Raw genomic sequence first — 115343 nt, forward strand, 5'->3', positions numbered from 1 at the left:
AAGTTACTGTACTTCCATCGGCAACAGTACCTGTAGTCAGATTAACATTTGACCCTTCACAAGTAGTTTTTGGAGTAGATGAAATATCAGGAACATCTGTAACGGCCAATGTAAATGAATTAAATCCGATACAATTAGCGTTGGTATTACTTACTCCACGAATGTAAATAGTATAACTACCTGCAGCCAATGATGATCCATAACTAGAAGGATTTCCTATTGCATTAACACCATTTGTGGCATCTGCCTGAGTTATATGGTAAGTTACTGTACTTCCATCCGCAACTGTTCCTGTGGTCAAATCTACATTCGAACCTTCACAAGTAGTTTTTGGAGTAGATGAAATATCAGGAACATCTGTAACGGTCAATGTAAATGAATTAAATCCGATACAATTAGCGTTGGCATTACTTACTCCACGAATGTAAATAGTATAACTACCCACAGCCAATAATGATCCATAACTAGAAGGATTTCCTATTGCATTAACACCATTTGTGGCATCTGCNCACAAGTAGCTTTATTTGGTGATGAAATATCCGAAACATCAGTAATGGTCAATGTAAATGAATTAAATCCAATACAATTTGCATTTGCATTACTTACTCCTCGAATATAAATAGTATAACTACCCACAGCCAATAATAATCCATAACTAGAAGGATTTCCTATTGCATTAACACCATTTGTGGCATCTGCCTGAGTTGTATGGTAAGTTACTGTACTTCCATCGGCAACAGTACCTGTAGTCAGATTAACATTTGACCCTTCACAAGTAGTTTTTGGAGTAGATGAAATATCAGGAACATCTGTAACGGTCAATGTAAATGAATTAAATCCGATACAATTAGCGTTGGCATTACTTACTCCACGAATGTAAATAGTATAACTACCCGCAGCCAATAATGACCCATAACTAGAAGGATTTCCTATTGCATTAACACCATTTGTGGCATCTGCCTGAGTTGTATGGTAACTTACTGTACTTCCATCAGCAACAGTACCTGTAGTCAGATTAACATTTGACCCTTCACAAGTAGTTTTTGGAGTAGATGAAATATCAGGAACATCTGTAACGGTCAATGCAAATGAATTAAATCCGATACAATTAGCGTTGGCATTACTTACTCCACGAATGTAAATAGTATAACTACCCGCAGCCAATGATGATCCATAACTAGAAGGATTTCCTATTGCATTAACACCATTTGTGGCATCTGCTTGAGTTGTATGATAAGTTACTGTACTTCCATCGGCAACAGTACCTGTAGTCAGATTAACATTTGACCCTTCACAAGTAGTTTTTGGAGTAGATGAAATATCAGGAACATCTGTAACGGTCAATGTAAATAAATTAAATCCGATACAATTAGCGTTGGTATTACTTACTCCACGAATGTAAATAGTATAACTACCCGCAGCCAATGATGATCCATAACTAGAAGGATTTCCTACTGCATTAACACCATTTGTGGCATCTGCCTGAGTTGTATAGTAAGTTACTGTACTTCCATCCGCAACTGTTCCTGTGGTCAAATCTACATTCGAACCTTCACAAGTAGTTTTTGGAGTAGATGAAATATCAGGAACGTCAGTTACATTAACCGTAAACGAATTGTATCCATAGCAACCCGGATTACCCAATTTTTCACTACGAACATAAATAGTGGTTTCGCCTAATAATGCATTGAACATTGTTGGATCATTTATTTTATCACCAACTTCGTAATCATCATCTGTAAAATACTCAATTGTACCGCCACCTTCACTAACAGAAGTTCCTGTAGTGAGATTAACCGGATTATCGGATTCGCAAATAGTTTTAGGAGCGACTGTTATTACTGGCGGAGCACCTGTAAATCCAAATAGATAAGGACCTGCAAAGTCTTTCAGCTCACTACCGAAAGCCCCTTCATTAGGCCCCCCTCCACTACTACGGGTTTTAACCAATAAACTACCCAATAAATTAGAACAAAGATCCTGAGAACCTCTGGCATCTAATCCGAATGCCGTCAAATTAATACCAATTTCAACAAACTGATAACGTGTGTACATATCAACTGCTGTCGGAGTAGTTCCTTCCCATGTTTCCCATGGTGGTCCTAGTGTACGGGAATTTTCATAGGTAGCAAAATCATCATTAACTCTACCCCACATGTCTATCTCATTAACTTTAGGATTAATAGCAGCATAACCGTAATCTCCGGAACCTGTTCCTTTTTCGAAAGCTACATTTTTATCCACATTAAAAGGTCTGGGGTCTTTGGTATTATCATAGGCATCAAAAGTAGCCTGGCTCATCCATACCCTAATTCTAATAGAAGGAACATTTCCCCCATTAATATAGTCTATCGAAATAATGATGGTTCCGGGAATAGCAATAGAGCCATCAGGATTAAAAGTCCAGGCAGTACGTCCACCATCAGAACCTGTATTCACTATAGCATTTCCAACAAGTTCAGCTCCGGTTCTGAAAAATTCAAAATCGAGATGTTTATTACCATTAGTAACCACCAAAGAAGCTCCGGCATAAGCCCATAAAGTTGTAAAAGGTCTTGGATCAAGTCCATTAACATCTGAAAATGGAATTCTGATTCCTTCTCCTCTAATGTGCGCATACACGTCAATAATATCATCTTTTTGAGGAACACTTCCGGCGGTTCCTATTGACCAGGTATTTGGATTATCTGAATTCTTATCTCCACTACCTGCAAAATAAGATGTTTCAGCATTCCCCCCTTTTACATAAGTATCCCTTCCATAAACAGCATCCAGCCAAAGATATCTTCCTGCCCATGTTGCCGGATTACCTGGATCATAACCTGCAAGAGGAACTACAGGATAAGGAAATGGATCAGAAGGTGCAAATATTGATTGTCTAAGTTCAAAAGGAGTATTAGTCATTGGATTCGGTATAGGATCTGAAGCTGGATTTAAGCCCAACTGGTCGATTACCCCTTTACCGCTTCCGCTCCACAGAGCAGAGTTTAGAAACCAATCGTCAGTTCCTTCAGCAGGAACCGGAAAAGCTACCGGTGGCACCTCAACATTAAGAAATTGTAATCGGTTAGCATAAACATCTCCATCAATACCAAAATTGGCTTTAACGGTAGATGACCCAACATCCTGCCCGTAAGAATTAGGCGTAAAACCTAGTACTAAGAACAACAAGGATACATAAAGAAAGAATTTCTTTTTGAATGTATTTATCCGATAAAAACCAGAAGAAGCTATTTTTAAAGAATGACAACAGACCTGCCATTCATTCAGCTTCGTTGAAATCGTATTATTTTCCATGACATAAAGTATTTTTATTTCATAAATTACATTAGGTAGGAAACTAAAATTTGGGGAAAACGTATCGAAAAAAAGAATTGCAAAAACACCTGCACGGCAAGACACCATGAAGTAAATCATCAAACAAAGGATAAATAAACACCCCCTAAATAACCAACAACTATTAAAAAATAGCCTAAATGATTAAAAAGATAAAAAGGTTAAAAGCAACTGTTTTCAGAATATGGGGTAGAAAACTTGTAAAAAAAACCTTCATAAAAATATGAAGCCCAATCATCAATCTAAGGAATAAATCTCCTCTAATTAACCAACAACTATTAAAGAAATAGCCTATAATGATTAAAAAGAAAAAAGGTTAAAAGCAACTGTTTTCAGAATGTGGGGGTAGAAAACTTGTAATAAACACCTTCGTAAAAAAACACGAAGCCATCAATCAATTAACAGGATAACTAAAAGAATGAAAAACTCAATCTTTTAATATTAACCAACAATGCCAATAAAAAATTATTCTAAAAATTAACGCAACCTGTAGGTTAAAAATAAGTTTGGGACAACTTAAAAAAAGTAGTTTTTTTTCGAAATAAAACTAAAGAAATAACAAAATAAAATGTCTAAAATTCTGTTTAGTCTTTCAAAGTTAATTTTTAATAAAAGACCTAAATGTTAAAGAAATCTTAAAATAGACTATCCACCTTTTTTAATCGACAAAAAACAAAAAAACAAATAGAAAAGCATTAACAACCAAATACTTGTAGCTAAAAAACTATTAAAAAACACAGCTAAACAACTGTGAATGAAACACAAAAAAGCCAAAATAAAATGAATCTATTTTGGCTTTTTTTATAATTAAAAAACTATAATTTTATTTCAAACTCAACAGACTTTGTTCCAGAGTTTCAATCTTAGCTAAGGCATCGGCTTCTTTTTGACGTTCATTAGCAATTACTTTTTCAGGAGCACCAGCCACAAATTTCTCATTCGATAATTTAGCCTGTACTGATTTCAAAAATCCTTTGATATATACTAACTCTGCATTCAATTTTTCAATCTCTTCCTCGATATTGATATTTCCGGTAATCGGGATAAAATATTCATTTGATTTTACACGGAAAGACAAAGCTGAATCTACTTTTTCAGAAACATATTCTAAATCACTAACATTTCCTAATTTTGTAATCACAGCATCAAAATAAGTCGCCACTTTATCATTATTCATCACCTTCAATTCGATAACATCTTTAAACGGAATGTTTTTGTCTTTTCGAATAGTTCTGATTCCTGAAATCACTTCGGCAGCAAAATCAAAATCCTGAATTAATTTTGAATCAAATGCTTTTATTTCCGGCCAGATCGAAACAATCAATGCCTCTTCCGGAGTTCTTTCGGCGATATGCTGCCAAATTTCCTCAGTCAAAAATGGCATGAATGGATGTAATAATTTCAAATTATTCTCCAACATTTCGATAGCTTTATCAAAAGTAACTTTGTCAATCGGTTTTTGGTAAGCTGGTTTAATCATTTCTAAGAACCACGAACAGAAATCATCCCAAACTAATTTGTAGATTCCCATCAAAGCATCTGAAATTCTGTATTTCTCGAAATTATCTTCAATTTCTACAAGTGTTTGCTGCAATTTCGCCTCATACCATTCAATAGCCACTTTTGAAGATTCCGGCTGTGGAATCGTTTCTGAAACTTCCCAACCTTTAATCAATTTAAAGGCGTTCCAAATTTTATTCGAAAATCCTTTCCCCTGATTACACAACTCTTCGTCAAACATGATATCGTTTCCTGCAGAAGCACTCAACAACAATCCTACACGCACACCATCAGCCCCGAATTTATCAATCAAATCCAAAGGATCTGGTGAATTCCCTAAAGATTTAGACATCTTACGACGTTGTTTATCACGAACCAATCCTGTTAAATATACATTCGTAAATGGTTTTTCGCCTGCGTATTCATAACCCGCAATAATCATTCTCGCTACCCAGAAAAACAAAATATCCGGACCTGTTACTAAATCATTCGTTGGATAATAATATTTAAAATCTTCACTTTCCGGATCCATTATTCCGCCAAAAACTGACATTGGCCATAACCAAGATGAAAACCAGGTATCTAAAGCGTCAACATCTTGTTTCAAGTCGGAAGCCTGAAGTTGGGAATTCGAAGTTTTTTCTTTAGCTAAAGCCAAAGCATCTTCGATATTTTCAGCAACCACAAAATCTTCTTTTCCGTCTCCGTAATAATAAGCAGGAATTTGTTGTCCCCACCACAATTGACGGGAGATATTCCAATCACGGATATTATTCAACCAATGCGCATAAGTATTATTGAAACGGGAAGGATGTAATTTAATATCACCATCTTCTAAAACCGCTTTGATGGCCGGTTTTACCAACTCTTCCATTTTCAGGAACCATTGGTCTGATAATCTTGGTTCGATTACTGCCTTAGTTCTCTCAGAAGTTCCAACTTTATTCAAATGGATTTCGGTCTTCGCCAAAGCTCCTGTTTCTTCTAATTCTTTTGCAATTTCGGCACGAACCACAAAACGGTCCTTTCCTTGATAATGTAATCCGAAACTGTTTAGCGTAGCATCTTCATTAAAAATATCAACAATTTCAAGATTGTGCTTTTCGCCCAAAGTTTTATCGTTCATATCGTGTGCAGGAGTTACTTTTAAACATCCGGTTCCAAATTCTACATCTACATATTCGTCTTCGATAATTGGAATCACACGTCCACAAATAGGAACAATCGCTTTCTTCCCTTTTAAATGAGTGAAACGCTCATCATTTGGATTAATACAAATTGCCGTATCTCCAAAAATAGTTTCCGGACGTGTTGTAGCAACTGTCAAAAAGTCTTCGCTGCCTTCGATTTTATATTTTAAGAAAAATAATTTTCCGTTTTGTTCTTCATAAATAACTTCTTCGTCAGAAAGCGTTGTTTTCGCTTCCGGATCCCAGTTTACCATTCGGTAGCCACGATAAATCAACCCTTTATTATACAAATCAACAAAAGATTTAATTACTGAAGCCGACATATCAGGATCCATAGTGAATTTAGTACGCTCCCAATCACAAGAAGCTCCCAGTTTTTTAAGCTGCTCAAGGATTGTTCCACCGTATTTATCAGTCCATTCCCAGGCATGTTTTAAAAACTCCTCACGGGTCAAATCGTTTTTATTGATTCCTTCGGCTTTCAATTTAGCAACAACCTTAGCTTCGGTAGCAATCGAAGCGTGATCCGTTCCTGGTACCCAGCAGGCATTAAATCCTTTCAAACGCGCTCTACGAATTAAAACATCCTGAATAGTATTATTCAACATGTGTCCCATGTGTAACACTCCGGTAACATTTGGCGGTGGAATTACAATGGTATAAGGGGTTCTATGGTCTGGTTCTGAATGAAAGTAGTTGTTTTCCATCCAGTAATCATACCATTTTTGTTCTATCGTTTTAGCGTCAAATTGTGCAGGAATAGCCATAAAAAGTAAGCTTTAAAAACCAAAATAGCCTTTTGGTCTAATTTTTGTAATTTATAAATCGGGAACAAAAGTAAATAATAATGTACACTATAAAAAGGGAAATAAAAATTTGTGCACTAATTAAAACAAAGTATATTTACTTTATTAATACCAACAACCATGAAAAAATTAGCCACATTCGTAGTTGTCTTATTATTTAGCAGTATTGGATTTGCTCAAAAGGGAGCTAAAATAGAATTCAAAGCTAAAAATAACACTATCGATTACGGAACAATTAACAAACAAAATGACAATGGAATTCGTTCATTTGAATACACTAATACAGGCGATGCTCCATTGATGATCTACTCGGTTCAATCCACCACCAGCTGTACTGTTTTATCCAAACAAAACGAAACTGTTTTACCCGGAAAATCAAGTAAAATTGAAATTAAATACAATATGGTTCCCGGACCAATCAGAAAAACAATTACGGTAGAATCCAACGCTATTAATTATGACAATGGAAGGATTCCTTTAAAAATTAAAGGTGAAGTTACTTCCTTATAATTTATTACAAAAACCCGTTGGGTAGAATTAATTTTCGTCAGTTTGAAGGGATTTTGGTTAGAAAATCATATAGAGAACAAGATATTTTATTGTTAGAAACGGTTCTCGATATTTTTTACTTCATTTCATTACGTAAAAAAAAAAAAAATCGAACTGACTATTAATAGTTTCCCCCAGCAGGTCGTAAATAACAAAAATGCTTTTTAGACTAATCTCTAAGAAGCATTTTTTATTATAAAATATTCACTAATTGGAATTTAAAACTCATCAAATTTTCTTCTCTCATAACCCTCAATTCAATCCAAATTTCATCTTCCGACCATAAAAGTGAATTGACTTCCTGCAACGAATAATTATAGACTTCTTTTCCATCCACTGACACCAAAACATCACCTGTTAACAAACCACTTTTGGCAGCATTTGAATTTTCTCTGATATAACCAATTTCATAAACAGGCTTCAATTCCATTTTATACTTAAGATTACTAGTGTTTTTTTCTACGTTTCCCCGATCGATTACAATTGAATTATCCTCAACCACAATCAAACGTCTCACCCATTGCACGCCTGACTGCCACAATTCAATTCCGCTTTTATTGTAATAAAATGAAGATTTATAGGATTTATTTTTCTTCAAAAACAACAGCTGGCGGTCGTAATCAAAAACAACCGAAAACCGTCTTAATATTTCTCCACCTAAAGAACCAAGTCTGTCATTAGTCAAACTAATATTTTTTATCGAAATCGAATCAGGAAAAGCCACAATAGGCAAATCAAATTTAAAATCGGCAATCGAAAACTGAGTTATACGACCTCTTTTTCCCTCGACAACTCCTCCTAAACCATGTCCTAAATAATCATCAAAATGTTTTTGAGGAACTTTAATCTTATCAGACACCTTATCAAAGAGCCATATCGCATCGCTATTCCCGGAATCAATAAGCAGTTTTACTAAAACAGCCACAGAATCCATCTTCACTAAAGCATTTACATAAGGTTTTCTTCTTTCAATGAGCAATGGAATTTTAGCATATTCTTTTTCCATTTTTTTCTGAAACTTAGAATCAGCCTTGTAAAACACCACCTCATGATTACGATAATCAATAGCAACCAAATGATTTTTAAAAGCAGAATGCCCAATAATCCCATTTACCGTAACCCCCACAAAACTGGACAAATCAAAAGACAAATCGGTAATTAAATACAACAAATGATCTCTGGATACCATTTCTCCTATAGTCAAAACATTGCCCGAAGATTTAACTCCATCAACTCCGTCATTTTCACCTAAACCTTTGATTTTTATCCTTTCAACATGTTGCAAATGAATCTTTTCAGGATCTTCAAAACCAAATAAAATCGTTTCTTCAACTCCTGAATCCAATAAAAATAACAGAGATTCTCCGTTAACTTTAATTGGAATAAAAACCAGATTATTAATCACCTGAGCCTTAACCCTGATTCTTTCCGTTTTGTTACCGACAAATTCAAAGCCCTCCTGTGGAAGAACAGGAATTACAAAACCAAATAAGAAAAAAAAGAGCACTATTTTTTTCATGAATCGCAGTTTTCATAAAGTTACTAAAAATCCTGCTTTTAAATTCATATATTTTCAAATTGTAAAGCGATAGATAGGCTAGTTCAAAAAAAAAATCGCAAATTTGCAGCAAATTTTTATTAAGATGCCTGAGATTTCCATAAGAGGCCGAAGAATGCCTGAATCGCCAATTCGAAAATTGGCTCCTTACGCTGACATAGCTAACAAAAAAGGCTTGAAAGTGTACCATTTAAACATAGGTCAACCCGATATAAAAAGCCCGGAAATAGCCATCCAGGCCATTAAGAATATTAACATGGACATCATCGAATATGGTCCATCGGCTGGTTATGAAAGTTATCGAAAAAAATTAGCTCAATTTTACACCAATCAAAATGTAAGAGTTGATTATACCGATATTATGATTACTACCGGAGGTTCTGAAGCTTTATTGTTTGCACTGGGAAGCATCATGGATCCGGGAGATGAAGTCATTATTCCGGAACCTTTCTATGCTAATTATCATGCATTCTCTGAAGAATCAAGTGCTACAGTAATCCCTGTAAATTCCGATTTTGAAAGTGGTTTTACCCTTCCTTCAATTGAAGCTTTCGAAAAACTAATTACACCAAAAACTAAGGCAATATTAATTTGTAATCCAAGTAACCCAACTGGAAACTTGTATTCTGAATCAGAAATTCAACAACTTGGCGAATTAGTTAAAAAACACGATTTGTTTTTAATTGCTGACGAAGTGTATCGTGAATTTATATACGATGAAAAAGACCGTCATTATTCGGTAATGAATTTGATTGGTCTAGAGCAAAATGTAATCATGATTGATTCAGTTTCTAAGCGTTACAGCATGTGTGGAGCTAGAATTGGCTGTATGGTGACTAAAAACAAAGAAGTAATTGCAGCTGCAATGAAATTTGCACAAGCTCGTTTATGCCCTCCTACAATTGAACAAATTGCCTGTGAAGCAGCTATTGACACGCCTCAAAGTTATTTTGACGAAGTAATCACAGAATACAAAGAAAGAAGAGATACTCTAATCGCTGAATTGCATAAAATTGAAGGCGTAAAAGTTACACCTCCTAAAGCAGCTTTCTACTGTATTGCTGAACTTCCGGTAGACAATACCGAAACTTTTGCACAATGGTTATTGGAAAGTTACAACTTAAACAAAGAAACCGTTATGGTGGCTCCCGCTGCAGGATTTTATTCTACTCCGGGAATGGGATTAAAACAAGTGCGTATTGCTTATGTCCTTAACAAAGAAGACTTAATAAAAGCGGTTCATATTTTAAAAGACGCCATTACAACTTATAACTCAAAATAAGGAATCTCCTCTTATTTTAAAACCAACAATAAAGACAATAACTAATCCGGTTATTGTCTTTATTTTTTTAAAACACCTCATCAAAAAAGATAATTAACTCCCCATAAGAGCTGATTTTTTATCAAAAGCTATAGAAATTCTTTAATTTATATTAATTATCTTTACAGCCTTAAAAATATACACCCACTATAACAGTAGTATTTAATGATACAAAACGAAGAACTGCACGACGAAATCGGAGACAATCACATTAGTTCAAGTGCAAAAAATCCAATGCGAGAAGATGCTTTTGCAATTTCGGATGATGAAAAAATTAATAAAATAAAAAAAGACGTCGAAAACATTCTTCAAACTCTTGGAATGGACTTAACCGACGACAGTTTAAAAGGTACACCTAACCGTGTAGCTAAAATGTTTGTAAAGGAAATTTTTGGAGGACTGAATCCAAACAAAAAACCAAAAGCTTCCACCTTTGACAACAACTACAAATACGGAGAGATGTTAGTCGAAAAAAACATTATTGTTTATTCTACCTGCGAACATCATTTACTACCAATTATAGGAAGAGCTCACGTAGCTTACATTTCAAACGGAAGAGTAATTGGTTTATCAAAAATGAACCGAATTGTAGAGTACTATGCTAAAAGACCTCAGGTACAAGAGCGTCTTACTATGCAAATTGTTCAGGAATTACAAAAAGCTTTAGGAACCGAAGATGTGGCCTGCGTGATTGATGCCAAACATCTTTGTGTGAATTCAAGAGGAATTAGCGATATCGAAAGTAGCACCGTTACATCTGAATTTGGCGGAAAATTCAAAGAAGCACAATGCAAAAGAGAATTTTTAGACTATATCAAATTAGAAACCAGATTCTAAAACGTCTTATTCTCTGAATCAAAACCCCTGAATTATATCTTCGATAAAAAATAAAACATGTTAATTTACAATACTCAAACACTAAAAATATACAATTCACTCTCTGGAGAAAAAGAAACTTTTGTACCTATAAACGAAGGTAGTATTGGAATGTATGTTTGCGGACCAACAGTTTACAGTAATGTACATCTTGGAAACCTTAGAACTTTCATGTCTTTTGACGTGATTTTTAGATATTTCATTCATTTAGGCTACAAAGTAAGATATGTTAGAAACATCACCGATGTAGGTCACATTGTAGATGATGTTGATGAAGGAGAAGATAAAATTGCAAAAAAAGCACGTCTGGAGCAGTTAGAACCAATGGAAGTGGTACAGCGTTATACTGTAGATTTTCATGAAATTCTAAAAGCATTCAACTTTTTACCTCCCAGTATCGAGCCTACAGCAACAGGTCATATTATTGAACAAATTGAAATTATCAAAAAAATAATTGATTCCGGAATTGGTTATGCAGCCAACGGATCGGTTTATTTTGATGTGGTGAAGTTCAACCAAACAAACAATTACGGAAAATTAAGCGGGCGCAACATTGAAGATATGCTTGCTAACACCCGAGATCTTGACGGACAATCTGACAAGAGAAACCCTCAGGATTTTGCTTTATGGAAAAGAGCCGAACCACAACACATCATGCGTTGGCCATCTCCATGGAGCGATGGTTTTCCTGGCTGGCATTTAGAATGTACTGCCATGAGCACCAAATACCTTGGCAATCATTTTGATATTCATGGAGGCGGAATGGATTTAAAATTCCCGCACCACGAATGCGAAATTGCTCAAAACGAAGCCTGCACAGGACAAACTCCGGTGAATTACTGGATGCACGCCAACATGCTTACCTTAAACGGTAAAAAAATGGCAAAATCCACAGGAAACAACATTCTACCCAGAGAAATCTTAACAGGTGAAAACAGCATTTTAAGCAAAGCTTTCCCGGCTTCAGTAGCACGTTTCTTCATGCTACAGGCACATTACAGAAGCATTCTTGATTTTTCTGACGAAGCCATCGTTGCTGCCGAAAAAGGATACAAGAGATTAATGGAAGCTATTGATTCGCTAAAGCAAATCAAAGTTAGTCCAAACAGTACTTTGGATATTGCCGGCTGGAAACAACTGTGCTATGATGCCATGAACGACGATTTCAACACTCCTATTCTAATTGCTCATTTATTTGAAGGCGTTCGCTATATCAATTTACTAAAAGACAACAAAGAAAGCCTTAATACAGCCGATTTAGAATTACTAGCTTCAACAATGAATGCTTTCGTTTTTGATGTTTTAGGCCTTGAAAATCAAAAAGCAGCCGATAGCAGCAACGACAAATTAGAAGGTACCATCAATATGTTAATTGGCATGCGCAACAAAGCACGTGCCGATAAAGATTTTGCCATGTCTGATCACATCAGAGATCAATTGCTTGCATTAGGAATCCAACTAAAAGACAGCAAAGAAGGAACAAGTTTCAGCATTTAGTCTTGAGATTTTATTGAAAATATTTTTTTTATGAATCTCAAAACTATTCGATAAAACCATAAAAAATGTTTTCAAAAATCATCATATTCCCATTCGTATTATTGGTACGCTTCTACCAGTTGGTTATCTCTCCGCTCATGCCGGCGGCTTGCAGATTTACACCAACCTGTTCAGCCTATATGATTGAAGCCCTGAAAACTCACGGACTATTTTACGGTGGTTTTTTAGGTATCAAAAGAATTCTTAGCTGCCACCCTTGGGGAAAAAGCGGTTACGATCCGGTACCCGAAAAAAAATGCAATCACAAACATTAACCTTTAATTAGTACTGGTTTTACTTTAAATATTTAATTTTACAATTATAAAACAAAATACATGATACACACTTTAAATATCGTATGGAATCCAGCTGAAGGTATCGATTTAGGTTTCTTCGTAATCCGATTTTACAGCCTAATGTTTGTAGTTGCTTTTGGATTAGGCTGGTACATCATGAAAAACATTTTCGAACGTGAAAACGAATCTATAGACAAGCTTGACTCTTTATTTGTATGGACTGTTCTTGCCACATTAATTGGTGCCAGACTAGGACATGTGTTTTTTTACGACTGGGAATATTTTAGAAATCATTTACTCGAAATATTTTTACCATTTAGATTTTCTCCAAAATTTGAATTCACCGGATTTCAGGGATTAGCCAGTCATGGTGCTGCAATTTCAATAATTATTGCCATGTACTACTACAGTAAAAAAATCTTAAAACGTCCTATACTTTGGATTTTAGACCGTGTGGTTATTGCCGTTGCAAGTGGCGCTATTTTTGTTCGATTGGGTAATTTTTTCAATTCGGAAATTGTTGGAAAAGAAACTAATTCTCCTTTTGGAATAAAATTTATTCAGGATTATTACAGTAAAGCCGATGCGGTTAATGCAACACAAATAGCAAATCCAAAAGAAGCTTTTAACGCTATAGCAACCAACCCAAAATTTGCCAATTTACTAGCTCAGGTTCCCGTTAAACATCCAACACAGCTGTACGAAGCTTTTTGTTATGTTTTTGTATTTGCCATATTATTCTTTTTATACTGGAAAACCGAATCCAGAAAAAAATCAGGATTCTTATTTGGTCTTTTCCTTGTGCTATTATTTTCAGTTCGAATGGTAGTAGAATCAGTAAAAGAAAGTCAGGGAGGATTTGAGAATGCTTTAGGATTACTTTCTACAGGGCAATGGCTGAGCATCCCATTCATCCTAATTGGTTTTTATTTTATATTTACCGCCGAGAAGCCTATTAAAATATAGCCCTCTTTAAAATACATAAAAAATGCCATCTAGTTTAGACGGCATTTTTTTATGTTAAATTCCAAATTTTAAAATTCCAAATTCCAATGATCCAGTATCTATATATTCCTGACTCCACTAAATTGTTTTCTAATTCTTGGAATTTGGAATTTATAAAATTGGAATTTGTTTTCATAAAAAAAACCACCTAATATCTTAGATGGTTTTACTTAAGAGCCGATAGAGGGACTCGAACCCACGACCTGCTGATTACAAATCAGCTGCTCTAGCCAGCTGAGCTACATCGGCCTGTAATAATGTCAAATTCAATAAAAAACCACCTAATTCCTTAAGTGGTTTTACTAAGAGCCGATAGAGGGACTCGAACCCACGACCTGCTGATTACAAATCAGCTGCTCTAGCCAGCTGAGCTACATCGGCGTCATTATTACGAGTGCAAATATACAGCTGAATTTCGTTTTTCCAAAGGAAATCTGCACTTTTTTTCGCTTTTTACAGACTACAATTCGTTGATTTTAGCAATCAATTGATTTGCAACTTGTTCCAATTCCACATTGATTTGTTTGAAGTGTGCTTTTTTATTTTCAACATTTTTAGCATTCACTTTTGTAATCAAACTATCAAAAGCAGCAATAGCTTCGTCAATTAAATTATTAGTTTCTTCAGTAGGTTTTCCTGAAGTTGAAAGTTCAAATAAGTAAACTGCTTCAATAATATCTCCTAAAACGTAGTTGATGTCTTTCTTTAAATTCTTAACGTTTGCCATTTTTATTTAATTTTAATTTGCGCTTGCAAAAGTACACATAAACTTTTTATTAGCCACTATGAAATGTAAATTTCTAAAATAGAAGCTTTTCCACTCAAAACAAACTCTTTGATTTCTGCCGGAATCAAAACCGTATCTCCTTTTTTATAACTGTATTTCACATCATTGTAATCCAATTCAAAACTTCCTTCTACACACATATAAACCGTAAAACTTTCTGCTGATTTTTCTACAGAAATCACTCCATCCAAAGGAACAAAATTGGTTGTAAAATAAGGACAATCTACAACCCCGTTAGATTGATTTACTTCTTTATCGTATTCTTTATAAGTATCAACCTTATCATAATTAATTGCATCCAATGCCTGATCAATATGCAATTCTCTTCCATTACCCTGAGCATCTACTCTGTCAAAATCATAAATACGATACGTGATATCAGATGTTTGCTGGATTTCAGCAACCACCAAACCCGCTCCAATTGCATGAACTGTTCCTGTTTCCAGAAAAAAGACATCTCCCGATTTTACTTTCACATCATCGAGAATAGAAAGCAGACTTTTATTCTTCAGATTCTCAACATATTCATTTGCATTTGACTTTTCTTTAAAACCTACAATAATACGGGCATCGTCATCAGCCTGCATGATGTACCACATTTCTGTTTTTCCAAAGGAATTATGACGCTCTTTTGCTAAAGCATCATTCGGATGCACCTGAATTGACAAATCTTCCCGCGCATCTAAATATTTAAAAAGCAACGGAAATTGCTTCCCGAATTTTTGATAAACTGCCGTTCCTAATATTTCATTTGGAGCCTCATCAATCACTTCCAACAATGATTTTCCTTTTAATATACCATTGGCAACAATACTTACATCGCCTTCTACGGTTGACAATTCCCAGCTTTCACCGGTTGTAGTTGATTCGATTGCTTTATTAAGTACGGTTTTTAATTTTTCGCCACCCCAGATTCGCTCTTTTAAAATAGGCTCAAATTGTAATGGATATAGATTTTGTATCATTTTATTTTTTTAATTTTTTATTTGCAAACAAAAATAACCATAGTACATCAGTTTCAACAAGTACTATTTAGTCATTTCTATAGATTATTCCGTCAGTTTTTCAATCATTTTCTTAACATGTTTCATTCCCAGCATACTATCAAACACCATCTGTATCATTCCGTATTTATCCACCAGATAAGTAACCCTTCCCGGCAACAAACCTAAAAAAGCAGACGGAACTCCAAAAAGTTTCCGAATAGCCTTATCCGGGTCGGATAACAACAAAAAAGGCAAATTGTATTTTTGGATAAATTGCTGATGCGAATTAACATCATCGGAAGAAATTCCAATAACCTCAACACCTAAATTGACAAATTCGGCATAATTATCCCGAAAGCCACAAGCCTGAGCTGTACATTGAGGGGTATCATCTTTTGGATAAAAATAAATAATAACGGCTTTTTTGCCAATTATTGAGTTACTTTCAAAAACAGCTCCGGTAGCATCTTGGGCTGTAAATTTCGGAACAATATCTCCTGCTTTCAACGCCATTATTCGCCTTTATAAGTTACAAAATTACGAGGCGTTTCATAAAGCGTCACTTCTAAATCAAACTCAGATGCAATATGCTTTCTGATTTTATTCCAAATTACCACTGCAATATTCTCGGCTGTTGGATTTAGATTTTCGAATTCAGCCACATCTAAATTCAAATTTTTATGATCAAAATCGTCTTCCACCTCTTTTTTTATAATATCAGCCAAAATTTTAGCATCCATTACAAAACCCGTTTCGGGATCAATAGCACCGGTAACACTAACGATTAATTCATAATTATGCCCATGAAAATTAGGATTATTGCACTTGCCAAAAACGGCATCATTTTGTTCAAAAGTCCAATCTTTGCGATACAATCGATGAGCTGCATTAAAATGTGCTTTTCTGCTTATTGTTACTCTCATGATGCAATTACTTTTAAAGTTTATGCGCTTCTAAATAATGATAAAATTCGTCAAAAATAATCCTGAACCACACTGTATAAGCTTCCGGATTAATCAAAATATCCTCTTTTACCGCATCAATTCCCATCCATTTCCATGATTCCACTTCATCCGGATTGATTATGGGGCTTTCGTTATAATATCCAATCATTACATGATCCAGTTCGTGCTCAGTCAAACCATTATCAAAAGGTGCTTTGTATATAAAATGAAACAACTCTTTCAAATCTGTCTGAAATCCCATTTCCTCCATCAGTCTTCTGTTTCCTGCCTGAATATTTGACTCACCTTCACGCTGGTGACTACAACAAGTATTAGTCCACAACATTGGGGAATGGTATTTATGATGTGCGCGTTGTTGCAACATCAATTCATTTTTATTGTTTAATACAAAAACCGAAAAAGCACGGTGTAATACCGCTTTTTCATGAGCTTCTAATTTTGGCATTAGCCCTATTTGCTCATCATTTTCATTAACCAGTATTACGTTTTCTTCTGTCATATTTTTTTATAGCCTGACAAAAATACAAAAAAGATAAGGAAAGATGCCCGCTTTAACGTTCTGTTTCGAATTATATACCCAAAACTCCAATTTGAATAAAAACTCAAAAAAACATGAACTCAATTCAACAGAGGACTGATTGGTCATAAAAAACCAATCAGGTTATTTTTCCGTAAATAAAAACATCAAACAATTTATAAATAGCTGTTAAAATGCAAATTAAGTAAAATTAAAACCTTATTTGAATCCTATCTTTGTAGAAGATTACTTTAGTAAAGAAAGCTATCAACGTCTAAAAAATAATCTAAAATGAAAACAAATCCTTTTATTAACTTGCTCTTTTTATTGCCTTTATTCATTTTTACGGCTTGCGGACAAACCAAACCCTCTCCGGAATATCAAAAACACACAACAACAAATACTATTAACAAACCCGAAAATCCCTATTATTCCAATACAGATACCACAAAACTAAAACTAAGTGATGCCGAGTGGAAAAAGGTACTCCCGGAAGATGTTTATCTGGTAATGCGACATGCTGAAACCGAAACCGCTTTTACCGGAAAATATTGGAACACCGATGAAAAAGGAACTTATTATTGTGCTGCCTGCGGCAATCTGTTATTCCGATCAACTGCTAAATTTTCAAGTAGCTGCGGATGGCCAAGCTTTTTTGAACAGGAAAACAAAAAAAGCATTGTATTTAAAAATGACTTCTCCTATAACATGGAACGCATTGAAGCACTTTGCGGCAGATGTGACGGACATTTAGGCCATCTATTTGATGATGGTCCTGCCCCAACAGGTAAAAGATATTGCATGAATTCTATTGCGCTCGATTTTGTCCCTGACAACAAATAACCTTATCAATCCAAACAATATGAAAAAGTCATTTCTAATAATACTGCTGCTTTCATTAAGCATGATGGGACAAAACAATCCTCAAAAAAGCAATTCCAATCTGGAAACCATAACACTTGGCGGTGGTTGTTATTGGTGTATTGAAGCTATTTTCGAAAATCTTGTTGGTGTAAAAAAAGTAGTTTCGGGATTTTCAGGAGGGAAAACAGTAAATCCCAGTTACGAAGAAGTTTGTAGCGGAAAAACAGGACATGCCGAAGTAGTCCAAATTACGTTTGACAATACTATTACAAGCGTAGAAGAAATTTTAAAAGTCTTCTTTACCGTTCACGATCCAACAACCCTAAATCGTCAGGGTGCTGATGTAGGTACGCAATACCGTTCAGTAATTTTTTACAGAAATGAAACCCAAAGAAAAACAGCTCAGGAAATCATTAATGATTTAAACAAAGCCAAAGCCTACAATAATCCTGTTGTGACCATTGTAGCAGCTTTCAAAAATTTCTATGAAGCAGAAGACTATCATCAGGATTACTATGAATACAACCAAAACAAACCCTACTGTCGATTGGTAATCCAACCCAAACTGGAGAAATTTGAAAAAGTATTCAAAAACAGGTTAAAAAAGAAATAATACCGATTGTGTGCTATATAATTTGATAAAAAGCCTTAAATAAAAAAATCGATACTTCAACCTCAAATTGGCGATTTTTAGTTTTATTTTTTAAATGTGTAAAGAAAACCAAATCGCTATTACCTAATAAACAATCCATTAGAAAAAGACAACAAAATTTCACAGACTATACCTTCTTCTGCCATTAGTTTTTTTCCAAAATAAGAGTATATTTGCGCCCACAAAGCAGTTCACTGCTATCCTTATTAAAAACTACGGGCGTAGTTCAAGGGTAGAATAGCGGTCTCCAAAACCGTTGATGGGGGTTCGAATCCCTCCGCCCGTGCAAAAAAACAAAGCCGCAAGAATCTCATCTTGCGGCTTTGTTTTTTTATTTCTTAAAAACTTTTTTCAAAAAAGCATCGATATACCCAATTGTAGGTTCAAACCAGGGATTGTACAAACAAAAAGAATGGGGTGAATTTTCAAATTCATGTACTTCCGAATAAATATTGTTTGCGTCCAAAATCTTTCTAAAATCATCACGTCCGGCGTGCATTCGGGCTACCGAACTGTTGATAAAAATAAACGGCGGAGTCTTAGCACTAACATAACTCAACGGTGAAGCGGCTTCCCAAAGTTTCGGATTGTCTTTTTTTGAATAGCCAAACCAATAAGTTGCTGCCGAAATCTTTTTGCTGTCATCGCCTTCACCTCCTTCGGGATGCACAAAAGATAAGGTTCCGTCAATATCGAGTACCGCATTAACCTGAGATTGCGAATCGGAATTGGTTACTACACCTTCAAACAGCGGCATATTCGCTGTTGTTCCCATAAAAGCTGCTAATTCGCCGCCTGCAGAAAATCCCAGGGTCACAATTTGGTCAGGATTCACATTGTATTTTGCTGCATTTTTTCGAACCCAACGTATTGATGCTTTCACATCATAAACCGCTGCCGGAAAAAGCGCCTCGGTTGACAAACGGTACTCGGGTGTAAAACACACATAGCCCAAAGAAGCCAGTTTTTGTGCCATCGGATGATGTTGTTGTCTGTTTCCCGAACGCCAGCCACCACCGTGGATAATGATAATCGCCGTTTGTTTTCGCTGCACATTTTTATCAAAAAAAACGTCCAGTTTCATCTTGCGTTTGCCATAACTACAATACTCAACATCGTTCTTTTGCTTTACATTTTCAAAGTGCATTTCTGGAACCATTGTAGCCTTAGGAAAGTATTTTAGCGTTTTTTTAAAATCAGCTTTGGTGTTGTAGGATGTATCCCTAACATTGGTCAATCCTTTTAAATATTGTGCATTCAGATTTTGGAAAGAAAAAATTCCTAAAAACACTAAACTTATACTTTTAATACAACACTTTATTTTTCCCATTTTGTCTTTTTATTTATTAATCAAAGGGATGAAATTAAAAAAACTATTCCTAAAAACGCCACTACTTTTACAATAATTGCCTTTTTAGGAATAGTTCAAACTTTATTTAGAAATAATTATTTTAACTCAAATGCACCTAAATCGGGAGCTGTACCAAGATAAGGAATCCCTTCGATTACAATCCCTTTATCTATTAGGTCAGACGTAGTTTTTAGTTTCATAAAAGTCACATCCGGCAGACTCCCATCAGCTTTTCGAGCCTGAATCAACTGGCTGATATCTGTACTTTCAAAATCGGCAGCATCAGTAACCAAACCGTTTAACCAACCATTATTAGTAACATCAAGGACATCAGCTTTTACACTTCCGTAAGCTCCGATGGCGCATGAATTTTTCAAAGTTAATTTTGCTAACGGATTGGTCGAACTAAAATTGTAATTATTTCCATTACTATAAGCAGCACAATTGTAAATTTCAACATTGCCACGGTTACTGTTGTGATCAAAACCATCGGTTACATTTCCTGCAGCAATACAGTTTTTATAAATTCCGTTATGTTTTAATAATTTATCATCACTACCTCCAGTCTTGAAACCGTTTCCATCACCTGCTCCTTTAGTATCATTTTTAAGATAGCCGTTTTTAACAGCCCAGCAATTGGTATAAGTTGTCGTAACATTATCCGTTCCTCTTAAATAGCCATCCCAGCCGTCATCAAGATTTTGCCAGGCTCTGCAACCAATAAATTTATTTCCTGTACCAACATTTAATTTACAGGCAAATCCATCGGCATTTTCCAAAGTAGAATCGGCATTAAAATAAGAATCACAATTTAGGATTATATTATTTGAAGCCCCGCTGTCAATTTGCAAACCCGAATCAGAACATTCTGAAAACGAACAAAATTCTATCGTATTATTACTTCCTTTGACCTGCATTCCATTATCTCCCGCTTTATAGATATCAATCGCTTTGATATGAATATAATTTCCGGCAACAACAATTCCCTGATTAGATGAATTTTCAGACATGGACGAAAAATCAAGTTTGGCTCTGGCACCATCCATTTGACCTAAAATAGTGATTTCATTACCCGAAGTTCCCGAAGTGCTTAAGGTAATTTTAGCATTCATAACATAAGTTCCTCCAGTAAGAAAAACGGTTTCTCCGGCCTTAACTTTAGACAAAGCAGTTAGTAATTCTGTAGCATTGGAAACGGTATAAGTATATGTTGGCGAAGTAGTAAAAGACGAAATTATTATCGTTTTTGTGGCTTTAATTATATTTTTATCCGATGCTGTTGCGGTTATCGTTACAGTTCCGTTTTTAAGAGCCGTTACCAAACCTGTAGAAGAAACCGTGGCAATACTAGAATCAGATGAAGTCCATGAGAGAATTTTATTAGTTGCATCAGAGGGCAAAACTGTAGCCGAAAGCTGCGTTGCAGTTCCTGTAGTAATATCTGAACCTGAAACACTAATTGAAGTAACATACACTATATCTGTGTTACTATCAGAAGCTTTCACATCATCTTTGGAACAAGAAAGAAGTGAAAACAAAAAGATTATATTGAAAATATATTTCATTTTTATTAAATTTTAAATGCATCAAAATTGTTAGCATTATTAAAACACAAAGTATAATTGAATTAAAAAAATTATAACATTGGAATCCAATCTTTAAAGATTGTATTAAGCGAATATTGATTTGTAACTTGTTCCAATGTTAATGTGTGTGACCAACTTACACGAGAAATTGTGTTTGCTCCCGGGCCAGTCGATAAATATTCTGCATAAAAAGTGGTAGCTTCTGCCTCTGGCTTACTCCAATTATGCCAACCTTCAGGTTTTATGTGTGCAGCCATTTCGCATTTAATAAATACTGTTTTGGCATAATTCCTCCAAGGACGTCCTAAATAATAACTGCTATTTCCTGAATTTGTAGTCAATCTACAATTCAGAAACACAAGTCCATACAGATTTTTTTCATCTGTGCTTGCAGCTGTAATATAAACACCTCCCTGCTTAGCAAAAATTTCACACTGATCAAAAACAGCCGTTGAAGCTCCAAAAATAAAATCGGTTGTCCCTTCGATATAACAATTTTTATAGTACTGCCTGCTTGTTATACTACGCGGGTATAGTGTATCCTGAAAGCCTAGAAACTTACAATTATCAAAAATTATTTTATCTCCATCTATCCTAACAGCTACCGCCTGACCAACCGGTCCGGACGAATTTTCGAAAGTAATATTTTGAGCTTTAAAATTATCTCCTGTCACAATAAAGCTGGCGGAACCGGATGTTCCAATATCCATCCCTTCACCATTTTTTTTAGAAGCATAATCATCATAAGTAAGAATTACATTCTCTTTACTTTCACCTATCAAACTAATGTTGTTTTTATTTAAAGGCACTTCTAATTTTTCTTTATAAGTCCCGTTTTTGACAAAAATTTTAGTTTCTGTTTTTTTCAAAAAAGTAACTGAATTAAGTGCTTCCTGAACAGTAGTAAAATCTCCAGTACCTTTAGAATCTACAACAATATCATAGCTTACAACTTCTTCCTTTGGAGTTTCCTCAATTTGAGTTTCTTTTGGTTCATCGTTTGAAGAACAGCTTAGAAATAAAACAGAAGCTATTAAAAAATTTAAAATCATTATTTTATTTTTATTTATCATTAGTACTCTTTTTAATTACAACCCATGCTTTACTTTCCAGTTACTATATTCTGACCCAATTAAGGAATTAGGCCAATTTCCATACCATGAATAATTTACTCTTCTTTCGTTCTCAATTTCAGCTAAAGTTGCTTTTGGAATTCCGTCACGACCGCAAAACATTGGTAAATTGTTCGTTAAATCATAAAATCTCGCCCATAGAATGTTCCCCGGAGAAGAAACTACAATAACGTCTTGACCTGTTGGTTGAGAAGCATCAGTTATTTTTTGTGTAGCAATGCCGGTAAGTTTGGCTCCATTAAACCAATCGACAGCATCTTTTACAGCCTGTTTCACTGCAGCTGAGGGTTGTTCTACCAACATCAAAACACGAACTATACCTACTGATTCTGAACCACTAAAAGATGGTAATTCATAAGATCTGGCCAGAGCAGGTTGTAAAGTCACCTCGTCATGTTGTGCACACCAAACTGTTTTCTTGCCTTTATAAGTAATCTGTGTTTGTAATATAATATCAATTCCTTTATTAAATGCTGTTGTTGCTTTGTCTTTATAAACAGGATTTATCAATTCTAAATTATTTTTCCCTTTTATAATATCCCACATCAAATTCATCACATTCGCAATAGCATTATCATTATAGGTTATCTGATGCCTGTAACCACTTTTATCAGGATAGTATTGAGGCCAGCCACCATTAGCATATTGTGCTAAAAACAGCCAATCAATCGCTTTTTCTGCAGCAGCCAAATAATTAGGATTATTAGTTGTTTTATAGTCAGCAAGTAACCATCTCAATTCAGTTACTACATGACCATTATCAATCGTTGTATCTGTATTGTTTTTTGAAGCCAAAGCAGCCGCTTTTTGTTGATCAGTTTGTGCCAGATTGTAATCATTTAAATCCGGAACAGCTTTCCCCCATCCACCATTATTTCTTTGCCATAACAATATACTTTCGGCTCTTACAGTTGTAGCGTAAACTGTAGTAACTCCGGAAATAGCAACTTGAATTTGGGCGCTTTTCCCGCTTCCATCATTACTGTTAGCCGTTACAGTAACTGTACCATTAAGCCTTGGGGTTAGCAAACCATCGGCACTAATCGTAGCAATCGCCTGACTTGAAATTGTCCAATTCAAAGTTTTGTTAGACGCATTGGCTGGCAGGATTTGAGTTGTTAATTGCAATGGTTGACCATTCGTTATATTTGCTCCAGTGATAGCTATACTTTGTATAAATACTGTAGGACCTGTAATTCCTGAAACGGTATAAGTCTTGTCTCCTTTAGTCCCGGAACCGTCTTTAGCTGTGGCCGTTACTTTTACCGTTCCGTTTTTTAGTCCTGTTAAAAGTCCCGTTTCGGTAATTACAGCTATTGTAGGGTCGGAAATACTCCACGTTATTTCCTTATTAGTCGCATCGCCAGGAAGAACAGTCACTGTTAGTTGTTTAGGCGTACTTGTTAATGTGTTATCTCCATTAATTACTATTGTTTTCACTTCTGTTTGCCCTAAATCATCTTTGGAACAAGAAATAAACAAAGCCACACAAATTAAAATTATTATTTTTTTCATTTTCTTATTTTGAATTTGGAATATACATAAAGAGGCATGCAAAAATGAATTAAGCATGCCTCAATAAAAAAACTAAAAACTAATTATTATTGTATTTGAATCTTAGTCAGTTTTTTTTTTTACTCTGTTAGTTAGATAAAGAGTAATAAAAACAATTACAATTTCAATCTCCACCTAGGATCACCGGCAGTAATTCTACCAACAAAAGATTTATCTTTAAAATTGAAATTATTAGTTTGCGGATCAACCCATAAATCATTTTGACCTTTAGAATATGTTTTAGGAGTTAAATTTGGAATTTCGTTACTCCAAGTTATATCAGATGTAGTATAACAGTTTCCTACATCAAAACTAGTGCTTGCTAAACCACCATTAATTCCTGTACTTGTCCAAGTGGTAGCTGCTCCTGTTTCGTCCCAAGCATGACCAAAAATAGAATTTTTAATAGAAATACCATTGGTTACATTATTATTACCAGTACCTCCATTGTAACGAAAATAAGTAGTAACATTAGCAAAAGTACATCCTTCAATTTGAATAGATTCTGAATTATTCCTAGATGCTATTAACAATGGGATTTTATTAAATGTACTGTTTGTTAATTTTATATTTTTAACGTTTGCAGTAGCAGGCGTTCCTGGATTTGTATCACAAGTTAAAAGTCCATAATTAGCACTAGTAGCACCAATACTATCTACTACCGAATTTTTAATTTCATAAGTATTGATACTAGTATTTGTACCTCTTAACCTAACTATACCTCTAACAGTTCCTATTTTACAATTATCGAATGTTAATTCATTTATGATTGTATTATTCTGGTTAGGATTAAAAACGTAATTTGCTGCATAATTTTTACCCCTGATTTCCAAATCTATAAAACGAATATGGTTAATATTGGTATTTGGCGCAATAAACATATTACCATCTTTATATAATTTTGCTTTTTTCTCTCCAAAACCATAAGCCGCCCTGATAGTAACTGATTTATTGAAGGCATAAGAAGGCATGTCATAAGTCATCCCTCTTTTTACTAATATAGTTGCACCCTCTGGAGCAATTGCCAGAGCATTATCTATAGCAGAAGGACTTGTATCAGCTCTAATATCTATTACTCCCGGACCATTTGGATCAATATCTGCTACTCGAGTAGTATAATCTACCCACCCTCTTAATGTAGTTCCACTGTAAATAGCTATTTGATATTTAGTATCAGGTAACAATCCATATACAAAAGATTCACCTGCTAATTGTTCATTAGCTGTTACTACGGTTTCAGGGAATAAAGGTGTTTTCAGTTTTAAATCATCACCAGCAAAAACTTTCATACTAGTTACCGCATCGCCTGCCACTGTCCAGGTAACTCTAGCCGCAATATCTGTAACATCATAAGTAGCAGGAATATTTAAGATTGTTGGAAAACGTTCTGTTTGTACATTTCCTAAATCAGATATTTTACTATCATATTGAGGATCATCAGCATGAGCTGTAGCTCTAATTTGATACAAAGTATTCCAAAACAAACCTTCTCCTATAAGTTCTTCGTTAATCTTAACATAATTTGTATCTGTTTTTATCGTATAATCTATGGTTTTAAAAGTATCTCTACTAACTTCTAGAGTGTAGCCTATTGCTGCTTTTAATTTCCCCATATTTACAATTATCACATTCCCCTCTGCAGTTAAATTTTCTGAAAGAACAGGACGAAACAATCGGGTTTTTTCAAATACCTGTTCGTCTGCCTGACAGGCGTTAAACAGTATAACACTTAAACATAAAAACAATACTGTTTTTATGTTCAAAATATTTTTTATATTTTTCATCTCTATTATTTTATAACTTGTTATTGAAAATTGTAACCATCATTTTTGAGTGTACCCTGACTATTTTGAATAGCAGTTGTCGGAATTGGAAATATATACCTCGCAACACCAGGCTTTGGACCTGTTAAGTAATAATTAGCATAGTCTTTAGTAATCCACTCTTGATATGTTGTAGTATTACTGTGCAATTGCAGTAAAAACGACTGTCTTTTCCAGGTATCATCCGGGGCAGCAGTAACTTTAGAATCAGGATTAAAAACAATAAAGTTACCTTTATCATCTAATTTCCAATAAATATAATCAGGACCAGTGCCAACGCCATTAAAAGCATCATCCGCTAATTGTTTCAACCCATCTACTGTTTCTTTTACTTTATCGGAATAAATACCCCAACGAATCAACTCATATTTTCGGATCATTTCGCCACCAAATTCCCATCCACGTTCGTCAACTATAGCATCAAAAAATGCAGCTTTGGATGTGGATACCTGAGCAACATATCCATCAACTTTTGTTATCCAATCCGTTGAATCAAATGCTCTTTGACGTACTCTTTTAAGTGCATTTTGAGCATCAACTGTAGGACCATTTAGTTCATTTTCAGCTTCAGCATACATCAGTAAAACATCGGCATAACGCATCATAGGCCAGTTAATACCTGTACCTTTGGCTGAAAGCTTTCCTGGAGGAGTATCTAAAAAATGTCTACTCCATTTTCCTTGAGCAATATTATTCACATTCGAAATAAATTCAGGAACAAAATCAGTATTAATTTTATACAAAGCACAAGTAACATCTCTACGTTTGTCTTTACTGTCAAAAGACAAATAGTAAGTAACTGGAATCCCCATATAATTATTTCCGGAACCATAATCGTGTTTAGCAGTAGCTCCTCCATCAACTGTAATTCCAATATTCCACGCTACATCTCCACTCCCCTTAGCGAAAGGAACCTCCCATAAAATTTCTTGATTTAAAGGAGTCAAGAACTTACACTGATTCATGAAAATTTGTCTAAAATCTGTTGGTAAAGGTCTATCCTTTAGAGTTATTAATTTACCCGCATATTCTTTAGCAATTTGATAATAATCAAGATAATCACTGTCTCTTGCCATTGTTAATTGAGGTGTTAAATAATACCCTCCTCTTTGTAGTGATAATCTCGCAATCATTCCTAAGGCATATTCACGATTAATTTGTTCAATCCCAAAAGGTAATTGATCAGCCCACTGCATTTTTTCTTCAATATCAATAATGTTTTGTATCTCTTGGCTTAAGATTTCATTTCTGGGAGATTTCGGCACAAAAAAGTTTTGTCCGGCTACAGGTGCCTGAGTTATGTAAGGAACATCACCAAAATAATAGGCTAGCATACTGTACCAATATGCTCTAATAACATAACATTCACCTAATAACTGATTAAAAGTAGTTTTAACACTCGCATCCGTTGATTCTAAATTTCCACTGGCTTTTATCCCCTCTATTGCTATATTGGCATCTCTAATGGCTCTGTATGCATAAGTCCACACTATATTCAAATCACCATTACTATCTAAAGCATCCAGATTCCATATCTGATATCTGTCTGCTGTAGTTTGCCAACCTGACTGTCTCTCTATATCTGTATTTCCGCACATATTATTAGACAATCTTGATCTAAAAGCATCTTGCTGAAAATAAGAATACACTGCATTTACCCCCTTTCTGGCATCATCAACATTAGAATAAATGTATTTATTATCAAACGTAGAGATTGAATCTGGATTTAAAAAGTCTTTATCACAAGAGGTTAAAAGCAAAATTGCTAGAATAACCATTATATAATTTGTTTTCATATCTAAAAAAATTTAGTTTTCATTTTAAAATGTTGCGTTTAATCCAAAGGTGTACGAACGGCTTTTTGGAAAAGAAGAATAATCAACACCAGGTGTTAATGGATCTCTCGTTTGTGAATTCACATCTGGATCATATCCTGAATACTTGGTCCATATATGCAAATTTCTACCTGTTGCATAAATTCTAAATTGAGATAAACCTACTTTAGATATTATTTTTTTGGGCAAACTATAGCCTAATGTTACATTATTTAGTCTAAGGAAAGAACCATCTTCAATAGCAAAATCACTAATAAGTGCCTGAGCCACTCCAAAACTACTATGTGACCACATTGTTTTTCCTTCATTCATTTCTGCTAATTGCCCTAAATCTGTAACTATACCTCCGGGAGTACCTGTATATTGACCATCAACATCAACATAAGTAAATCGCTTATCAGAACTCATCGATGTCAATAAATTACCATAAGTAATTCTTCTAAATTGGTTGTATTGGATTTTCCCTGTATTATACACTTCGTTACCTACTTGATAATCAAAAAATGTAGATAAATCAAATCCTTTGTAGCTTACATTAAAACCAAAACCTCCCTGAAAATCTGGCGTTGCATTTCCTAAAACTTTTCTATCGTCATCATTAATAACTCCATCATTATTTAAATCCTTTATTTTCAAGAAACCTGGTCTGATATTAGCATTACCTACCAGTGCTCCGCTGTTTGGAACGCCATCTTTTAAAACATATCTGGCAGTTGTTGAATTATAGCTATCGAAATCGTCAACAGAATAAAAACCATCTGTAACAAACCCATAAAAATCTCCTACTTTACCACCCAATTGTAAATAAAAATCATTAACATTCTTTAAATCAGTACTTGCCCAGTTAGATCTAGCAAACAAATCTGAAGTTCCATCTAATTTATCAATCCTAAACTCATTTCTACCAATATTAGCGTTCACTGAAAGATTAAAATCCTTTGAATCTACAACCACACTAGACAAAGCAAGTTCAAAACCTCTATTTGAAGTACTTCCTACATTATTGAATTGCTTATCAAATCCAGTATTATTTGGTATTGCAGATTGATAAAGTAAATCTCTCGTTTCATTATTGTAATAATCAAAACTTCCACTTAACTTATTTCTAAAAAAAGCGAAATCCAAACCAATATTATTTGTAGCTGTACTCTCCCATTTTATATTAGGATTATATAAAACACTACTTGAAGGTGTATAATAAAGATTATCAACATTTCCAAAACCTGGTCCTCTTAATGTTGTTCCGTTAAAAAGGAATTGTGATGCCTCAGTAGATACTCCATCATTTCCTGTTTGACCATAACTTACTCTTAATTTCAAATCATCAATAAAATCTGCTTTATCCAAAAAACTTTCTTTGTTTATTTTCCAAGCAAATGCTAAAGCAGGAAAAATCCCTAAATTATTTTTCCCTCTAAACTTACTAGATTGATCAGCTCTGGCTGTAAGCGTCCAAATATATCTTTCCTTTAATTGGAAATCAAATCGACCAAAATAGGACTTTCTATTAAAAGGAGTATTCTCACCTCCATCAATTCTATCTACTCTTCCAAATTGCATATTTGCAAATAATTCCTGAGGAGTAATCGTTACCCTGTAATCTTCACCCCTTAAAAAATTAAACTTCCCTTTTAGCGATGATATATCTTGACCAATCAAAACATCTAATTTTATACCATCCCATTTCTTTCTATAGTTAATAGTATTAACTAAACGATAAGAATTACTTTCAGTAATTGTTCTCTCTCCTAATGGTAAATTTCCTCCATTATTATAAGATTCACCAGTTAATGGACCGTAAAATCTTAATTGTTCAGAATAATCTCTGGATGTTGTAAGAGTTGATTTAACATCTAAATCTTTAAAAACGGACCATGTTAATCCTGCCGAAAATACATATTGGTTATTCGTTCTTTTTCTCCAATCCTGTTTTACTAACTCGGTAGGAGATATCAATGTTTGAATAAATTGCTGATAGTCATCATCAGAGCTAACCTGAGTTGGATCAAATTCTAGTTCATCTGCAATACCATTGACTGGTCTTGTTTGAACAGCATCCTTAATGTTTAACTGTGCATTTGTTGAAGTTCCTGCCCCATCAATAACTGTATTGGTAATTCTTGCTGTAAAATCTGCTTTAAGATTTTTAAAAATCTCTTGATTCAATTTGAAGTTAATGGCTGTTCTGTCATAAGCTGAGCCAGTCAACAATCCTTCCTCATTATTGTTGGTCAAACTTAAATTTATTTTTGTCATCTCATTTCCTCCTCCAATACTTAAGTTATGCGATTGAGAAAGTCTTGATCCTCCAAACAATTCATCTTGCCAATCAGTTGGCTTCTTTTGTTTATACAATTCTAAGTCATCATATTTTCCAAAAAACTTTTCAAAATTTTGCAATTGGGTAGTCCCTAATAAAGCAGCATATTCATAATTAGCCAGAGCAAATTCATACGGGCTTAAAACATCATACTTCCTGTCTTTCGGTAATTGATTAAATTGAAAAAAATTGTTATATGACACTGTAACTCTTCCTGCCACAGGATTTTTAGTTGTAACAACAATTACACCATTAGAACCTTGTGACCCATAAATTGCGGTAGCTGCAGCATCTTTTAAAACATCTATACTTGCAATATCATTTACCGGAATATTATCAATACTTCCTACTATAAGTCCGTCCACAATAAATAATGGATCATTATTTTGTGAAATAGAAGTTCCTCCTCTCACACGAATTCTGATACTTGCTCCTGGCTCACCATCAGCTGAAGTTACATTCACCCCTGGCAATCTTCCTTTTAATGCCTCAGCAGCACTCGATACCGGAATTTTAGACAGTTCTTTACTGGTTATAGTCGCTGTGGCACCAGTCATATCGGCTTTTTTTACCTTTCCAAATCCATAGTTAACAACAACCTCATTTAGTTCATTAACATCGATTTTCATTGTTACATTGATAACAGACCTATTTTTAATCTCAACCACTTGATCTTTATAACCAACATAAGAAAACACCAAAAATCCATTTGGATCAACTGCATTAAATTTAAATTTACCATCCATATCTGTACTTGTTGATATAGATTTACCTTTAACAGCTACACTCAAACCAGGCATGGGCATATTGTTCTCATCCATTACTACTCCTGAAACCTGAATAGTTCCCTGATCATCTACTGCTTTTACTACAGTAGTTGCCAGAGAAACTGTTGGTTCTTTTTTCTTCACCAACAATATCTGTCGATCATTTATGGTATAAGAAATATCAGTTCCTTTAAAAACTTTGTCCAGTATTTCAACTATTTTCTTTTTCTCAACATTAACCGAAACCTTTCTGTCCAAATCAATCAAACTGCTTTCAAATAAAAACCGATATTCTGAAACAGACTCAATTTTATTAAACAACTGCTCAACAGTAGTATTGTTTACATTTAATGTCAACTTTGTATTTTGCGAATAGGTACTGGCCTGGATTCTCACCAAAGACAATATCAATAATAGCGTGGTTAGTTTCATCTTTAGACTAATTTTAGGCAAATACGGACTAAGCCATTTCCCTTTAATTATTTTTTTCATAATTTTGGATGGGTTTTAAATGATTTTAATTTCGATACGTCGTTTGAAACACATTACTAAATCGGGAAATACTGGTACTATTTTCCGATTTTTTTTCATGAGTTTCTTCTTTCCTTTAAAAAATTACACTCTTATTTCATTAATTAGCTTTTTAGTTTGTTAGTAAATTAGTTAGTTTATCGTTATGGTTTTACCTTCTTTTTTAAAAGTAAAATCTTGAATTTTGCTCATTGTTGCTAATACTGTTTCTATACTTTCTATATTTTTATTGAAACTGGCATTGAATTTTTTGTCTAAAAGTTCTTTTTTGTTGTTTTCAATTGTAACATTATAAGTACGTTCTAATCTTATAATAATGTCTCTAAATGACGCTTTTCTAAAAACAAGTTCTCCAGTCATCCATTCTGTATAGATTCGGGTATCCACTTTTTCAACTGCTATACCGCTTTTTTGAGTATTCCAGGTTCCTTTTTCTCCGGGAACAAGCATTTCTTTAATATTTGGCTCAGAAGCACTGGACAAACTAACCGACCCTTCGATTAAAACCGTATTAATATCAGTCTCTTCCTTGTATGAACTCACATTGAATTTTGTCCCTAAAACCTTTACATCAATTCCTCTTGTTTTCACGATGAAAGGATGTTTTTTATCCTTAGTAACATCAAAAAAAGCTTCACCTTCCAGTACAACTTCTCTATTGTGTCCTTTTATAAACTGAACCGGGTATTTTAATGAAGAACCGGCATTCATATTCACCACCGTACCGTCTGACAAAGTAATCACAAAGGTTTTTCCATAAGGAATTTTGATTTGGTTGTAAACCAATTTATCCATTGAACGATTTGAACTGTAACTAATTTGATTTTCTTTTTGAGAAGCTACAACTTCCCCATTTTTCTTTATTATCTGCTGATCGCCATTAGGGCTTAAAATCTGAATGTCGCCGTTTTCTAACACTAATTGGATGGCATCATCAGGAATTACAATTTGATTGGGTTTATCTGTTTTATTTTGAAAAACATAAACCAAACCCAATAAACAGACAAAAACTGCCGCATATTGAAAAACAGCTCTCCAATTAATTACAACGGACTTTTTTCTGAATTCCATTTTTTCTTTTAATTCTTCCCAGGATTTTTGAGCATCCAAAGATTCTACATAACGCAATGCTTCTTCCAGCATGCCATTAGCCTGAAGTTCTTTTATTAATTCTTGCTCTTCCTGAGGCAACAAAGCGATTTTAGAATCATCAACACTTCCATTACTTACTATTTCCCTAAGGACATTTATCAAATTCGGGTTGGAATCCATTGTATTTATCTTGTATGTTAAAGTTATGTTATGAAAAAAGTTTTTTAGGGTGACAGCTTTAATAAAAAATTTTATTTATTTTTACATATAACAAAAAAAAACTAAGTTTTTATTCTATATTTGACACAATGTAATCCATTACAAAACAAATAATCTCTATTTATAAATGTCATTTCACAAAGATTTAAAAATATTTGAAGACTTGTACAAAGAGCATTTCGCCTATCTTTCTTTAGTTTCTTTTAACATAACTAAGGATAAAGACATGGCGAAAGATGTGGTACAGGACTTTTTTATTTATCTATGGGAAAAAGAAGAAGCAGTCAATTTCACTATTTCATTTAAAGCTTATGCCGCAAGAGCGGTGAAAAATTTGAGTCTACAATATTTAGAAAAACACAAAACAGTTAGTTTAGAAGACAACAAAAAAAATATCCTTCCTAAAATGGAAGAACAAGTTATTTTTGAAAAAGCAGAAGAAAACAAAAAATCTAAAATTTTCACTTTGGTGGATAAAATCCCGCAGGCCAGAAGAGAAATTTTCATATCGCATATTGTAGAAGGACACAGCTATGCAGAAATTGCAGAAATGTACAACATATCAGTCAATACGGTAAAAACACAAATGAAAAGAGCTTATGCTTTTTTAAGAGAGTTTGAAAACAGCAGTACCTTATCTGCAATACTGTATTTCCTTTTCAAAAATTAATTCATTTTACTTTTTTATAAAATCAGAGCGAAGTTAAGGATTACTAATTCCTCAACTTCGCTCTGATTGCTTTTTGAAATAAGCCGCAAACTATTTATGATACAAAATTATTTTACGGCACTTGGCACACCTATTTTGTCGCCAATTATAATTTCGTTTACGCTTATATTTTGAGTATTCGTTAAAGTCATTCCGTTTTTGGCCGATTTTACAGTAATTCTATCCAAAACTACATTCTCCACTTTCTTTTCCGGAAAACCTTCAATAACAATAGCAGTATTCGAAGCCGCTTCACAACTAACATTAGAAATCAAAATATCTGATATTTTAGAAGGATACAATCCGCCTCCTTCTCCATGATAATTTGCGGTCATATAAATACAATCTTCCACTTTTCCGAAGGTGATATTAGAAAAATGCAAGTCTTTAACATAACCTCCTCTATCGGAATTAGTTTTGATATAAATCCCCCTTTTCAAATAACCTCTGGCTTTACAATTATCTACATATACATTACGAACTCCGGCCGACATTTCGCTACCAATTACCACAGCATGCAAACCTTTGAATTCGCAATTTCTAATAACAATATTTTCCGAAGGACTATTCGAATTATCTCGTCCTTCATTATCACGCCCTGCCTTGATAGCCACATTATCGTCGCCATTATCAAACTGGATTTTCTCAATTAAAATATCACTCGAATACTCGGGATCAATTCCGTCGTTATTATTATTCTGCGCATCGTATTTTAATCCGCGAAGGGTAATACTTCTGGATTTTAACAAATGCACACACCAAAACGGAGAATCTTCTATTTTTACATCTTCGATTAGAATATTTTTAGAATTGACAAATTGAATCAGCTGCGGTCTTAAATAATGTCCTTCACCAAAAACACGCTCTTTTACAGGAACATTTTTATGATTCATCTCCCTGCTTAGCATTTTGTCCTTTTCTTCCAGCGGCTTCCATTTTATCCAGGTATTTTTAGCTTCGCCGTCAATAATTCCGCTTCCTGTAATAGCAACATTCTCTACGTTATTTCCATAAATCAACGGACTATAATTGTACAACATAGTTCCCTCCCAACTGGTTAATACCAATGGATAATCTTTCGGATTGGAGCCAAAACGAATCTTTGCTCCTGCTTCGAGATGTAATTTTACATTGCTCACAAAATGTATCGGTCCGTTAATAGTATAAACACCTTTAGGAACAATAATCGTTCCGCCCTGTTTTTTTAAACAGGCTTTCATTGCCTTATCAAAAGCCGGTTTACAATTCGTCACCGAATCTCCTTTAGCACCAAATTTAGTAATCAAAAATTTAGCGGCAGGAATTGTTGGCAACTGAATACTATTGACAATTTTTTCTATTTCAACAGCGGTTTTTTTAGGAGCTGTTTGTGCCAAAAGCATATTGAAAGATGCCAAAATCGCGACGAAATAAAAAGTAAAGTTTTTCATGCTATTCAGTTTACTTAAGGTGTTTTTTCAAATCCAAATCGGTCTTTTTTAATTCGGCTACAACTAATTTAGCGATTTCAGTAGCACCTAACAAGGATAAGTGCGTATCATCATGCTTTTCGGTTTTATAAAAATCACTTTCTCCTGCATTAAAGTGCAAATGGAGCTTTTTAGAACCTTCAACTCCATAGGATTCCTCCAGTAACTCTGTTAAATATTGCAAATCAATAAACGGAACTTTATAATCCGTAGCCACTAATCTGGTTTCCAATGGATACAAACCGTGCGTATCTACTAAAGTTCCTTGTTCATTAAAATTTCTTCTTACAATAGAAGAAAATAAAACCGGAGTTGCCCCTTTAGCACGCGCTTCGGTCACAAATCGGATTAAATTTTGGCGATAAGCCGTGCGCGGATTAGTATAAACACTAGGTTTATTCTCTTTTTGGTCATTATGCCCAAATTGGATAAAAACATAATCACCTTTTTTCAAAGTTTTTAAAATTGAATCCCAACGCTTTTCATTAATAAAACTGCGGGTGCTGCGCCCATTTTGTGCTCTGTTATCAACCACAACAGAATTATCAAAAAATTGCTGTAAAACCTGAGCCCATCCGTGTTCAGGGTTTTGTGTCGGATTGGATTTATTAGCCATTGTAGAATCACCAATGGTGTAAACCGTTGTTTTTTGCGCAAAACAACTTGTCGCTAGAAGCAAAAAAAGGAATAATTTAATTCTCATAATCATTTAAAATTTGAATACCAATTACTATTTAATTTCGATTTTGAATCGCCCAGAATTTTTTCTAATGTATAATCTTTCGCCTGAGCTTTTGTTAATTGATGTGACCAGGCAGCTCTTTCTTTCGGTTGAAATCCCGGTCCAGAACAATTGTATTCAGCATAAAAAGAAGCTTTTTCGGCATCAGCTTTAGACCAGTTATTCCAACCTTCTTTTCGAATGTGTTTCCCCATTTCGCAATTAAAAAAAACTGTTTTTGCATGAATACGCCAAGGACGTCCCAGATAAACTTCTGTAGCTTTTTCATCGGCAGTCAATTTGCAATTCATAAAAACAAAACCATACTTAGAGCCTTCAGGCGTAGAAGCTGCCGTTAGATAAGCATTACTTTTAGCATGAATATCGCAATTTTCAAATACTGCTGTGGCGCTACCAAAAATAAAATCCACCGTCCCTTCGATAAAACAATCCTTAAAATATTGCTTAAATCCTTCTCCAGAAGTATATAATGTATCCTGATTTCCTAAAATAACGCAATTTGAAACCACTACTCTATCAGCCACTACAGACAAAGCAATTGCCTGCCCAACAGCACCGGCTGTATTTTGAATGGTGAAATTTGCTGCCTTAAAATCATTTCCTTCAACTAAAACTGTTGGTGTCAAAAAAGTACTATTGCGACCTAAATTGATTTTTCCAAAATAATCATCAAAAGTAATTATCGTTTTTTCTTTGCTTTCGCCAATTAAAGAAATCTTTGTGTTCCATTCCGGAATTCTCACTTTTTCATGATAAATACCATTCTTAATTGTAATCAAAACTCTTTTGTATGGAAATGAAGGCGAATTGTATATCGCTTCCTGAATACTGGTATAATCTCCACTACCATCAAGAGCTACAACAATGTTGTATTCGTCCTGAGGCTTTTTTACTGTTTTCTTTTCCGATAATTTCAGTTCAGTTGAAAGTTTTTTTTTCCACTTCTCGTAGCCTTTCAACACTTCTTTAGGTTCATTGGTGTACCAGGAATAACCATTTCTTCTTTCAGCACCAATTTCAGCTAAATCATATTTCTTAATTCCGTCACGATCACAAAAGAAAGGTCTGTTATCATCTAATTCCATAAAACGAGCCCAAAGTGGAAGTGCAGTAGCATCAGGAATCATTTTCTTATCAACTATTTTTCCGTCTTTTATAATGCGTTCTTCTCTCAATCCTGTAATTTTAACCTTTTCAAACCAGGCAACCGCAGCCTCAACCGCAGCAATTACTTCTTTTGATGGATTATCAATCGACATTAATAACAAAACAATCTTAGCCGATTCTTTTCCACTTAATGATGGTAATTCATAAGCACGTGCTTTAGCAGGCAACAAAGTAGTTTCGTCATGCTGCGCACACCATGCAGTCAAAATACCGTTTTGTTTGTACTGACTTTTAACAATACAATCAATTCCTTTATCAAAAGCTATTTTACATTTTTCAACTATTTCATCCGATGGTTTTATCGAATAAAAATCCGTTTTATCTTTAATCTCTTTCAGAATCTCAAGAATTCGAACCATCGAATCATCATTATAGGTAATATGGGTGTAATAGCCTTTTTTCAAAGGATAAAATTGCGGCCAGCCACCATTGTCATATTGCGCTTGTAACAAATAATCCAACCCGGCTAGAAAGGCTTTTTTATAACTCTCATCCGGTTGTTGTTTATAAATTTTAGAAAGAAAAAGCATTTCCTGAGAAGTAGCACTGTTATCGGTTGTACAACCTTCAGTTGAGCTTTTAAGAGCCAATAATTCTTTCTTTTGCGCATCCGAAAGCGGTTTTTGCATTTGGATATTTTTTGGCCACCCGCCAATATTGCGTTGGTACAACAATACATTTTCGGCAACTGCTTTTGCTTCTTTTGAGGCAAACCAATTCTCGTCTTTCATTTCAGTAATACTTTTCCATGATTTATCAAGCAGCTGAGCCTGAGAATTCATTGCAAATACACTGCATAAAAAAAGCGTAAGTATAATTTTAAATCTATTCATCATAATCTATTTTGTAAATCTAAACCAATCAATTGCTACACTTCCGGCATCGTTTATTTTGCCTTCTCTAAGCGCTGTTAAACCAATTTTAGCTCCAATCCATTTTCCTTCACGGGATTTAAAATCCTCACCTAAAGGCTGAAAAATTTTACCATCTGTACTGTAAAAGAAACTGCAAATTCCACCCGCTTTTACCTTAGTTTGTAAATAAAAAGTGTTTTTAGTTAACTTAACCGCTGCTGATTCTTTCTCCATCCCTTTTTTATCAGCATTTTTACAAGTTACCTGAGAAATAAACAATTCGCCATTTTGCTGTTTTACTTTTAGCATACTATAATCCAATCCCATAATCACTAAAGCAATACTTTCTCCGTCAAAGCGGGCATTGAAAGTCATTTTAGTAGTAGCCGTAAATTCGTTAGCCGGGAATTTTTGTGCTAAAATATTAGGAACATCAAATAAGTTAACTGCTTTTTCAGGCATTGGACGACAAAATAAATTATAGAATCCCATTGATGTTGGCATTCCCCAATACACCTGATAATTAGCATGCCATTGCCATTGCAGACCTAATTTGGTCGAATCAAATTCATCCGAATCTGGCGGAGTCATTATTGGATAGGTTTTTCCAATATTTGGTTTTTTATAGGTCAAAACAGGTTCGCCTTTTCCGTCTTTGTCTTTATCAATTCCTATCACCGGCCAATCGTTAATCCATTTCATAGGCTGCAAATGCACAATTCTACCATAAGCACCTTTGTCCTGAAAATGAAAAAACCAATCTTCACCTGATGGCGTATCCACCCAAGCTCCTTGATGAGGGCCATTAATAGGTGTATTGCCCTGATCGATTACTTTTCGTTTTTCATAAGGTCCAAAAACATTTTTGGAACGCATAACAGTTTGCCATCCGGTAGGAACTCCGCCTGCAGGCGCAAAAATATAGTAGTAACCATTGCGTTTGTAAAACTTTGGTCCTTCAACAGTTGCTTCGTCAAAATGACCGTCAAGAACCATAACCGCATCATCATTAGCAATTGTTCCTTCCGAATTCATAGAACAAACAGCTAATAAACTTTTTGCTCCGGCACGACTTCCTGCAAAAGCAAATCCTAAATAAGCTTTTCCATCATCATCCCATAAAGGTGCAGGATCAATCAGTCCTACTCCCGATTTTACTAATATTGGTTCAGACCAGAGTCCTTTAGGATCTTTAGTTTTAATCATATAAATTCCGTAATCAGGATCTGGGTAATAAATATAAAACTCCTCATTGTGGTAACGAATACAAGGCGCCCAAACTCCGTTTCCGTGTTGTGGCTTGTCAAAAACATCAAAAGGGGGTTGTTTTGGGAGTGCATAATTCACTAATTCCCAATTCACCAAATCCTTAGAATGCAAAATAGGCAATCCCGGAATACAGTTAAAAGAAGAAGCCGTCATATAATAATCCTCCCCCACACGAATCGCATCCGGATCAGAATAATCGGCATGTAAAATGGGATTTTTATAAGTTCCGTCGCCATTATCGGCCACCCAAACTTTAGAGATTTCATTTGTTTTTTGAGCAACAATTAGTTGGCTCGACAGCATAACTAATCCTACTGCAACTGCATTATTTAGAAACTTCATAGAAGAAAATTAAACGTTAAGTAATCTCAATTTTAAACCATATAAGTCACATAAGTTTTAATCAGAAGCTTATTTGACTTATAACTTAAGTGTTTAAAATCAAGCTCATATAAGTAAGCAAAAAACATTAAAAAAAACCATTAAGAAATTAAGAGACATCAAGTCTATATTTTCTTAATTTCTTAATGGTAAAATTTTATTTTTTATAATTTGAAATTATCGGTTTAATTCGATTGCAGCTAAAATAAATGGTCCTGTAGCTTTAGGATCATTATCTTTCTTTTTCTCATTAACATAATATTCATAAGAACCATCTCTGTATGGATTCCCTCCTAAACCTGCTACCTGACAACATTGAGTTAACGTAATTCCACCATCGGCATCAACTCTGATTAATTTAGTAGTTAATCCATCAAAAGCGAAATTAGCCACTTTTTTAAATTTAGCCGGTAAATAACCTTTGTTTACTCCTTTTGCTAAAGCATAAGCAAACATAGACGAACCTGAAGCTTCCAGATAATTTCCTTCTCTACCCGCCATATCCGTTACCTGATACCACAATCCTGTTTTTTTATCCTGTACTTTTTCTAAAGCAACAGCCAATTCGTTCAAATAACCTACTAATTCTTTTTGTTTTGGATGCTCTTTTGGGAAATTATCCAAAACATCAACTAATGCCATTGCATACCAACCTAAAGCACGAGACCAGAAATTAGGTGATTTTCCAGTTACTTTATCTGCCCAAGGCATTTTTCTGCTTTCGTCCCAAGCGTGGTATAACAATCCTGTTTTAGGATCTTTGTCGTTTTTCTCCAGTAATTCAAACTGTTTAGCAACATCATCTAATTTTTTTCCATTTTCAAACTTCGTAGTATATTGAGCGTAGAATGGTTGTCCCATGTACAACCCGTCTAACCACATTTGATTAGGATAAATTTGTTTGTGCCAAAATCCTCCACTTGCCGTTCTTGGTTGATTATCCAATTGTTTTCTGATGGTTTGCATAGCAACTAAATACTTATTCTCTTTTGTTCTGTCGTAAATATCAAACAAAATATTAGCCGCTACCACCATATCAATATTGTACTTATCCATTTCATAAGTAGCAATTTTACCATTTTCGTCAATTAAAGCATCTGCGTATCCTTTTACATACTCATAATACTTTTCATCTTTGGTTTTTTTGTACAATTCCTCAATAGAACTGGCAACTAAACCATGAACATAATCCCATTTTGCAGTGGTTCTGTCATCGATTTGAAAAGCTTTTGGATGACGCATCATTAGCGTCAAAGCCATTTTTTCTGACCATTTTAGTTTTGAAGATGTCAAATCCTTTGCTGCCGAAGTTGCATTTGACTGCGATTTACAACTTGTAAATCCTAATGCACCTATTAAAATAAACGTAAATAAAAATTGTTTTGCTCTCATTAATTTCATCTTGTTATGTTTAATTTATTGTTTTATTATTTATCTAATTCGATTGCTGCCAATAAAAAAGCACCCAATCCGTGTGAATTGTCCACTTTAATTTTTTCACTCATATAATATTCAAATGAACCGTCTCTGTATGGATTCCCGCCTAAACCTGCACTTGCACATACTTGTGTGATATGTATTTCGCCATTGCTGTCCACTTTTATCAGTTTTGATGTCAAACCATTAAAACCTTTATTCGCCACTTTATTCATTGATGAAGGCAAATAGCCTTTTTTCACTCCTTTGGCGATAGCGTAAACTAACATTGATGAGCCCGAAGCTTCTAAATAATTCCCTGCTCTCTTTGGTAAATTGGGCACTTGATACCATAATCCCGAAGCATCCTGATATTTACTAACGCCATCGGCTAATTCATTCAAATAAGAAACTAATTGCTTTTGTTTTGGGTGGTCTTTTGGAAAATAATCCAACACATCTACCAAAGCCATTCCATACCAACCCAAAGCTCTTAACCAAATATGTGGAGCTGTCCCCGTTTCTTTATTTGCCCAGGGCATTTTTTTACTTTCATCCCAGGCATGAAAAAACAATCCTGTTGTTTTATCGTAAGCATGATGGCGAAGCAACTCAAATTGATGCACCACATCATCTAATTTTTCACCCTTTTCAAACTCAACAGTATATCTTGCATAAAATGGCTGTCCCATATACAAACCGTCTAACCACATTTGATTAGGATAAATTGCTTTATGCCAAAATCCGCCGGAGACTGTTCTGGGATAATCAACAAACTGGTTTCGCAATGTTTGCAAAGCCTTTAAATACTTCTGATTTTGTGTTTTATTATAAAGTCCAAAAAGAATTTTTCCGGCATTTATAAAATCAATATTATGATCCTTCGGATTAAAATTTGCAAAAGATCCTGTACTGTCAATTAATGTATCGGCATAGTCTCTTATGTAAGTAAAATATTTCGGGTCTTTTGTTTTAGCATACAACTTTTCGTAAGCAGTTAAAATCATACCAATCTTATAATCCCATTTCGGTTTTTCATGATTATCAATCTGCCAGGCTTTAGGATGACGTTTCATAATTGACAATGCCATTCTTTCTGACCATTTTAGCTTATCAGAAATTAATTGCTCTTGTTTATTTACAGCAGCTGCTTTTGTTTTCTCAATTGGTTTACAACATAAAAACAAAATGCAAATGGTAAATATCCCAAAACCCGAATACACAAACAAAGAAAGTTTTTTCATCATACTATATTTTATTGTGAACATTCAATTCTTCTAAACCATCTGTGGTCAACAGCCAATCCTCATTTCATAATTATTGGGGACTTTCTACTTTTTGACCGTTGATAAACGTATTTACAAATTGGATATTTTTTACATTTTCGATTGAATAAGCCTCTCCAACTTTATCGATAGTTACATTTTTCAACAACACGTTTTCAATAGGCAGTTCTTTATAACCCTGAGCTAAGACTCCGTATTTTCCGCCATTCTTAACTTTTACATTTTCCAGAATTACATTTTTGACCTGAGGAATATAATTACCTGTTTGATTTCCGTACACATTATAAAACATATTGATTCTCAAAACAGCTTCTTTTACCTGACCTACTTTGATATTTCTGACAAAAACATTTTCTACAATTCCTCCTCTTCTGGAATTGGATTTGATACGAATGGCTCTGTCTAAATTAGGACTATCCATAGCGCAATTTTCAACAAAAACATTTTTAATTCCGCCCGTCATTTCACTTCCCATCACCACTCCGCCATGACCATCAAGCATTTTACAATTTTGAACAATAATGTTTTCGCTTTTCATCGCTACGCGTCTTCCATCACCATCTTTACCCGCTTTTATAGCTATACAATCATCACCGGTATTAAATGTACAATTTTTAATGATTACATTTTTAGAATATTCCGGATCACAACCGTCATTATTTGGCCCATGACTTTCCACAGTTACACCGTCAACCGTTACATTAGTGGATTTCATTGGATGAATTACCCAAAATGGCGCATTGATAATTTTTACGTCTTTAACTAAAGCATCGGTACATTCAAAAAACTCAATAAAATTGGGTCTTAAATAAGAGCCCTCTCCATAAATTCTTTGTTCTACCGGAACATTTTGCTCTCCGGATTCTACTAAACGAACCCGGTTTTGAGGATCATTTTGATTACCCCTCCCTTCAATCCATCCATATTGTTTTGCTCCGCACCAGTACCACCAATTGTCATTATCAGCCTGACCATTCAAAACACCTTTTCCGGTAACAGCTACCTTCTTTTTATTATAAGCATAAATTAAGGGGGAATGATTCATACATTCTGTTCCTTCAAAAGTAGTTTTCACCAAAGGATAATCAGAAGATTTTGTACTAAACAAAATTTCAGCTCCGTCTTCCAAATGAAGATTTACATTATTATCCAAATGAATGGGTCCGGTTAAAAATTTACCCGCTGGAACAACTACCTTACCTCCTCCATTTTTAGTACAGGCTGCAATTGCTTTTTTGAAAGCTTCCGAATTATTAATTACTCCTCCACTTTTTGCGCCATAATCTACAATACTATATGTTTTATTTGCAAAAACAGGAGCAACTACTGCTTTCTCAATTTGTTGTTTTACTTTCCAAGGATTTGCTAAAATTGCATTCGCTCCTTTTTGGGCTGAACAATTAGTCAAAAAAGTCAAAACCATAGAGCAGCAAATAAGGGGACTATAAAATCTATTCATCATGGATTAAAAAATTAAAGAAGTTTAAATTGAGATTCAAAAATCATTTCGACTAAAAAAGAACCGATTTCATGTAATCGATTACACAAATCTATAGTTATTTTTTTATTTAAACTATAAAAATCATCAAAAAAAACAGATTTATACAAAAAAAAGAAGAATTATTTTAGTTTATAAAAAAATAAGCTTTTAATTCGCAAAATACTATAAAACCGTATTTTAGATAAAAAACAAAGGCAAAAACCTTAATTTGATTTTAAAATGGTATCAATATCGACACCAAACCAATAATTATATAAAAAAATATAGTATTTTTACCGAGATAGACGAATTATAATGAGTGGAAAAACAACAATTTATGACATTGCCAAAGCGCTAAATATTACTGCTGCAACCGTTTCGAGAGCCTTGAATAATAACCCAAAAATTAGTCAAAGTACCCGAAAATTAGTCCTTGAAACGGCTAATAAAATGAATTACAAGCAAAACAAATTAGCATTAGCATTAAGAAGTGGAAAAAGTAACAATGTAGGCGTTATTGTACCGCGTATTAATACTAATTTTTTCGCATCGGTAATCCGAGGTATCGAAGAAGGCTTACATCCAGAAGGCTATCAGGTTATTATTTGCCAAACTCATGAAGACGAAAGTCGGGAAATTGAAAATGTCAACACCTTATTAAACGCTCAGGTTGATGGTATTTTTATGTCTATATCTAATCTTCCAAAAGAAGACAATCATTACATAGAACGTGTTATTCAGAAAAACATTCCTTTAATCTTTTTTGACCGAAAAAAAGAAATGAAGAATGTGAGTTCGGTAACTATTGACGATTATCTGGCCTCTTACCAAACTACCCAACACCTTATAGAACAAGGTTGCAAAAAGATAGCTTATTTCTCTGGAGACCGTTCGTTAGAAATCTACGAAGACCGCTACAGAGGTTACGAAAAAGCCTTACTTGATAATAATATCCCAATTAACCCGGATTATATTATTTCTATAAAAAGTAATGTTACCGAAGGAAGAGATGCTGTAGAAAAATTATTAGCCTTGGAAAATCCGCCAAATGCTATTTTTTCTACCAGTGATTTTGCTGCCTTAGGAGCCATTCAAAGATTAAAAGAACACGGCATCAAAATCCCGGAAGATTTTTGTGTTTTTGGTTTTGGAAACGAACCTTTTACCAAATTCATGGAATTGTCCATCTCTACCGTTGACCAATCCCCTTTAGAAATGGGAAAAATGGCTGCTCAGGTATTTTTGGAAAAAATCAACAACAGCGACAACAAAAAATCAGAAAACAAAGTGGTTTTAATGCCTAAATTGTTGATTAGACAATCTTCAACCAGAATTGCATAAAAAATAAAATTTTACCACAGATTTGCAGATTTAATTTTATAATCTGTGAATCTGCGGTATTTTTTTTAAGTCTAAAATGAAATAAACTCCCATTTGAAACCAATAAAAAAAGGGAGGCGTTTTAAAAAAACAACCTCCCTTTTTAACTAAAAACAAAATCTAAAAACAATCTTTATAGCGATACTCCACGTTTCCAAGGAATAAAGTCATTTTGGTTTAAAATCGCAGCCTTGGTTTTTACTTCACCACTAGCTACTTTAATAATAAACTCTAACATTTCATCAGCTGTTTCTTCAATCGATTTGTCACCTGTGATAATTTCACCAGTGTTGAAATCGATAATATCAGACATTTTTTGAGCTAATTGCGTGTTAGATGATACTTTTACAACCGGAGCAATTGGATTTCCTGTTGGAGTTCCCAAACCTGTTGTAAACAATACCATATTAGCACCTGAACCTACCATTGCAGTTGTACACTCAACGTCATTTCCTGGAGTACATAACAAAGTAAAACCTGGTTCGTTGATATACTCGCCGTAATCGTAAACACCTACGATTGGTGAAGTACCACCTTTTTTAGAAGCACCTGCTGATTTCATTGCATCAGTAATCAAACCGTCTTTGATGTTACCCGGAGAAGGATTCATATCAAATCCTGATCCTGCATCAACAACCGTTTTCTCATACCATTTCATCAAATCTAAGAAACGTTGTCCGTCTTTATCATCTATACAACGGTTTACTAATTCCTGCTCAACTCCACATAATTCAGGGAACTCAGAAAGAATTGTAGTTCCTCCTAATGCAACTAATTTATCAGACAATACTCCTAATGTTGGGTTTGCCGAAATTCCAGAGAATCCATCAGAACCACCACACTCTAAACCAATTCTTAATTTAGATAATGGCGCTGGTTTTCTTGTAATTTTATTAGCTTCTTTGATAGCAGCAAAAGAATCTTTCACTACAGTACTCAACATTTCTTCAATAGTTCCGATAGATTGCTGGTCATATATCAAAACAGGCTTGTCACTGTTTGGATTAATCGCTTTCATAGCATCCTGGAAAATAGAAATTTGAAGGTTTTGACAACCTAAACTCAAAACAGTAGCACCAGCCACGTTTGGATTGTTTACATATCCTGCCAAAAGTTGAGCTAAAGAGTGAGAATCCTGACGAATTCCACCACAACCACCCTGATGCTGGATGAATTTTACTTCAATATTTTCAAACAAATCAACTTCTGTTGATTTCGCAACTACATCATTAGCTCCTGTTTCAGAATTAACCAAAGAACGAAGTAATAATTGGTAATCGTTTTCTTTTGGTTTTTTCAATTCTTTTTCGAAAATTCCTTTTAAGATTTCGATGTTTCTGTTTTCACAGAATACCAATGGGAAAAACAACCAAACATTTTCTGTCCCCACCTGACCATCAGCTCTGTGGTATCCCATGAAAGTTTTATCCTTCCATTTATCAACATTAGGAACTTCCCAACCAATAGTATCCGTTTTACCGGTTACTTTGGCACTTTCGTGTTTTACATTGGTAGTAGCAATAACATCACCTTTAGCAATTTTTTGACTTGCTTTACCAACGATTACACCATACATGTAGATTTTGTCACCAACTTCAAAATCTTTCATCGCAATCTTATGCTTCATTTTAGTATCCGATAATACTAAAATGTCTTCTCCTTCAAATGCGATTTTTTCTCCAGCAGTCAGATTCACTAACGCTACAGCCACATTATCCGAAGGGTCTACTTTTATTAATTTCTTTTGCATCTTACTAACTTGATTTTTTTTATTTCTTAGTTTTTTTGAGAAAAATTGATATACCCCTGCTCGATACCATTGGCTTCAATTTCATTTAATGCAAGCACTAAGGCTTGTGAAAGTCCGTCTACTTTATTTAAATCTTCATCCCAGAAATCTGTATTAGCTAAAACTGTAGAAACTACTGATTCTAAACTTCCTAATTCCCAAGCTTTTTTGAATGCTTCCACTAACTCAGGAGTATCTTTTACCGGCAAAGCTTCATTATTCCAAATTCCTTTGTAGAATTGAATTAAACAAGCTAATGAAAAAGTCAAACTAACAGGAAGTGTTTTTGTATTATTATAATAACCCAATAAACTTGGTAAAACTCTTACTTTGAATTTTGAGATTGAATTTAAAGCAATATCAGCTAATGCATGCTTAATAAATGGATTTTTGAAACGATCCATCACTTCTTCAGCATAAGCAGTGATTTCATTTTTATCCATAGGAAGCGTTTCGCTAATTTCACTGATTACGTTATCTACGAAAGGCCCTGTAAAACCTCCATTAACTGTTTCCATAACTAATTTGTTACCATATAAAAGAGAAACAGGAACCATCGCTGTATGCGCACCATTCAAAATACGAACTTTGATCATCTTGAAAGGACGAATATCATCAACAATCTTCACATTCAAATCTGTTTTGTGGAATGGTAATTTTGCTTTCAAATCCTCACCTCCTTCAATAGCCCAAAGGAAAAATGGTTCAGCAGCAACAATTAAGTTGTCTTGGTAATCCAATTTACTATTGTATTCTTCAATTTCAGCTCTTGGGTATCCAGGAACAATTCTGTCCACCAAAGTACTGTGATACGTACAATCTTCTGAAACCCATTTTTTAAATGCAGCGTCTAAATTCCATAAATCGCAATATTGCAAGATACATTTTTTCAAGGCTTCTGAATTATAATCAATCAATTCGCAAGGAATGATAGTCACTGCTTTAGAAGCATCTCCATTAAAATGTTTGAATCTTTCGTGTAATAAAAGAGTTAATTTAGCAGGAAATGAAGCTGGTGGCTGCATATCAGGAGTATCAGTTCCAACGAATTCAATTCCGGCCTCAGTAGTGTTTGAAACAATAAACTGAAGTTCTTCTTCTTTAGCTAATGCTAAATAATCTGCAAAATCAGTATAAGGATTGATTCCTTTTACAACATTAGTAATTAACTGAATGTCCTGAATTTTTTCTCCTTTTTTGATTCCATTCATAAACAAGGTATAAAGACCATCCTGCTCATTTATCATGTTTACCATACCACCTGCTAATGGCTGAACCATAGCAATACCAGCATTGAAATCAACTTCATTGTTTAATCTTTGAAAAGCATAATCAACAAAAGCTCTTAAGAAGTTACCTTCACCAAACTGAACTACTTTTATTGGGTTTAACTTTTCTAACCCTCTGTTTTTTCTATTTAATTTTTCCATTACTTCTGACATAATTGCTTCTATTATTTTTTTATTTTTTACGTAAATCAGCAATAATTGCTATAGTTTCTTTTACTTTTTGAGCTAATCCGGCATAATCTTTACTTTGTAAAACGGAAGCCGAAATTAACTGAGAACCAATTCCAACACAGTAAGCTCCTGCATCAAACCATGATTTCAAATTATCTCTCTCGGTAGAAACTCCTCCTGTAGGCATGATGTTTGTCCAAGGACAAGGTCCTTTAACCCCTTTTATAAATTGTGGCCCGTAGATTTCTCCAGGGAACAATTTAACAATCTCACATCCTAATTCTTCAGCTCTGGCAATTTCGCTCAAAGTACCACAACCAGGAGACCACAACACTTTTCTACGGTTACAAGCTATAGCAATATCTTCTCTAAATACAGGAGTAACAATAAAGTTAGCACCTAATTGCATATACAATGAAGCAGCAGCGGCATCAGTTACCGAACCAACTCCCATGATCATTCCAGGTAATTCTTTGATAGCATATTTTGTCAATTCAGCAAAAACTTCGTGAGCGAAATCTCCTCTGGCAGTAAACTCCATCAAACGGGCACCACCATCGTAACAAGCTTTCAACACATTCTTACTTAATTCCAGATCATTACTAAAAAACAAAGGAATCATCCCTGTTTCTTTCATTGCAGTTGCAACTTCTATACGTGTAAATTGAGCCATTTTATCTTTTTTTATCTTGAAACTTTACCTGTGAAATCTCCATCAAGTAATTTTTCAATTTCATTTTTAGTAATTAAATTATAATCTCCATAGATGGTGTGTTTTAAACAACAAGCAGCAACCGCAAAGTTCAAAGCTCTTTGTTTATCCAATGGTTCTTCGTTTAAACCATAGATTAAACCTCCCATAAAAGCATCACCACTACCTACTCTGTCCACAACCGGAGTAACCTCCTGAACAGCAGCTTTAAACACTTCTTTTCCATCATAAAGGATTCCTCCAATACGTTGGTGAGAAGCACTTACAGAATAACGTAAAGTAGTTGACATGTATTTTAATTCAGGACAAAGTTTGAACACTTCATTATACAAAGCAGGCAATGTATGAACTTCCTGGTAATCAGGATCAACCTTATCTAAACCTAACATAAAGTTAGCAGTATCTATGTCACCTAAGATAATATTACTGTACTTTAACATTTCCGGCATCACATCCTTTGGTTGTTTCCCATAATTCCAAAGTTTTGAACGGTAATTCAAATCGGTAGAAATAGTCAAACCTAATTCGTGAGCTACTTTAATAGCCTCAAAACAAGCTTCGGCTGCTGTTTCAGAAAGAGCCGGAGTAATTCCGCTCCAGTGAAACCAGGTTGCATCCTTTAAAATTTCTTTCCAGTCAAATTCTCCTTTTTTCAAAGTGGACATTGAACTGTTAGCTCTATCGTAAATTACATTACTTGCACGTGTACTGGTTCCTGTTTCAAGGAAATAAATCCCTAAACGATCCCCACCTTTCATTACATTTTGACAATCTACATCCAGTTTGCGCATTTCGTGAATAGCACAATTCCCTAATTCATTATTAGGTACTTTAGTAACAAATTCTGCCTTCATCCCGTAATTTACAAGCGAAACAGCAACATTAAATTCTCCTCCACCATAGGTCGCTTTATACGATTCGGCCTGAGCAAATCTCAAGTGTCTGTCAGTAGATAAACGCAGTAGAATTTCTCCAAAAGTGACTACTTTTTTCATATGTAGTTAATATTTTTTTTCAAAGAAGATGTAATCGCCATTCTCCATTTATATTCTTAATAATTGAATCATGGCGATATCAAATGAAAATTTTTTATAAATTATACTTTAATTATTTAACCGGAAATTTGAAATATTCCTTAGCATTACCATAGCTAATATCAGAAACCATTTTTCCAATCCATTCCATTTCAGAAGCAGGTAATTCACCTCTTTTGATTTCGTCTCCTAAAAGGTTACAAAGAATACGACGGAAATATTCGTGTCTTGGGAAAGACAAGAAACTTCTTGAATCAGTCAACATTCCCACAAAACAGCTAATCAAACTCATATTAGAAAGAGCGTTTAATTGTTTTGTCATTCCATCTTTTTGATCTAAGAACCACCATCCTGAACCAAATTGCACTTTTCCTCTAACACTTCCGTCATTAAAGTTACCAATCATGGTAGCCATAACTTCGTTGTCAGCAGGATTCAGGTTGTAAATAATAGTTTTAGTCAATTTATCTTTACTATCCAATGCATTTAAGAATGCTGATAATTTTTGAGCTTGTGGATAATCTCCAATAGAATCCCATCCTGTATCAGGTCCTAAAATACGGTGCATACGCGCATTATTATTTCTCAAAGCTCCTAAGTGAAATTGTTGAACCCATCCAAATTCATGGTAAGTTTCACATAAAAATACTAAAATAGCACTTTGGAATTTCAAAGCTTCTTCGTTGCTGATAGCCTGGTTTTCTCTTTTCTTTTTGAAAATAGCAACCACTTCGCTTTCAGTATAATTTTCGAAATAAATTTGGTCTAATCCGTGGTCACAAAGTTGGCAACCATTTGCATTAAAATACTCAATTCTGTTTCTTAAAGCCGCTTGTAAATCAGCGTAAGTATTAATAGAAATCGAAGCTTTTTGTCCTAAAACATCAAGATATTCGTTGTATCCGTCATTAGCAATTAAGATCGCTTTATCAGGTCTGAAAGCTGTACTTACAGTAGTTTTGAAATCGCTTTTAGCTAATTGCTCATGAAAATCCAAACTATCGATAGGATCTTCAGTAGTACATACTAATTCAGCATTTACTTTACGCAACAAGTTTCTTGTGCTGTATTCAGCAGAATTTACTTTAGCAGAAGTCTCTTCGTAGATTCTTTCAGCTGATTTTTCGTTTAATAAATCAGTAATATCAAAATAACGAGCCAACTCTAAGTGAGTCCAGTGGTACAATGGATTACGCATTGTATAAGGAACTGTTTTTGCCCAGTTTAAAAATTTATCTTTATCAGAACCATTACCTGTTACAAATTGTTCGTTGATACCTAAAGTACGCATCGCTCTCCATTTGTAGTGATCTCCTTTAATCCAAACATCAGTAATATTACTAAAGATTTTATCTTCGGCAATAAACTGAGGATTCAGGTGATTGTGGTAATCAATAATCGGTTGGTTCTTAGAATAATTATGATATAATTCTTCTGCGAATTTATTTTCTAATAAAAAGTTATCGTTGATAAAAGTGCTCATTATAATTTTCTTAAAATATTAATCTTCATTTGATGGTTTACCAATGGTAGCCAAAATTCCACCATCAACATATAAAATGTGACCGTTTACAAAATCACTCGCTTTAGATGACAAAAAGATTGCCGCTCCTGCTAAATCACCCGGATCACCCCATTTAGCAGCCGGTGTTCTGCTAATGATAAAATCGTTAAACGGATGTCCGTCAACACGAATTGGTTTTGTTTGTTCCGTAGCAAAATATCCAGGTCCGATTCCGTTGATTTGAACATTATATTTAGCCCATTCTGTAGCCATGTTTTTAGTCAACATTTTCAAACCACCTTTTGCAGCAGCATAAGCAGAAACGGTATTTCTACCTAATTCACTCATCATAGAGCAAATGTTGATGATTTTTCCAGCTCTTCTTTCAATCATTCCTTTAGCAACATGCTTAGAAACAATAAACGGACTTACTAAATCAATATCAATTACTTCTCTAAAATCAGCAACTTCCATCTCTAACAATGGAATTCTTTTGATAATTCCGGCGTTATTGATTAGAATATCGATAGGTCCAACTTCATTTTCAATTTTTGCAACAGCAGCTTTTACTTGCTCCTCTTCTGTTACATTAAATTTATAACCAACAGCATTGATTCCTTCGCTTTTTAATTCGGCTACAGCAGCATCAATTTTTTCCTGAGAAGAATTTCCATTAACAACAATAGTTGCTCCCGCCTGACCTAATCCTTTAGCCATTGCCATACCCAGTCCGTGAGTACTTCCTGTGATAAGTGCAACTTTTCCTTGTATATCAAATAAATTTGTCATTTTTTTATCTTAAATCAGTGATTTTACAAACATCCATATCTCCGTAATCTAAGTTTTCACCTGCCATACCCCAGATAAAAGTATAATTAGATGTTCCTGACCCAGAGTGGATAGACCAAGGTGGCGAAATAACTGCCTGATGATTGTTCATCCAGATATGTCTTGTTTCTTGTGGCTCACCCATAAAGTGACATACCGCCTGATTTTCAGGAATATCTAAGTAAAAATAAACCTCCATACGACGATCGTGAACGTGAGCTGGCATCGTATTCCAAACACTTCCCGGTTTTAACTCAGTCATCCCCATTTGCAATTGGCAAGTAGTAACTACACTTCCAATAATCATTTGGTTTACTGTACGATGATTAGCCGTTTCCATTGTACCCAAATGTAATTTATTAGCTTCAGCTAAACTAACTTTCACAGTAGGATAAGTCGTGTGAGCCGGAGCAGAATTGATATAAAATTTAGCCGGGTTTTTAGCATCAGCACTTTTGAATATTACTTCTTTATTTCCTGCTCCAATATATAAAGCATCTTTAAAACCTAACTCATAAGTTTCTCCTTCAACCACAACAGAACCATTACCTCCAACATTAATGATTCCTAACTCTCTTCTCTCTAAAAAATAAGGCGCTTTAAGCGGATCAATGGTTTCAAGAGGCAACTCTTTATTTACAGGAACTGCAGAACCTGCAATATAACGGTCGTAGTGTGAATAAACCAACACTACTTCGTCTTCCTGCATTAAATCATCGATTAAGAATTCTTCTCTTAATTGTTTTGTATCGTATTTTTTTACTGTCTGAGGGCTGGAAGCGTAACGTGAACTATATTTTGTCATAATTATTTTGTGTTTAGTGTAATCGATTACAAAGGTATAAATTTAATTTATTTTACATCTATATTTATGAAAACAACTTATCCATAAAAAGTTAAAAAAAGAAAAAACTCTCTTGTAATAACACAAGAGAGTTTTAACAAATTTTACAAATCAGTTATTGGAGCATATTTTGGCACTAATGATTTCATTACCGTCCAACCTATCAGATAGCAAACTGCACATATAGAAAAGATAATAAAGTAACCTGCTTCAATACCTTTAAAGCCCATAAAAGCCATTTCAGTCTCTTTAGTATAATCAAATAAAACTCCGGAACCTTTATTAATTAAAGTTGATCCCAAACCTCCTGCTAAACCACCAATACCTGTAATGGTAGCAATTGCTTTTTTAGGAAACATATCTCCCACAGTAGTAAAAATATTAGCTGACCAGGCCTGGTGAGCCGCCCCTGCAATACCAATGATAATTACAGGCAACCAATACGAAATATACCCTAAAGGCTGAGCAACCAAAGCCAACAATGGAAAAAATGCAAAAATCAACATCGCTTTCATCCTTCCTTCATAAGGATTCATTCCTTTTTTCTCTACGAAATAAGTTGGCAACCAACCTCCAATGATTGACAATAAAGTAATCATATACAATACAAATAATGGAAAAGCAGCTTCAGTAGAATCCATATCATAAACAGAACTCAAATAAGCAGGTGTCCAGAACAAGAAAAACCACCACACACCATCAGTCATAAATTTACCAAAAGCAAAAGCCCAGGTTTGTTTGTATTTAAAACAAGCAGCAAGAGATACTTTATCCGTATTTTCAGGAACATAGCCTTCAATTTTACTATCAGCCAAAACATCTTGTTGTATATATTCTAATTCTGCAGCATTAACTTTTGAATGTCTTTCCGGTTTGTCGTACATGAACATCCAAAATCCCATCCATACAAAACCTAAAGCACCAATAATAATAAATGACATTTCCCATCCAAAAGACTTAGCAATAAACGGAATTGTAATTGGTGCAGCCAATGCTCCTACTGTTGCTCCTGCATTAAAAATACTGGTAGCAAAAGCACGGTCTTTCTTAGGAAAATATTCAGCAGTAGTTTTAATTGCAGCAGGAAAGTTCCCCGCTTCTCCAACCGCCAAAACAAAACGGGCAAAAATAAACAAAGTCACACTTACATTGATAACCAAAGCGGTATCACTGATTGTTTCAATAACTTCCTTAGCACCACCAAAACCAACAAACCAATTCCCTGTAATAATCCCAGAAGTTGCAATTCCGGCAAAAGCGTGCAAACAAGCTCCTACAGACCAAACTCCAATTGCCCAAAGAAAACCTTTTTTAGTATCCATCCAGTCGATAAATCTTCCGGCAAACAATAAAGAAACTGCATAAAAAATGGAGAACAAAGCGGTAATGTTACCGTAATCGTTATTTGTCCAATGAAATTCCGGAGCTATAAAATCACTCCAAGTTAAAGAAAGAACCTGTCTGTCTAAGTAATTTATAGTTGTTGCAAAAAACAATAACGAACATATTGTCCAGCGATAGTTTCCAACAGCTTTGTTTGTTTGGTTCATAATCAAAAATGTTTATAAATTTAGGTTAATGTTAAATATTCACTTCATTATTATTTTTACCGAAATCGTTTTAGAAAAAGGCAAAAAAATTAGCGCTATATTAAAAATAAAGCGCAATACATTATTAATCATTCGATTAGCCCGAAAACACATTAAATTGCAATCAAAAAAATGTAATCGATTGCACAAATATAATTCTTAATAATCGAATCGCAACTATTTTGTTCAAAATTTTAAAAATCTAACATAAATAAACAATTTTTGTAAAAATTAGACTTTTAATTTTAACATCCGCTAATTTATGTATTAAATTCTAAAATTAGCCAAGACAATCAGCCAAAATTATACCAAAAGACAATTTTTATTGAATATTAGGTAAAAACGAAGCTGAATAATAAAATATACAAGAGCTGCCCCGACAAAATTAATTGGTACAAAACAATCACTTAATCAATCGGCTTGGAGAATATCCAAACTGCTTTTTAAAACATCTGCTAAAATACAACGGATCATTAAACCCTACTTTATCAGCCACTTCCGAAACATTATTCACTTTTAATTTTAACAATTGCGCCGCTTTTTTCAAACGAACAGTTCGTATAAATTCATTAGGGGACAAATCGGTCAATTGCTTAATTTTTCGATACAATTTAGACGAACTCATCCCTAATTCGGCACACAGGAAGTTAGCCGTCAATTCGGGGTCGCTGATGTTTTGTTCAATCAAATCGGTAATATTCGAAATCAAATCGATATCTAATTGCGAATGTGTCAATGTAGAAACATCACTCTCTATTTCACCTGAGAATTTTTGTTTTAACTCTGTGCGGGTTCTGATAATATTGTCTATTCGGGTTTTTAATAAGGATGGCTCAAATGGTTTGACCATATATTCATCCACACCTAAATTATACCCTTTAATTTTATTTTCGTTTTCGGATAAAGCAGTTAACATTATAAGTGCAGTATGACTAATATCATCGTCATTTTTTAAAGCTTCAACAAATTGAAATCCTCCCATAACAGGCATCATGGCATCGACCACACAAAGTGCCGGTTTTATTTTTCTACAAAGATTCAAACCTTCATCCCCATTTTCGGCCTGATATACCCGATAAAATTCCGATAAATATTGGACAATAAAAAAGCGCAATTCGGCATTGTCTTCAATAACTAAAACCGATTGTTTCAGTTCTGTGCTTTGATTGCCTTTCTTTATTTTATCAGGCGATTCATAAGCAACTTCAGCTTCTTTGTATTCAATATCAAAAACTTCGCTCTTTTTATAACTGCTTTTAGAAACTGGTAATTCCACAGTAAAAACACTTCCCTCCAAAGGAGCACTTTTTAATTTTAATTGTCCCCGATGCACTTCAACCAGTGAAATTACCAATGATAATCCGATACCCGAACCGGTATTATTCTTTTTACTGCTTTTTACCTGATAAAATCTTGAAAAAATCTTCTTCTGGCTTTCCAGCGGAATACCTATTCCATTATCACTCACCTCAACAACCAATATTTTTTCTCCCTCTTTTTCTTTTGTACCAATAAACAAATCTACCGTACCATAATTATTGGTAAATTTCAAGGCATTGGAAAGTAAATTGTACAGTATTTTATGGTATTTATCCACATCAATCCAGGCTTCGAGACTTTCAAGTTCACAGTTAAAATTAAAATTAATCTCCTTTTCCTGAGCTAATTGTGTAAAGGAATCAAAAACAGTTTGCGTATTAGCTACGAGTTCCGTTTTAGATACTTTTAATTTTAATTCTCCGGATTGTGCTTTTCTAAAATCTAAAATCTGATTCACCAATAACAACAATCGGCTGGCATTTTTATAAATCAAATGAAGCTTCGTTTTATCATAATCTGATACTTCGTTTTGTTCCAGTAATTGTTTGGCAGGACCTAAAATCAATGTCAACGGAGTCCTTAACTCATGAGAAATATTGGTAAAAAACTGTAGTTTTTCGTTTGACAAACGTTCATCACTATCTCGCCTTACTCTTTCTAATAAAAGTGCCTGTCTTAGTTTAAGTCGGGATTTAATTTCTTTTCTGATATAATAAGCTGATACCGAAAACACTAAAACTAACAACAGAAAAATCTTGGTATTAGTCCAAAAAGGAGATAAGATTGTAATGTTATAAGCTGCTGTTTTACTTCGGATTCCGTCACTATTACTGGCTCTGATTTTAAAGGTATATTCGCCCGGATTAAGGTTAGTATATTGAATCGTTCTGGCATCGCTGGAAGTTGTAATCCAGTTTTTATCAAAACCTTCCAGCATGTACTCAAAACTGTTCAGTCTTTCATTAGTATAAGAAGGTGCCGAAAACTGAATGGAAAAATTACGATTATCATAATTAAGTTCCACCTGCTTATGGATATTAATATCTTTTGTAAACGGAATTTGTCCGTTAATTTCCAGTCCGGGGAAGACCTCTTCATTTTGAACTTTAAATTCAGTTATGATAGGTGCCGGCGCTATTTTATTCTCTTTGATTTTATCTGCCGAAAAATAAATAATACCATTTTTTCCACCTAAAAAAATAGTTGAATTATTCAAACTATAAAATCCTTTAGAACTAAATACGTCTAATCTGTTGCCGCTGTCAACATAATAAATATTTATTTTCTTCGATTTTTTCTTATATCTGGCAATACTATTATTATTGATATTCAACCACAGATAACCATCATTATCCATTTCTAAATCGGTAATCCATTTTCCTTGAAGTTCCCGAGGTTCTACAACCGGAACAAAATTATCTTTTTTAACATTATAAAGACCAATACCTTTGACCGTGGCAATCCAGATATCACCATTAACGTCTATCAGAATATCACTCACATGATTAGCCGGCAAACCAATGTTCTCCTGTTCTCCTTTGACATAAAGTTTCAGTTTTCGGGTCTTTAAATTATACCTTGCGACCCCGGTTTCGGTGGCAAACCACAAATTTTTAAAACGATCTGATTTAATCTTATTAATTTGAAAATCGGGTAACAAAACTCCTTTAGGAACTTTAATTTGCAAAGTTTTTGCATCTAAAATCACAACTCCTTCACCAAATGAACCTACCACTAAAGTATTTTCATCTGCTGTTAAAAAAGAAATTAGAGGAGAGTTTTTCACCCCAATATCAACCAATCTGGAACTATTGGACTGATAATTATAAACCAATATTTTGCCATCCCACAAACCACAGTAAAAAAGCTTTCCATCATGAGAATAAATACTGGCAATATCATTTCTGTTATTGTACAATGGAACAAATGACTTTTCTTTGGAAACAAAAAGTCCGTTGTATCTTGTGGCAACAATTACCTTTCCGTCATAAGTTTTAGCAAATCCTCTTATACTGGGCTTTTGGTTATCATTATACAATGAAATATCCTTATTGATTTTAAACTGATCGCCATAAGGATCATACTTATCTAAACCATCCTCTGTCCCAATCCATAAAACACCCGATTTATCAAAATATAAGGAATTCACAATATTCCCAACCAAAGAGTTATCATCAGTCAGTTTAGAAAAATACCGCTGAAACTTACCCGTTGCTACATCTTCTAATTGGTTACAAACCAAAAGTCCTCCTAAGGTTCCTAACCAATATTTCCCATCGGGAGCCTGAGCTATGGAAATAAAATAAGGTCCTAATTTATTCCTTAAAACCGCATCTTTAATATAGAGGTTCTCAAATGTATTTTTTGACTTGTTTAACTGATAAAGTCCTTCTCTGGTTCCCACAAAAATATCCGACTTAACATCTTCATAAATGAAATTGATATAAGGATTTTTTTGATTCGAATTTGGAATTGATAAACTGTAAGTGGTTACTTTTAAAATCTCTCCCTTGGCTCCCAGAATAATTTTAGCTACCGAACCTTTGCCAAAACTTCCTACCCAAATATTCCCTTTTTTATCCTGAAAAATTTCTTTGACATATTCAAATCCCTTGATATTTATTTTAGAAAACCGTTGTTCTTTAGGGTAAAAAATAGAAAGTCCCTTACTCATTGTACCTACCCAAACTCTTTTAAACTTATCTACATGAACAGCACGTATTTCGTCTTCAGGCAAACTATTAGGATTGTTTTTATCATGAAAAAAAGTACTAAAAACATGGGTATCCATTCGATAAAGAGTAAGTCCTTTTCGGGTTCCTATCCATAAATTATGAGAGGCTTCATCGAGTTCTAATGCAGTAATATCATCATTATAGAGTTTATTCTTCCCTAATTCCGAACTCATATAAGCCTTAAACTGATAGCCGTCAAAACGGTTCAACCCAAAAAAAGTCCCCAACCAAATGAAACCATTCTTATCCTGAACAATATGCCTTACCGAATTATAGGAAAGTCCGTTGCTCTCATTATAATGTTCAAATTTTATATGCTGTCCCAAAACAGGGAGACAAATAAAAAGAATGGAAACTACACCTAATTTAAGTTTCATAGAAAAATTAGTTTTGGGCAAAATTTAGTTCTGAATGGTATTTCTTCTCAAATTTATAATAAATTTATCGGATGGAGCCCCATTTAGAAAACTTTTAAAAATAGAGCAAAATTCATAAAATGAAATTTCACCAGCAGTAGGTTTTTCGTTTTTTTTGTAATAATCAGTATATGAATTGATAATCATTTTATACTGCTGAATTCGGTCTTTGCCAATGTCTTTCAATGCCAGTTCATCAGCTGAATACATTCGATGAAAATCAAAAATCATATCAAAACCGGTCCAGTTTTCATTCTTATATTTTTCTATTTTCGAATGATTTACTTTGGCAAAAACGAATAGATTCTGTGCTTTAGCTTTTAGCATAAAGTCTTTAAATTCCTCTGGCCAATCCTTTTTAAGAAATCGGGTACGGACTAATTCTTTTAAATGCCAATTGGTGAATTCATGATAATTTTTAGATTCTAAAACACCTTTATCCCAAATATCGGGACTACCCATACTTTTTAAATAAGCATATTCCTGTTCGTATAAAGGAAATAATGTTTTGAAATTGGGAACTGAATCAATCGTAACCGTTTCGATTTGCATCTTATTTTTATTTTGAATTGTCAGGATTTTATATCCCGGAATATAAGCCGCTAATGATGGAATTTGAATATTGAACAAGGTTTTTCCGTTTTCGTATTTTCTAATTCCGGTATCATTCATGTGCATGTGTCCGGCAAAATGAAGCTGTACTCCGGCTTCTGCAAAAATTCTCGATACATCTTCAGTTGGAACTCTGTGCAATTGCATTTTATCTTCTCCAAATAACTTCTTCATCGTCTCTGAAGCATCATCATTAAATTCTACCATTGGATAATGACTAAAAGCGATCAGCGTTTTTCCTTTTTGCTTCGCTTCCTCAACTAGTTTTTTTGCCCAATTAATTAAATGTTTTTTATGAGTTAAAACCTGGTTGTACCCCACACCCGGACTATTGTAATTTAATGGATTTTCAGGATGCGTTTTAGCTGCTTCTTTTGGTACATAAACATTGCCATCAATAGCTAATAACCAAACATTATTCTGGGTTTCTATCAAATAACTTAAATCAGGAATTTGATTATTATAAGGCGGAATGGCATACGTTCTTTTTTCGAGAGTTGATTGTTCTAAAGCTTTTTCGAAAGAATAATTATCATAATTATAAGTTGTAAACGGAGTTTCCCAATATAAATCAGTCTTTTGAGGAAAAAAACCAAAATCGCCCAATTCGTTTAAAACTTCGGCGTAACCCATGGTACCAATATCTTTTGTAATCACAACAGGAAGTTCATCTGATTTTTTAGGAAGATACATTCCTTTTTTACTGATAATTACTTGCTCTTTCCCTCCTTCTCCAAGAAAATCTGTTTTTCCGGCATCCATCAAATAAGGTTTGGCAACATCATGATTTCCTGTGGTAATTATAAATTGGATTCCATGTTTTTCAGAATATAAATTCAGAATCTTTTTTAATCCCCGAATGTTTATTGGCTGACCATCATCACTAAAATCTCCGGGTAAGACTACGGTTTTTATATTTCTCTTAACCACATCATCGAGAGCTGCCAGAAACGCAAAGTAATTTTCATTGAATAATCTTGTTGATTCCAGCTGAGATTTCATTGTTCGCAACAAAGTATATTTCCCATCAGCCGGATTTCGAATTCCTTTGTAATCAGAATCTGAAAATCCTCCATACAAATCAAGCAAATGAACATCAGACAAGAATGCAATTGGTGTACTTTTAACTGTATTTTTCTTGGCAGAAGAGCAAGAAACAACAGCAAAAACAATAATTAAACACCCAATTACTTTCTTACAATAATTCATTCTAAAATATACATTTAAAATTTACATCTTCGTTTCCGGTGGAAAAGCATAGGAATCTTTCCAGCCTCCTAAATCAATCAAAATTTGGTCAATCATCACTCCCGGATCGACCATCCAAACTTTCAAAGTGTGCTTTCCAGCCTTATTTACAATTTGTTTCGCCGATTTTACAGCAGCATTTTTTAATGTGTTTTGCAACCATTCATCACTGCGCCCAAAAGTCTGAAAATCTAAAATCACAGGATCAGCATCATCAATCGCTACAGCACATCTTACTCCTTTTCCTTCATAAAAAGCATGCGTTGGAATCGCCTGCACTTTTACATTGGCCTGACCAAAGTTAAAACTATAAAAATCATATTCCATTACCGGGCTGTTACTTTTTATTAATTTTAAATCTACTTCCGAATTGGCTGTTCGAGGCAAAGCCACACTCACTTTTCCGGCATAACCAATGCCTTCAAAAGTCTCCCATTTGGCTGCTATACCCTCTTTTCTATTTGAATAATTTACTGCATTGATCGAAACATAACCTTTGTCTTCTATAAAACCTTTGTAATTTTCCAAATTAGCAAATTTCGGATTAAAAGCACTCACTCCAATAGTGATTAAAGTATCTTGACTAACAAATTCTAATGCCGAATTCACCTTATAACTTGGCGGAATTAATTGGTAATCGTGCCCTAATGGCGCTTCTTTTTTGTTTTCTCCCTGCGGAACTTTACTCCAGTCAATACTCACCCAAAGACGTTGCTGACTGTTTTCTTTATTATCTAAAGTTCCTTGCTGTTGCGAAATTTTAATCCAATCGGCTTTTGGTTTAGCCTGCCAATTTACCGTTCCCTCACCTTTCATATAAACATCAATATAATACTGATTCTTCACATAAGCATTAAAAACCGGCAGCACATCAGCATAGGAATTCTCGGTTCTGTGATTGACTTCCATTTCATAACTTTCTAACGCTAATTTTAATTCTGGCTTCTTTCCTGCAACAGCATTCGTTGACGTAGCCTGATCAAAAACGGGCAAAAAGCGTGGCGACATACTCATGATATGCTTCCACTTCCCACCAGCCAATCCGTTATTAAAATATTGGGTTTCTTTTTGAATTCTTTCAAAAGCTGCTGCTGATTTCTTCGCAAAAAATGCAGCACTTCCACGACCTTGTTCGGCAACAAATTTATTTTTATACGAATACAACCATTTATGATTTAAACTGGCTGCGCCAATAACTGGATATTCAACCAATTCGTAAAAAGCATCTTGACGATTCGCCGGAATAGCCGTTTTTAATTTTTCTACAGCATCCATTAATTTTTGGTAAGCATCTATTCTTTTAGAAACCTCATCACCATAATGGATTTGGGTTAGTGCAGTTGGTTTTGATTTCGTTTCCGGTTCTACCTGATTCCAAGCCATAAACTCAGGACGACGCTGAAAAGCCAAGTGATAATAATCAAAAAACAAATCAGTTATCGAATTAGCGTTTTGTGTTCCAAATTCTCTCGAAGCCCAGTATTGCATATGCGTTTTTACACTTTGACTTTTATCAAAAGGGTTCATATTCCAAGCCATATCCAGAAATAATTCGATATTGTATTCATGCGGCTTGATGTCGCCACAATTCAAAATCCATAAATCACGGGATTGAAATTCATAGGCTTTGGTCATTTCTTCCCACATCAAAACCGGATTGGTTGAATTCAACCACAAATAATCATGCGGACGTCCCCAATATGAAGTATGATAATAAATTCCCGCTCCTCCGGCACGCGTTTGTTCTTTCGGATTACTCAACTGACGAATGTATCCATAATTATCATCCGTCCACACCAGTTGGGCATCATCTGGTAGTTTCAGACCTTTTTGGTAATAATCCAAAACCTCTTTATAAGGAATAAATGCCTGCGGAATTTTGTTCGGTTCTTTACCAATTTCTTTTTTCAAAATAGCTCTTTGATCAGTAATTACCTGTTCTAATAATTTTACCTGAGAATCCGAATCATCTTCGCCCACAATCATTGGAGAATCATGCTCGCCACGCATTCCAACCGTGTAAATATTTTCAAAAGGAGCTGTTTCTTTGGCTCTTTTTCTGAAAAAATCTTTAATCACACCTGAATTGGTATCATAACGGTATTCGCCCATTGTTTTATGATTCCATTCGGCATTAATGTTACTCAACATCGGTTCAGCGTGCGAAGTTCCAACCACAATGGCATAATCATCGGCAACTTGTTTGTTTTTTGGAAACGAATAAAAAGCCTTGGTGCTTTTGTGCATGGCTGGCCAAATAGTATTGGCTCTTAAACGCAACAACAATTCAAAAACTTTGGCATAGGTTTTAGAACCGATATCGCCCGTTTCCGGTTCGAAAGTTTTAGCTGCCCAGGGCTGCAATCCCCAATCTTCATCGTTTAGAAAAATTCCTCTGTATTTCACCGATGGTGAACCATAAGTTTGTGTTTGAATATTTAAAACTAAATCCGTTTTTTTGTCTGGCGTAACATCAGCCCACCATTCCCAAGGCGAAACGCCAATCATTCTTGAAATTTCCAGCAATCCATAAGCCGTTGCTCTTCTGTCAGAACCTACAATAACCAATGCTTTTTTGATGGCTGCTGTTGGATTTTCAATGACTTGAATTTTATACGTTTCCCATTTTCCTTTTACATCAGTAATCGAAATTTTTTGTTTCGAAACCAAATTATCAATCCATTTACTTTGGCCAATAGTTCCAGCCATAATGGTTATTTCAGCATTATTTTTCGAAACATTTAATCGCTGATTAATAATCGAAAAAACATCATCAGCCAAAATTTTAGCCGCAATATGAACCACTTTGGGTTCTTTGTCTTCTACTAAAATGCCTGCTTTTTGTTTTTCGGAAACAATGGTAAAATCATTGTTTTGCGCCTTTGTTGCATTAGCAAAAAGAACAATAAAAACTATGAAAACACTATTAAACTTATTTTTGAACATGATTTTATTTTTTAATTCTTTCGAAACGGTTATTCTCAAAACTCACCTTATAAGATGATTTAAAAAGCGTGGACGGAATGTAATAATCTGTTGAAATCACTTGTGCTCCCGATGCTTTTGCTTTTTCAAACTTAGTATAATCATTCGCTCTGGCTTCGGTTGTTCCATCGTCGGCGCGGGTGCGAACCATATAACCTTTGGCTACTAATTCTTTGATATATTTAAAATTTTTAATCGGGTCATTGATTACTCTAAAAGCAGCCTCAGGATTTCCTTCTTTGCTGTTTACAAACAATACCCTGTTTTTCAAACTGAAATATCCTTCAAGATAGCGATTAATTTTAGTTTGATTTTCATCCAAAACAAAAAGAAATCTACCTTTTACATCCTTCAAATCTGGCCAGCCTTTTTTCAAAACAGCTTCTTCCAAAGTTTCAAATTTTCCCCGAACCAAATCAGGAGTAATCAATTTTGAATCGTTAAAAACCGAACGAATTTCAATATCAATAATATCTAAAGCCGATTTGGTAAAAGGCAAAGGCTCGCGCAACTTTCTGTTATTATCATCCTTAGCATTAATCAAAATAAAAATCGGCGTATGGTTTGGATTTTTATCCGACCATTTTTTCAGGGCTTGTAATCCTTCTTTAAAAAGCAAATAATGACTTCTGAAATCAATATCCTGAATATGAAACATTTTTAATCCCGGTTGAGCCAGCTTATTTTCCTTATCATATTCTAATGGTGTTGCCCCTAATGACTTCACAATTGCCAAGCCTTTTGGATTTGAATAATAACCTCCTTTAGGATCAAACAATACATCGTATTCTAAATTGCGAAGTCCCAAATCCAACTGTTTTTCAATTGAAATATGAGTGTATTGAAGTGATTTTGCCGCTAGCGAATCCTGTTGGAACAAATAATTCCACAATGGAGCTTCGATGGCAATTTTATAAGAATTATGACTACCAATCACCTGAATTGCATTCATTTTTACAGCTTTTTCTTTTTTAAAAGAAAGCAATAAAAACAATGAGAGAGAAAGCAGTACTATAATTTTATTTTTCAAAATCATATCAGAAGAATTTGCTTAGGAAATTAAATCCTAATATAAATACGCTTTTTATTCAACCACCATCCCAGAGACCAGCACACTAACATAAATACAATTGCGGTAACAAATGCTCCGAAACTTCCCGGAAAAACCGTTTGGAAAATTTTCTCGCTCACCCATTCAAAAGCATCCATATCCGAATTTACCGGAATAAGACGCAAAGTGATAAAAAACAACTCCGAAAACAAATAAATAAACAAAGGATTTTTACCAAAAATGGTACAGAATTCCACTCCAAAATGCGTTTGTTTTAATTCGATAAAATAAATTAAAACCGCCATAATAGATAAATCGATTCCTACGGTGTAAAGCACAAAAGAACCCGTCCATAATTTTTTAGAAATGGGTAAAACCAAATCCCACCAACGAGCTAAAGCCATTAAAAGAAAACCAACAATTAATAATTTGGCTATGCCTTCAAATGATTTTCCAATCCTTTGAATAAAAGTTCCGGCAATAAAACCTGCAATTACATTGACAATGGATGGTAGAGTGCTTAAAATTCCTTCCGGATCAAACGGAATACTGTCTCTTTTATAAATATGTCCTTCTCCCAAAACAGCCAAATCAAAACGAGTAGCAGCGTTTGTTGCCATTTCGAACTCAACTCCTGACTGTCCAAAAAAATATAAAATTGCCCAGTAGCCTAACAATAAAATTACTGATGTAATGATTGCTATTTTCTCTGACACATAATAAAAAATAACTGCCGTAAAAAAATAACACAAAGCAATACGCTGTAAAACCCCCATAACACGGGTTTCTGAAAAAGGCTTTAATTCCCAAACACCATCCATTCCCTGTCTAAAAAACGGAAACCAATACATTAAAAACCCCAACAGGAAAATAATGACGCTGCGCTTGATTACTTTTTTCCAAAATACCTCAGCCGCAGTTTCTTTCATTTTTCCCATCGAAAAACTCATTGCATTTCCCATTGCAAAAAGAAAAGAAGGAAAAACCAAATCTGCTAAGGTAAATCCGAACCATTCCGCATGAGTCAAATAGTCATAGAAATGAGCTCCTGTTCCCGGCGTATTGACCACAATCATTAAACAAATCGTCAATCCCCTGAATACATCAAGGGATAAAAAACGATTGGAATTTTGGTTAGAAATTGCATTCATGTTTAGTAATCGTATTTAATTGTTGGCATTTGCTCTGTAACAGGAATAATGCGAGAGCGGTATTTTTTGTGCAAAGCTTTAGCAATCACAACTGGATTACCTTTTGCTTTTACCGGAAAATCTTTTCTCTCATTTACCCATTTCCATTCCCATTCTTTAATTTTTTCATCAAAATTTTTCTGATCGAATGTTCCCCAATTGGCTTTTACATCTGCAAAAAATTGCTGCCATCTTGGTTTATAAAAATCAGTAAACAATCCGCTCCATTGCCTATTACTGTATTCATGCAATCTGTTATTAGCTCCACCCCAAAGTGTAATTAAATCACGGGCATTTTGCTCATACAACGCTTTTTCTTTCTCATCAATTCCCCAACTTCTGGCATCAGCAATCCATGGACCTAAAAGAAAATCATAACGCGTAGCCAACAATTGATCCATATCATCAATCAATTCAATAAACTCTTTTGCGTTTTTTTCAAATGCTGCTTTGTCATTGTTTTGATAATCTTTGGCAATTTGCTGTTGCAAAGGCAAAGCATAATTAGCTAAAACCTGACGCGTCACATCTACCAAATCGTATTGAAAACCATCTGATTTTTGATAAGCCGGAGCCGCTTTTACAAAAAGATCCCAAGCCGGCAATAAATCTTTTGAAGCATAATTTTGTTTGGTTCTTGCCCAGCGACGGAAACCTTCGAATGTAGGTCTTGAAACGATAATCGATTCCGCTCCATCACGAATTACCTGTCCGTTATAAACCGTTTTCACTAAAATATCCCAGGCTTTTGCAATATCAGCGTTTGATTTTCCATAACGATTCAAAGTATATTTTTGAAGCCATGAATTCAATTCAATTGGCGTATCTCTCCAGGTATTATCAGTCATTAATTCATACAAAACCGGATTTTGCTCGATAGCTTCCATTGTTAATCCAATTCCTTTTAATTTTCCTGATTTAGGATCTTTCAAGGCTTTTGCAGGTTCATTGGCAATGGCGTCAATACGCCCAAACAGTGTTATGTTTCCACCAAAATTATGCAACATATTCCAAATCCATTGTTTGCCATAGAAAGCTTCTGTACGTTTCCATATCGGTTCTATTTCTGCAGCCAAATCCAAAATAATCATGCGGTCATCAGGAACTGCATCCAGCAAACCTTTGATTTGCGGTGCTTCCCAAAACTCCCTGTGACTGTAAAAAAGCCAGCCCTGCATGACCCAAACTGCTTTTTCATCAGCTGATTTCATCCCTTCAAAAATCTTTTTACTTAAATCAAACAAATAAGCAGGATCATTGGAAGGTGGTGTATTTTCATTAAATGTATCTGCAGAATACAAATGATCGGTTCCATAAATCTTTGATTGCATTTCTAAGAATTTCTTCCCAATTTCGGCAAACAAAGGATCATTCGAATCTAAAATATAAGTATCCTCAAAATCATTCCCCCAATTCGTTTGCTTTAATTTAGCATTAGGAAAAAACTTTTTAAACGATGCCGGAACGTGTCCTGTGAAAGCCGGCAAAACTGTTTTCATTCCTAATTCGCGTTCTCTTTTTAAAATCTTAATTTGCAAATCACGATGCGTGTCTTTCCAGTTTTTAGACAAAGGTCCTCCCCAACCATCTAAATTTCCCATCCAAAACCAGGAGAAATAAGCCGGTCCGCTAAAAAAAGTATTCAAATCTTCATCTGTAAAACCATAGGATTTATACACTTCGTCCCAAATGTATTCTTCTCCGGTAATCGCCAATGGCATATTGATTCCGTGCAAAGCCATCCAGTCGATTTCTTTTTCCCAACGTTTCCAATCCCACCAACTCATACTGTAATTAAAGGTGCAATAGTTCAAATAATAGCGGTATTCGTAAGGTGTTTTTTTATGAATCAATTTAGGAACTGCCGGCAATTTCTTAGGCAAATTCAAATTGGTTCCATTCCATGTTATTTGGCAATGTGTAACATTATTGAGATAATAATATAATGCAGATGCAACCGAAACACCGTTGTTTCCTCTCAACACAATTTTATCTCCTTTAGAAACGATTTCAAACCAATCCTCTTTGGCTGAAGAATCGATTTCGATACTAAATTGCGACGCATGATTGGGTAAAATACGAGCAATAAGTTGGCTGGAAGCATTAGCTATTTCTGTCTCCGGCTTTGTCGATTGACTAACACCAGTTTCAAAAATAAAAACAATAAACAATATGACTAATTTAAGGTTGGTTTTCATCTTTTTATTAAGCTTATATTATACAAAATCAGAAACTGGAAACACCAGTAGGTTTTACTTTTAAAATGTTATGATTGGCATCAAAATTCAAACTGTCAATACAAATTTGGCGCAATACATATTTTTCTTTTTGTGGAAGAATTCGGTGGTATAAAATATAATCCTGTCCTTTTTCATTAAAAACTGAATGATGTCCCGGACCATAAGTGATACTATCTGAAGTAGTTTCCAAAATTGGACTATTCTTAGCTGATTCAAATGGTCCCAAAGGAGAATTACCAACAGCATATCCTACTTTGTAAGTCGCATCAATTGCTTTACCTGACGAAAACATTAAATAATATTTCCCGAAACGCTTAATCATGTAAGGCGCTTCAAAATAATCTTTAGGCGTAACTGCTTTTGGTTTTTCATCAAATGAAATCATATCCGAATTCAGTTTGGCTGCCATACAAGTTCCATTTACCCAATTAAATCCAGAACCCCAGTACAAATAAGCCTGACCATCATCATCAATAAAGCAATCGGCATCGATATTGTGTACCAAAGGATAATCTTTTGCTGAAATCAGTGGCGACTGGTCTTCTTTGGCATTTTTCCAAGGCCCTAACGGAGTATTACTCACCCCAACCCAAACTTCACTCCCAACTGAAACATACATATAATATTTCCCGTTTGCTGCTTTTCGTACCGATGGTGCCCAAACCATAGAATCTTTAGAATTTGGGCTTGTACAGGCTTTTTTTGTTGGCCAGTTTAAATGATGGCGTTCAAATTGTATAAAATCTTTTGTTGAAAACACTGCCAGTTCATCGCCACCCCAAGGATCAATTGTAGCGTAAATAAAAAAGGTATCTCCTTCTTTTACAATACAGGGGTCTGCAAAATATCCCGGTAGTATTGGGTTTGTGATTTTTGATTTTGCTTGTAAATTTTCCTTTTTGACAGGAAGTTTACACGAAATCAAAAACGTAGTCATCAACAAAATAAAAACACCCAGTTTCAAATTCTTCATCTTTATTATATTAATCTTCTATAAAATTATTCTTCAATTACTTCGTCTGATTTAGAAGGCGGAAGCTGTTTTGTTCCCCATGTTTTAGATGGCGTTGCTCCCATTTCAAATTCCAGCACACCACCTTTTACAATATCCTGATGCTCAATAAAAGCATTTTCAAATGGTTTTCCGTTTAACAAAACAGATTTGATGTATTTGTTTTTATCCGAAAAATTCTTCGCTTTGATAGTGAAATCCTTGCCGTTTTCCTGATGAATTACCGTTTGTTTGAAATAAGGTGAATTAATCAGATAATAGGATTGTCCCGCATTAGGATATAATCCCATCATGTGAAAAGCCAACCATGAAGACATCGCCCCTGAATCATCATTTCCTGGGATTCCGTTTCTGGAACTGTTGTAATTTTTATCAATAATTAGATGAATGCGGTCGTTACTCAAATCAGGGCGACCAATCCAATGGTATAAATTCGGACTCAAAAAAGAAGGTTCATTGGCCACATTATAAAATTCTTTATCAAAAAGTGTGTTCAAGCGCTTTTTGAAAGCCTCATTTCCACCTGTTTTTTTAATTAACATGGCTACATCATGCGGTACAGAAAGTGAATATTCCCAGGAACTGGCTTCGTAAAAAACACCACACCACCAGCAAACACAGTTAGGCCAATCCTGCGCTAAAGGCGAATAAGGCACATAAGAAATTTTACCATTAGTCGCCGCACACTGAATACTGTCCACCCATTTTCTATTCGAATCTTTTGGCATTATAAATCCACGCGAACCGTTGTCTTCAATATCTCTCCAAAGGTTTTGCCAATTATCTGATTGTTTAATAAAACGCCAGTATTCACCTTTGCGTTTGGTACCTTTTGCCACAATTGCCAAACAATAATCGTTATAGGAATATTCCAAAGTTCTGTTTCCGGAACGCACATAATCAGTTGAAACATAACCCAAACGATTGTAATCAACTAATCCGCCACGACCTTCTTTTTCTTCATTGCCACCAGGAGGAAACATCGCATCTTTCATCATCGCATCCAATGCCAACTTATAATTAATACCTTCCAATCCTTTTACAAAAGCATCTGCAATAACTACCTCAGCATTCGAACCACCTTGTGTACGTCCATTTGAATTTCCGCTTCTGGCTTCCGGCAAATAGCCATCGCGTTTATAAATTTGTAACATCGCATTTACAATATCAATCTCACGTTTAGGATCTAAAAGTGTGATTAATGGACTTGAAGAACGATAGGTATCCCAAATAGCATAAAAATCATCATAATATGGAGAATCATTTTCCCAAAGCGGGTTTTCGCCTGTACGATCTACCGGCATCAACATCGTATGATACAAACCAGTGTAAAACATGGTTTTCTTTTCTGTAGAAGCTTCTTTTTCAACCTCAACTCTTTGCAATAAATCTTCCCATTTTTGTTGGGTTTCGGTTAATTCTTTTTTGAAATCCCAATGCGGAATTTCTTTATCGATATTTTCTCTGGCTTTTAAACTGCTGATGAACGAAATTCCAATTTTCATATTCAGTGTTTTATTGGCTAAGCTTTCGAAAAACAACATCGCTCCCGTTTTCTTTCCGTTATCCACCTGATTTTTTTCATTTGGAAAAAATTGCTCACCTTTCCAAGTAGAGAAATTGGTAAACGGCTGATCAAATACTGCCGAAAAATAAACCGTATAAGTACTTCCGTTATTCCAACCACCACGAACTTTAGTATGACCGCGAACTTCGGTATCTGAAATTACTTCTACCTGCGACCCCACGAATTGCTGCGCTTCTCTTCCATCAGGAATAATGGATTCATCCAGATATCTTCCTAAGTCAACTTTGATTGCATTTTTAGTATTCGAATTAAAAACAAATTTGTAAAAAGCTGCTCTGTCTGAAGTCGTAATTTCGGTTTGAATATTCCATTTTTTCAATAAAGCACTATAATAACCTAAGGCTACTTTTTCGTTTTCACGAAGCGATTCCTGTTTAATCGTTTCAAAATCTCCCGAAATGGGCATAATAGAAACATTACCATATTTAGCTCCACCACCTGTTCCGCTCACATGCACTTGACTAAAACCATAAATAGGTTTCGTCATATCAGTAGTGAAACCACTATTAGCATTTAAGTCGTTATCCGGTCCTGGTTTAATCATTCCGTAAGGACATGACGGCCCAATGAAAACATTTCCAAGACCTTCTGACCCAATCATGGGATCAACAAAACGATGATTTTGTGCGTTCAAATTCCAACACTGTAACAACAGTGCTAAAGAAATAAAAGTGGCATTTCGGAGTTTATTCATAATTTCTATTTTTAATTCTCAGAATCATCAAAATTAATCCCCCTTCCCTCAAGGGTGTAATTTTGATGATTCTTGAGGCAATTTTTAAGGTATCGTTTTTATATTCGTTTCTTTTAAATCTAATTTGGATTCTGTCACATTTTCCAAAACAACTTGTTCATTTTTAGCTTCCGGTAAATCAATATTTTCCATATTCAGATTTTGAACATCATCAAAAACAAATGCGGGTCTAAAATCAGTATCGTCTAAACTAACTTTGATATTTTTAAAACGAATTCCATTGGCATGACGCACATAAAATGCCCAGGCCGGCAATTCGCCAAACATGGAGAATTCAGGATAATCCTGTATTTTTTCCGGAACGGAATCTAATCGATTTAGTGGTACATATGCCATTCCTTTCGTCGCTCTTCCAGGATAAGAAATAGTAATATTTTCAAGATTGACATTCTCTATTTTATAACCCGGAATCCCTACAATCGAAGAAGGAAACGGATTATGAAAAAAATCTACTTCAGGGCCTCTTAAATCATAATTGATATCCGGTCTTCCAAAAGGCACTTGTACCTTTATATTTTTAATATTCACATTTTTAATGCTTCCCGCTTTGTCACCACTGCGTTGTCCTATTCGAATAAAAATCGCATTGCCAGTATTTACGGCATTAATATTAGAAACTTCAATATTTTCGATAACGGCTCCGTCAACAGATTCGATAGCAATTGCTGAACGAAACGTATCAAAAACCTGAATATCTTTTATAACCACATTTTTGAATCCGCCATAAGAAGCGGTTCCAAATTTTATGGCACTAGCACTGGATTTTATCGTACAATTAGCGATATAAATGCCATCATTAGCATATCCCGGATAATAGGATTTCAAACAAATACCATCATCGGCGGTGTCTAAATCACAATTAGTTACCTTAACATTTTTACAATCGGTAATGTCAATTCCGTCATTATTCCAGTACGAACGATTGACCACTTTTAAATTATCAATAATCAAATTCGAACACAATTCAAAAGACAATCCCCAGCAGGATGCAGCACCCACTTCTAAACCTTGAATTTCAACATTTTCACATTGAGAAAAACGAAACAACTTCGGTCTCATGGTTTCATTTGGACGGTTTCTTTTAATCGTATAATTAGGATCAACCGCAATTCCGGCATGATGCAAACTGTCAATATTTAAAGCCAATTGCAAACCTTGTCCATCAATTTTTCCTTTTCCGAACAGTTTTATATTCGTTGCTTTATGTGCCAAAACTAAAGCAATTTGTGAATTATCATCTTTCTTTGGAGAATCAGGTCGACCAGGAAAATCCATTTTATAATAATCTTTTGGATTGGTACTTCCTAATAAAACAGCTCCTTCTTCCAGACGAACACTCACATTGCTTTTTAATTGAATACTTCCTGATAAAAATTCCCCTTTTGGAAAAACTACAATCCCGCCTTTACTTTTAAAAGCGGCATCAATAGCTTTTTGGATAGCTGTTGTATTCAATGTTTTTCCATCTGCTTTTGCACCATAATTCGAAATCAAAAACTCTTTTGGAGCTTTGTTTTTATTTTGCGCATGAGTATTCCAAGCAAACACAAAAAGGCTTATTAATAAGCATACAAAAAACAGTTTCGACTTCACTTTTATCATTATATTTTACATTAAAAACTAATAATCAACCATTTAAAAAAACTTCTTTTTTAAACAATGGCAAAAAAAAATAGTGCACAGTTGACACCGATTGATTTTCAAGTATCAACTGTGCACTATTTTTTGTAATTCAAAATTTCAAAATCTTACAAAAAATAAGCGCTCGTATTTAAGTCTTATTTAACGTAAGCTTCTAACTTTTCTAAGTTATTAATCTCATTTTCTTTAGCACTAGCTGAAACAATTTCAGTAGTTAAATATTTAGCCGGTTTAGAGATTAATAAATATTGAGTCCCATCATCAGTACTTTTTACATAATCCTTAGGATTGTATTTAATTGCTGCTCCTACCTCTACTACTTCGGCTGCAACGTCTTCAGGATGTTTACCCCAAACAGCGATATAGTTTTCCCCTTTTTTAGTTGCACAAGTTTTGAAATAATTTACCCCTGTTACAAACTGAACGTTTTCTCCGTTTAAACTAAAAGCTTCCACCTTAGCTTCTCTTTTCCCAGAAAATACTGTTACGCGAACTTTGATATCAACCTTTTTTCCTTTGTAAGGAACTCCTCTGGAAATCATTTCCATATAAGAAGTCGTTGCTGTTTTCCCTACGTGAGCCAAACGATTCGTTACCGGATTTAACGGCACTACCTTTTCACCATCCCATAGTTTAACTCCTCCTAAACCTACTGTCGCACCTACTTTATAATAATCGGCACCCCATCCTTCTTTTTGTTGTTCAGCAGTTGGATACCAATGTGCTGCTTTCAACTCCAGTCCTTTCTTCGCTTTATTGTAAACATCAATTGCCACTTTATCACTAAAATAGATTCGCAATGCCATCCATTCATTTTCTACCGCAGGCCCGTGATGTCCTATAGTTTGATATAAATCACCAGATTCTGAACCAATATCTGTCAAATAACTAATTTTGTCGGCTTTCATATACAAACTATTGTCTGTATTATTCTGTCCAAAACAAAATGCGGTAAACAGCAAAGCAGCCATAAATGATAATTTCATAATTTCAATTATTTAAAAGTTTATACTTAATTTTCGTAAAAATAAGTAAACTTTCTGCAATGCCCGAAAAATTCGTTTATAATTAACTTATTGTCAATTTATGATGAAATGGGGTAAAACCTGTAATATAAACATGAACGCCATCGGTACGTAAAGTTCCCTGATGATAGGTATATGCTTCACTATCCAAATTATTCACGTTTTGATGTTCGACTAATCCCGGCCCTATTTCAATACTGTTTTTTCCCATAACTGCTTTGGCAAAACCTGATTTCAGGAAATAATTTCCTTTTTCGCCCAATGTTGCTCCTTCAATTTGAGTTCCTTCTTTGAAACACAATTCGATTGTAATTTCAATATTTGGCGGACCATCTACCTTAACATCTAAGTTTAATGCGCCATTATTTTCTTCAATTTCTATAACCGTAGTTTGTTTTTTGACATTACTCGCGATTCGGTTTTCAAAGTCCATTTTGTTCCAAAACCTTCTATCTTTTGATTCTGATAATTGATAATCCCCATCAGCCTTTCTGTATTCCGATGTTAACGGTTGGTAATAATCTCCTTCTTTGATTTCTTTTAAAATGTATTTATTACCAATCTTTTCTATTCCTTCACTACTGAAATAGCCCATTCTAAAAAAGGAAGATGACATTCGCATGTATTTCAAAATGGCATCTCCTTTTCGATACATTAAAAAATTAGGATTAGACGATCTTCCTGAAACAATTTGAACCGGTATATCGTTGCCTCCAAAAAGCGTTATCGACGTTTTTCCTCTTCGAATTCTGGCTAAATTGGAAAGGGCAAAAAACTTCTCAAATTCATTTTCCAAATTCACTTCGACAGGAAGCAGCTGCTGCAATTCCGGATTTTCCATAAAAGCAATTAAAGAATCTGACAAGATATATTGATCAAAATCAGCATTCTTTTCAATCAAATTTACCATATGGGTAAAAATTGGATTGCCAGTATGTATAGCCATATAACGGTATTGCAAATAAAATTTAGTCACTGTGATATCCATAAACTGATCCTGTCTTCTGGAATCTACTGTAACCAAATCACCATTAGCTTCTGTATAATAATAAGTAGTAGTCAGGTTTTTTTGAACCTTGTCTAACAACTCCGGTTTATTTAACAAACGAGCCATCGTAATTAAGGCTTTGTCTATAACTGCCGAATAAATTCCGCTTCGTTCTGAATAATGTCCATCCTGATTAAGATAAATCCCCTCGGCCAACCAGTCCTCAATTCTGTTAGTATACCTAACATCCGGATACAGCGAATTGATATTGGCCAAAGCCGCACTGATCACCCATCTATGATTTGGAGTATGCACGCCCCCCGTTATCATGGCTTCGCCTGCATTTTGAATAAACTTCTTTAATTTCTCTTTTACTGAATCTAAATTTTTCAGCTTATTGTGTTTCAAAACCATCGCAGCCGAACAAAGGTATTCCAAAACAAAAGCCGTATCCGGTGGCGATTGTCTATTTCCTCCTGCATCAACCGTTCCGTCACTGTATTGTCCTTTCAAAATAATATCAGCAGCCTGATTCAAACGTTCTACTACAATTTCCGACTTATAATACTCTGATTTCTGGTGAGATACCGAAGCCGTCATAGCGGCTATATCAGCTGCTACAGGCCGAAAATTACTCAAACGAACATCCGAATTTACAAGAGGTTTTTGAAAAATATTTTTCACAAAAGCATCATTATGCAGAATGAGTTTTTTCATCAAAGCTTCATCCACCTTAGTTGCCGCGGCACTAAAAAATCCATCATTTGCAAAAACAGTGTCGCTAACCAATGCACCAAGCAATGATAGACTTCCTAGTTTTAAAAATTCGCCACGACTAATAGGATTCATCTCTTTTGTTATTTACTTATTAGACAATGAAAAGGGTCTATTTTCCTGAGTAGTTCCCCAAGTCTTATTAGGTTGGTTACCCATTTCGAAATCCAACTTTCCACCCTTCATGACAGAAAAATGGTCTAAATAATTTTTATCATATTCAACTCCGTTAAATCGCAATTTTTGGATGTAATTATTCCCTGAAGAGGCACCTTTTGCATTGATGATTAACTTTTTCCCATTTTCAAAACTCAACGTAATTTTATCAAAATGTGGTCCTGAAATCACATATTGAGGCACTGAGGGAGCCACAGGATAAAATCCTAAAGCAGAAAACACATACCAGGCCGACATTTGTCCGGCATCATCATTACCGCTTAATCCACCTACTTCATTACTGTACTCGGTTTTCATAATTTGATTGACCAATTCCTGTGTTTTCCAAGGTTGACCTGAATAGTTGTATAGAAATGGAATTTGGTGACCTGGTTCATTCCCATGCCAATATTGCTTAGCGGCATGGAAACGATCCAAGTTGGCATTAAAACCATTTTCTCCTCCCATTAAATTCATTAATCCTTTGATATCCTGCGGAACATACCAAGTGTATTGATAAGGCGTTCCTTCAGTTATATATGATTTTCTGATAAACTTGTCAAAATCTTTTGTAAAAGTCCCATCGGCAAAACGTCCTCTTACACAGGAATCGGCTACGCTATAGACATTTTGATAATTCAAAGCTCTTTTTTTCAATAATCGGGCATTCAAAGTATCCCCTTTTTTAGCTGCAATTTGCGAAAGTGCAAAATCATCAAAAGCATATTCTAAGGTTCTGGAAACCTGCTCTCCCTGATGAAAAGATTCTTTAACCTCATCTTCTAGCGGAATGTAACCGTATTCTAAATAGGAAGCTAAAGCACGACGTCCTTTGCCATTTACATAATCAACATTTTCAGGCGTTTGAAAGGCATTTTGCAATAAATAGCTGTATTCTTTATCCGAAATTTCGATGTTATTTTTCATATAAGCATCGGCAATTGCTGCTACAGAATGATCCCCAATCATAGCCGAAGTATAACTGTTCCAACAAGGAAAAATTGGCATCCATCCACCTTGTTCAGCCATTGAAAACAGGCTGCGCATCATTTGACCGTTTACTTTTGGCGTTAACATATTAAACAATGGAAGTGAAGATCTGTAAATATCCCACATCGAAAAATCAGTAAAATAATCTTCCTTACCACTATTCATTAATTGATTTCCTCCGTTAAAACTCACATAAGTTCCATCAACATCATTAAAGGTTCTTGGCTGTAAATAACTATGATATAAAGCTGTGTAGAATTTTACTTTATCATCTTTATTAGTTCCTTCTACTTTTACTTTCGAAAGTAAGTTTTCCCAAGTATTTTTTAAATTAGCTTTAGCTTTAGCAAAATCCAAACCTTTGGTTTCAGCTTCTAAATTTTTTCTGGCTTGTTCAATGCTGGTAAAAGAAGTTCCAATTTTTGCCTCGATGGTTTCTCCTTTTTCTACATTAAAAGAAATATACCCTCCTATGTTTTCTAAATCCGAAATTTGTGTATTTCCTTCTAAGATTTTCTCATTTTGATAAACACCAAATTTGCTTGAACTTTTACTCAATTTCACTACAAAATAACCGCTAAAACCTGCTTTATCGCCCCAACCCTGATAGATTTTATGTACCGGATTATAACCTGTAATTTCGTTTTTGTCTGCATTTATTTGAATAAATCCCTGACCTTCATCGCTATTTGGATTCACAATTATGTGCGCTTCTCCTGAATTTTCAAATGTAAACTGGAACAAACCACAACGTTTAGTTGCTGTCATATTTACATCAATTTTATAGTCAGCTAAATTTACATTGTAATTATAAGGAGTTGTTTTTTCGGTATCATGCGAAAAACTCGATGCTCTTTCGTCAGCTTGGCATTTCAACTTACCAGTTATGGGCATAATGGTCATACTTCCATAATCCTGCACACAAGAACCACTCAACCAGTGACTTCCTCTAAAACCTGAAATTTTGGTATCCGTATAATAATAAGGTGCTATACATTTGGTTTCAGTTGCCTTAGTTTGGGCAGTCCAGTTAGTCATTCCAAAAGGAACGGTTACATAAGGTACTACCTGTGCATTGTTCTCTTTTTCATCTTCTCCATGTTGCAAAGCACTAATTGTTGTAGAAGGTGCCGTACCAATTAACGGGTTCACTAAATCTACATACCTACTTACTGATGGTTTTATGGAACAGGAAAGTATGCTTAACAAAGCGGGGACGGCTATGAGCCTATATGGTAGTAAACGGTACAAATTCATATTGATTGATTTGTGTTTTGATTCTGATTTATTGGTTTCAAAAAGCAATAAAATGGTCATCAGAAATTAAGAGCTCTGTTTAAGCCTTTGAATTGTAATTGATTTGCTGTTGCAAAAAATAATACTCTAAAGAAATCTTCACTTATCCTAACAAATTGTAATGGATTAATTAAGGCAAAAACATTTCTCCTCATTCACTTTTAAAACAGTTGAATTTCTCTTTTCGTTAAAAAAAAATTAAGCTATTGAAATAAGTAAAGATTAGATTTTCCCTCTTTTTTAAAACAAAAACACTTTGAATGGCATAATGAAAACAATCTTATTGCATTCATTTTTTAAGAAGAAAAGAGAAGAAGAACTAGCTTCTTCTCTTTTCAGGGGTAAATAAATTACCAACCAACTTAACAATCAACTTAATTATTTACATAATCCGGATTTTGGACTAAGGCAGGATTTAACACCAATGCACTTGTTGGAATTGGGAAAACACGATGTCTAATGTTAGTATCTGTTTTGAATCCCCATTGTCCTTCAAATTTTCCAAATCGGATCATATCATTTCTATGCCAACCTTCCCAAGCAAATTCACGACATCTTTCTTTGTAAAGATCTTCTAATGTTACACTTGTCCATGCTGCTGAAGTACTACGGTTAGAACGAATTGAATTTACTAATGAAAGAGGAGTATCTCCTAAAGTAGCTGCTCCTCCACGAAGAATAGCTTCAGCTTTCATCAAAATAATATCTGAATATCTCAAAAATGGTACATCATTATTTTGGTTACGACTTGTTGAACTAGCATCAGGATAGAATTTAATATTTCTATATCCAATGTTCCATGCAATTTCGTCATTACCTAAATCAAGTCCTTTTACATTGGCCATACTTCCTCTGTATAGGATTGGTTTAGTTAATTCTAAATGGTAAGTATAAGTAGCACCACCATCTGAACCTGTGTAATATTCATCATAACCTTTTTTAGTTGTAGTAACCATTAAAGGTGTAACCCCATCTGCTAAATATTGTTTTCCTGTTAACCATTGTTTGTTACGAATATCATTAGCATCACTTTCAAAATTAGCATAGAATTCAGGCAATGTACTTCTAGGAGCACTAGGAGTAAACGGAAGTCCAAATCTTGTACGCATAGAACGAGGAACATCATAACGGGCATGATACATTAATCCGCCGCCACCAACTGCCGGGTCATAAGGAACTGCAAAAATAAATTCCTTCATTTGCGGACCATTGTTTGGGTAAAACATTTGTAAATAAGTCGCTCTTGGTTCAATATTATACAATCCTGATTTGATTACCTCATCACAAGCTGCAATACAATCGTTGTTACGTTGTGTACCTGTATAAACCTCAGCATTCAAATACATTTTAGCTAATAAAGCATTCGCTGTTTGTTTGTTAGGTCTTCCATAAGTTGATACTCCCGAAGCCGGATTCAAATTAGGAACTGCTTTTTTTAATTCACTTTCAACAAAATTGAATACTTCCGTTCTGGTTGATTTAGCATGAGAAGAAAAATCGCCATAAAGTGTATCTAACGGTACTGCTCCATAAGAATCCATCATCATAAAGTAAGAAATCGCACGCATCGTTTTTAATTCAGCAATTAAAGTCGATTTTTCAGTACCTTCAGGCATAGCTGTCTGCAAAATTGAGATAGCCTGATTACTTTTACCAATTACAGATGAAGCCCATCCCCAAATACCTCCTGAATTATCCGGAGTCCAGTCATGGAAATGCATGCTTAAGTAGTTTCTGTTATCAAACCAGTTTCCTCCTCTTGCAGGTAATATAGCTTCATCAGTAGATAATGATTGTGCCCACCACCAGTTAAATGAAAATTGATCACGAAAGGAAACGTAAACAGGACCAGCAGTTTGAATAAATTGGGTTGAATTTTGAGGAAAAACCTCCGGTGTTAACTGTGTCGTAATTGGCACATCTAAATCTTCGCAGGATCCGAATAAACCAATAGCAAGCATCGGAAGTCCTAAATATTTTATTATCTTTTTCATAATATTTACAATTATTACAATTATTATTTTCTTAGAATATCACGTTTAAACCTAACAAGAATGATCTTGTTTTTGGATAAAAGTTATTCGAATCTACACCTGGTGCAGTACCTCCTTGTTCAACCTCAGGATCAATTCCGCTGTATTTTGTAATGACAAACAGATTATTTGCCGTAGTGTACAGACGTAAGCTTTTAACAAACTTATTGATGTTTTTAAAGTTATAACCAAGAGTCGCATTATCTAATCTGATGTAACTACCATCTTCTATAAAGCGTGAAGAATAACGATAAGAGTTAAAATCGGCTGGAGATTCATTCTCTGCATCTACTAAAATATTAGTTGTCATTGCAGTTGTAGGTCTGAATAAATCGGCACGAGTAACATTGAATATTTTATTTCCAAATACACCTCTGAAGAAAATACTTAAATCAAAATTCTTATATTGGAAAGTATTTGACCAACCTAATAATGCTTTTGGCTGAGCATTTCCTACATAGTGATAATCAACACCATTTAATGGACTTGTAGTTAAATTTCCATTTTTATCATAATATTGAGAAACTCCAGCATCATTTTTACCAGCATAATCAAGTGAAAAGAACTGTCCAAGAGGTTTTCCTTCTTTTAAGATTTGTAAAGTTGCTCCAGTTTGTCCTGCTCCATCAGGTTGTACTCTTCTGATAGAATCTCCTCCAATAAAGAATGGATTCGTTAATTTTACGATTTCGTTTTTATTACTTGCAATATTTAAGTTAGTTGACCAAGTAAAATTAGCCGTTTTAACCGGTGTAGCACCTAAAGCAATTTCAATACCTTTGTTAGACATAATACCACCATTAGCTACAATTGAACCAACAGGAACCAATACCGGGTTTACCTGATAATTAAAAATCATATCGGTTGTTTTCTTGTTGTACACATCAACAGAAGCTGTTATCGCGCCATTTAACAATGACATATCAAGACCAAAGTTTGTTGTTGCTGTTTTTTCCCATTTCAAATCAGGATTAGCAGCCTGTATTGGGCCGTAAGCACCTATTTGTTGTCCATTGTAATAGAACGTTCCGGCGCTTCCTGAAATAAATTGAGCAGTATAAGCGTTGAATCCTGAAGAGTTTCCTGTCACACCATAACTTGCACGAAGTTTTAAGTCACTGAAAATATTTTGATTTTGCATGAAGTTTTCTTTATCAATTCTCCAGGCACCTCCAACTGATGGGAAGTAACCCCATCTGTTATTTGCTCCAAAAACAGATCCTCCATCTCTTCTTACGGTACCCTGTAAAAGATATTTATCATTGTAATTGTAGTTCACACGAGCAAATTCAGAAATCAAACGTGTTTTTTGATAAGCCTGACTGTCTCCAAAGTTTACTACATAACCATTTACAGAAGTGTAATTACTTAAAGCTAAATTGTTATAACCCACATTATCTACAGGGAAATTAGTAGCTGTTGCCTGAAAACCATCTCCTAAAGTATTTTCCTGCCATGAATAACCTAAAACCGCTTTAATTTTATGATTTCCAAATTCTTTATCCCAATTTAAAAAACTCTCTATAATGTTATTTGTATTTTCATAGTAGTTTCTTAATGCAGAACCATTTACACCAAAATTAACTAATGTTTTTGTCAAAGGAGGATCTGGGTTATTGTAGAAATTCGCACTATTATATTGAGAATAATAGCTATCATAAAACTCTCCGTGAGAAGTACTTAATTTTTGATGTGCAATATTTAAGTTATAAGTAAATCCAAAAGGAAGCTTAATTTCAGTAGTAAAGTTACCAATAAGGTTATTTGCTTTTGTTTCATCTGTTCCATGCTCAATTAAAGCTACTGGATTGAAATATCCTGTACTTGCAAAATTTTCAAAAAATGAACCATCTGCATTTCTAACTGGAGAAACCGGCAAGTGATTGATTGATTGTAAAAGAACCGTATTACGTTGTGGTACGTTTTTATAATTACTAACCGAATTAGTAACATTCAAACCAAATTTTACTTTATCATCAAAAGCATATTGCTCAACAGATAAACGAGCAATTACACGACCAAAATCACTTTTCTTAAGAATACCTTCTCTTTTAATAGAAGTTATACTAGCAGAATAACTGCTTTTTTCACCACCACCACTTATCGATAAGTTATGACTGCTTGAAAGCGCACCAGATCGTAAAACTTCTTTTTGCCAATTTGTATTGGCACCTTTATCATTTTCAGGAGTAAAATTCAAATTGTTTTTAGTAGTGAAAGCTCTTAATTGAGTAGCGTTCATCATATCTAATTGATTTGAAACATTTTCTACACCAAAATAATTGTTATATGAAATTTGAGTTCTCTCTTTACTCCCTTTTTTAGTAGTTACCATAATAACTCCATTTGCTGCTCTGTTACCGTAAATTGCTGTTGCCGCAGCATCTTTAAGTACATCAATAGTTGCAATATCATCTGGTGAAATCATAGAAATATCAACACCTGGAATTCCATCTACTACATAAAATGGTCCTTGAGAACTATTTAAAGTAGAAACCCCACGCATAACAACTGAAGCTTTTCTTGTTGGATCTCCACTAGATGAGATATTCAAACCGGCTACTTTACCCTGAAGTAATTGTCCCACATCACTTATCGCTCCTTTATTCATATCCTCTGCTTTAACAGAAGTAACAGAAGTAGTTAAATTTTTTCGGGAACCTTTTCCGTATCCTACTACCACAACTTGCTCAAGACTTTGAGCCCCCGATACTAATTTAATAGTCATATTAGATCTTGCACCACTTAACTTAATGCTCTGGTCTGCAAAACCTACATAAGAAACAATAATAACAGCATTGGGATTAGAGACTTCGAGTCTGAATTTCCCATCTAAATCTGTCTCTACACCATTTCGTGTTCCACTTTCCAAAACATTAGCACCCGGTAATGGTAAATTTTGATCATCGACCACCTTACCTGACACCTGTGTTTTTTGTGCCCACGAATTAATTGAAAACGCTATTAAGAAAAATAACGTCAATAATTTGAATTTGGTTTTTTTCATTTTTAATTAGTATTAGTTAATAATATTATGGTAAAATTAACAGTTCGACTCCAGCTTGAAATGGACAAATTGGTCAAAAACATATAAAATTCAATCAAATACCGCTAAAAAAAGTGATTAAAAAATACAATTATCGCTTTTAATCTGTTATTTTTTTGTGTTATTATCAAAACAAACCCTTAATTAACAAGCTGTTCGCTAATTCTTAGCTCCCTGAACACCTAAAACATTTAAGTTAATTTTAAAACCTCTTTTTTAACATTATAAATTACTAATAAGAGCTATTTTTAAAGTGAAAGCTATCCCTTATAATGTTTCTAGCTTCAAATTCGGCTCAAAAAAGACTTTATAGCCAAGAACTTTTACAAATCAACATCACAATAAAAAGAAGGATTAAATACACATTAGATAATTTATCAAATTAAAAATTGACACTTTGAAAAATCCATCCATGTTTTTGAAGCATTTATCCATTTTTTAAAAAAAGTATCTGCGTAATTTTGAAATTCACAATTAACCAAATAATTGTCCTGTTCTAAAAAAATGCAACATTAACCAAAACAGTATAAAAATTGAACTTAAATGAAAAAAGCAAACAACACCGACAAATTCAATAATCCAATGCATCAAATTGATGATTGGGAAGAAAACATAATCGAACGCTATCCTGATCCGGCTGCCGAAAAAAAAGAAAAAGAAGAATTCCGTAATTATGTGGATTCAGAAAGAGTAGAGACCGTAAGAGAGTTTTACCGTATTAATCATACGTATCAAACCTATGATTTTGTATGCGAAAAAGAAAAAGAGTTTTTGAAATTTGACCGTAAGGAAATGTCTTTATGGGAAGCTGTAGATTTCTTAAACACCTTAGTAGATGATAGTGATCCGGACATCGATTTAGATCAATTTCAACATTTACTGCAAACCTCCGAAGCCATCCGTGCCGATGGTCACCCGGATTGGTTTGTATTAACGGGATTTTTACATGACATCGGAAAGGTTTTATGTCTTTTTGGCGAACCTCAATGGGCTGTTGTAGGAGATACGTTCCCAGTAGGTTGCAAATTCTCAGATAAAATAGTTTATCCGGAATTTTTTGCTGCCAATCCTGACAGTACAAACGAAAAATACAATACAAAATACGGTGTTTATTCGCCAAACTGCGGATTAGACAAGGTAAAAATGAGCTGGGGACATGATGAATATTTGTACCAAATCATGAAAGATTATTTACCGGAACCTGCTTTATACATGATTCGTTACCATTCTTTTTACTCACAACACAGAGAGAATGCTTACACGCATTTAATGACAGAGCACGACATTGAAATGTTTGAATGGGTTAAAAAATTCAACCCTTATGATTTATATACGAAAGCGCCTGTAAAACCAGATTCAAAGGCTTTACGACCATATTATGAAGAATTAGTAGCCAAATATTTGCCTGCCAAATTAAAATTCTAAGAAATCACTTTCACTACCTAATATCCATTTGAAATGTTATACAGTTATTTAGGCTTTTTTGGTTTCACTCTGCTTGTTATTCTATACACAAGCTATAAACTCAGAAAAGATAATCTGGATACTTCAAATGGATATTTTTTTGCCGGTAAAAGCTTAACAGCTCCTGTAATTGCGGGCTCAATGCTTTTAACCAATATTTCTACCGAACATTTAATTGGGATGAACGGGAGTGCTTATAAAAACGGAATTATTGTTATTGCCTGGGAAATCACATCGGCAATTGCCTTAGTTATAGCTGCCATTTACATTATTCCCCGATTTTTAAAATTAAAACTCACCACTATTCCGGAGTTTCTGGAAAGACGATTTGATTCAGACATCCGCTCTGTAGTTGCCTTTTTACTAATGAGTTCCTTTGTGGTTACTTTGTTACCCATTATTTTATATTCAGGAGCCATTAATATCGAAAGTATTTTTGATTTTTCAACCGTATTTTCGATTTCAAAGAAAGAATCTTTAATTTATACCATACTCGCAATAGGCATCTTAGGATCAGCCTACTCCATTTTTGGTGGTCTAAAAGCCATTACATTTTCCGACTCTCTTAACGGAATCGGATTGATAATTGGAGGATTATTAATTCCCATAATAGCATTGTACCAAATTGGAAAAGGAAATATTTTTACCGGAGTAAGCAGTATTTACCATTTTGCACCAAAAAAATTTGATATTATCGGAAGTGAAGACTCTATACTTCCCTTTTCTACCCTTTTCACAGGACTCATGATTAACCAAATTTACTTTTGGGGAATGAATCAAACAATTGTCCAACGGGCATTAGGCGCTAAAAATTTAGAGGAAGCTCAAAAGGGATTAATTATTACAGGAATTTTCAAATTATTAATGCCGCTAATTATTGTTCTTCCGGGATTAATTGGTTTCTATTATTTCCATGAAGAATATTACACTAAACCCGACTTAATTTATCCATTATTAGTAAAAAAAGTATTGCCCAGCTACCTCTATGGCTTTTTTGCCGCAGTGATACTAGGAGCTGTACTGAGTACATTTAACAGCATCTTAAATTCTGCCAGCACCATTTTTTGCATGGATATTTACAAAAAAACGTTTAATAAAAATGCAACCGACGAAAAACTAGCCTATTTTGGCAAAATATCAGCAGCAATACTGGCTGTTTTAGCTATTGCTATTGCCCCATTAATGGCGTATGCTCCTTCTGGACTGTATTTTTTATTACAGGAATTAAACGGAATCTTTTTTATACCTATTTCTTCCGTATTGATAGCAGGATTATTTTTCAGGCAAATCAATGCTGTAGGGGCTAAAGCAGGACTTTTTTTTGGTTTTGTTTTTTACATCTTAACCTCATTTGTATTCAAAATCAACATTCATTTTGTCCATTTATGGGGAATCGAATTTGTTTTGAACTTCATCATCATGCTAATGGTTTCAAAACGATATGCTACAACTGTAAACAATACTCAATACGAAGAAGAACTCTCTAAAAACCAGGAACAATCATGGTCAGGAATGAATCTGGCAGGAACTATTTTAGTTTTATTAACCATATTCATTTATATCATATTATCTTAGTAAAGCATTTCATTCATTTAAAAAAATAAAAAAACAACACAATGATAAAAAGCAATATTGACAAAGCTACCGGATTTGAAAAACGTTTCGAAAATATCAATACTGTTGTTTTCGAAAATTCAAAAACAGCCTCAATAGCAGTCGCTCACGAGATTGCGGCATTAATCAGATCCAAACAGGAACTGCAGGAATTCTGCGTTTTAGGATTAGCCACCGGATCTTCACCAAAAGGTTTGTATTCCGAATTAGTACGCATGCACAAAGAAGAAGGTCTTAGTTTTAAGAATGTTATCACTTTCAATTTGGACGAATATTATCCAATGGAACCTGATTCTATCAATAGCTACGTGCGATTTATGAAAGAATTACTGTTGGATCAGGTGGATATTTTACCCGAAAACTACAATATCCCCGATGGAACTTTATCTAAAGAAGAAATTCAGGATTATTGTGCCCAATATGAAGAAAAAATAGAAGCACTTGGTGGCATCGATTTGCAAATTCTGGGAATTGGAGGTAACGGACATATTGGTTTTAACGAATCAGGTTCCTTACAAAACTCCAAAACCCGATTAGTTGCCTTAGACCACATCACCAGAGTTGCTGCCAGCAAAGATTTTTCAGGTTTAAACAATACGCCCAGAACAGCTATAACATTAGGAGTAAAAAAAATAATGGAGGCAAAAAGAGTCATTTTATTGGCTTGGGGTGAGGGAAAATCCAATATTGTCAAAGAATCTGCAGAAGGTCCTGTAACAAACCTTGTTCCCGCTTCTTTCTTGCAGGAACACAATGATGCTGTTTTTATTTTGGATCAGGGAGCTGCTTCTAAACTGACCCGAATCAACACACCCTGGCTGGTTGAAAAAATTGTCTGGACCGACCAGCTAACCCGAAAAGCTGTACTAAGAATGGCATTAGACCTAAAAAAGCCTATTCTTAGACTTACCGATGCCGATTATATCGAAAACGGGATGAGCGATTTATTAGCTGATTTAGGACCGGCCTACAATATCAACATCAATATTTTCAACAAATTACAACACACCATTACAGGTTGGCCGGGGGGAAAACCCAATGCCGACGACACTAACAGACCGGAACGAGCCGAACCGGCCAGAAAAAGAGTTCTTATTTTTAGCCCGCATCCCGATGATGATATTATCAGCATGGGAGGAACTTTTATGCGCCTTCAGGAACAAGGTCACGAAGTTCATGTAGCCTATCAAACTTCTGGAAATATTGCCGTAGCCGATAGTGAAGCCGAAAGATTTGCCCGTTTTGTATGCGATTACAACGAAAAATTCAATATCGACAGTCCCGAAGCCGATACCATTTACAACAAAGCACACGAATTTCTAACCAATAAAAAAGCAAGTCAGAAAGACATTCCTGAAGTTAGAAACCTAAAAGGCCTTATTAGAAAAGGAGAAGCACGCGCTACCGCTCATTTTGTGGGCTTAAATGACGACCAAATTCACTTTATGGACCTTCCGTTTTACGAAACCGGAACTATCGAAAAAAAGCCTTTGGGTACAGCCGATATTCAGTTGACAATGGATCTTATCGAAAAAATAAAACCGCATCAAATATTTGCCGCAGGCGATCTTGCCGATCCTCACGGAACGCACAAAGTATGTTTAGATGCCATTCTTGAAGCGGTAAAAAATCTGAAATCAAAAGACTTCATGAAAGATTGTTGGTTATGGCTTTATCGAGGTGCATGGCAGGAATGGGGAATTGACGAAATAGAAATGGCTGTTCCAATGAGTCCTGACCAGGTGTTGGCTAAAAGACATGGAATTTTCAAACACCAATCACAAAAAGACGGTGTGGTATTCCAGGGAACAGATGCCCGAGAATTTTGGCAAAGAGCCGAAGACCGAAACAAAGAAACAGCCGAATTATACGACCAATTAGGTCTGTCTAATTATGCTGCTATGGAGGCCTTTGTTAGGTGGAAATTTTAAAAATCAAACCCTTTTTATAGAAAATCGGTGTGAATTCCATTGAATTTGCACCGATTTTAAAATAAATAACACTATCTAAAATGAATTTATTCAACATTAAAGACAAAGTTGCCGTAATTACAGGAGGAACGGGAGTTTTAGGAAGTTCCATTGCTGAGCATTTAGCGGCTTCAGGTGCAAAAATTGTCATATTAGGACGCAATCAGGAAACAATAGACCAAAGCATCAGCACTCTTAAAGAAAACGGCTATGAAGCCTTGGGAATTGCTGCTGACATACTGAACAAAAAATCATTAGAAGCAGCACGGGAAAAAATAATCTACCACTACGGAAAAGTAGATATTTTATTAAATGCTGCCGGTGGAAACATGCCCGGAGCTACTATTACTGATGAACAAACTATTTTTGATTTGTCGATGGATGCTTTTCAAACAGTAACCGATTTAAACCTAAACGGCACAGTGCTTCCATCGATTGTTTTTGGGGAATTGATGGCTCAGCAAAAAGAAGGAGTTATTGTTAATTTCTCGTCAATGACGGTAGAAAGAGCCGTAACCCGTGTAGTAGGTTATTCGGCTTCTAAGGCGGGAATGGAAAACTTTACCCGATGGATGGCTGTAGAAATGGCTACTAAATTTAGTGACAAAATCCGTGTGAATGCGATTGCTCCCGGTTTTTTTATTGGAAACCAAAACCGAAAACTGCTAACCAATGAAGACGGAAGTTATTCTCAAAGAGGACACAGCATTATTAACAACACTCCTATGAAAAGATTTGGCGAAGCCAATGAATTAGCCGGAGCTATTCATTTTTTATGCAGTGATGCTTCTCAATTCATTACCGGAATTGTGCTTCCTGTAGATGGCGGATTTAGTGCTTTTAGCGGGGTTTAAAATATCAGAAACAAAAAACCTGTGAGGATTACTCTTCACAGGTTTTACAAACACTAAACTTATTATAAAACTAACTTAATAAAAAAACCAATATACTATAAACAACCAAACCAAATTCTTAATCTTCTGCTACGATAGGTCTTTTTTCCATTTCTACAGCAACATTCATTAAATAAGCAACTCCACTTTCATTCACCATAGTCATATTAAGTGTGTCTAACATCGCTAACTTTTTAGTCACTAAACCATTAAACTTATTGTAAGAAATATTCATTTCTTTCAATCCGTTTAATTTCTCAAGAGCTAAAGGCACTTGTCCTTGAAAATTATTTTCAAACAAACTTAAATTTGTTAATTGAGTCAGGTTAGCAATATCAGGACTCAAAGTACCACTCATTTTATTACTGTTTAACAATACTGTTTTTAAAGATTGCATTTGGTAAAACGAAACCGGTATTGCACCTTCAATGTCATTATTAAAAACCGCTAAAGTTTCTAAATTTTTCAAACTGCCAATATTCGTAGGCAACTGACCAGAAAGTCTGTTCATGTATAATTCTAAGCTTTTCAAATTACTTAAATTACATAATGACTCCGGAATAGCTCCAGTAAAACTGTTAAAAGACAAATCCAGAACTTTCAATTCTTTTAAATTCCCTAAACTGGCAGGAATATTTCCTGACAACTGATTTTTGTGCAAATTCAATGTTTGCAAACTCTTTAAATCACCCAATTCAGCCGGTAACACTCCTGCTAAATTATTATCTTGTAAATCAAGAGCAATTACTTTATTGTTTTCAACTTTAACACCTGACCAGGCAGTCATCGGTTGTGTCAAATCCCATTTTACTTTCCATTGGCTACCATTAGTAACTTCATACAATTTTACAAGTATTTCTTTATCAGAAAGCGTCACATTAGCCATCATTGAAAATGAAGCTAAAATCATTAAAAATAGAGTAAATATTTTTTTCATATCTCCGCTTATTAAATTTCGATGCTTAAAAGTACAACAAAACACAGTTAAAACACCAAAAAAATCGACGAAATACACAACAAAGCCTAAAACAAAAGATTTAATCTTACAAAAAATACCAAATCAATTTACATTTATTTTTATTTATATTTGAACCAATAACCTAAAAAACCAAACCTATGGAAATTAATTTCTTAGCACTATTTGTAGCGGCGTTATCCACTTTAATAATTGGATTCATCTGGTACAACCCAAAAGTATTTGGAACCATCTGGATGAAAGAATCAGGATTGACTGAAGAAAAAATGAAAGGGGCCAATATGCCTGCTATCTTTATTATGGCGGTATTTTTTGCCTTTTTGATTGCAATGATTTTACAATTTCTAACCATTCATCAATGGGGTGCATTCGGAATGATTGGAGGTGGAGGTGCAGCAGAAGTAAAACCTTCTTATGCGGCTTTTATGAACGATTACGGAACCGCTTTCAGAAGCTTTAAACACGGAGCCTTGCATGGTTTTCTGGCAGGACTTTTTCTTGCTTTTCCCATGACGGCAACAAACGCATTATTTGAACGAAAAAGCTGGAAATACACTTGTATCAATAGCGGTTACTGGATGCTGTGCTTTATGATTATGGGTGGAATTATCTGCGCCTGGCAATAAAACAAACAAGTTCCTCTCAATTATTAGTTTGAGAGGAACTTTATTTAAAACAGTTTTTCTATTGCTTTGGCTAAATCAAAATCCTTATCCGTGACACCGTTTGCATCATGGGTCGATAATCGAATGTTCACCTTGTTGTAAACATTAAACAATTCAGGATGGTGATTTCTGGTTTCTGCCAATAATCCTACCTGAACGATAAAAGCAAGTGCCTGATTGAAATTTTTAAACTGAAATTTCTTTTCTATGCCACTATTTATAAATGCCCAATTAGTCAATTCTGACAAAAAGGCTTGCGCTGTATTTTCACTATAAACTTCCATAGTCTTCTTCTTTTTCTATAAAATTAGTTAATTTCTACATCTAAACTGCTCAATAAACTTAAAATAGTACCTTCGCTAATAATTAATTTTGGAACGATTGAACCCATCCTATTCATTTAAAATATACAATTCTGTCCCGGAACTCCCTACTCAATGGGATGATTTGGCAACAAGTACTATTTTTCTTAATCGAAAATATTTAAGAATTCTGGAAACTGCAGCACCTGACAATATGATTTGTCATTTTATTGCAATTTTCTGCAACGAAGAAATTATTGGCATTGCCGTTTCTCAATTTTTAGATTTAAGCCAAATTCCCTCTTTTGGAGAAAGAGACAGTTGTTTGAGAACCAAAATCAGGAATTTTGTTTTTAAAAGATTTGGTTCCAAAGTTTTAATCATTGGCAATAATATGCTTACCGGACAAAATGCTTTTGCTTTTAACTCCAAAAACCCAACCAAAGAACTCGTCAAACTATTAAAAAAAGCCACTGACAGTTTAGAAAACATTTTGAAAAAACAGGGAAACAAACCACATCTTACTATTTTTAAAGATTTTTCGACAACAGAGATTGAACTATTCAACATTCAGGAATATGATTCGTTTTATCGGTTTTCCACCCAACCTAATATGATTTTTAACATTAAAGATTCCTGGCATGTTTTTGACGATTACATATCCAATAAAAACAAAAAGTATCGCGACCAGTACAAAAGAGCCCGAAAAAAATCAGAAGGCATCAGCAAGAAAAAAATGAGTCTCGAAGACATTCTGCAATACCGGGAACGCATTTTTGATTTGTATCTGAATGTTGCTAAAAAAGCCGCTTTTAATACTTTTTACCTAAATGAAAATCACTTTGAAATTTTCAAAAAAAACCTAAAAGACCATTTTTTGTTTTACGGCTATTTTGAAGACAATACATTAATTGGTTTTAATACCTTAATCAAAAACGGTTCGGATATTGACACTTATTTTCTGGGCTATGACGAAGATTTTCAAAAAGAAAAAATGTTGTATCTCAATATGCTCTACGACATGATAGGCTATTCGATTAATAAAAAATACCGACGTATTATTTTTGCCCGAACAGCCTTAGAAATAAAAAGTTCAGTAGGTGCCAAAGCCGTAGCTATGTATGGACTTATCAAACATAACAATCCTTTTTTAAATTTATTTGTATCCAGAACTTTCAGCTATTTTGAACCTAAAATGGAATGGCAGGAAAGAAATCCTTTTAAATAAAGGTCTAAATTTTAAGCATAGCCACTTTTAATTTTCTTGGAAAAAGACTGATCCGAAGTTCTGTTTCAGTGCCACAATATTCGCCATCAATTTGAAAATTTACGGCTTTGTTACAATTAATTTGCGCATTAGTCGTAGAAATAACAACAACCGAATTGACTAAGCTTTCCATTTTGCCCAGTACAATTTTAGCAAAAACGGAAAAAGTTATTTTTTTTAAAATAATTAATTCAAATTTCCCGTCGCTCATAATTCCAATCGGATTAATCATTACTCCGGTACCATATTTTTGTGAATTAGCAATAACAATCATCCTCGCCTTAGTTTCAATGAGTTGTTGATTTGCATTAATAGTCACTTGAAATGATTTTCGAGCATGCAATAAGGTTTTAAAAACCTGCATACCATAGCCTAATTTTCCCCGAAGAGCACTTTTTTCATAATTTTTAATCAACTCTGCATTCAAACCCAAATCACTAAGATGAATACACATTTTATTATTAATCCTGATACAATCAATCAACACAACATGATCTTGAAAAGCAATGGCAATATTCTCTTCTTGAGATTGAATCAAGCCCAAATCGGTAGCTAATCCATTAGAAGAACCTACAGGCAAAATCCCAAAAATAACATCTTCATCCTCTAATGCTTCGGCAACAATTTTGATGGTTCCGTCTCCTCCTGCTATTAAAACCCTCTCGGGATTAAATTGTTTGTAATAAGCTCTTATATTGTCTAAATCATTAACTCCTGTGGTTTCAAAACACATCAAATTCAGATCTAATTGTTGAGCATAATTAGCCACCTGCTCCATCAAAAAAGCCTTATCAAGTCCTCCTGAAACAGGATTCACCACCATCATTACATTATTTTTCAACATTTGATTTCCTTTTTACATTAAAATTAATTAATTTAGAATACACTACAAAAGAAACCTTGTAAATGAAACCCATCATAAAATTATATCGTGGTTATGCCAATGAGCAGGAACTAATTGTAATGGGACATGTTTTTTTGCCTACAAAAAAAGCAGAGTACGATTTTCAGGATAAAAATTTCAAAAATGCCAGTTCAATTATTGGAATGTATCGAATGAAAACCTGGCCAAATGCTGATATTTATCTAAAACACAACCATAAAATAATTCATACCCGAACACTAAAAGACGGTTACTTTAAATTTTGCATTCCGCTCAGTCAGGACAATTATGGCTGGATTGACTATGAAGTAAGTTTGAATTACAATGGCGAAACTATAGCTGCAAAAGAAAACTATATACGCCCAAAAATTGACCATCTGGGCATCATTTCGGATATTGACGATACTTTTTTAGTTTCCTATACGCTCAATCCGTTACGAAAAATGTACCATCTGCTGTTTAGAAATGTAAACCGACGTAAAATTTTTGACGATGTAACGGCGCATTATCAAGCCTTGAGTCAGGCAGGCAGGGAAAACAAAGAAGGTCTTAATATCTTTTTTTATGTTTCCAGCAGCGAATGGAACCTCTACCGATTTATTGTTAAGTTTACCGAAATTCATCAATTACCGAAAGCCGTTTTACTGCTGAAAGACATTAAAACTAGTTTGCGAAATTTTTTCTGGACCGGCAGAGGCGGACACAATCATAAATTTGAAAAAATCAAACACATTTTGGAATTTTATCCTAATTTAAAATATGTCCTTATAGGCGACGATTCACAGGAAGACCCCTATTTATACGAAGCCATTGCCAAAATTTTCCCTTTAACCATTCAGGCTATTTATATCCGGCAAACTGCGGAACACAAAAAAGCCAAAGTACTTAAAACCCTGCAAAATTTGGAAAGCCTATCTGTAGAAGTTTGTTATTTTAAGAAAAGTAAAGAAGCGATTGCGCACTCAAAAAAAATAGGCTTAATTACTTAAGCCTATTTTTCATTACAAATTATCTATTTCTTCCTGAACCAATTCCCAGTCCAATAATAGTTGGTCTAAATCTTCTTTCTTTTTGTTGTAAGCCTTGAAAAAGGCAGCATCTTCGATATGCTTGTCATAATTAGAAGCCAGCATTTTATCGTCGTGCTGGATGTCTTTTTCTAATTGACTGATTTGGCTTTCAATTTTACTCAAACGGTTTTGTAACGTCTTGCCTTTCTTTTGATCTTCGTAAGATACTTTCTTATTCTCTTTAGGAGCTGCAGTTTTCACCACTTCTTTTTTCTCCACTTCACGCATATTTTCCATATTGCGTTGCTCCAGGAAAAAGTTGATGTCTCCTAAATATTCCTTTATTTTTTGGTCTTTGAATTCATAAACAATATTAGACATTCCCTGTAAAAAATCCCTGTCGTGAGAAACCAATAATAAAGTACCTCCAAATTTTTGCAAAGCTGCCTTTAAAACGTTCTTAGACTTAATATCCAAGTGGTTCGTAGGCTCATCCATCAACAAAACATTGATAGGCTGCAACAACAATTTACATAACGCTAAACGGTTTCTTTCACCACCTGAAAGCACTTTTACTTTTTTCTCCACATCATCGCCACGAAACAGAAACGAACCTAACATATCGCGCACTTTAGAACGATTACTATCTAATGCAGCATCTTCCATCGTTTGCAACAAAGTAATTTCACCATCTAAATATTCCGCCTGATTTTGAGCAAAATAACCCAATTGTACATTATGCCCTAATTTGATAGTTCCGTCATAATCAAATTCGTTCACCAAAGCCTTGATAAAAGTCGATTTTCCCTGACCATTTTGTCCCACAAAAGCAATTTTACTTCCACGTTCCACCAACAGCGAAATGTCTTTTAAAATGGTTTTATCTCCATATGCTTTGGTTACATTTTCGGCTTCAATCACCACTTTTCCTGGTTCTTTAGAAACCGGAAACGAGATATTCATCACCGAATTATCGTCTTCATCCACTTCAATTCGCTCAACCTTATCTAATTTTTTAATTAAAGATTGTGCCATCGAAGATTTAGTAGCACTATATCGGAATCTGTCAATTAATTTCTGAGTTTCTTCTATTTTTTTAGCCTGATTTTTTTGAGTTGCCAATTGCTTTTCACGAAGTTCCTGACGCAATTCTAAATATTCAGAATAAGGTTTGTTGAAATCGTAAGCTTTCCCCAAAGAAATTTCAATAGTTCTGTTAGTCACATTATCCAAAAACATTTTATCGTGCGATACAATCACCACCACTCCCGGATAATTACGAAGGAAATTTTCTAACCAAATGATACTTTCAATATCCAGGTGGTTGGTAGGCTCATCCAGTAACAACACATCATTATTTTGCAATAACAGTTTCGCTAATTCAATACGCATACGCCATCCTCCTGAAAAAGTCTCAGTCTGATTATCGAAAACCTCTCTTTTAAAACCTAAACCTAAAAGAATTTTTTCGGTATCCCCTACATAATTGTAACCACCCAATAATTCAAAACGATGTGTATAATCAGATAAATCTTCAATTATTTTACTGTATTCTTCACTTTCATAATCGGTTCTGGTAACCAATTGATGATTGATTTCTTCCAGTTTTTTCTCTACAATTTTAATTTCGGTAAAAGCTTCGTAGGCTTCTTCAAGAACAGTTCTTCCACGTTCAAAATCAATATCCTGACGCAGGAATCCCATTCGGATATCTTTTTCCTGAGAAATAACTCCCGAATCAGGTTTAAAATCGCCCGCAAGCATTTTCAACATGGTTGATTTTCCGGCTCCGTTTTTCCCTACCAGACCTACCCTGTCTCCGGCTCCTAATCGAAAAGTTACTTCTTCAAACAAATAAGTACCCCCAAACGAAACCGATAAATTGTGTATATTAAGCATATTTTGTGACTAATGTTACATGGGTACTTTTTCAAAAAATGTACCTTTGATAAAAATTTTTGCAAATGTTAAAAAAAGGATCCAAACTAAATAGTATTTTAACAGGAAGTTGTCCGAAATGCCAAAATGAAAGCATGTATGTCGATAAAAATCCGCTTAATTTGGCTAATGTTTTAAAAATGAACGAAAAATGCTCGCATTGCGGATTAACTTACCAAATAGAACCTTCTTTCTTTTATGGTGCCATGTATGTAAGTTATGGACTCAATGTGGGTATCGGAATTGCTGCTTTCATCGTTTCTTATCTGTTATTTCATACTTCACTAAAAACAGCATTTATTGTCATAATTGCCACCTTAGTAGTCTTATTTCCATTTGTACTCCGATGGTCAAGAAACATTTACATCAATATGTTTGTGAGTTACGACCCTGAATTTAAGAAGTAAAGCTAGCTTTTATTTTTAGGTTCAAATCGTTTAATATTGATTTCCTTATCCAAAGGAATTCCATTTTCTATAGCATCAAATAAAGCTTTTGCCATTGCCGGTCCCAGCATCACTCCTCTGGTTCCTAATCCATTCAAAAGATGAATGGATTTGTAATCAGCATGTGTACCTACTAATGGCCGGCGATCTCTTACCGTAGGACGAACGCCTGCAAAGTGTGATACAATTTCAAAGTTACAATTAATAATTTCCCTGATACGTTCTACTAATTCCTGTTTTCCTTCTTCGGTAGGCGTATCGGTTTTGTCTTTCCAATTGTAAGTAGCACCAACTTTAAATAACCCGTCGCCAAGTGGAAGAATAAATACGGAAGTATTAATAATAACATCCAAATTCAATTCAGGAGCTTTAATTATAAAAAGCTCTCCCTTGGTTCCGTCCAAAGGCAAACTATTAAAATACGGATTCGCATGCAAGCCGAAACCTTCGGCAAAAATGATATGTTTGGCTTCAATATTTTTATAGCGAATACTTTCCGGAAAAACTTCCAAAGCTTCGTAATCAAAAGATTCCTGTAGTAAAAACTGCTCCTGCAAAAGATAACTTTTATAATGCTCCAATAAAGAAGCGGTATCAACATATCCTGTATGTAAAACTTCGCCATAATTAAACGGTGAATCAATACCAGCATATTTTTTTGTTATAATCGAAGTCGATAAAAAAGGTACTAAAGACGGTTTATCAGAAGCTGCAAACCAATTATTCTGCTCTTCAATAGAAAAGAATTTTCGTAAAATAGGCGTTTTAAAATCTACTTTTATTTTAAGTTTTTGCTCTAAATTGACATAAAACTGATTCATTAAAACCAATTGTTCCTGTGCTTGCCAAACTTCGCTGAAACGTTTTAAAATAACCGGATTATATAAACCACCTGCAATTTTGGATGAATTTTGCGATTCATCAGAAATAACAGCAATACTTTTATTATTTGCCAAAGCAATTTCGGAAAATGAAATTCCGGCTAAACCACAACCTACTACTAAATAATCAATCATACCATTAAAATAAAAAGCAAAAATAGAGAAAAAACAAGCCAAACACATGAGTAAATTTACCGCAAATTCGCAAATTTAAAAATGATTCTAATGTTGATATTAATCGCCAATGGCAATATTTCACAAAATCAAAACTTGTAAAACTACTTCTATTATCAATTCAGTTTAGTCGCTAAAAGAATATTATTTTAAAATTTGCAAATTTGCGGTTACTAAAAAAACGACTGTGTTTTGCTTAAAACAAAAAACTCCTACCATCAGGTAAGAGTTTTTTATAGTTATTATAATAAGGAATTAATAATTCCACATATCTGATTCAAAATCACGAATCTTTTCTTTAACACGTTCGGCTTCCAATAATTGGCTCTGTGCATTATCTTTCATGTATTCTTTAATTTCTCTATCGCCATACACGTTTTCTTCTTTGTAAATTGTACTGTTAAAACGTCTTGAATTTAAGATTTGGTCAAAAGAAACAGGCATTGCTGAGTTTTTGTTATTAAAAGATTTAGCTTCATGCAGCACCTCTCGAGCATCCGGGAAAAATATCCAGAAAAGCTCAATATAATCTTTCTCCTCATTATTCATGGTATAAACATCCGGCGTAACGGGACAAATACCCAGCAAACGGTATTTCAGTTCACTTTGACGTTTATCAAAATACCAAAATCCTTTGATTTTATATTGGGTTACATCCTGAGCCGTCAAATCAGATCTCATAACGTATTCTTCAGAAACTTTTTGTCCCGCATTGATTTGCTCTCTACCAGCATCAGTAGTATCAATACGACTCAATGAAGCCTGAATATCTTTGAAGGTTTTCTTAGTATTGAAATAACTATCTGAATACACTTCCGTAATTCTTTCTTCTTTTATTGCTCTGGTCAGAACATCGTATAAAGAACGTCTGTTGGAACCAATATTAGCGGTATCAATAGGAAAATAAAGCGGAAAATTAATTTTCTCACTCAAATCAATAATTTCCCATACCATCCTACCCATCAATACATCTCTATCATGAACATAACCATAAGCTAACGGTTTATCATTATCTGAAATCTGTTGAGCCTTAGTTTTCAAACCAATTTCTTCAGGAATTCTAGCATTCAGCAAATTAGACTGAGCATAAGAAGCCACTCCTCCAATTAAAGAGATTGCAATTATCAAAAAATTTCTCATATTCATCATAGTATCATTAATAAGAATGGATGTATTTACCTTGATGGTAAAATGTATTATTGAATTTCAAAAATAACAGGAGCCGTTCTTGGCAATAAATAACCACCTGCACCAACTAATCTTGTTTTAATTTCAGAAATAGTAACCTGATCACCTCTCACTGCTTTAGAAAGAACCGATTTACATTGTGCATTTAATTTATTACCCTGAACAACCACTGTAGGCTGACCTGTAACTTTTAAATTAAACCCAACAACATCTATATTAACATCAAAATCAAAATCAACTAATTTAGCACCAATAGTAGCAATTTCAAGGTTAGATTTAGGTCCTTTAACTACACCCATTTCACCTCTGATAGTACCTGTTGGGCCTGGAATACCTTTGATTCTGAATACTTTTTTATCAGAAGCAACTTTACCATCAGCCATTTTACCTGATACGTTAATTACAACTTCATTTCCTCCTTGCGGATTCATTACGAATTTTCCATTTCCTAACTTAGATAAACCAGGAGCAGAAGCATTCACATCTTTATCCGGAATTCCTGCAAACGAAATAGAGATTGGATTTGAAACTCCTCTATACACTACATTCATTTTATCAGCAGAAATAGTAGCTGAATTTGGTCTTGGAACTACAACATATTTACCAGAGAATTTTAATGGAATCGTTTTTCCGTCTTCAGCAAAAGTAAACTGACCTCCAATTGTTTGCTCTCCAACACCACCAGCTGTCAAAGAAATAACTGCCTGACCATTAACAATTTTTCCGGGACCTGAAAAAGAAGTAGGTTTTGTATTTTCATCATAACGACCTAAAACCACTTTACCTTTAACCTGCTCTCCCTGGAAATAAGCATTTTTGTCTAAAACAACAATGGCTTGATAATTACTGTAAGAAGCTGCTTCAACAGCTGCTTTACCTAAAGCAATACTATACACATCTGATTCCACTTTGTTGATATCATTTTGCCAGGAAGACAATTTTGCAATAGTTGCAATAGCCGGAAAACCTTTAAAGTGATAAGATAAATACTTATCTTTTAAACCTTCTTTGTTTTTTACATCTGAAAGATCAAATTTCTCTTCAACCTCTTTGATAATACCACTATATTTTTTTTCAGTACCTAAAGCAGCTTTAATATCTGCTTTGTACTTTTCTATAGTTGCAACAATTTCTTTTCCTTTTTTAGAGTAACCTTCTCCTGTAAACCAATCGTCAACATTATCACCTTTGTCCATGTCTTCATAAGGTAATTTACCTGTTTCTGAATCCACTTCAAAACCTTTAGTTGCCTGCTCTTTCAAAGAAGCAATATAATTAAAGAAATTATCGGTTATTGTTTTTACTTTATGAGCTGTTTGAGCTGCAACTGCAAATTCACCTTTAGCTTCTGCTGCTTTAGTATCTAAAGCAAGTAACATTTGATCGTTAGTTTGTTTTGAATTAACATTAGAACTTTCAAATTTTTCGTTCATCAATCCAAAACCTGATATCACTTCTTTTGAAACATTCATTGCCAACATAGCGATGAAAACCAGGTACATCAGGTTAATCATCTTCTGTCTAGGGGTAAGTTTTCCTCCTGCCATATTTTCTAATAATTAGTTGTGGTAATTTTTTCTCAATACTTATTTAAAGACTAATTATTATCCTTTATTACTCATAGCAGTTAGCATTCCTCCGTAAACTTGGTTCAATGAAGAAATATTAGCTGTCATTGACTGCATTTGTTCTTTTAATTTAGAAGCATTTTCTGCAATTTCTTTATTTGCTTCAGCATTTCTTGAAGCACTCTCTAATTGTACTTTGTACAAACTATTTAAAGCTTCCATCTGAGCTGCAGCCATTGATAATTCATCGCTGTATTTTTTTGTAGCAGCAATTCCGTCAGCAGCAGGAGCAATTCCTTTAGCAGCTGATTCAAAGTTTTTAATACTATTTCCTAAGCTTGCCATTAATTCGCCGTCAATTTTAGCGTCTTTAAGCATCGCATCTAATTTTTGAGACAACAATCCCTGAGCCTCAGAAGGAGATTCTGCTTTAGATTTTCTATTTGCATTTGGTGTTCCGTTAGCCAATTCAGGGTAAACCAACGTCCAGTCTAATTCATTTTCTACAGGTTCAAATGCAGAAAGCGCAAATATTAATGCTTCTGTTAACAATCCGACAGAAAGCATTACTGTACCTGTCAATGGTCCGATTTCAAAGTGTGTAATTTTAAAAAGAGCTCCAACAATTACAACTGCTGCTCCCATACCGTATGCAAAATTCATTGCTTTTTTTCCTAATAATGCCATAATTTTTAGTTTTTAAAGTTTGTGTAGGTTTTATTTAATTAATTCTAGGGGTATTATTATCTGTTATTTCTTGCGCTGCCTGTCCCGTTACCTGTGTTTTGAACACCCATGTAATCCTGAACAGTTCTAAATCCGATATAACTTCTTGCTGAATCAGCGTACTCATAATCTCTGGTACTTACCTGAAGGAAATAAGCAACATCTTTCCATGATCCTCCGCGAACTACTTTACGTTTATTAGATGCATCTAAAACATTTGGGTTCATTGTAGATACATATTCGTAAGCATTCGGGTCATAAGAAGAATCCGTCCATTCAGAAACGTTTCCAGCCATATTGTATAAATTATACCCATTTGGCTCATAGGATTTTGCTTCAACTGTATATAAAGCCTGATCGGCAGCATAATCTCCTCTGTTAGGTTTGAAATTAGCTAAGAAACAACCTCTGTCACTTTTAGTGTAAGGTCCTCCCCAAGGATAAGTAGCCGATTCTAAACCTCCTCTGGCAGCATATTCCCATTCTGCCTCTGTAGGCAATCGGAATGAGTTAATTAAATCACGACCACTTTTTTTGGATTTGATATAAGTATTTTTATTCAAAGTTCTCCATGCACAAAAAGCTTTAGCCTGTGTCCATTTAACACCTACTACCGGATAATCGCCATAAGCTTTATGCCAAAAGTAGTCGTTGTGCATTGGCTCATTATAGGAATAAGTAAAGTCTTTAATCCAAACTGTGGTATCCGGATAAACTTTTACCTCCTCATTCCTGATAAAATCTTTTCTTTTACCCACTTTTGCCTTAGCAGCAGCCTGAATATCCATCCATGAATAACGGAATTTCAATTTTTCTACATCAATACTACGCAAACCGTTATAGGACTCTTCAATAGGTATATACATTGAATCCATAACTTCCACATAGTATTCATCAGGATATTGTTTAGGATCTTTAATTAATTTGATGTTTCTGTTTAATTTTCTACCGGCGTAAGGATCTTCTGCTGTACCCACGCTGTAATAATTATCATACATGTACTTGTCGTAAGCAGTCATCTTCTCAGGATCTGCATCGTTAAAAGCAAAATCACCAATACTTCCGGCATTTTTACCTTTTCCTCTAGAATCACCTGCTTTTGCACCAGTCTCATCAGCCAAAATAGCCAACTTCATTCTGATTGTAGAATCTTTTACCCATTCCACAAACTGACGGTATTCACTATTAGTAATTTCTGTTTCGTCCATGTAAAAAGAACGAACCGTTACTGTTTTTGTTTGCGCATCCTGAACTCCCGCAACATCCTCATCAGATTTACCCATAATATAGGCTCCTCCCGGCACTAAAGTCATACCATAAGGCTTTTCCGGATGCCATTTTGCTCCTTTAACACCGACCAATTCTCCTTTATCACTTGATTTACCACAGCTTATTAAAAGTGACAAAATTGCCATAAATGCAATGAACTTCTTCATATAAATTCGGGTTATAATATTCTTTACTATTTAGTTTGTAAACCTATTTATTATTTATTAATAAAACAATATTTTTTTTCTCTAATTAAACTTTACCCAAAAGTAAGGTTAAATAAAATACAAAAAAAATATTTTATCGACAAAAAGCAAAAAAAATACGATTAAAAACGTATTTTTTTAACAAACAACATTTTTAAATAATACTATTACTACAAAAAACTGTTTACTTCTATAAATATCACAAAATCCATTTATAACACATTTTTTCTTTGTGCTTTCCACCATCTCTCAGGCAACTCCTGGTTACAAGCCCCTAAATACTCCTCGTAAGAACAAGGTAATAACGTATTTCTCTTCAATTTATTATTCCCATTGGAAACAAAAGGTATCTCTATCCACCAACGATCGGTTTTGTCACTTTTGTAAAAAACCAAAGTTTCATTATCTATAGGAACACTGTATTTAATATAATTTTCCCTGCTGCCAAAAGGATATTCATTAGAACGATATTGAAAACCTTCTATAAAATACCAAATAATCTGAGTGATTAAAACAGCCTCCTGATGAGAATTATGATGATTAAAAACACCAAATGTGGTCACTTTATCACTAATTCCTGCGTATCGTGCCAAAGCACAAATTTCCTTTCCGTTAAAACCATTCGGTGCAAACGAAACAAAATTTCCGGAATCAGCGGATTTCACAGAGTTCAAATCCAGACTCACAATATCTGCATCTCTGAAAACAGGTTCAGCAATGGCAATATTATTCGAAACTTCCCCAAGACGATAGGCATCAAAAAACAACTTTTCGATTAAATCAATTTCTTCCTGAGAATTGTAATAGGTTTGGTAACCAATATTGCAAAAATTAAATAGATTATTCGGCTCATCAATAATCATTTGAGACAAATACGAATTGCCCGACATTAACTCTTCTTCTTTTCCAAAGTCGAATTTACTATCAATGGCAACCAAATTCACCATTTGTTCCAATTCGTCATAAGCACGATACATGCTGTAGGTTAAATCCTGAGAACCACCAATAATCACAGGGATTATTTTTTTTCTAATCAAATCAGAAACCACTTTGCGCAAAGCAAAATAAGTATCTTCCTTTGAATTACCCGGCAAAATATCACCTAAATCAGCAATTGTAGTAGCCCAGTTTCCCGGAAACACACTATACAATTCCTGCCTGATAACCGATAAATCACCTGAATTTTCAATAGCATCACTCCCCCGATTTTCCAAAACACCTATCAAAGCAATCTTAATCTTATCCAAATCCGGAAATTCTTCTTTGGTATGAAAAACCACCTTACTCCCCAGTTGCTGAGAGCTTAATGACTTCAACCATCCTAAGATTTCTTCATTTATTGGTTCCAGAAAATCAAATCCCATCATAATTAACTATTCTCTGTTTTTACTTCCTGAGAACAAAGGAAAATGCTATGATTATTTCTTTTTAGTTGTAGTCTTTTTAGCAGCCGGTTTTTTAGCCGCTGTCGCTTTTTTAGCCGGAGCTTTTTTAGCTGGTGTTTTTTGAGCAATCATTTCCTGAACTTCCGCCAGAGTTAATTTGGTTGCATCCACATCTTTGCTTAGTTCAATTTTGATTTTTCCTTTCAAAATAACCGAACGTCCCCATCTTGCTTTTTCAACCACAATTCCTTCTTCTTCCCAGTTATGAATTACTTTATCAATGTTTTTCTGCAATTTTTCTTCAATCAAAGTTTCAATATCATCCTGAGACAAATTATCAAAATCATATTTTTTACTCACATTGATAAAAATACCTCCCCATTTAATAAACGGTCCAAAACGCCCCGTTCCTTTTTGAACTCCTTCCCCTTTGTAAGTTGCAATTGGAGCATCGGCTTTTATCTTTTCATCAATTAATTCCTGCGCTCTTTCCTTAGTAACCGCCAACGGATCTTCGCCTTTTGGCAATGAAATAAAAACACTTCCGTGACGTACATAAGGACCAAAACGACCGTTACTAACCTCTACTTCTTCGTCTTTATAAATCCCTAAGTTCTTTGGTAACAAAAACAAATTCAAAGCTTCCTCTAAAGTAATATTTCCAATGTTTTGCTCCTTCATTAAACTGGCGAATTTCTTGTCTTCATCTTCAGCATCACCAATTTGAGCCATTGGACCAAATTTCCCTAAACGAACCGAAACAGGTTTACCAGTTGCAGGATCAATTCCCAAAATTCTTTCTCCGCTTTCCCTATCAGCATTGGCTTCAACATCCTTTACTGTTGGATGAAACTGATCATAGAATTCCTGCATCATTTTTGCCCATTCGATATTTCCTTCGGCAATTTCATCAAAATCCTGTTCTACTTTTGCCGTAAAATTATAATCCAAAATATTCCCAAAATTCTTAACCAGGAAATCGGTAACAATCGTTCCAATATCTGTTGGCACTAATTTCCCTTTATCCGAACCTGTATTTTCTTTCAACAACTTTTCCCCTACTTTACCTGATTGTAAAGTAAGCTGCGTATAATTACGCTCCTGCCCTTCTAGATTCCCTTTCTCAACATAATTTCTATTGATAATGGTAGAAATCGTTGGCGCATAAGTTGACGGACGACCAATTCCTAATTCCTCTAATTTTTTAACTAAAGAAGCCTCAGTATATCTTGCAGCAGGGCGCGAATAACGTTCCGTAGCCGTAATGTAATTATTCTGTAATTTTTCGTTAACCTTCATAGCAGGCAACATTCCTTCCTGTTCTTCCTCGTCATCATCATTTCCTTCCAAATATACCTTTAAGAATCCCTCAAAAAGCAATACTTCTCCCGATGCGGCAAACAATTCATTGTGATTATTAGCTGCAATTTTAACATTGGTACGCTCTAATTGCGCATCACTCATTTGCGAAGCCAAAGTTCGTTTCCAAATCAAATCATACAAACGTGCCTGATCCCGGTCGATATTTACTGTATGACGCGACATATCCGTTGGACGGATTGCCTCGTGAGCTTCCTGCGCACCTTTGCTTTTATTAGCAAATATTCTAGGCTTAGAGAACTCTTTTCCATAAGATTTTATAATCTCAGCTTCGGCAGCTTCCATTGCTTCCTTAGACAAGTTTACACTATCGGTTCTCATGTAAGTGATAAGCCCTGCCTCATACAAACGCTGCGCTAACTGCATCGTGATTCCAACAGGCAAATACAATTTACGCGCTGCTTCCTGTTGTAAAGTCGAAGTGGTAAATGGCGCTGTTGGTGATTTTTTAGTTGGTTTTGTTTCTAAATCTGAAACTTTATAAGCAGAGCCAATATTTTTATTTAAAAAATCTTCAGCTTCTTTTTTAGTATTGAAATTTTTAGGCAGTTTAGCTTTGAAAGCTTTTCCAGCTTCGTTGGTAAATTCAGCTACAACCGAATAAGTTGCTATGGCTTTAAAATCCTGAATTTCACGTTCGCGTTCTACAATCAAACGAACAGAAACCGACTGTACACGACCAGCTGAAAGCCCGCCTTTAATTTTTCTCCAAAGCACCGGAGACAATTCGTAACCTACCAGACGATCCAAGACACGACGGGCTTGTTGCGCATTCACTAAATTATAATCAATCTCACGCGGATTATCAATCGCTTTAAGAATAGCGTTCTTAGTAATTTCGTGAAAAACAATTCTTTTAGTTTTCTTTTTATCTAATTTTAACTCTTCCGCCAAGTGCCAAGAAATAGCCTCTCCCTCGCGGTCCTCATCGCTTGCTAACCAAACCGTTTCGGCATTCTTAGACAAAGATTTTAATTTAGTAACCAAGGCTTTTTTATCGGGAGAAACTTCATATTTAGGCTTAAATCCGTGTTCTACATCTACCCCTATTTCCTTCGATGGCAAGTCGGCAATATGCCCGTAACTTGACTCTACTTGAAAATCACTTCCTAAAAATTTCTCGATTGTTTTTGCCTTTGCAGGTGACTCAACTATTACTAAATTCTTTGCCATTGCTATATTTTTCTGGAACAAAAGTAGAAGATTTTTTTAAATACAAAGACTTTCAATTCTTTTTTTGAAAGATTTGGCTCCTGCCTTAATTATATATTAAGGTACAACAGCAGCCTAAAATCCTTTATTTTTTGTTAATTCTTTATCTGACATCTTGTCATATCCGTTTGATTTCTCTTATCTTTGTGCTTTGAAACAACTCCAATGGAAAAGATTATTGAAGAGAGCAAACAAGGCGAAAGCCTTGTACTGGAAAACAAACCAGAGAATACTAAAAAATTATATATTGAAAGTTATGGCTGTGCGATGAATTTTTCGGACAGCGAAATAGTTGCTTCTATATTATCCGGTAACGGATACAATACAACAACAGTTCTGGAAGAAGCCGATTTGGTTTTGGTAAACACCTGTTCCATTCGTGATAAAGCAGAACAAACTATCCGTAAGCGTTTAGAAAAATACAATGCGGTTAAACGCATTAACTCGAAAATGAAAGTCGGCGTTCTGGGCTGTATGGCCGAACGTTTGAAAAGTCAATTTCTGGAAGAAGAAAAAATAGTTGATCTTGTTGTAGGTCCCGATGCTTATAAGGATTTACCAAACCTTTTAAGTGAAGTCGAAGAAGGTCGAGATGCGATTAATGTCATTTTATCAAAAGAAGAAACGTATGGTGATATTTCACCTGTTCGATTGATGAGCAACGGAATTACAGCTTTAGTTTCTATTACCCGTGGTTGCGACAATATGTGTACTTTTTGCGTGGTTCCTTTTACCCGCGGTCGTGAACGAAGCCGCGAACCACAAAGTATAATGGCAGAAATTCAGGATTTATGGAACAAAGGTTTTAAAGAAATCACACTATTAGGACAAAATGTAGATAGTTATTTATGGTACGGTGGCGGATTAAAAAAAGATTTTGAAAATGCCAGCGAAATGCAAAAAGCAACCGCAGTAGATTTTGACCAACTATTGGAAATGGTCGCTACTGCTTTTCCTAAAATGCGTATCCGCTTTTCAACTTCTAACCCACAAGATATGCACGAAAGTGTTTTACATGTAATTGCCAAACATCCTAATATTTGTAAACACATTCACTTGCCGGTACAATCAGGAAGTAACCGAATTTTAAAAGAAATGAATCGTTTGCATAGCCGTGAAGAATACATGACTTTGATTGATAAAATCAGAACGATTATTCCTGAAGCAGCTATTTCGCAGGATATGATTGCTGGGTTCCCAACAGAAACAGAAGAAGATCATCAGGACACCTTGAGTTTAATGGAATATGTAAAATATAATTTTGGTTATATGTATTCGTATTCTGAACGCCCAGGAACTTTAGCAGGAAGAAAGATGGAAGATGATGTTCCGGAAGAAACCAAAGCCAGAAGATTACAGGAAATTGTCGATTTACAGCAAAAACACGCCTGGTTCCGTTCAGAAGAATTCATCGGGAAAACCGTAGAAGTTTTGGTCGAAAAAGTTTCTAAAAAATCTAAAGAAGAATTCTCAGGCAGAAATTCTCAAAGTATTACGGTAGTTTTCCCAAAAGAGAATTATAAAATAGGTGATTTTGTCAATGTAAAAATTACAAGCTGCACCAGCGGAACTTTAAAAGGAGAAGCAGTTGGTTTGAGTGAGATGAATTAAAAAAAAATTGCCACAGATTAAAAAGATTTTCACAGATTTTTAAATCCTTTTAATCCAAAAAATCCGTGGCAAGAAAAACAAATACAATATGGAAGGCTATAGAGAAGAAGAAACATACAAAATTATAGGAATCTGTATGGAAGTTCATCGAAATCTTGGCCCCGGTTTATTAGAAATAATTTATAAAGACGCTTTAGAAATTGAATTCAAAAATCATAACATTCCCTATCAAAGAGAGAAGGAATATTCAATAGAATACAAAGGAATTATTTTACCTCATAAATTTTATGCCGATTTTATAGTAAACGAAGATATAATACTCGAAGTAAAGGCGGTTAAAGAATTTTCAAATGAACATATAGCCCAAATATTAAATTATTTAAAACTAGCTAATTCCGAAATCGGTTTATTAGTAAATTTTCAAACAAAATCATTACAACATAAAAGATACATGCTATAAATAAAGAAATCTGTGAAAATCTTTTTAATCTGTGGCAAACTAAAGAATCAAAATGACAAAAAAACAAATACTCATAGCAATACTAACTTTCATCATCGGATTTGGAGCTACATTTTACATCATTAGAACGTACTTTCCAAAGCATAAAGTAGAACAAACGAACAGCGTCAAAGATACTTTGACAAATAATAAAGAATAAATCTGCGAATTTGCGGTTAACAAAAAAAGAGATTGCTTCGTGCCTCGCAATGACATCATGGAATCAGTTCAAAACATAAAACAACGATTTGAGATTATTGGGAATGACCCAAAGCTCAATCGCGCAATAGAAAAAGCTATTCAGGTAGCTCCTACCGATATTTCAGTATTGGTAACAGGAGAAAGCGGTGTGGGTAAAGAAAATATTCCACGAATAATCCATTCGCTGTCACATAGAAAACACGGTAAATACATTGCTGTAAACTGCGGTGCTATTCCCGAAGGAACTATAGATAGTGAACTTTTTGGTCACGAAAAAGGCGCTTTTACCGGTGCAACCAGCACTCGTGAAGGTTATTTTGAAGTGGCCAATGGCGGAACTATTTTTCTGGATGAAGTGGGCGAACTACCCCTTACCACCCAGGTGCGTTTATTGCGTATTCTTGAAAATGGCGAATTCTTAAAAGTAGGTTCATCACAAGTACAAAAAACCGACGTGAGAATTGTAGCTGCCACCAATGTCAATTTGTTTAATGCTATTGAAAAAGGAAAATTCCGTGAAGATTTATATTATCGATTAAGTACTGTGGATATTGCCTTACCTCCTTTGCGAGATCGTGAGGACGACATTCATTTATTGTTTAGAAAATTCGCCGCTGATTTTGCACACAAATACAAAATGCCTCCATTAAAATTAGATGAAAAAGCGGTGCAATTATTGCAAAAGTACCGATGGAGCGGAAACATTCGTCAGCTTAGAAACGTTGCCGAACAAATTTCAGTATTGGAAACCAATCGTGATATTTCGGCTACAACCTTACAATCTTATTTACCACCAACAGAAGGCAGCAACCTGCCATCGGTAATTAAAAGCAATAAAGCAGAAAGTGATTTCAGTACCGAACGGGATATTTTATACAAAGTACTTTTTGACATGAAAAGTGACCTGAACGATTTAAAAAAACTAACGCTCGAACTGATGAAAAGCGGCGCTGCAAAAGCTCAGGACATCAATCCGAATTTGATTCAGAAAATATACGGTTCTAAGGAAGACAGCGAAATTGAATTTGAAGAACAACCTCTTACCACTGTTGTAACACCAACTCACACCGACAATTATAAAGAACCCGAAGACAATTACCTTTTTGCCGAAACTATTGAAGAAGAGGAAGTATTGCGCTTAGAGCAAAAAGAAATCGAAATGATTAAAAAATCATTAGAAAAAAACAAAGGAAAAAGAAAAGCAGCAGCCGACGAATTAGGAATTTCGGAACGAACGCTGTATCGAAAAATCAAACAATTCGATTTATAAAATAATTAAACTACAATTTCAAAATTCCAAATTCCAATTTTTATATTTGAACACCATTGGAATTTGGAATTTAATCCCGAAATTTCGGGATTAGAATTTCTTCAATAAACAGTATGAAAAAAATACATTCTCTTTTCGCATTAATCAGTCTTTTCATGTTGAATGGTTGCGGAATTTATAACTTTACAGGAACAGGAAAAATTGATGCTAAAACCTTTCAGGTTAATTTCTTTCAAAATAATGCTGATTTAGTGGAACCCGGAATTGATCGAACTTTTACTCTTGCCTTACAGGATCTTCTTCAAAATCAAACTAATCTAAACTTGGTAAGCAACGGTGGCGATTTAACTTATGAAGGTGAAATTGTAGATTATCGAATTAGTCCAATGACCGCTACTGCCGACCAACAAGCAGCCCAAAACCGATTAAAAATCAGAGTAAACGTACGATTTACAAATAGAAAAAAAGAAGCAGACGATTTTGAAAAAACATTTGAATTCTTTTACGATTTCCCAGCAACCACACAATTGCAGGGCACTGTATTAAATACAGCATTGGATGAAATTTTTGAAAGAATCACTCAGGATATTTTTAATGAATCGCTTGCTAAATGGTAACAAAAGGCTAGCAGTTTTCAGCTTACAGACTAACACTGAATACTAAAAACTAAAAACTGAACACTCAAAAAATGAACGTAACCGATTATACTTATTTAATCAACAAACCCAATACAATTACCGAAAAGCAAACTCTTGCTTTAGAGAAAGTATTGGATGAATTCCCCTATTTTCAAAGCGCAAGAGCCTTACGCTTAAAAGGACTGTACAACGAAAATAGTTTTAAGTATAACTCGGCATTAAAAGTTACGGCAGCACATACTACTGACAGAGCCATTTTATTTGATTTTATCAGCTCGGAAAGTTTTAATGCTATTCAAAAAGAATTATTCGATAAAAAAACAAATGAATTACTTTCAATCGATGTCATTGACAGTATCGAAGTAATCCCGACGAGTACAACAACTATCGACAAAAATAGTATTGTACTCGAAAACACTACTGCAATCAACATCGAAGAAGATTTTGTTCCAGTCGAAGAAACACCACAAACTGCTGAAGAAAAATTAGAATTAGGTAAACCTTTGGCTTTTTCTAAAAACGAAACCCATTCTTTTCAGGAATGGTTGCAACTCTCCAGAATACAACCTATAATTAGGGAAACAGAAACTAACAAGAGTTCAAAAAACACAGCTTCGGATGAGGATGTAAAAAAGAAAAAAGAATCCATCATCAATAAATTTATTGAAAACAATCCGAAGATTTCACCCATAAAAGCAGGAACTACAACCAGCCTTAACATAGACATCAATAAAGAAGACACCAGTTCGCTGATGACAGAAACTCTGGCTAAGGTATATTTGGAACAAAAAAAATATCAAAAAGCAATTCAAGCTTATGAAATATTAATTTTGAAATATCCAGAAAAAAGTAGTTTCTTTGCAGACCGCATATCGGATATTAAGATTTTACAACAAAACAATAATAATTAAGTAATGAGCACATTTTCAATTTTTTTAGTTTTAATAACTATAGTTTGTTTTCTACTAATTGTAGTAATTATGGTTCAAAATCCTAAAGGTGGTGGATTATCATCTTCTATAGGAGGTTCTCAAATGTTAGGTGGTGTACAAAAAACAACCGACTTTTTAGACCGAAGCACCTGGACATTAGGTATCGTTTTAATTGCTTTGATTATTTTATCAAGCTTAAGCTTTAACGGTTCTTTAAGTGACACCGATTCTAAAATCATTGACAATACCGAAGCTGCTGCACCGGCTACACAACCAGCTGCACCTGCAACTCCGGTTACTCCTGCTGCTCCAGCAAAATAATTACTATTCTAATATAGAGTATAAAAAATGCCAGCCTGTCAAAGCTGGCATTTTTCATAAGAAAAAATGGCAGTTTAATTAGGCTGGCATAATTTCTGAATAGCAAAAGCAAAATTTAATTAATTAATTTAAAATAAAAAATCATGACATTAAACATTAAACCACTTTCAGACAGAGTACTGATTGAACCAGTTGCAGCTGAAACTAAGACAGCGTCAGGGATTTTTATTCCAGATACTGCCAAAGAAAAACCACAAAAAGGAACTGTTGTAGCCGTAGGAAATGGCACAAAAGATCATGAAATGACCGTAAAAATTGGAGACACTGTACTTTACGGAAAATATGCCGGTACCGAACTAAAACTAGAAGGAACGGACTATTTGATTATGAGAGAAGACGATATTCTTGCAATAATCTAAATTCGTATTAAGAATTAAGTACAAAGTATTAAAATTTTTAAAACAATAATAAAGTAAAAACAAAATGGCAAAAGACATAAAATTTGATATCGAAGCACGTGACGGACTAAAACGTGGTGTTGACGCATTAGCAAATGCAGTAAAAGTAACTTTGGGACCAAAAGGTCGTAATGTAATCATTGGTAAAACTTTTGGAGGACCAACAGTTACTAAAGACGGTGTTTCTGTTGCAAAAGAAATCGAATTAAAAGATCCATTAGAAAATATGGGAGCTCAAATGGTTAAAGAAGTAGCTTCTAAAACCAATGATTTAGCCGGAGACGGAACTACAACTGCAACCGTTTTAGCGCAGGCAATCGTAAAAGAAGGTTTGAAAAACGTTGCTGCCGGAGCCAATCCGATGGATTTAAAACGCGGTATCGACAAAGCTGTTGATGCTATTGTTGCTGATCTTGCTAAACAATCTCAGGTGGTAGGCAGTGATTCTGATAAAATCAAACAAATCGCTTCTATTTCTGCCAACAACGACGAAGTTATTGGTGAATTAATCGCTACCGCTTTCGCAAAAGTTGGAAAAGAAGGAGTTATCACTGTTGAAGAAGCAAAAGGTACTGATACTTTTGTTGACGTTGTTGAAGGAATGCAATTTGACAGAGGATATCTTTCTCCATATTTTGTTACCAATTCTGAAAAAATGGAAGTGGAACTAGACAACCCTTACATTTTATTATACGATAAAAAAGTTTCTTCATTAAAAGAATTACTACCGGTACTTGAGCCGGTTGCGCAATCAGGAAAACCATTATTGATTATTGCTGAAGACGTGGATGGTGAAGCACTTTCAACATTAGTAGTAAACAAATTGCGTGGAGCTTTAAAAATTGCTGCTGTAAAAGCACCAGGTTTCGGTGACAGACGAAAAGCAATGTTAGAAGACATAGCTATCTTGACTGGCGGAACTGTAATCTCTGAAGAAAGAGGATACACTCTTGAAAACACTACCATCGAAATGTTAGGAACTGCCAAAAGAGTTGCTATTGACAAAGACAACACTACCATTGTAAGTGGTGCTGGTGAAGCGGAAATGATTAAAAACCGCGTAAACCAAATCAAAGGTCAAATGGAAGTTACTACTTCTGATTATGACAAAGAAAAATTACAGGAGCGTTTAGCTAAATTGGCTGGAGGTGTTGCTGTACTTTATGTAGGAGCTGCTTCGGAAGTAGAAATGAAAGAGAAAAAAGACCGCGTTGACGATGCTTTACACGCAACTCGTGCTGCTGTAGAAGAAGGAATCGTTGCTGGTGGTGGTGTAGCCTTATTAAGAGCCAAAGCTGTCTTAAGCAATCTTGTCGCTGACAATGCTGACGAAACTACCGGAATCCAAATTGTATCTCGCGCTGTAGAAGCTCCATTGAGAACTATTGTAGAAAATGCAGGTCTTGAAGGTTCTGTAGTGGTTGCAAAAGTAGCTGAAGGAGCTGATGATTTTGGATACAATGCAAAAACTAACGAATATGTTGACATGCTAAAAGCAGGAATTATCGATCCTAAAAAAGTAACTCGTGTAGCATTAGAAAATGCAGCATCAGTTTCAGGAATGATCTTAACTACTGAATGCGCATTGATTGACATCAAGGAAGAAGCTGCCGGCGGAATGCCAATGGGTGGTGGAATGCCGGGAATGATGTAATATTTACAAAAATTCCAAATCTGAAATTCTCTAAATTCCAAAATTGGAATGAAATAAAAAATCCGTCCCGATGGCTATTGGGACGGATTTTTCAATTATAAATAGATTAAAATTCCAAATCAGAAATTCCAAATTCCAAATTCCAAAATCCAAAATCTAAAACTTCGTGTAAAAACAAAAAAAATCCGTCCTGAAGATTTTCAAGACGGATTTTTTATTAAAATGTATCGTTATTTCAAAAACGAGACAATGCTATTCTTATTCTTTTGATTCCGGTAATTTCTTTGCCAGTTTAAGAATCACAGGTAATAAAGTCACTAAAACCAATCCGATGACAATAATTTCGATGTGTTCTTTCAAATCAATTTGATAGT

85 protein-coding genes and 3 tRNA genes (1 of these 88 running past the window's edge) are annotated in these 115343 nt (G+C 34.7%); 28 read left to right on the forward strand and 60 right to left on the reverse strand.

The genetic code is table 11. The annotated features are described in order from the left end of the window. The 3 genes from IEV84_RS16635 to IEV84_RS12640 all read right to left on the reverse strand — a co-directional run. Positions 1-514 (reverse strand): FIDD domain-containing protein (locus tag IEV84_RS16635; protein WP_505661224.1); only part of this gene is annotated, 514 nt, incomplete at its 3' end. Further along, positions 478-3417, reverse strand: a complete 2940-nt coding sequence (locus IEV84_RS16640; protein ID WP_505661225.1) for an FIDD domain-containing protein — start codon at positions 3415-3417, stop codon at positions 478-480. The genes IEV84_RS16640 and IEV84_RS16635, both read right to left, overlap by 37 nt. A gap of 742 nt (positions 3418-4159) precedes the next feature. Next, complete coding sequence (locus IEV84_RS12640; RefSeq protein ID WP_188494644.1) at positions 4160-6793, reverse strand: valine--tRNA ligase; 2634 nt, start codon at positions 6791-6793, stop codon at positions 4160-4162. A 159-nt stretch (positions 6794-6952) separates the two neighbouring features. Here IEV84_RS12640 and IEV84_RS12645 point away from each other — a divergent pair, with 159 nt between their 5' ends. Then, complete coding sequence (locus tag IEV84_RS12645) at positions 6953-7342, forward strand: DUF1573 domain-containing protein (RefSeq protein WP_188494645.1); 390 nt, start codon at positions 6953-6955, stop codon at positions 7340-7342. Positions 7343-7574: 232 nt separating this feature from the next. Here IEV84_RS12645 and IEV84_RS12650 read toward each other — a convergent pair whose 3' ends face one another. Beyond that, positions 7575-8900 (reverse strand): PDZ domain-containing protein, encoded by a 1326-nt coding sequence (locus tag IEV84_RS12650; RefSeq protein ID WP_188494646.1) that lies wholly within the window; start codon positions 8898-8900, stop codon positions 7575-7577. A gap of 124 nt (positions 8901-9024) precedes the next feature. On the opposite strand from IEV84_RS12650, the gene IEV84_RS12655 reads away from it, so the two are divergent. From IEV84_RS12655 to lgt, 5 genes are all read left to right on the forward strand, one after another. Further along, positions 9025-10221, forward strand: coding sequence for a pyridoxal phosphate-dependent aminotransferase (locus IEV84_RS12655; RefSeq protein WP_188494647.1), 1197 nt, complete (start codon positions 9025-9027; stop codon positions 10219-10221). Positions 10222-10425: 204 nt separating this feature from the next. Next, complete coding sequence (gene folE / locus IEV84_RS12660) at positions 10426-11097, forward strand: GTP cyclohydrolase I FolE (RefSeq protein WP_188494648.1); 672 nt, start codon at positions 10426-10428, stop codon at positions 11095-11097. A 57-nt stretch (positions 11098-11154) separates the two neighbouring features. Beyond that, a complete protein-coding gene (cysS, locus tag IEV84_RS12665; protein WP_188494649.1) occupies positions 11155-12633 on the forward strand; it encodes a cysteine--tRNA ligase in 1479 nt (492 codons plus the stop codon). A gap of 65 nt (positions 12634-12698) precedes the next feature. Next, the gene (yidD, locus tag IEV84_RS12670) at positions 12699-12947 is read left to right on the forward strand and encodes a membrane protein insertion efficiency factor YidD (protein WP_188494650.1); all 249 of its coding nucleotides are present in this window, start codon (positions 12699-12701) and stop codon (positions 12945-12947) included. A 60-nt stretch (positions 12948-13007) separates the two neighbouring features. Then, positions 13008-13934, forward strand: a complete 927-nt coding sequence (gene lgt, locus IEV84_RS12675; protein WP_188494651.1) for a prolipoprotein diacylglyceryl transferase — start codon at positions 13008-13010, stop codon at positions 13932-13934. A 214-nt stretch (positions 13935-14148) separates the two neighbouring features. On the opposite strand, the gene IEV84_RS12680 is transcribed toward lgt, so the two are convergent. From IEV84_RS12680 to idi, 7 genes are all read right to left on the reverse strand, one after another. Further along, positions 14149-14222, reverse strand: a tRNA-Thr gene (locus tag IEV84_RS12680). 58 nt (positions 14223-14280) lie between these two features. Then, positions 14281-14354 (reverse strand) — tRNA-Thr (locus IEV84_RS12685). Positions 14355-14433: 79 nt separating this feature from the next. Next, complete coding sequence (locus IEV84_RS12690) at positions 14434-14700, reverse strand: hypothetical protein (RefSeq protein WP_188494652.1); 267 nt, start codon at positions 14698-14700, stop codon at positions 14434-14436. Positions 14701-14756: 56 nt separating this feature from the next. Further along, positions 14757-15725 carry a type I phosphomannose isomerase catalytic subunit gene (locus IEV84_RS12695; protein ID WP_188494653.1) on the reverse strand — a complete coding sequence of 323 codons (969 nt, stop codon included), beginning with the start codon at positions 15723-15725 and terminating at the stop codon, positions 14757-14759. An 84-nt stretch (positions 15726-15809) separates the two neighbouring features. Beyond that, a complete protein-coding gene (locus IEV84_RS12700) occupies positions 15810-16259 on the reverse strand; it encodes a peroxiredoxin (protein WP_188494654.1) in 450 nt (149 codons plus the stop codon). Beyond that, on the reverse strand, positions 16259-16669 hold the full coding sequence (locus tag IEV84_RS12705) for a 6-pyruvoyl trahydropterin synthase family protein (RefSeq protein WP_188494655.1): 411 nt from the start codon (positions 16667-16669) through the stop codon (positions 16259-16261). Before IEV84_RS12705 ends, IEV84_RS12700 begins: the two co-directional genes overlap by 1 nt. 13 nt (positions 16670-16682) lie before the next feature. Continuing rightward, positions 16683-17210: an isopentenyl-diphosphate Delta-isomerase gene (gene idi, locus IEV84_RS12710; protein ID WP_188494656.1), complete on the reverse strand. Its 528-nt coding sequence runs from the start codon at positions 17208-17210 to the stop codon at positions 16683-16685. A gap of 309 nt (positions 17211-17519) precedes the next feature. Here idi and msrB point away from each other — a divergent pair, with 309 nt between their 5' ends. The 3 genes from msrB (at position 17520) to IEV84_RS12725 (ending at position 19030) form a co-directional block, all read left to right on the forward strand. Continuing rightward, the gene (gene msrB / locus IEV84_RS12715) at positions 17520-18071 is read left to right on the forward strand and encodes a peptide-methionine (R)-S-oxide reductase MsrB (RefSeq protein ID WP_188494657.1); all 552 of its coding nucleotides are present in this window, start codon (positions 17520-17522) and stop codon (positions 18069-18071) included. Positions 18072-18090: 19 nt separating this feature from the next. Beyond that, on the forward strand, positions 18091-18705 hold the full coding sequence (gene msrA / locus IEV84_RS12720) for a peptide-methionine (S)-S-oxide reductase MsrA (RefSeq protein WP_188494658.1): 615 nt from the start codon (positions 18091-18093) through the stop codon (positions 18703-18705). Between the two features lie 254 nt (positions 18706-18959). After that, positions 18960-19030 (forward strand) — tRNA-Trp (locus tag IEV84_RS12725). Between the two features lie 45 nt (positions 19031-19075). On the opposite strand, the gene IEV84_RS12730 is transcribed toward IEV84_RS12725, so the two are convergent. From IEV84_RS12730 to IEV84_RS12765, 8 genes are all read right to left on the reverse strand, one after another. Further along, a complete protein-coding gene (locus tag IEV84_RS12730; protein ID WP_188494659.1) occupies positions 19076-20074 on the reverse strand; it encodes an alpha/beta hydrolase in 999 nt (332 codons plus the stop codon). Positions 20075-20190: 116 nt separating this feature from the next. Further along, complete coding sequence (locus IEV84_RS12735) at positions 20191-21660, reverse strand: right-handed parallel beta-helix repeat-containing protein (protein WP_188494660.1); 1470 nt, start codon at positions 21658-21660, stop codon at positions 20191-20193. A gap of 71 nt (positions 21661-21731) precedes the next feature. Next, positions 21732-22733: a pectinesterase family protein gene (locus IEV84_RS12740; RefSeq protein ID WP_188494661.1), complete on the reverse strand. Its 1002-nt coding sequence runs from the start codon at positions 22731-22733 to the stop codon at positions 21732-21734. Positions 22734-22769: 36 nt separating this feature from the next. Continuing rightward, entirely contained in the window at positions 22770-24329 is a 1560-nt protein-coding gene (gene pelA / locus IEV84_RS12745) for a pectate lyase (RefSeq protein ID WP_188494662.1), read from the reverse strand. A 155-nt stretch (positions 24330-24484) separates the two neighbouring features. Beyond that, positions 24485-26152, reverse strand: a complete 1668-nt coding sequence (locus IEV84_RS12750) for a DUF4957 domain-containing protein (protein WP_188494663.1) — start codon at positions 26150-26152, stop codon at positions 24485-24487. Positions 26153-26172: 20 nt separating this feature from the next. Beyond that, positions 26173-27987 (reverse strand): RagB/SusD family nutrient uptake outer membrane protein, encoded by a 1815-nt coding sequence (locus IEV84_RS12755; RefSeq protein ID WP_188494664.1) that lies wholly within the window; start codon positions 27985-27987, stop codon positions 26173-26175. Between the two features lie 24 nt (positions 27988-28011). Next, entirely contained in the window at positions 28012-31605 is a 3594-nt protein-coding gene (locus IEV84_RS12760; RefSeq protein WP_188494665.1) for a TonB-dependent receptor, read from the reverse strand. Positions 31606-31776: 171 nt separating this feature from the next. After that, positions 31777-32916, reverse strand: a complete 1140-nt coding sequence (locus IEV84_RS12765; RefSeq protein WP_188494666.1) for a FecR family protein — start codon at positions 32914-32916, stop codon at positions 31777-31779. A 166-nt stretch (positions 32917-33082) separates the two neighbouring features. Between IEV84_RS12765 and IEV84_RS12770 the strand changes: the two genes are divergently transcribed. Then, positions 33083-33625 carry a sigma-70 family RNA polymerase sigma factor gene (locus IEV84_RS12770; RefSeq protein ID WP_188494667.1) on the forward strand — a complete coding sequence of 181 codons (543 nt, stop codon included), beginning with the start codon at positions 33083-33085 and terminating at the stop codon, positions 33623-33625. Positions 33626-33732: 107 nt separating this feature from the next. Here the strand turns inward: IEV84_RS12770 and IEV84_RS12775 are convergent, their stop codons facing one another. The 7 genes from IEV84_RS12775 to IEV84_RS12805 form a co-directional block, all read right to left on the reverse strand. Next, positions 33733-35094: a glycoside hydrolase family 28 protein gene (locus IEV84_RS12775; protein WP_188494668.1), complete on the reverse strand. Its 1362-nt coding sequence runs from the start codon at positions 35092-35094 to the stop codon at positions 33733-33735. Between the two features lie 10 nt (positions 35095-35104). Beyond that, positions 35105-35836: a rhamnogalacturonan acetylesterase gene (locus IEV84_RS12780; protein ID WP_229732683.1), complete on the reverse strand. Its 732-nt coding sequence runs from the start codon at positions 35834-35836 to the stop codon at positions 35105-35107. A gap of 2 nt (positions 35837-35838) precedes the next feature. Then, entirely contained in the window at positions 35839-37875 is a 2037-nt protein-coding gene (gene pelA / locus IEV84_RS12785) for a pectate lyase (protein ID WP_188494669.1), read from the reverse strand. 6 nt (positions 37876-37881) lie between these two features. Continuing rightward, positions 37882-39507 carry a glycoside hydrolase family 43 protein gene (locus IEV84_RS12790; protein WP_188494670.1) on the reverse strand — a complete coding sequence of 542 codons (1626 nt, stop codon included), beginning with the start codon at positions 39505-39507 and terminating at the stop codon, positions 37882-37884. A gap of 216 nt (positions 39508-39723) precedes the next feature. Further along, entirely contained in the window at positions 39724-40947 is a 1224-nt protein-coding gene (locus IEV84_RS12795) for a glycoside hydrolase family 88/105 protein (protein WP_373282915.1), read from the reverse strand. A gap of 26 nt (positions 40948-40973) precedes the next feature. Continuing rightward, a complete protein-coding gene (locus IEV84_RS12800; RefSeq protein WP_188494671.1) occupies positions 40974-42206 on the reverse strand; it encodes a glycoside hydrolase family 88/105 protein in 1233 nt (410 codons plus the stop codon). Positions 42207-42279: 73 nt separating this feature from the next. Further along, the gene (locus IEV84_RS12805; protein ID WP_188494672.1) at positions 42280-43710 is read right to left on the reverse strand and encodes a glycoside hydrolase family 28 protein; all 1431 of its coding nucleotides are present in this window, start codon (positions 43708-43710) and stop codon (positions 42280-42282) included. A gap of 333 nt (positions 43711-44043) precedes the next feature. On the opposite strand from IEV84_RS12805, the gene IEV84_RS12810 reads away from it, so the two are divergent. After that, a complete protein-coding gene (locus tag IEV84_RS12810) occupies positions 44044-45069 on the forward strand; it encodes a LacI family DNA-binding transcriptional regulator (protein ID WP_188494673.1) in 1026 nt (341 codons plus the stop codon). 172 nt (positions 45070-45241) lie between these two features. Here the strand turns inward: IEV84_RS12810 and IEV84_RS12815 are convergent, their stop codons facing one another. The 22 genes from IEV84_RS12815 to IEV84_RS12920 form a co-directional block, all read right to left on the reverse strand. Further along, on the reverse strand, positions 45242-46858 hold the full coding sequence (locus IEV84_RS12815) for a UxaA family hydrolase (RefSeq protein WP_188494674.1): 1617 nt from the start codon (positions 46856-46858) through the stop codon (positions 45242-45244). A 26-nt stretch (positions 46859-46884) separates the two neighbouring features. Continuing rightward, positions 46885-48327, reverse strand: coding sequence for a tagaturonate reductase (locus IEV84_RS12820; protein ID WP_188494792.1), 1443 nt, complete (start codon positions 48325-48327; stop codon positions 46885-46887). A gap of 31 nt (positions 48328-48358) precedes the next feature. Then, complete coding sequence (locus tag IEV84_RS12825; RefSeq protein ID WP_188494675.1) at positions 48359-49030, reverse strand: bifunctional 4-hydroxy-2-oxoglutarate aldolase/2-dehydro-3-deoxy-phosphogluconate aldolase; 672 nt, start codon at positions 49028-49030, stop codon at positions 48359-48361. 11 nt (positions 49031-49041) lie between these two features. Continuing rightward, a complete protein-coding gene (locus tag IEV84_RS12830; protein ID WP_188494676.1) occupies positions 49042-50064 on the reverse strand; it encodes a sugar kinase in 1023 nt (340 codons plus the stop codon). Between the two features lie 112 nt (positions 50065-50176). Then, positions 50177-51586: a glucuronate isomerase gene (gene uxaC / locus IEV84_RS12835; protein ID WP_188494677.1), complete on the reverse strand. Its 1410-nt coding sequence runs from the start codon at positions 51584-51586 to the stop codon at positions 50177-50179. Positions 51587-51604: 18 nt separating this feature from the next. Next, a complete protein-coding gene (locus IEV84_RS12840; RefSeq protein ID WP_188494678.1) occupies positions 51605-52396 on the reverse strand; it encodes a gluconate 5-dehydrogenase in 792 nt (263 codons plus the stop codon). A 4-nt stretch (positions 52397-52400) separates the two neighbouring features. Beyond that, positions 52401-53240, reverse strand: a complete 840-nt coding sequence (gene kduI / locus IEV84_RS12845; protein WP_188494679.1) for a 5-dehydro-4-deoxy-D-glucuronate isomerase — start codon at positions 53238-53240, stop codon at positions 52401-52403. Positions 53241-53383: 143 nt separating this feature from the next. Then, the gene (locus IEV84_RS12850) at positions 53384-54829 is read right to left on the reverse strand and encodes an MFS transporter (protein ID WP_188494680.1); all 1446 of its coding nucleotides are present in this window, start codon (positions 54827-54829) and stop codon (positions 53384-53386) included. A gap of 442 nt (positions 54830-55271) precedes the next feature. Next, positions 55272-59300, reverse strand: a complete 4029-nt coding sequence (locus IEV84_RS12855; RefSeq protein ID WP_188494681.1) for a hybrid sensor histidine kinase/response regulator transcription factor — start codon at positions 59298-59300, stop codon at positions 55272-55274. Between the two features lie 24 nt (positions 59301-59324). Beyond that, positions 59325-61160 (reverse strand): metallophosphoesterase family protein, encoded by a 1836-nt coding sequence (locus IEV84_RS12860; protein WP_188494682.1) that lies wholly within the window; start codon positions 61158-61160, stop codon positions 59325-59327. Positions 61161-61181: 21 nt separating this feature from the next. Continuing rightward, on the reverse strand, positions 61182-64145 hold the full coding sequence (locus IEV84_RS12865) for a glycosyl hydrolase 115 family protein (protein WP_188494683.1): 2964 nt from the start codon (positions 64143-64145) through the stop codon (positions 61182-61184). A 4-nt stretch (positions 64146-64149) separates the two neighbouring features. Further along, a complete protein-coding gene (locus tag IEV84_RS12870) occupies positions 64150-65136 on the reverse strand; it encodes a phosphatidylinositol-specific phospholipase C1-like protein (protein ID WP_229732684.1) in 987 nt (328 codons plus the stop codon). A gap of 107 nt (positions 65137-65243) precedes the next feature. Continuing rightward, positions 65244-66386 (reverse strand): acyltransferase family protein, encoded by a 1143-nt coding sequence (locus IEV84_RS12875; protein ID WP_188494685.1) that lies wholly within the window; start codon positions 66384-66386, stop codon positions 65244-65246. 2 nt (positions 66387-66388) lie between these two features. Continuing rightward, positions 66389-68623, reverse strand: coding sequence for an alpha-N-acetylglucosaminidase (locus IEV84_RS12880; protein WP_188494686.1), 2235 nt, complete (start codon positions 68621-68623; stop codon positions 66389-66391). Positions 68624-68651: 28 nt separating this feature from the next. Beyond that, positions 68652-69638, reverse strand: a complete 987-nt coding sequence (locus IEV84_RS12885) for a family 43 glycosylhydrolase (RefSeq protein ID WP_229732685.1) — start codon at positions 69636-69638, stop codon at positions 68652-68654. Between the two features lie 26 nt (positions 69639-69664). After that, entirely contained in the window at positions 69665-71959 is a 2295-nt protein-coding gene (locus tag IEV84_RS12890; RefSeq protein WP_188494687.1) for a GH92 family glycosyl hydrolase, read from the reverse strand. An 84-nt stretch (positions 71960-72043) separates the two neighbouring features. After that, positions 72044-73567, reverse strand: coding sequence for a glycoside hydrolase family 28 protein (locus IEV84_RS12895; RefSeq protein WP_229732686.1), 1524 nt, complete (start codon positions 73565-73567; stop codon positions 72044-72046). 230 nt (positions 73568-73797) lie between these two features. Beyond that, positions 73798-74646: a DUF4861 family protein gene (locus IEV84_RS12900; protein WP_188494689.1), complete on the reverse strand. Its 849-nt coding sequence runs from the start codon at positions 74644-74646 to the stop codon at positions 73798-73800. Positions 74647-74728: 82 nt separating this feature from the next. Next, positions 74729-76522, reverse strand: a complete 1794-nt coding sequence (locus tag IEV84_RS12905) for a hypothetical protein (RefSeq protein WP_188494690.1) — start codon at positions 76520-76522, stop codon at positions 74729-74731. Between the two features lie 12 nt (positions 76523-76534). Next, positions 76535-78910 carry a GH92 family glycosyl hydrolase gene (locus tag IEV84_RS12910; RefSeq protein ID WP_229732687.1) on the reverse strand — a complete coding sequence of 792 codons (2376 nt, stop codon included), beginning with the start codon at positions 78908-78910 and terminating at the stop codon, positions 76535-76537. A 353-nt stretch (positions 78911-79263) separates the two neighbouring features. Beyond that, on the reverse strand, positions 79264-80883 hold the full coding sequence (locus IEV84_RS12915; protein WP_188494691.1) for a RagB/SusD family nutrient uptake outer membrane protein: 1620 nt from the start codon (positions 80881-80883) through the stop codon (positions 79264-79266). Positions 80884-80914: 31 nt separating this feature from the next. After that, the gene (locus IEV84_RS12920; protein ID WP_188494692.1) at positions 80915-83929 is read right to left on the reverse strand and encodes a SusC/RagA family TonB-linked outer membrane protein; all 3015 of its coding nucleotides are present in this window, start codon (positions 83927-83929) and stop codon (positions 80915-80917) included. Positions 83930-84511: 582 nt separating this feature from the next. On the opposite strand from IEV84_RS12920, the gene IEV84_RS12925 reads away from it, so the two are divergent. The 4 genes from IEV84_RS12925 (at position 84512) to IEV84_RS12940 (ending at position 89870) form a co-directional block, all read left to right on the forward strand. After that, positions 84512-85393 carry an inositol oxygenase family protein gene (locus IEV84_RS12925; protein WP_188494693.1) on the forward strand — a complete coding sequence of 294 codons (882 nt, stop codon included), beginning with the start codon at positions 84512-84514 and terminating at the stop codon, positions 85391-85393. Between the two features lie 33 nt (positions 85394-85426). Beyond that, the gene (locus IEV84_RS12930; RefSeq protein ID WP_188494694.1) at positions 85427-87007 is read left to right on the forward strand and encodes a solute:sodium symporter family transporter; all 1581 of its coding nucleotides are present in this window, start codon (positions 85427-85429) and stop codon (positions 87005-87007) included. Between the two features lie 41 nt (positions 87008-87048). After that, complete coding sequence (gene nagB, locus IEV84_RS12935) at positions 87049-88977, forward strand: glucosamine-6-phosphate deaminase (protein ID WP_188494695.1); 1929 nt, start codon at positions 87049-87051, stop codon at positions 88975-88977. A gap of 80 nt (positions 88978-89057) precedes the next feature. Further along, positions 89058-89870, forward strand: a complete 813-nt coding sequence (locus tag IEV84_RS12940; RefSeq protein ID WP_188494696.1) for an SDR family oxidoreductase — start codon at positions 89058-89060, stop codon at positions 89868-89870. Between the two features lie 118 nt (positions 89871-89988). On the opposite strand, the gene IEV84_RS12945 is transcribed toward IEV84_RS12940, so the two are convergent. Then, positions 89989-90846 carry a leucine-rich repeat domain-containing protein gene (locus IEV84_RS12945; protein ID WP_188494697.1) on the reverse strand — a complete coding sequence of 286 codons (858 nt, stop codon included), beginning with the start codon at positions 90844-90846 and terminating at the stop codon, positions 89989-89991. 179 nt (positions 90847-91025) lie between these two features. Here IEV84_RS12945 and IEV84_RS12950 point away from each other — a divergent pair, with 179 nt between their 5' ends. Further along, on the forward strand, positions 91026-91511 hold the full coding sequence (locus tag IEV84_RS12950; RefSeq protein ID WP_188494698.1) for a DUF1761 domain-containing protein: 486 nt from the start codon (positions 91026-91028) through the stop codon (positions 91509-91511). A 44-nt stretch (positions 91512-91555) separates the two neighbouring features. On the opposite strand, the gene IEV84_RS12955 is transcribed toward IEV84_RS12950, so the two are convergent. Then, the gene (locus IEV84_RS12955) at positions 91556-91834 is read right to left on the reverse strand and encodes a 4a-hydroxytetrahydrobiopterin dehydratase (RefSeq protein ID WP_188494699.1); all 279 of its coding nucleotides are present in this window, start codon (positions 91832-91834) and stop codon (positions 91556-91558) included. Positions 91835-91931: 97 nt separating this feature from the next. Here IEV84_RS12955 and IEV84_RS12960 point away from each other — a divergent pair, with 97 nt between their 5' ends. Next, positions 91932-93080 carry a peptidogalycan biosysnthesis protein gene (locus tag IEV84_RS12960; protein WP_188494700.1) on the forward strand — a complete coding sequence of 383 codons (1149 nt, stop codon included), beginning with the start codon at positions 91932-91934 and terminating at the stop codon, positions 93078-93080. Between the two features lie 4 nt (positions 93081-93084). Here the strand turns inward: IEV84_RS12960 and IEV84_RS12965 are convergent, their stop codons facing one another. Next, positions 93085-93963, reverse strand: a complete 879-nt coding sequence (locus tag IEV84_RS12965; protein WP_306451818.1) for a diacylglycerol/lipid kinase family protein — start codon at positions 93961-93963, stop codon at positions 93085-93087. Positions 93964-94025: 62 nt separating this feature from the next. Here IEV84_RS12965 and IEV84_RS12970 point away from each other — a divergent pair, with 62 nt between their 5' ends. Continuing rightward, on the forward strand, positions 94026-94991 hold the full coding sequence (locus IEV84_RS12970; protein WP_188494701.1) for an App1 family protein phosphatidate phosphatase: 966 nt from the start codon (positions 94026-94028) through the stop codon (positions 94989-94991). Positions 94992-95003: 12 nt separating this feature from the next. Here IEV84_RS12970 and abc-f read toward each other — a convergent pair whose 3' ends face one another. Further along, the gene (abc-f, locus tag IEV84_RS12975; protein ID WP_188494702.1) at positions 95004-96911 is read right to left on the reverse strand and encodes a ribosomal protection-like ABC-F family protein; all 1908 of its coding nucleotides are present in this window, start codon (positions 96909-96911) and stop codon (positions 95004-95006) included. A gap of 65 nt (positions 96912-96976) precedes the next feature. Between abc-f and IEV84_RS12980 the strand changes: the two genes are divergently transcribed. Further along, positions 96977-97357, forward strand: coding sequence for a DUF983 domain-containing protein (locus tag IEV84_RS12980; RefSeq protein ID WP_188494703.1), 381 nt, complete (start codon positions 96977-96979; stop codon positions 97355-97357). 2 nt (positions 97358-97359) lie between these two features. On the opposite strand, the gene IEV84_RS12985 is transcribed toward IEV84_RS12980, so the two are convergent. The 7 genes from IEV84_RS12985 to topA form a co-directional block, all read right to left on the reverse strand. Then, positions 97360-98412 (reverse strand): NAD(P)/FAD-dependent oxidoreductase, encoded by a 1053-nt coding sequence (locus IEV84_RS12985; RefSeq protein ID WP_188494704.1) that lies wholly within the window; start codon positions 98410-98412, stop codon positions 97360-97362. Between the two features lie 294 nt (positions 98413-98706). Further along, positions 98707-99597 carry a type IX secretion system ring subunit PorN/GldN gene (gene porN, locus IEV84_RS12990; protein ID WP_188494800.1) on the reverse strand — a complete coding sequence of 297 codons (891 nt, stop codon included), beginning with the start codon at positions 99595-99597 and terminating at the stop codon, positions 98707-98709. A 50-nt stretch (positions 99598-99647) separates the two neighbouring features. Continuing rightward, on the reverse strand, positions 99648-101186 hold the full coding sequence (gene porM / locus IEV84_RS12995; RefSeq protein WP_188494705.1) for a type IX secretion system motor protein PorM/GldM: 1539 nt from the start codon (positions 101184-101186) through the stop codon (positions 99648-99650). Positions 101187-101243: 57 nt separating this feature from the next. Next, complete coding sequence (gene porL, locus IEV84_RS13000) at positions 101244-101894, reverse strand: type IX secretion system motor protein PorL/GldL (RefSeq protein ID WP_188494706.1); 651 nt, start codon at positions 101892-101894, stop codon at positions 101244-101246. Positions 101895-101950: 56 nt separating this feature from the next. Beyond that, positions 101951-103369 carry a T9SS ring complex lipoprotein PorK/GldK gene (gene porK, locus IEV84_RS13005; protein ID WP_188494707.1) on the reverse strand — a complete coding sequence of 473 codons (1419 nt, stop codon included), beginning with the start codon at positions 103367-103369 and terminating at the stop codon, positions 101951-101953. Positions 103370-103620: 251 nt separating this feature from the next. Then, entirely contained in the window at positions 103621-104772 is a 1152-nt protein-coding gene (locus IEV84_RS13010) for a formimidoylglutamase (RefSeq protein WP_188494802.1), read from the reverse strand. Between the two features lie 54 nt (positions 104773-104826). Beyond that, complete coding sequence (topA, locus tag IEV84_RS13015; protein WP_188494708.1) at positions 104827-107346, reverse strand: type I DNA topoisomerase; 2520 nt, start codon at positions 107344-107346, stop codon at positions 104827-104829. Between the two features lie 204 nt (positions 107347-107550). Here topA and miaB point away from each other — a divergent pair, with 204 nt between their 5' ends. From miaB to groL, 9 genes are all read left to right on the forward strand, one after another. Beyond that, positions 107551-108996: a tRNA (N6-isopentenyl adenosine(37)-C2)-methylthiotransferase MiaB gene (miaB, locus tag IEV84_RS13020; RefSeq protein ID WP_188494709.1), complete on the forward strand. Its 1446-nt coding sequence runs from the start codon at positions 107551-107553 to the stop codon at positions 108994-108996. Between the two features lie 88 nt (positions 108997-109084). Then, positions 109085-109456, forward strand: a complete 372-nt coding sequence (locus IEV84_RS13025; protein ID WP_188494710.1) for a GxxExxY protein — start codon at positions 109085-109087, stop codon at positions 109454-109456. A 52-nt stretch (positions 109457-109508) separates the two neighbouring features. Then, on the forward strand, positions 109509-109655 hold the full coding sequence (locus tag IEV84_RS13030) for a hypothetical protein (protein WP_188494711.1): 147 nt from the start codon (positions 109509-109511) through the stop codon (positions 109653-109655). 57 nt (positions 109656-109712) lie between these two features. Next, positions 109713-110966 (forward strand): sigma-54 interaction domain-containing protein, encoded by a 1254-nt coding sequence (locus IEV84_RS13035; RefSeq protein WP_188494712.1) that lies wholly within the window; start codon positions 109713-109715, stop codon positions 110964-110966. Between the two features lie 113 nt (positions 110967-111079). Continuing rightward, positions 111080-111583: an LptE family protein gene (locus IEV84_RS13040; RefSeq protein WP_188494713.1), complete on the forward strand. Its 504-nt coding sequence runs from the start codon at positions 111080-111082 to the stop codon at positions 111581-111583. Between the two features lie 71 nt (positions 111584-111654). After that, on the forward strand, positions 111655-112515 hold the full coding sequence (locus IEV84_RS13045) for a tetratricopeptide repeat protein (protein WP_188494714.1): 861 nt from the start codon (positions 111655-111657) through the stop codon (positions 112513-112515). Positions 112516-112518: 3 nt separating this feature from the next. Then, on the forward strand, positions 112519-112857 hold the full coding sequence (gene secG, locus IEV84_RS13050) for a preprotein translocase subunit SecG (RefSeq protein WP_188494715.1): 339 nt from the start codon (positions 112519-112521) through the stop codon (positions 112855-112857). Positions 112858-113000: 143 nt separating this feature from the next. Then, complete coding sequence (locus tag IEV84_RS13055) at positions 113001-113276, forward strand: co-chaperone GroES (RefSeq protein WP_071184975.1); 276 nt, start codon at positions 113001-113003, stop codon at positions 113274-113276. 64 nt (positions 113277-113340) lie between these two features. After that, complete coding sequence (groL, locus tag IEV84_RS13060; protein ID WP_188494716.1) at positions 113341-114969, forward strand: chaperonin GroEL; 1629 nt, start codon at positions 113341-113343, stop codon at positions 114967-114969. A gap of 258 nt (positions 114970-115227) precedes the next feature. On the opposite strand, the gene IEV84_RS13065 is transcribed toward groL, so the two are convergent. Further along, positions 115228-115343 carry the end of a DedA family protein gene (locus IEV84_RS13065; RefSeq protein WP_188494717.1) on the reverse strand. 568 nt of this gene lie beyond the right edge of the window, so 116 of the gene's 684 nt are visible here — the last part of the coding sequence; its start codon lies beyond the right edge, outside the window; the stop codon is at positions 115228-115230.

The sequence above is a fragment of the Flavobacterium palustre genome (assembly GCF_014639535.1).
In the GTDB taxonomy this organism is placed as follows: Bacteria; Bacteroidota; Bacteroidia; order Flavobacteriales; family Flavobacteriaceae; genus Flavobacterium; species Flavobacterium palustre.

Bases quoted from the DNA above. Each gene is read 5' to 3' on its own strand.
- IEV84_RS12780 (WP_229732683.1), bottom strand. From the start codon at position 35,836: ATGAGAATTAAATTATTCCTTTTTTTGCTTCTAGCGACAAGTTGTTTT.
- porL (WP_188494706.1), bottom strand. From the start codon at position 101,894: ATGGCATTATTAGGAAAAAAAGCAATGAATTTTGCATACGGTATGGGA.
- miaB (WP_188494709.1), top strand. From the start codon at position 107,551: ATGGAAAAGATTATTGAAGAGAGCAAACAAGGCGAAAGCCTTGTACTG.
- IEV84_RS12640 (WP_188494644.1), bottom strand. From the start codon at position 6,793: ATGGCTATTCCTGCACAATTTGACGCTAAAACGATAGAACAAAAATGG.
- cysS (WP_188494649.1), top strand. From the start codon at position 11,155: ATGTTAATTTACAATACTCAAACACTAAAAATATACAATTCACTCTCT.
- IEV84_RS12915 (WP_188494691.1), bottom strand. From the start codon at position 80,883: ATGAAAAAGATAATAAAATATTTAGGACTTCCGATGCTTGCTATTGGT.
- IEV84_RS12910 (WP_229732687.1), bottom strand. From the start codon at position 78,910: ATGACCATTTTATTGCTTTTTGAAACCAATAAATCAGAATCAAAACAC.
- lgt (WP_188494651.1), top strand. From the start codon at position 13,008: ATGATACACACTTTAAATATCGTATGGAATCCAGCTGAAGGTATCGAT.
- kduI (WP_188494679.1), bottom strand. From the start codon at position 53,240: ATGACAAAATATAGTTCACGTTACGCTTCCAGCCCTCAGACAGTAAAA.
- IEV84_RS12645 (WP_188494645.1), top strand. From the start codon at position 6,953: ATGAAAAAATTAGCCACATTCGTAGTTGTCTTATTATTTAGCAGTATT.
- IEV84_RS12870 (WP_229732684.1), bottom strand. From the start codon at position 65,136: ATGAATGCAATTCAGGTGATTGGTAGTCATAATTCTTATAAAATTGCC.
- IEV84_RS12855 (WP_188494681.1), bottom strand. From the start codon at position 59,300: ATGAAACTTAAATTAGGTGTAGTTTCCATTCTTTTTATTTGTCTCCCT.
- IEV84_RS12815 (WP_188494674.1), bottom strand. From the start codon at position 46,858: ATGCAAAAGAAATTAATAAAAGTAGACCCTTCGGATAATGTGGCTGTA.
- IEV84_RS13040 (WP_188494713.1), top strand. From the start codon at position 111,080: ATGAAAAAAATACATTCTCTTTTCGCATTAATCAGTCTTTTCATGTTG.
- secG (WP_188494715.1), top strand. From the start codon at position 112,519: ATGAGCACATTTTCAATTTTTTTAGTTTTAATAACTATAGTTTGTTTT.
- IEV84_RS13045 (WP_188494714.1), top strand. From the start codon at position 111,655: ATGAACGTAACCGATTATACTTATTTAATCAACAAACCCAATACAATT.
- pelA (WP_188494669.1), bottom strand. From the start codon at position 37,875: ATGAATAGATTTAAAATTATACTTACGCTTTTTTTATGCAGTGTATTT.
- pelA (WP_188494662.1), bottom strand. From the start codon at position 24,329: ATGAAAAAAATAATAATTTTAATTTGTGTGGCTTTGTTTATTTCTTGT.
- IEV84_RS12775 (WP_188494668.1), bottom strand. From the start codon at position 35,094: ATGAAAAACTTTACTTTTTATTTCGTCGCGATTTTGGCATCTTTCAAT.
- IEV84_RS13010 (WP_188494802.1), bottom strand. From the start codon at position 104,772: ATGGGATTTGATTTTCTGGAACCAATAAATGAAGAAATCTTAGGATGG.
- IEV84_RS12965 (WP_306451818.1), bottom strand. From the start codon at position 93,963: ATGTTGAAAAATAATGTAATGATGGTGGTGAATCCTGTTTCAGGAGGA.
- IEV84_RS12840 (WP_188494678.1), bottom strand. From the start codon at position 52,396: ATGACAAATTTATTTGATATACAAGGAAAAGTTGCACTTATCACAGGA.
- IEV84_RS12655 (WP_188494647.1), top strand. From the start codon at position 9,025: ATGCCTGAGATTTCCATAAGAGGCCGAAGAATGCCTGAATCGCCAATT.
- IEV84_RS12980 (WP_188494703.1), top strand. From the start codon at position 96,977: ATGTTAAAAAAAGGATCCAAACTAAATAGTATTTTAACAGGAAGTTGT.
- IEV84_RS12940 (WP_188494696.1), top strand. From the start codon at position 89,058: ATGAATTTATTCAACATTAAAGACAAAGTTGCCGTAATTACAGGAGGA.
- IEV84_RS12905 (WP_188494690.1), bottom strand. From the start codon at position 76,522: ATGAATCCTATTAGTCGTGGCGAATTTTTAAAACTAGGAAGTCTATCA.
- IEV84_RS12705 (WP_188494655.1), bottom strand. From the start codon at position 16,669: ATGAGAGTAACAATAAGCAGAAAAGCACATTTTAATGCAGCTCATCGA.
- IEV84_RS12930 (WP_188494694.1), top strand. From the start codon at position 85,427: ATGTTATACAGTTATTTAGGCTTTTTTGGTTTCACTCTGCTTGTTATT.
- IEV84_RS12695 (WP_188494653.1), bottom strand. From the start codon at position 15,725: ATGATACAAAATCTATATCCATTACAATTTGAGCCTATTTTAAAAGAG.
- IEV84_RS12970 (WP_188494701.1), top strand. From the start codon at position 94,026: ATGAAACCCATCATAAAATTATATCGTGGTTATGCCAATGAGCAGGAA.
- groL (WP_188494716.1), top strand. From the start codon at position 113,341: ATGGCAAAAGACATAAAATTTGATATCGAAGCACGTGACGGACTAAAA.
- idi (WP_188494656.1), bottom strand. From the start codon at position 17,210: ATGACAGAAGAAAACGTAATACTGGTTAATGAAAATGATGAGCAAATA.
- porK (WP_188494707.1), bottom strand. From the start codon at position 103,369: ATGAAGAAGTTCATTGCATTTATGGCAATTTTGTCACTTTTAATAAGC.
- IEV84_RS12650 (WP_188494646.1), bottom strand. From the start codon at position 8,900: ATGAAAAAAATAGTGCTCTTTTTTTTCTTATTTGGTTTTGTAATTCCT.
- IEV84_RS12830 (WP_188494676.1), bottom strand. From the start codon at position 50,064: ATGAAAAAAGTAGTCACTTTTGGAGAAATTCTACTGCGTTTATCTACT.
- IEV84_RS12920 (WP_188494692.1), bottom strand. From the start codon at position 83,929: ATGAAAAAAACCAAATTCAAATTATTGACGTTATTTTTCTTAATAGCG.
- IEV84_RS12860 (WP_188494682.1), bottom strand. From the start codon at position 61,160: ATGAATTATTGTAAGAAAGTAATTGGGTGTTTAATTATTGTTTTTGCT.
- IEV84_RS13055 (WP_071184975.1), top strand. From the start codon at position 113,001: ATGACATTAAACATTAAACCACTTTCAGACAGAGTACTGATTGAACCA.
- IEV84_RS12985 (WP_188494704.1), bottom strand. From the start codon at position 98,412: ATGATTGATTATTTAGTAGTAGGTTGTGGTTTAGCCGGAATTTCATTT.
- IEV84_RS12755 (WP_188494664.1), bottom strand. From the start codon at position 27,987: ATGAAAACAAATTATATAATGGTTATTCTAGCAATTTTGCTTTTAACC.
- porN (WP_188494800.1), bottom strand. From the start codon at position 99,597: ATGAATATGAGAAATTTTTTGATAATTGCAATCTCTTTAATTGGAGGA.
- IEV84_RS12750 (WP_188494663.1), bottom strand. From the start codon at position 26,152: ATGAAAAATATAAAAAATATTTTGAACATAAAAACAGTATTGTTTTTA.
- IEV84_RS12875 (WP_188494685.1), bottom strand. From the start codon at position 66,386: ATGAATGCAATTTCTAACCAAAATTCCAATCGTTTTTTATCCCTTGAT.
- porM (WP_188494705.1), bottom strand. From the start codon at position 101,186: ATGGCAGGAGGAAAACTTACCCCTAGACAGAAGATGATTAACCTGATG.
- yidD (WP_188494650.1), top strand. From the start codon at position 12,699: ATGTTTTCAAAAATCATCATATTCCCATTCGTATTATTGGTACGCTTC.
- msrA (WP_188494658.1), top strand. From the start codon at position 18,091: ATGAAAAAGTCATTTCTAATAATACTGCTGCTTTCATTAAGCATGATG.
- IEV84_RS12805 (WP_188494672.1), bottom strand. From the start codon at position 43,710: ATGATGAATAGATTTTATAGTCCCCTTATTTGCTGCTCTATGGTTTTG.
- IEV84_RS13035 (WP_188494712.1), top strand. From the start codon at position 109,713: ATGGAATCAGTTCAAAACATAAAACAACGATTTGAGATTATTGGGAAT.
- IEV84_RS12950 (WP_188494698.1), top strand. From the start codon at position 91,026: ATGGAAATTAATTTCTTAGCACTATTTGTAGCGGCGTTATCCACTTTA.
- IEV84_RS12790 (WP_188494670.1), bottom strand. From the start codon at position 39,507: ATGAAGTTTCTAAATAATGCAGTTGCAGTAGGATTAGTTATGCTGTCG.
- IEV84_RS12820 (WP_188494792.1), bottom strand. From the start codon at position 48,327: ATGGAAAAATTAAATAGAAAAAACAGAGGGTTAGAAAAGTTAAACCCA.
- IEV84_RS12740 (WP_188494661.1), bottom strand. From the start codon at position 22,733: ATGATTTTAAATTTTTTAATAGCTTCTGTTTTATTTCTAAGCTGTTCT.
- IEV84_RS12850 (WP_188494680.1), bottom strand. From the start codon at position 54,829: ATGAACCAAACAAACAAAGCTGTTGGAAACTATCGCTGGACAATATGT.
- IEV84_RS12700 (WP_188494654.1), bottom strand. From the start codon at position 16,259: ATGGCGTTGAAAGCAGGAGATATTGTTCCGAAATTTACAGCCCAAGAT.
- IEV84_RS12795 (WP_373282915.1), bottom strand. From the start codon at position 40,947: ATGAAATTAATGAGAGCAAAACAATTTTTATTTACGTTTATTTTAATA.
- nagB (WP_188494695.1), top strand. From the start codon at position 87,049: ATGATAAAAAGCAATATTGACAAAGCTACCGGATTTGAAAAACGTTTC.
- IEV84_RS12735 (WP_188494660.1), bottom strand. From the start codon at position 21,660: ATGAAATATATTTTCAATATAATCTTTTTGTTTTCACTTCTTTCTTGT.
- folE (WP_188494648.1), top strand. From the start codon at position 10,426: ATGATACAAAACGAAGAACTGCACGACGAAATCGGAGACAATCACATT.
- IEV84_RS12925 (WP_188494693.1), top strand. From the start codon at position 84,512: ATGAAAAAAGCAAACAACACCGACAAATTCAATAATCCAATGCATCAA.
- IEV84_RS12760 (WP_188494665.1), bottom strand. From the start codon at position 31,605: ATGAAAAAAATAATTAAAGGGAAATGGCTTAGTCCGTATTTGCCTAAA.
- IEV84_RS13025 (WP_188494710.1), top strand. From the start codon at position 109,085: ATGGAAGGCTATAGAGAAGAAGAAACATACAAAATTATAGGAATCTGT.
- IEV84_RS12800 (WP_188494671.1), bottom strand. From the start codon at position 42,206: ATGAAAAAACTTTCTTTGTTTGTGTATTCGGGTTTTGGGATATTTACC.
- msrB (WP_188494657.1), top strand. From the start codon at position 17,520: ATGAAAACAAATCCTTTTATTAACTTGCTCTTTTTATTGCCTTTATTC.
- IEV84_RS12900 (WP_188494689.1), bottom strand. From the start codon at position 74,646: ATGAAATTATCATTTATGGCTGCTTTGCTGTTTACCGCATTTTGTTTT.
- IEV84_RS12885 (WP_229732685.1), bottom strand. From the start codon at position 69,638: ATGAAGAATTTGAAACTGGGTGTTTTTATTTTGTTGATGACTACGTTT.
- abc-f (WP_188494702.1), bottom strand. From the start codon at position 96,911: ATGCTTAATATACACAATTTATCGGTTTCGTTTGGGGGTACTTATTTG.
- IEV84_RS12770 (WP_188494667.1), top strand. From the start codon at position 33,083: ATGTCATTTCACAAAGATTTAAAAATATTTGAAGACTTGTACAAAGAG.
- IEV84_RS12945 (WP_188494697.1), bottom strand. From the start codon at position 90,846: ATGAAAAAAATATTTACTCTATTTTTAATGATTTTAGCTTCATTTTCA.
- IEV84_RS12890 (WP_188494687.1), bottom strand. From the start codon at position 71,959: ATGAATAAACTCCGAAATGCCACTTTTATTTCTTTAGCACTGTTGTTA.
- IEV84_RS12825 (WP_188494675.1), bottom strand. From the start codon at position 49,030: ATGGCTCAATTTACACGTATAGAAGTTGCAACTGCAATGAAAGAAACA.
- IEV84_RS12810 (WP_188494673.1), top strand. From the start codon at position 44,044: ATGAGTGGAAAAACAACAATTTATGACATTGCCAAAGCGCTAAATATT.
- IEV84_RS12865 (WP_188494683.1), bottom strand. From the start codon at position 64,145: ATGTTCAAAAATAAGTTTAATAGTGTTTTCATAGTTTTTATTGTTCTT.
- IEV84_RS12955 (WP_188494699.1), bottom strand. From the start codon at position 91,834: ATGGAAGTTTATAGTGAAAATACAGCGCAAGCCTTTTTGTCAGAATTG.
- IEV84_RS12880 (WP_188494686.1), bottom strand. From the start codon at position 68,623: ATGAAAACCAACCTTAAATTAGTCATATTGTTTATTGTTTTTATTTTT.
- topA (WP_188494708.1), bottom strand. From the start codon at position 107,346: ATGGCAAAGAATTTAGTAATAGTTGAGTCACCTGCAAAGGCAAAAACA.
- uxaC (WP_188494677.1), bottom strand. From the start codon at position 51,586: ATGAGCACTTTTATCAACGATAACTTTTTATTAGAAAATAAATTCGCA.
- IEV84_RS12690 (WP_188494652.1), bottom strand. From the start codon at position 14,700: ATGGCAAACGTTAAGAATTTAAAGAAAGACATCAACTACGTTTTAGGA.
- IEV84_RS12730 (WP_188494659.1), bottom strand. From the start codon at position 20,074: ATGGGAAAAATAAAGTGTTGTATTAAAAGTATAAGTTTAGTGTTTTTA.
- IEV84_RS12765 (WP_188494666.1), bottom strand. From the start codon at position 32,916: ATGGATTCCAACCCGAATTTGATAAATGTCCTTAGGGAAATAGTAAGT.
- IEV84_RS13030 (WP_188494711.1), top strand. From the start codon at position 109,509: ATGACAAAAAAACAAATACTCATAGCAATACTAACTTTCATCATCGGA.